The sequence below is a fragment of the Daejeonella sp. JGW-45 genome (assembly GCF_029360805.1).
Classification (GTDB): domain Bacteria; phylum Bacteroidota; class Bacteroidia; order Sphingobacteriales; family Sphingobacteriaceae; genus Daejeonella.
The window spans coordinates 2,199-117,541 of the sequence record NZ_JARKNC010000006.1 but is presented as its reverse complement, the minus strand read 5'-3'; the positions used below and the strand labels follow the sequence as shown (position 1 = coordinate 117,541).

Below are 115,343 nucleotides of genomic sequence, written 5' to 3'. Positions count from 1 at the left end.
TAATAGCACCGCCCCAGCGCCTGGCAAGTTCGAAATAAAAATATGCCCTATAATACAGTTGCTGAGCTCTTATTAATTCACCATTTAATGTAGGCTCATTTGTCCAGGGAATATCAGGATAATGCTGGAGAAAAACATTTACATTTCGGATACCCTCATAAAATTTTACATAGGGTGGCCTTTGCCCTGAAATTGTTTTATTAGAACCAAATTCTGTTCCATGCTCCCTGTTGGTCCAGTCACCACTATACATAGCTTTATAGGGTTCATCTAAGAAGCCACATACGGCTTCGTCGGTAAACTCCGAGATAGTTCCTCTAAAAGGTTGACCAACCGAGCCCAGCCCATAGTAATCACTTACCATAAATGTATAGGAACGATCAGCAAACTGTGAAGCAAATCTAGGGTTTGAAAACACATCGTCTTCGGTGGTAACAACACCTGTATCACGTTTTAGAAAGTCTTTCTTGCACGACGACATCAAAAATAATGATGCACATACTAATATTATATATCTTATCTTCATTGCCTTTTCTTATAGCGTAATGGATAAATTAATTTGATATGTTCGGATGTTAGGATAGGTAACTCCTCTGTTTACATAAGTCCCTACATTGAGATCATCCCCGTTTTCCGGATCAAGCCCAACAAAATTCGTCCAGGTATATAAATTCTGTGCGGTCAGTGATACGGTGGCCTGCGACATTCTCAATTTCGAAACCATTTTTTGAGGAATCGCATAGTGCAAAGAAATATTCCGAAGCTTAATATAACTTGCGTCCTGTAGATTAAAGGCATTAATGATCCCCGTATTCTCACCTCTCAAATCTGTCCTGCCAAAAAATCTGTTCTGCCCTATATTGGCAGCCCGGATGGCCGGGTACTTCGCGTTCGGAGTTTGCGGCGTCCAGCGGTCTAATTGATGTTCATAGTATTGAGGAACAATAAAAATCGCATCCGTCTCAACTAAATTAAACTCTGAACTGACCTTGTCGACAGCTTGAAACAGAGCGCTTAAAGAAAACCCTTTGAACGAAATGTGGGGTTCAAGGCTATATTGGTCTATTGGCACATCAGAATACCCTATAGATGTATAATCCTCTGCAGTGATAAGACCGTCCTTATTTACATCCTTAAGTTTAATATCTCCTGGCATAAACGGAAAACCCTCCATTTTAGCCCAACCATCAACCTCAGCCTGATTTTGAAAAAATCCTTTCTCAACATCGTATGCAAAAAACTGTCCGATTGAAGAACCCGCTCTTTTCAAATTCCCTTTGATATTAATTGGTTCATCCATAATGATCCTCTTGTTTTTTATATGACTGAACTGGAAATTCATTCCGTATCCAAAAGCACCACTTCTATTATTCAGTTTCAACTCAGCTTCTACACCGCCATTATAGTTCTCGCCATAATTATAAATTGGAACACCTTCTCCATAATGCTCAAAGGTTGCTCCTGCCCTTGACATCAGAATATCAGTTCGCTGCTCATCGAATAAGTCGGCAACAATCTGAACCCTGTTATCAAGAAAGTTTGCGTCTATTCCGATGTTTCTCTTAAGGCCTTTTTCGAAAGTGACGGATGGATTACCTATACGGCTATGGGTATAAAGCGGAGCCGCTGCAGGACTTGTAGGATTACCGAGAAGTATACTTCCCGCGGGAGCGTACTCATCTAAATATAAGAACCGCGAAGGTATCGATGCGTACCCTACCAGGCTAATATTTCCGGTTGCGTAGCCTACCATACCAATACTTCCCCGTATTTTTAAATAGTCAAGCTTAATGGCGCTGTTTATGTTCTTCATGAACCCCTCATTACTGAGCGTATATCCTAAGCCCACTGTTGGAAAGAAGCCATAACGATACCCTTTATCAAAGTTCTCTGATCCCTGATAGGAACCATTAAATTCCGTGTAGTATTTGTCGTTAAAATTGTAAGTTGATCTAAAAACCAGCCCCTGGAAAGCACGGGGTGCCTCAGTCCCGGTTAAGAAACCTATCTGCCGTGTAGCAACCAATGCTCCTGAAACATTATGATTATTAAACCCGGCTTTGTAGTTAGCCTGAATCATCATATTTGTTTTGAGCAGTCCACCACCAACGCCCGCGTTACTGTTTAATGGATCTTCTATTCTAATAGTCGCGGGATTAGCAAATGCCGGAACAATTTGGCTCGTAGACCTATCCACCGTGTAGACCGCCCCTGCGCCGGCCTGGGTACGGTAAAACTCAGAACTCTGGTCGTAAGAAAATGTACCGGAAACATCCAACCCTTTGGTTATGAAATCCAATTTTTGATTAACCATAAAGGTGCTTTCAAGAATGTTTTTCTCTCCTGCTGTATAACCACCTCTTTTCAGGTTTATATAGGGGTTCTCCTGGTAGGCTAAAGCCCCTCCAAAGCCTACGCCTATAATCTGATTATACGTATCATCTCTTTCTATTTGATCTGGTGTTCTCCGCGCAGTGGCTGCCCGGTCAAAAGGCATAGACCAGGAGGGAGCAATATACATCCATTTAAATGCCGCTTCGGCGCCGGATCGAAAATTGGCTACTGGTGCTGTCTGTGTATATTTTATACCACGAATGGTATATTCATTCTCGATCCTTCCTCCCAGGTTCAGACTTACCGTTGTGGTAGGTGTTATCTTATAATCAAGGTTAGACCTGAAATTTGTTCTTTTTGCATATGGTGAAGTTCTATATCCCAATGGTGTGTCGAAATGTTTAAACATACCATCTTCATACATATACCCGACAGAGACAAAATAGTTAACTTTCTTGCTACCGCCGCGGAGGCTAAGATTGTGCTGCTGTCTAGGCCAACTATCCTGTGTAAGTTCTTCAAACCAGTCAACATCAGGATACAACAAGGGATCACCCTTACCTGATTTAAACATTTCAATATCCGCTGGAGTAAAAAATTTCAGATACCCGGCGGGTAAAATACCTGCGGAGATCATATTGTCCTCTCCTTCATTATGTAAAACCGCCGCCTCATACGAGCGCAATGGCTTAGGTCTTTGTCCAAATGTATTTATTCCAAACTGGGTGCTATAGGTAACTTTCGCAGCACCCTCTATTCCTCGCTTTGTCGTGACGACGATTACCCCATTGGCCCCTTTAAGACCAAAAAGAGCTGTCGAGGCAGCATCTTTTAACGTACTTATGGATTCGATATCGCTTGGATCGATATCGCCAAAGGTCTCCCTTTCCACACCATCCACAATTATTAATGCTACCGAGTTGTTAGACGCACGACCCCTGATATAAATATCGGAGGTACTTGCACCGGGACGGCCCTGACGTTGCCGGGTCATTACTCCTGCCATACGACCAACCACTGCGTTTGTTACGTCGCCAACAGGAGCCTTAATGAGATCTACCGCAGTAACAGTACTTACTGCAGCAACAGATGTTGCTTTCGTTTGTGTACCGAAGCCTACAACCACCACTTCATTAAGACCTCTCAAATCCTCTTTAAGAACTACCTGGATGGAGGTCTGACCCGTTATAGTTGCTTCACTGTTGAAAAAGCCGATAAAAGATACTACTATAACATCATTAGTGTTTACATTCCTTAGGATGAAGTCTCCGTTTACATCTGTAACTGTTGCATTGCCTGCACCTTTCAACCGAATACTAGCTCCGGGTAAAGGCTGCCCTTTCTCATCCACAACTTTTCCCCTCACCGTTATAGGCGGCTTAGGAATATCCATAGAGAAAGTATCTCCTTTGGAGATTACAATAGTCTTATCTTCAATAGAATAAGTAAACAACTGTCCAGCTAATAAACGGTCGAGTGCAACCTTCAGCGGAACGCTCTTCAGCTTTAAATTAACCGGATCTGCATTTTTCACTTCGTTATATTTATACAGAAAAAAATATCCGCTTTGCTTTTCTATGGAGGATAACACCCTTTCCAGTTTTACATTATTCCCTGAAATGGTAATGTTTTGAGAAAAACCTGCGGCACTGATCTGTAAACAGGCAACTGCTATTAAAACGGCTGTTAGTTTCATGATAAGAAACGTTTTAGATAATAACCTCCGGGGTAATGGGAGTTTATAACATGAATTATATTTCATACTTTCGCGATTGGTTAATAATTTTTTAAACAGATTTGATTAGCCTACTAAATTTAGCCGGGAGTATTGCACCACTTCCCGGCTTTTTTATTTTTCTTTCGTCCTTATTTCTTCATAAATTTGGCTTTTAAGTTTGATTGCTATATTATGTCTAGCCGGTTATAATGATTTTCCGGCCTTCAATTCTAAAATGGATATTACTCAGTTTTAACATTTTCAACGACTGTAAAAGCGTGACGCTCCGTCTGATCTTGCCCACAAATTCATCCGCCGGAATTTCACCCTCATACACAACCTCTATATCATACCAGCGGGCCAGTTCTTTCATAATATCCTGGATATTATTCCTGTTGAAGTGAAAATATCCGTTCTTCCACGCTATAGCAGTTTCGGTATTAGCTTCTGACACAGTGATAAACTGATTGTCTTTACTGAGCACCGCTTGCTCTCCAGGTTTCAGCACCGTTTTAACCTTGTTATTCGCAACTCTTACTGAGCCTTCAACAAGTGTCGTTTTTACCTCCTGGTCATCCCAGTAAGAACTGATGTTAAAATGCGTTCCTAACACTTCAACAGTTTGTTCCCTGCTAGTCACTTTAAAAGGCATTTCTTTGTTATGAGCAACTTCAAAATAAGCTTCCCCGGTTAACTCAACCTGACGGTCGGCTCCTGAAAAGCTGGTGGGATATCTTAAGGATGAGGCGGCGTTTAACCATACTTTCGTTCCATCAGGCAGATCAATTCGGTATTGCCCTCCCATTGGAGTTTCGATCTTGTTATAGCTAACTGGCAGCTCGCTAAGATCCTGAGCATCTTCCAGAACCGCATAAACTAGTTGTCCGTCTGTAGTTTTGGTAACGGCTATTCCGGTCTGTTTCGCAAGTGTACCTTCGTGAGCATCATCCAGAGATATGACTGAGCCATCTGCAAGCGTTAATTTGGCTTTATTTGATCCGGGATCTATATCCTGGTTGTCAGAACTAGTTTTAACAACTACTGATGGCGCGGGCTCATTTTTCATAAAAAACAAGGTACCTGCTAAAGCAATTACCAGGATTGCAGCCGCGGCTACAATACGCGGGATGTATGATTTCTGCTTTCCCTTTTGCTTTACAAAAAGTAATGAAGTACGAATTTTACGCAGATCATCAGCACGTTCAGAATCAGAAAGTTCGGATATTTGGTCATCTTCATAATATAAATACCATGTTTCTAATAAACTTCGCTCTTCTTCAGTGCACGTACCCGCCTTATACTTAGCTAATAATTTTTCAATATCTCCCTTTTGCATCGTTTTATAAAAGATCTGCTATCTCTATTTAAATACAAGACAGGAAGAGTTGATGGAAGGGGTAGAGAAAAAAATAATAATTAATTCAAAGTCAGGAATTAATTCATGAAGATGGGTCAATAATTGAACAATAAAACCAGGAAGCTAAATAAGCCCAGTCTTACCCTAAGTGCCCGCAAAGCATTTCTTACCTGGGCTTTCACGGTCTGTTCTGAAAGGTTAAGGTTCATCGCTATTTCCCTGTGACTTAAATTAGTATTCCTGCTTAATAGGAATATCTCACGCATTTTAGGGGGTAATAAAGCTATTTCTCTCTCAATAATTGACTTGAGTTCACGCTCTCTGACCTGAAAATCTGCATGATATGATCCCTGCTCAGCGAAATCAACTATGGAATCAATATACTTAGATTGAACTCGCTTATGGGCTATTAAATTTAGAATTTGATTACGGATAGCGGTGTACAAATATCCCACAAGGTTGGATGTTAATTCGATGCTCTCTCGTTTTGCCCAGAGCATCATAAATACTCCCTGAACTACATCTCTAGCTTCTTCCCGGTCATTCAATTTCCTATAGGCATGCGTATGAAGCAGCCAGTTATAACGATCGTAAATTTGAGTATAAGCAAGCTTGTCACTTGCCTTTAGTAAATTAAGCAATTCAAGATCAGAAAAAGCACTGTAGTTACCCATATCCACTTACTCAAGGTTATCAATTTATAATTGAACCCACAAGAAAAATTTGGAATATTATCGGTGGCAGACTCCCGGGCAATGCTCAAGGATATACTATATATACCCTATTTTCGGCTTTACGAATAAAATAGGGCTAATTTTTAATACATTCATCAGCCATGTAAAGAACTGACTCGTAGTTCTTCCCAACCGCATCTGACATTGCTATTTCGCATGTCTTTCCTGAAGAATAATAGCCGTCATAGGCCTTAACCTTTACATCCCCTGCTTCCGGCGCCGTAGCTGCAGCAGTAAGTTCCGGAAAGAGAAAACCCCTATCGCCCGCCATACCACAACAGCCGGCATTTACCGGAACATGTACAAACTCAGTAAAGTGGTTAGCCACGGCAAGGAACTTCCGCTCAAGCCCCATCTTTTGGAGTGAACATACCGGGTGAACTACAACGGAACCTTTCTTTTCAACAGGTGCAGAGACAGGAATTATATAATCATGTAAATAATCTATGCTGTCGAGGATTCTCAGCTGGTCAAAATGTTGCTTATTAATTTCATCCAGCACCGGGCGGCATTGCTGTAAGGTGTGCGAACAGGAAGTCACATCCAGAACTACAGGAATACGTCCCTGGTTGGTTATTTTCCAGAGTTTCTCCACTGTCTCATTACACTTCGCGGCGTAAGCCATATTATAGCCCTTTGATGAAAATAATTGTCCGCAGCAAAGCGCTTCGATACCTTGAGGAATGATCACATTGATCCCTGATTTCTGAGACACGCTTAAAAATGTATCGGGCGTATTTTTCTTATTTTCGGCTCCACCCATTATCCTCGAAATGCAGGTTGGAAAATAAACAACGGTATTCTGCTCCTGTGTGAAATCTGCAATAGTCGATTGGTATTTTCCCCTGATCCTTCCGGTTGTATGAAGCTGATTGCTCCAAAGCGGAAAAGGCGGAATAACCTTTTTGATCGTACGTGTAATGCCAATCATGGCATTCTTACCAAATATTGTGTTAATGAAATTTCCACTGGCAAGTGCGAAATTGACAATAACCGTAACTGCCCGGAAATTCTGGGAAACTAATAGAGCCACCTTGTTAGAGAAATTTGAATGGTTCTCACGGCGCAGTCGTTTTATCAGGTCACCAGTGTTAATATCGACCGGGCAACTTGTAGCACAGAGACCATCAACTGCGCACGTATCGATGCCATCATACTGGTATTGATCTGCCAGTTTCCGGTGGGTAAGCATATCACCCCTGGTTTTCAGTAAAGCCAGTTCCCTGCGGATAACGATCCTCTGTCTGGGTGTGGTTGTTATATTTCTGCTCGGACATTTGTGCTCGCAATATCCACACTCGATACACCTGTCCACTTCCTGTTCTACAGTAGGAAGCGATTTCAAATCCTGAATATGGGCATTCTTACTCTCGTTGATGATAACCCCTGGATTGAGCAGGTTAAGGGGATCTATCACCTCTTTCAGGCTTTTCATCACCTGGTATGCTTCTGTACCCCATTCAGTTTCTACGAACGGCGACATATTCCGGCCGGTCCCGTGTTCCGCTTTGAGAGTGCCATCGTATTTTTTAACGACCAGTTCAACCACTTCCTTTAAGAAGCGGTCATAACGATCTACCTCTGACGCCGTATTAAATGACTGAGTTACTACAAAATGAATATTACCATCCTTGGCATGCCCGAAGATAATCGCATTGTCATAGTTATACTTCGCAAAAAGTATATGCAGATCCAATATCGCATCACCCAGCTGTTCGACAGGAAAAGCAATATCTTCAAGGATTACCGTGGTACCGCTCGCCCTTACAGCTCCTACTGCCGGAAACATCCCCTTGCGAAGCTTCCAGTACAATGCCTGCTGTACGGTATCTTTAGTAAAGGAGATTGGCTCAAGCAATAAAAACTCCTGTGAGTAAGGGGTAAGACTTTCAATCTTGGCATCCAGTTCTTCAACCGTATTACTCTGATATTCCACCAGCAATGCAGCCGCTGACTCCGGCAAGGTTTTCAGTATGCCGGGAACACCCTTGATATTTTCTATGGATCTTAAAGAAGCCCGGTCCATTAACTCTACAGCCTCAGCGCCGGTTTCAGTCAGCGGACGAATGGCCTGGCAGGCTGAATATATATCCTGGAAATAAATGAACGCGGTTGATTTATATGGATAATCCTGTACCGTTTCCATCACTGCCTCGGCAATAAAACCGAGTGTCCCCTCGGCCCCGATAAGCAGGTGCGACAAGATATCTAAAGGATGCGAATAATCTATAAATGAATTAAGGGAGTAACCGACTGTATTTTTAGTCAGGTACTTTGTCCTGATCCGGGCAGCAAGGTCCGGGCTGGCTTCAATCTGTTGCTTTAAGCCATGTATTGAAGAGAATATCTCAGGGCACTCCCTTTCAAAGCGTTCATAATCCTCCTTAACCTCTGTAGAGAAACTTTTCCCACATGGGAGAATGAAACGAATATGCCTGGTGGTATGATATGAATTCATACTAACACCGCAGCACATCCCACTTGAGTTGTTTGACAAAATCCCACCAATCATAGCAGAATCTATACTCGATGGATCAGGACCTATTTTACGTTTGTGCTTTTTAAGGAAAACGTTGACCATTGAACCTGTAATGCCGGGTTGCACCCTGACCATGTTACCACCATCCTCTATCAATATCTGGTTCCAGTATTGTTTCAGATCTACGAGGATACCATCCGTAATGGATTGGCCGGACAAACTGGTGCCCCCGGTACGGAACGTCACCGGAATTTTATGATCATGAGAAAACTTTAATATTGCTACAATCTCTTCCTCGCTAATTGGTCTGACCACAGCCTTCGGTCGCAGATAATAAAATCCGGCATCAGAGGCATACGCCACCAGGTCAATTAAACGGCATTTAATTCTCTCTTTTGGCAGGATGCTCTCCAAAAGCTGTTCGATATCCATAGCAAATAATTATGGCCTAAAGTTGTGAGTATTTCTATAGGTTTACAAGTAATTCATGCACGGACGTGCATTTTTTACATAGTCGCCATAACTTCAGCTGAAATTTTTATCGCGTGGTCTATGTCTTCGTCAGTATGTGCGGCACTGATATACCATAAGCCCCTTCCGATAATCCTAACTTTTCTATCGTGCATAGCAGCAATAAATTTACCAAGCTTAGCTTTGTCGAAGCTTAAGGTATCACGATAATCCTTAGCCTTTTTCAGGTCAGTGAAGGCTACATTAAACATTGGTCCCGGGCCTTGAACCAGCAAGTTGATATTATTTTCTGCGGCAGCCTTCCTAAGCCCGTCCATCAGCTTATTTCCAAGGCGGAACATACGCTCATAAGGGTTTTCCTTTTCCAGCACCTCTATAGTTGCCAAAGCTGCAGCAATAGTCGGGTTACTGGAATTCATGGTACCGGCATGAATAACCTTTGCATCCTCGATTAAACCGATCCACTCTCTTTTTCCCACTATAGCACTGATCGGATAGCCACTACCCATAGCTTTTGCATAAATCGACATGTCCGGGGTAATACCGAAGTAAACCTGAGAACCTCCGAGGCTCATCCTGAATCCTGTAATTACTTCATCGAAGATCAAAGCTATTCCGTACTGATCGCAAAGCTCTCTTAAGCCCTGTAAAAAGCCTTCTTCAGGTAGCACACAACCACTATTGCACATTATTGGCTCCGTAATAATCGCAGCGATCTCACCCGAATGTTTCGCCAAGGTACTTTTCACTAACTCGAGGTCGTTCCACGGCAGAATTATAAACTCATCCCTTGCATGATCCGGCAACCCGGCAGTCCATGGATAGACGTTCGGATTTTCCCTGCTTCCTAAAGCATCTGCCGATGGTGCGGAAATCCCCCAAGCAACATTATCCAGCCACCCGTGATAGTGACCTTCAAAACGCAAAAATTTCTGCTTTCCCGTTTTAGCCCGTGCTACACGGAAAGCAGTTTGCACAGCTTCGGAGCCGTCCAGGCAAAAACGCATAAGCTCCGCCGAAGGGATAATACGGTTCAGCGTTTCAGCCAGCTCAATCTCTCTGATATGCTGACCGGCAAACAATTGCCCTTCTTCCGAATATTCATTAACAGATTTTAAAACATGCGGATGCGAATGACCTAAAATCAGCGGACCCTGACTTAATGTAAAATCGAGATAAACGTTGCCGTCAACGTCGAACACCCTGCTCCCTTTTCCGTGGGTATAAAATATGGCGTGCGGATGATTATATTTCCGGAATTCGGAGGATACGCCGCCTGCGAGGACTTTTTTGGCTCTTGAAAGTAATTCTGCAGATTTTGAGTAGCTGGTTTGTTCCATGAATGCAATGTTTAGGTTATTTCTTAAGTTTTTTATTTAGTCAATTGGTCGGCCTTTTTCAAACGGATAAGTTCCTGCTCTCTCAACTCATTCATCCTGGCAGAAAATTGCTCATCCCATTCGTAGTAACCCTGGCCGTTTTTACTTCCGTATTTTTTTTCAGAAACGAGCTTCTGCAGTTCTGGGTAAGATTGTTCGGCCTTACTTATATATTTGAAAAGATTATTTGATACAGAATCAAAAACATCCAGTCCTCCCATGTCCGCGGATAACAGGGGACCGGTTACAGACAGTCTTCTGCCTATACCGAAGGTCACAGCAGCATCGATATCTTCTTTGGTAGCAACACCCTGATCAAGCAGATGCTGAGCTTCGCGGAAAAGTGCAAACTGCAAACGGTTTCCAACCAGTCCCGGAACTTCTTTTCTGACTTCTATTGCCCTCTTGTCCATAAGTTTGAGCAAAGCCATTGTTCGCGAAAACACCTCCTCTCTTGTTACCGGCATTCTTAGCACCTCCACCAGGGGCACAAGATGAGCCGGGTTCCAGAAATGTGTAATTAAGATACGCTCGGGATAGCGTGTACCTCTTGCAATATCAGAAAGCTGTAAGCCGGACGTATTGCTTGCCAGAATTACACCAGGTCCACATTCAAGATCTAACTGGCGGAATAAATTGTTTTTAAGAGCGATATCCTCAGGGACGCACTCGATAATAAAATCCGCTTTTTTGACAGCATCTTTCAGTGAACTCAAAGGCCGTATTCGTCCGATGATCCCGCCAACTTCAGAAGCATCTATAAGCTCATTGCTTACAAGAACCTCGAGTTTCCTGCGGATTCCATCGATACCCGCCGCACAATCACTCTCGGTCAGTCCGTACATATTGACCGGAATACCGGCCCATGCAGCATTCAGGGTTATAGTGTGACCCATGGTGCCAGAACCAATAACCGTTAGCCGTTCCATAATAGATCCTATACAGCTGTTTTACTGAAATTGTATTGTTCCGAAGAACTGAGGTAAATGAAAATTAGGCCTTGGGTTATCCACTACAGCCCAGGTAATATAATTAGGATTGGAAGTCCTGCTGCCCGTTTTATAAAAATTCGCTTTCCAGTTTACGCCTTTAGCAGGGCGGGTAAGATTAGAGTACTTACTTAAGAGGGAAAGCGGTATACTGTATTCAATAGTCCAGGTTACCGGCTCGGCAATTTCAGGGTCAACAGTTTTAGGTAAAGAGTGCGCAATTTCAATTTGTTTCAAGTCGTCACCAGGCAGCTTTATTAATTCTGTCATTGGCTTTTCGATGTAGAACATGAGCGGCGTACCCCCGGCATTTATCTCAAGATTAAAATATTTCAGAGGGAACTGCTCATCAGGCGAGAAAAAGAACTCAACGCAGGAATCACCAGACACGTTTCCGTTGTATTCAGTGACAACGCTTTTTACAAAACGGTCCTTGACCTGAAAGATGACATATACGTGCGTATCATCGTACATCATTTTTGACTGTACTTCAGGTTGGAATGGAGGTATTTTACCCATGTAATTAGTGATACGAATAGGTTCAATTTTTTTCCATTGTGCCTTATTCCAATCCCCGTCGATCTTAAGTTTCTTCTTGAGCCTTTCGACTTTATAAACCGGGGCTTCATTTACTTCCATTGTAACTGCTTTACTTTTAGAATTGGTAACCATCCCACCAGCATAAAATACTGGCAGGATAATTACTAACAGATAATTAATAATATTCATCTTTTACGGAGTTTTTGGCATCGCACGCATTCTGGCAACCTCCTGTGGCAGGACACCGGTAAGATTGTTTTTGAAGTTAGCTCTGACATAGGTCAGGATCAAAGCGATCTGGTCATCACTAAGATAATTGGCCGGCGGCATAACTTCGTTGTACCCTACGCCGTTTACTGTTATCGGACCACTAAGTCCATTTAGAACAATACTGATTAGGCGCCTGCGATCACCCTTAACCCATTCTGAGTTCTCGAGTGGGGGGAACCGGGTACCATCCCCTTTTCCATCAACTTGGTGGCAGGATGCACAATAGGTATTATAAAGCTTCGCACCAGCAGCAATTTTGGCTGTATTTACATTGTCTTTAATGATATCAGGTGTCTTAATATGCGGCTGGGTTTCCTTCCGCTTTTGCATTGCTGTCAGGTCCGCTGCGCTGAATTTCTTTTTATCCCCTTTATACATTACCCGCCAGATCTTGCCTTTTTCACTTTCAGAGAAGTACAGGGATCCATCAGGCCCCATAGCAATACCCATTGGCCGGTATAACGCATTACTGGTATTAATGATGGTATCAACTACAGGGAATCCATCGGCGAATACCTCCCAGTCGCCGGATGGCAAACCGTTCTTCATCGGTACGAAGCCAATAAAATATCCTCCCTGTGGGTAAGGTGAGCGAATAGTAGACCCGTGAAAGGCAACAAAAGCGCCGTCCTTGTAACGATCAGGAAATTGGTTTCCGGTATAGAAGAATAAATCGTTTGGTGCGAAGTGGCCAGGAAAACCTACAAGAGGATCCATGTATTTCTTGGTTGGCACCTTCTTTCCATCTCCGCCATATTCCGGATTCAACAGCTTTTTGCCCTGCATGTAATCATAGTATGCATACGGCCAGCCGCCGTCGGAACCCTCAGTTACCTTGAAGAATTCCTCCGCTGGCAGTAATGCACTTTGCCATGGATTATAAAAGTCTGGGAATTGGCGGACAAAGTCATCCCTTCCATGCTGTACTGCATATAATGCTTTTTCTTTTTTATTCCACTCCATAGCTACTACGCTGCGAATTCCGGTAGCATACCTAACTCCATCCTTTTGTGTCTGGTTTGGCTTGCTGTCACTGAATTTCCATATACCTGCATGGTCTTGTAATTCCGGACAGGGATCCTGGCCAAGGGAACCTGGCTGACGATCTTTTATCCCGCAAACATCACTCGGCGAACCGAAAGGCACATACATATTTCCTTCATCGTCAAATGCCAATGGCTTCGCAATATGCGATGACCCGTACTTAGCATTCTTGTAATCATCTGTTAAAAGTAGTTCTGTTTTGCCTTCCGGAATTAACTTACCCGGCGTAAGTTTTGTGCGATAAACCTCGCCCGCGGTAGTAAAATAAAGATATCCCTTATGGATACGCATTGCCGTTCCATAGTTCCCTTCATCACGATAGTCGCCAAATAATTCAATGATATCCGCTTTCCCATCCTTATTCGTGTCGCGCAAGGCTATACTTCCCTTTTTGTTTATCGGGTTTCTCAGTTTCACATACACATCGCCATTCGAATTTACAGCCAGATGCCTCGCCCTGCCTACAGAATCAGCGACTACAACTGCTTCAAAACCACCTGGAAGGAACAATCCTCCATTTTTTGGTGATTGATCTGGCAGCTTGCCAACCCCGCCAGAGCGTACGAAACTAAGAGTAATTAAACAGGTCAAAACTGCTAGCACAAAAAGCTTGGTTTTAGTAGCCACCCTGTAAAAATATTTTAAGTTAATTTTCATTTTTATGAAGTTTGTTAGTAGAGTTTAAATATGATGCATATTGCTTACTTTTTCCTGATTTTCCAAATAACCGGCGTATTATTTCTAGTATATATTAAAAAAATACCGGCCTTATTAAATTTCATTTTTTGCATAGCTATTTAAAGCAATCTGATAATCGTCATTCTATAAATCGATTCGATCCGTCAAGAAATATATCTTAGTTACCAAATTCAAAATCTCCGCACAAAGTTTATTTCTTCTATTGAAACTTTAGTGTCCCAAAAAAATGAGGAGTGTGAAAATCTGGCCGGGGTTTATCTACATAAGCCCATGTTATCCAATTCGGGTTGGAAGTCAAACTCCCTGTTTTGTAAAAGTTAGCCTTCCAGGTTACTCCCGGAGCAGGATCACTCACATTGGAATACCTCTTAAGCATCGCTAGCGGAACCCTGTATTCTATGGTCCAGGTTACCGGCTCTTTAATTTCCGGGTCAATCTTTGAAGGTAAAGAATGAGCGATTTCTATTTGTTTAATTTCGTCTGTCTTTAGCTTCACAAAACCCGTCCACGGCTTCTCAACATAAAAAATAAGAGGAGTACCGCCGGCATTAACCTCGAGGTTGAAGTATTTCAGCGGAATACTGGCATCCGGAGAAAAAAAGAATTCCACACAGGAATCGCCTGATACGTTTCCATTATATTCCTGAACCACACTGCGGACAAACCGATCCTTAACTCGAAAGATAACATAAACGTTATCATCATCGTACATCATTTTCGCTTGTACCTCAGGTCTAAATCCAGGTATTTTGCCCATGTATTTGTCAATGTTGATGGCTTCGATCTTCTTCCATTGGGGCTTATTCCAATTTGCATCCATCTTAATTGGCTTCTTTAATTTTACCACTTTATAAACGGATTCTTCCGGTTTTTGCTCGTTCAGAACTAAGCCGCGATCCAGTTTGCCTTGCTTTAGTCCAGAGCCTGAGTGAAACAGAGGCAAAAAAAGGATAAGTAAATAGTTTAAATAATTCATGTGTTAATTCCCCGAATTTGTTCCTGATTTACGTTCTCTGCTAACCTCAGCTGCTGAAACTGCATTCGCGTTGTTTTTGAAATTTGCTCTGACATAGGTTAAAATCTGAGCAATCTGATCATCCTTTAAATAGTTATGCGGTGGCATTGTCTCATTGTACCCGACACCATTGACAGTGATAGGTCCTGAAAGACCGTTCAATACAATACTGATCAATTTTCTTTTATCACCTCTTACCCATTCTGATTTCTCAAGAGGAGGGAAACGTGTTCCATCTCCCCTGCCATTACCCTGATGGCAGGTACCACAATAGGCTGCATAGAGCTTTTCGCCGGCTAATATTTGACCTCGGTTAAGGTTGTCCTTTATAATATCGGGGGTTTTAATATGGGGTTGAGTTTCCTTTCTTTTTTGCATTTCAACCAAATCCTGATTACTGAATTTTTTCTTATCTCCTTTATACATTACCCTCCATATTTTGCCTTTTTCACTTTCAGATAAATACAGAGAACCATCAGGGCCCATAGCAATACCCATCGGACGATAAACCGCATCACTGGTATTCACAATTGTATCAACCACAGGAAACCCATCTGCAAAAACCTCCCAATCGCCGGAAGGAGCTCCATTCTTAAACGGGACAAAACCTATTATATAGCCACCTTGCGGATAAGGTGCCCGGATTGTGGAGCCGTGAAACGCTATAAAAGCACCATTCTTGTAGCGTTCAGGAAATTGATCTCCTGTATAAAAGAAGAGGTCATTAGGCGCAAAATGACCCGGGAACCCAACTAAAGGCTGCGCCACCTGTTTAGCGTTCCCTTCTTTGACTCCATCACCACCATATTCAGGATTAAGAAGTTTCTTACCCTGCATATAATCATAATAATAATATGGCCATCCACCATCAGTTCCTTCAGGAACCTTAAAAAATTCTTCTGAGGGAAGTAAAGCACTCTGCCATGGGTTATAAATATCTGGCCATCCTCTGTTCAAACCATCTCTACCGTGCTGAAGAACATATAAAGTATTATCAGATTTATTCCAATCCATTGCTACAGCACTTCTGATGCCGGTTGCATATCTGGTACCATCTTTCAGGGTCTGATTGAGCTTGCTATCACTAAATTTCCAGATACCGGCGTGTTCTTTAAGCTCAGGGCAAGGATCATGTCCCGGGGAGCCCGGTTGCTTATTCTTTAATTGGCATACGTCTCCTGGCGACCCAAAAGGTACATACATATTTCCCTTATTATCGAAGGCAAGAGGCTTAGCAATATGAGAATATCCATGGATATCATTCAGGTAATCATCAGTAAGAAGTAATTCTGATTTGCCCTCAGGAATTAATTTTCCCGGGCTAAGCTTTATACGATAAACCTCTGCTGCAGTAGTAAAATAAAGGTAGCCATTGTGTATCCTCATGGCGGTGCCGTAATTTCCGACATCTGGGTAATCGCCGAAATATTCAATTTTATTTGCCCTGCCATCATTATCTGTATCCCGTAACGCAACGCTTCCTTTCCCATTAACCGGAATTCTGAGCTTTACATAAATATCTCCATTCTTATTAACCGCAAGATGTCTTGCCCGTCCGAGAGAATCGGCTACAACAACAGCATTGAACCCTCCCGGGAGGAACAGCCCGCCATTATCTGAGCTACTATCCGGCAGTCCTTTCTGATCACGCGACTCTACAAATCCTATTGTGATAAGAAAAGCCAAAACGACCAGGATGTATGATTTCATGCCAAAAGAACCTCTATTGGCAATAACGGAACGGATGTTCATATTAAACTAAAAATTATTATGTAAGTGTGGATACATTCAGAGAAACACTACATAAACCTAACACTTAGCGAAAAAGTAAACTATTAATATTTGCTCCAGTTATCCCTTTTTCTTAAAGTTATCCGGAATCATAAAGTCGTACTCCTTAGGGTGCCAGGGAGCTATGCTTTGTCCGGTTGGGCGTGGTGCGGTAGGTCTGATCGGTTCATAACCATCTGCGCTATACTTGATGTTCAGGAAAGGCGTCTTTTTAACCGCCCCTTCATTCAAAGAACGGATTCCCATATCAATAATCCCACTGGTTAACAAGTTCCGTTCTATAGGAGCAGTGGGCTTACCTGAAACTATAAACTTTTGAATATTCAGGCTTAGATAGCTAAAATGAGCATAAGTTGGACCGCCACTAAGTACAAATTCAGTTGCGACGATTCCTTTTGAAGTTTTTGCAGAATAAGCCCAACCTGAATTGACATATTTATCGAGCATCATGATTGTACCCTTAGTGCCATCTGCATAATTAACTATAACAGCATAAGGTGTTGTTACAATCTCGCGCATATTACCCGTAGCCTTGCCCTGTATGGTGTCGCAGGCTGCATCAACCAGCTTTTGAGAAATCTTTCCTGAATCGATAGCTTTCCAAACATCATCTCCCTTCAAGCCTTCGACACTTTTTACGCCAGTTTCCCCGCCGGCTCGTCTCTCAACCATACACTGCAGAATTTCAGTTACGTGAAAACCGTAGGCATCCAGTGAGGCATAACCAATAGCTACCGCTTCTGATATTTTAACTCCAAGGGGATGTTCCAAGGGTTTATCTCTCCAGCAGTATGGTAAGGATGAACCTGCCATCATCGGAACATTCAGTTCCTTTGCACGATCATAGATCCATCGGCTATCCAGCCAGCTGTAAGAGAGTGCTTTATCGGTAAATACAGGTACTGATTTTTTCGATGCGTCAAACACTCTGAATATCCTTTCCAGGTAATTCATACGTGGGTACAATTTCATGCCCAGCCTGTTGTAGGGATATTCTCCATGCTCTCCCACATACACAACAGCATCTACAGCAAGTTTGTCGCCACCAAGGGTTAATGCTTCCTCCACTGTAGAATAAAGCGGTGCGTTATTCATTTTTGCAATTCTGACACCCGTATCGTTTGCCCCAATTTGTTCAATATATATTGAAGCAATTTTTACCTGTGGCGCTACCATACCTTCATCGGTTGGGATACCCAGAAATAATTTAGTTCCGATAACATCGGCATGGGCAGCATTTCTGTAAATGTGTGTAATGAATGCAATTTTCTTAATTCCATCCTGCCCGGCGAGAGCTCTCGACAACTGGTCGGTTATTGAGGTGATACTACCATCCGTTCCGAGTACAAAGCCAGGGACAATACTTAAACCTGCTGCAGTGAAGACTGTCTTTTTAATAAAGTCCCTGCGGGCATTGGTGCTTTCTTTTTTCATAATTTATATTCTTGGTCCCACATGTTGTGAGTTACAAACTCATACGGGTTATTATATATTTATACCGTTCCAATTAATGCTCGAAAAAAATCACCAGCCAACTGCATATCCATTTCTTCGCAAATCTGCACCGCCCATAAACCAACCGGTTTTACGATCGATGCTCACACCCTGAGCACCGCCGACAGTCATAGACCAATCTCCAAGACTGGTGTCAATGACATATCCCATTTCTCTTAGAGATTTGATCACCGGAGCCGGAACACGGGTTTCCATTATTAACTCCTTTGCAGGCACGGAGCCCAGTTCATCCTTCCAGCGAAAACGCGGCGCACTGATGGCATCCTGAATGTTCATCCCAAAATCGATGGCATTCATAGCCACCTGGGGTACGGATTGAAGAATTCCAAAACTACCTGGCGAACCTACAATCAACTGAGGTTTACCATCTTTATGAAATTGCAGCATGCCGCCTATACACCATCCCACAGCTTTACCGGGAACAACGCTGTTAGCAAGGCCTTGTTCAGCCGACATCCAGTCTAGAGCGCTGTTAAACACGACGCCAGTGTTTCCGGCTACATATCCACAGCCAAAACCTCCGCCGTGCGTTTGGATAATGACAACGGCATTACCCCATTTATCTACTGCTGAAAGGCTGGTTGTGGCATACTTATATTTACTTAAACTGGCGGGATCCTGAGGATCAGAAATCAGATTCTGGGAGCTCTTATTGGACATACCTGCCATACGCTCTTTTACGCGCGCTACCACCCTTTCTCTTTGTTTTGAGATATAAGCATCTGATAACAGCATCTCTACAGGAACGGAAACGAATTTAGGGTCTCCTATATGCTTATCGGTATCTATCCTGCTAAGATAATTTGCCTCAAGCAGGTGAGCCAGGTATTCTACGCTGTTGTGCCCCATCTTTTTCAGGTCAAAACCTTCCATGATCTTCAGCACCTGGAGTTGCTGTATACCCATTCCCGGCGGAGGATTATTGTAAACCGTATAATCTCTGTACTTAATAGAAATCGGATCAGTCCACTGGACTCTGCCGGGCACCGATGCTAAATCTTTCTGTGTAATAAATCCGCCATCGCGCGCAAAAGCATCTGACATCTCTTTAGCAATCTCGCCTTTATAGAAAACATCGATTCCTTCTGCAGCGATTCTCTTCATGGTTTTCGCCAGCGGTTTATTAGTAAACACATCTCCTATAACATAAGGGTCCTTATCATTTTTGAGGTAGATTTTCCTGGATTCTGCGTGGGGAGCTATCCGGGCCACGGTTCCTGCCCACATAGCTTGATCAAACTCTGTAATTGGAACCCCATTGTCAAGATAGTCGATAGCGCTCTCAAAAACTTCAGAAAGAGACATGGTACCATAATCTTTTAAAGCTCTGTCCCATCCAGCAAGGTTACCGGGAACAGCGGCTATACGTGGTCCGATAGTTTCCATGGCGCCGTGACCGGCACCATCAGCAACTCTGGGATCTTTCTTAAACCTGGTAATCTTGAAAGACTCAGGTACCCATCCTCCGAAAACGAGAGATCTGACGCGGTTTTCTTTTGCTGAGTAAAAAAGCATATATCCTACTCCGGCGGTGCCTGACATATAAGGTTCAGCGGCATTCAGTGACGCGGCAGCGGCCACAATTGCATCGATAGCATTTCCGCCTTTCACTAGAATTTTCTGGCCGGCTAAGGTCGCAAGAGGATTTGCTGTCGCAACCATGCCGTTCTTTCCGAGCGCGGCAGGACGAAGATTGTCCTTTGCAGCCTGGCCCTGCACATTGACATTTGCTAATAGAAGTAAAGATGCAAGTCCGGCAATCAGAAAAATCCTCTTGCTCCGGTTTAAGGTGTTTTCTTTTTTATACATAATAGATAGTTAAAATCTTCACGGGGAAAGTAAATTTAAAGTTCTTGCTCAAAGGGGAACAATGGCTTTCGTCTGTGCTTGTATTTGAAAAGGGTCATGTCGGCCTGAGTTACACCAGGTGTGTTTACTTGAATAACTGTTGGACAGACGGGAGCATATGCCGCTATCGGCGCGTTCACCCCTTTGGCGACAATCGCGTCAAAATCGGCGGGATTAACACCCTGGGAGATCAATTGCTGAAGGCTGAAAGGCATCACTCTTAAGGACGTGAGCATGATCACGCTCCCCTCTTCTGTGCTGACAACCGCAGTTTTTCCCATCCTGAAATTGATCTGCCCGCCATGACGGGGATTACTTTCCTGGAAGTCGCCATTCGTTATGCGAACGAGCTTTACCTTTGGCCGGTAAGTTTTGACACCATTTTTTCCAGTACCGATTATGGTTAATTCAAACGCTTCACCGGGCTGATGGCTTTCAGCCAGACGCACCGCCTCTGGGTCATAGATACAAACAAAATACTTGTATTTTTTGCTTTCTTCAAAAGCTTCGAGCAGGCAGCAATTATTTGCAGGGCCGCCGCCGCCTACATTATCACCCATATCGAGTAATAAAACTGGCTTTTCACTTTTATCTATTAAGTTTAAAGAGGATGGTATATCATTTTTATGGCCGACAAAACTTTCCTTTCTGTCGAGGATATATTTCTCCAGTTTCCTGGCAGTGTCACGAGCTTTATCGTGGTTTCCGTTTGCTACGACGATAATAGAAGTTCCCATTTCCTCCACATCAGCATAAGGAAAGCCGTGCTGAATACTCAAAGATAATATCTCGGGGTCGGAGCTTAATTCATCAGCGTAAGCATAAAGGCTTTTGCATGGTTCGTGAGCGGTTAACTGCTGTTCAATACTAATGGCCAACGGAAGCTGCACCAATACCTGAACCGGGTTGGTATTACCCTTTAAGAATTGTACCAGCAAATTCGCGGCTTCAACACCCCGTTGCCTCATATCGACATGGGGATTTTGTTTATAGGCTACCAGTGCATTGGTAGACGATACCATCAGAGGACTAACGTTAGCATGTAAATCAAGAGTTCCAAAAATTGGAACAGACTTGCCTACCTTTTTCCTGAGAAGGCTTAACCAATGCCCATCCATATCGGGGAATTCCTCGGAAACACCAGCTCCATGTGGAATGACCAGACAGGCATCAACCGGCAGAACTTTCTCCAGTTCGTCCATCATATTAGATAACAGGCTGCTATAGGTATTTGCAGAAATTGTACCACCTGGCGTGGCAGAAGCGTACATGACGGGAACAATTTCCATCCCTTCCCGGTCCATCACCTCCATCATGCCACCTATTTCGTTATGAGCCGTTTGATATTCTTTCCTTATCGCATCGCCCTTTAAATAATGTCCGTTTATAAAATCGGCGGATACGGTTGCCTCGGGGACAAAGGTGTTTGACTCGTGATAAATCCCGAGGAGAGCTATTCTAAAAGACATAAAGTGTTAATCAATATTAATATTAAAAATTAAGCGACCTGGGCTTCCGGCCTTTCTTCCAAATCTTCAGTCCGGGGCGGATTACTGTTCCAATATGATGCAAGAATCGATGACAAGAAACCCATAATTGGCCCGCAAACAGCTGTAGCCAACCCCACGGTTGCTATCTTTCCCATAACCTTCGCAATTCCTGAAACAAGCCCTGCGTTCTGCGTTCCCGTCGTAATAGAAATGGTACGGCAGTCATCTTCTGATAGTTTGAAAAGCCTTGCTAACCAGTAACCAAAGAAAAAACCTAAAAGGATTAACAAAAAAACAACAACAATCAATTCAATTCCGATGTTAAGGATACTGTCTCTCCCCGCAGCCATAATTATGGCAACGATAAATGCCACACCTATCATGGAAACCAGCGGCATTGAATCATCAAGCCATTTTGCTTTTCCATGCAGAAATTTGTTAAAAATCAATCCGGCACCAATTGGGATGAATACCATCTTAATAATTCCCCACATCATTTCCATTACGTTTATTTCTATGAACCCGCCCGCAAGGACTTTCATGAGCAGAGGAATGAGAAATGGTGCGAGTAATGTAGTGATAGCGGTTATGGTGATAGCTAAAACAACATTTGCCTTGGCCAGATAACACATAACACTGGCTGTAACAGATGTAGGAGCACACCCCAACAGTATGATTCCGGCAGAAATCTCGGAAGGAAACTCAGTGAAACTTGCCAATGCAAAGCCAAGTAAGGGCATGATCGTGTATTGGCCAATGACGCCCACAACCACCGATTTAGGCGATTTAGCTAAGGCAATAAAATCTTTAAGGCCCATAGAACAGCCCATCCCAAACATAATAACCTGGATAAGCGGGGTGATCAGAGTTGCGAATTCGAAGCCATTATATTCTTTAAAATACTGGGGATAATACAAGGAAGTGGCGACTACGGCAAGTATAGTTGTTGTAAATGTCAGCCCTCGCAGAGCAGGGAAGCCCCTAAAACTTATTGCAAGCAATAACAGAAAAGCGATTACAAATGGTCCTGCAAAAGCAATATCGCCGTTGGAAGCCAAGTAAACTGAAATCAGAAGGCTCAGTATAGAAAGTCCCAGAAGAACCCTGGAAAGAAGAATTTTATTCATAGAATCGAAACAATAACGTAATAACTAAACCGATGCTTTCTGTAATTCCTCTTTAACCCGAGTAGCTACAATTTTATCCTGGCCTGGTTTCAGCTGCCACACGGATAGCTCAATCCCATCCTTTTTTCCGCCCATGGTGCCGCCGCCCATAACTTCGATACCTGGGTCCCCGTTCCACAAACGTTGTTTAAGATCCTTTCCCGTCATTTTAATAATACCAGGATCCCATGAGAGATGCAAGGTCGGGGTATAGTTAGCAATTTCCGGGATAAACACCTCGGTCTTCACCCCCTTGATATTTTTTATTGTATTTACGACAACGGCCATACTATCTTCCCATGCCTTCCATTCCTTAACATGATCCATCTTAATGTGCCTCTCCAGCGCAACATACATCGCAAGTATCTCCTCTTTATTCACTTTATGCCCGCGGCAAATACCGCTGTTTGGCGGTGCACTTAAACGCGCTGCAGCAATCAGATCCTTCTTGCCCATGAGGATGCCGGTGCTTTGCGGGCCCCTCATCGCTTTGCCTCCCGAGATAGCTACCAGGTCGAAACCCATATCGTTAAATTTCCAAAGATTATCTACCGGATGTGCATCGGAAGCAATATCAATCATGGTTGGTATCTTATGTTTTCTACCCAAGGCAATCCACTGATCATATTTTATTTGTCCCTTGTTCAATTCCCTGTTCAGGAACCATAGCATGGCAGTTTTTTCATTGATAGCCGCCTCAACCTCTTGAAGAGTTTCAACAATTATTAGAGTAGCGCCTGTATTCTTTAGTGCCTGATGATAGCCGTTCGCATGCGATTTCTGAAGGATCACTTCAGATTTCATTCCATCCACATTTGGAAGCTGCATTACTTTTGCACGGTCCATTCCGGTCATGGCCCCTGCGAGGCCCTGTACCAATGCTGACCAACATCCCGCGGTAACGGTGGCTGCTTCCGCGTGACATAATTCTGCGATCTTTTCCCCGACTTTATCTAAGACATCATTCAATAACACAAATTCTTCCGCCCCTTTTGAAATTGCCTGGGTAACCTCAGGTGGCATTAGAGAAGCAGTTAGACTCGTGCATACACACGATGCATTAATAAATGTCTTAAGTCCGAGTTCTTTAAAAAGGTCCCGCGCGGCTACTGGAACTGCCGCCTCAGCGGCTGATGCAGAATGAATTGGAATGGCACTCATCAATCCGCCGGCAATTGGCGCAGCGGATAATAATTTAATGACGTCTCTACGTTTCATGGCTATAGTCTTCGTGTCTATTTTATTAACGGGCTGTTGAAAAAGATACTAAATTCTACGAATGGACATAATCTTCATTCTTGAGGAGGAAAGTGTTTACCCCCACTATAGTACTTAAGACAAGTGGGCAGAAAAACAGGGTTAGTGTGAAGGAAAATATCTTTATCAGCCGAATAAATAATTAAAAAATTAGTCCTTAAGTTCAACAATCATCTCGATCTCGACCGGGATGTTTCGCGGCAACGATCCCAGTCCTATCGCCGAACGGGCGTGTTTTCCGTTTTCTCCGAATACCTCGACCATCAGATCTGAAAATCCATTGATCACCTGCGAATGGTTATCAAATTCAGGTACAGCGTTGACCATACCCAATACCTTTACTATACGCTTTACATTATTTAGATTACCAATGCTAGCCCTGAGTGCTTCCAGCAGACTGATACCGGTTAAGCGGGCTGCATATTTAGCCTGCTCAAAATTCACTTCCTTCCCTACTTTTCCTATCATGTATTTCCCGTCTGCTTTGAGGGGGCCTTGTCCTGACAAATACACCAGGTTGCCAACCCGAACGGCACCGACAAAATTTGCTGTAGGCGGCCCAGGAACGCGCAGTGTAATTCCCAGCTCCTTTATCCTGGTTTCGGGATCTACCGATTGGGCATTTGCCGAACTAAAAGCAAGAATAGATGTTAAGAGTATAAAAAGGACTGCTGTGAAATGATTTTTCATAAGTATATAATATTTTTAAATCCGCACTGCGGACAAACCTTGCACGAGCTTATTTGTGCCGTGTACGTGTGTAAGCAATAAGCTCAGGTTTCATTTATTTATTTATTCTGTTGTTCTTTGTTGCGAATTCCCACAGTAAGCAGGTCGACGTTTTGATTATACTATTTAGCTGGTGGAAAAGACAGGGCATTCAGGTCATAAACCATCCGTCCTCCTTTTATAGTCATTTCACATTCCAGTAGATTTTTGCCTTCTTTCTTGAATCTGGCTACATCATAGAACCCGAATTTCCCTTCACGCAGGTTCAGTACCGTAACATCTGCAATAGCGCCTACAGAAAGATGCCCCAGTTCTTCACGTTTTATCGCCCTTGCTGCAGACCAGGTACTTGCCTTAACCGCATCTGCCAAAGGCATGTTCATAGCCATGAATTTAGACATTACGTTCAATTGGTCCTTCATTGCTGAATTCATACTGCCGGTATGTAGATCTGTGCTAATGGTTTCGGGAAAGAAGCCTTGCTGAGTTGCCGGAATAGCTTGAGAGAAAGTAAAACTTCCGCCACCATGGCCAACATCAAAAATAATTCCTCGTTTACGGGCTTCGAGAACAAATGGCATCAGCTTTTTTGTCTGGATATCCACTATGGTCTCCTTAGTTTTGATAAGCTCTCCATAAGTATGAGTAAAGATATCACCAGGACGCATCTTTCTAAGGAACAGCTCTTCCAATGATAAGCGAGGAACGGTACCCCCAAAGTCAACCATGATTGGCATACCAGCAAGCTTACCTGCCTCGACTGCACGATCAACGGCAACCCAGTCTGACTTATGGTAATGTGCCACTTTTATCCCCACGATGTGATCTTTGTAGTGTTTGGCTACGTCCGCGGCCATACGAGCATCAAAAAAACTGTTATTTTGTTGTTCCAACGAATTTTCATCTCCATACATTCCTTTTTTGGATACGTTCAAAAATGCCAGCACGCGGGTTTGCGATTTGTCTATCACATTCTTCTTAAACAGTTCGAAAGTCTCAGCACCCGCATCGCCGGCGTCAACAATCGTAGTCACACCAACACGAAAAGTAAAACCATCAGCTGGAAGGGATGCAAACCCGTTTTCCAGGTGACCATCATGATCTGTGCCGGCAAAAACGTGCCCGTGAATGTCTATCAATCCGGGAGTAATGTACTTTCCGGTAATATCAATTACCTGCTTTGCTTGCTTAGGATCAATATTAGCTGCAACCGCGGCAATTTTGCCGTCCTGAATGGCCACATCCATTAATTTATTAATCCCGTTCTTCGGGTCAATCAAATGTCCTCCTTTTAGCAAGGTTGTATAAGCCTGAGAATAAGCTCCAAAGCAAAGAAGAGCAAGTGATAAGGTTAAAAATAATCGCTTCATTGATTTCTATTTATTTATATTGATGCATTAACAAGTTCTTCTTTAATTCTGCGTGCCACAATTTTCTCTTCGCCGGGTTGGAGACAATGCATCGCAACACGGATACTATTATCTTTTTCCCAGGAAATCACTTCGATGGATGGGTTCCCAAAGCGTAGTTTTTCTCCCATTTGGGTATGGGTTGATCGAATCGTCTGAGGATTCCAGGATATTAAAAGAGTGGGCATATTGTTATCTGTGGGGGGCACGACCACTTCAGTAGAGATTCCCGGAATTGATTTTATGCTGTTGTCAATGAGCGCTATTTTGTTTTCCCATTGCTTCCACTCCTTTTTGTGATCGAGATTGATAAAACGCTCGAGTGCTACGTACATGGCAAGAATTTCCTCTTTATTCACCTTCTGTCCCCGTCCTATGCCCCCTCTTGGATTATTGCTAAGTCTGGCTGCTGCAACGAGATCTCTTTTCCCCATCAGGATACCGGCACTCTGAGGGCCGCGCATAGCCTTACCTCCTGATATAGCAACAAGATCAAACCCCATCTCGTTAAACTTCCACAGATTCTCAACCGGAGGCACATCTGCGGCAATGTCGATCATCGTTGGCAGGTTATATTTCTTTCCAAGTTCGATCCACTCTTCGTGTTTGATCTGGCCTTTAGGCGCCTCTCTGTTGAGGAACCAGAGCATCGCAGTTCGAGAATTTATTGCCTTTTCGAGCTCAGCCCTTGTTTCAACCTTGATCAGTTTAACACCTGCCTGCGTGAGCGCATGATCATATCCCAAAGAGTGGCTCTTTTGGAGAATAACCTCCGTTTTCATACCTGTGCCAGCAAGGTTTGGCACCTGGCTTACTTTCTTTTCGTCTAAGCCCGTCAATACACCAGCCATCCCAAGAGTAAGCGCCGACCAGCAGCCGGCAGTTACCATAGCAGCTTCTGCCCTGCAAAGTGCAGCGATCTTTTCTCCTACCTTATCCTGCAGCTCATCAAGTTTGACAAACTTTTTGGATGAAGCGTTAATTGCCGACATCACCTCATCGGGCATAATCGACCCAGTCATAGCGGTATAGTTTCCAGCAGCGTTAATAAACGTCCTCAGACCTAACTCAGCATAAAGATCACGTTCCGCCAGTTGGGTTGACAAAGCTGAAACGGGCTTAGCCGCCGCCGAAATAGTTCCCGCAAGGGGCAGGATGGTTAATGTTTTCAGTATTTCTCTGCGTTTCATAATAGCCTGCTTTTAAAATGGAGCTTTAACGTTTAGGCAGTGGCGTCACGATGCCGTTAAGGTCATAGACGATCCGTCCGTCCTTGATAGTCATTTCACACTCAAGCTTTTCGTTGCTTTGCATTTTGTAACCTGCAAGGTCATAAAAACCAAAGTTTCCCTTCCTCATGCCGAGGATGGCAATATCTGCGATTGCACCCTCAGAAAGATGCCCCAGTTCGGTACGTTTTATAGCCTGTGCCGGCGCCCATGAGCTTGCTTTTATAACGGAAGGAAGGTCCATTCCCAGCTTTAAAAACTTAGACATCACGCTAAGCATATCTTTCATTGACCCTTTCATACTGCTGATATGAAGATCGGTGCTGATTGTATTGGGGTGAAATCCAGCCTTCGCGGCAGGAATAGCCTGGGAATAGGTAAAACTTGAGCCGCCGTAGCCGACGTCAAAAACAATCCCGCGCTTCTGCGCTTCAAGTACAAAAGGCTTCAATTTTTGAGTACCGGTATCTACTATGGCCTCTTTGGTATCCAGAAGCTCGCCAAAAGTATGTGTGAATATATCTCCCGGGCGAAGGTGGGTCATGAACAAGTCGCGTATCGACAACCTGGGTTTTGTGCCCCCGAAGTCGATCATAACAGGCATATTGGCAATTTTTCCAGCCTCTACTCCCCGGTCCACGTTCACAAAACTAGGCGAAGTAAAATGCGCTACCTTAATCCCGACTACATATTCTTTATTGGCCATGGCAGCCTCAGCAGTCTTTACCGGGTCCATGTCGTCGACATTTTGTTCGACAGGGCCGCCACGCATCCCGCTGCCCACGATATTCATAAAGGAAAGTACACGGGTTTGAGAATTATCGATGATGTTTTTTTTGAAGATCGGAAAATCCTTCCATCCTGTACCGCCGGCGTCAACTACTGTTGTTACACCAACACGCTGATAAAAACCATCAGGCATGACACTACTGAAACCATTACTGTACATCTGATTGGGCTGCGTTCCTGCAAAAACGTGGCCGTGGATATCAATCAGGCCCGGGGTAACATACATACCCTCGGCGTTAACCACACTACTTGCCTGCGAGGCATCAATACCTGTAGCAATTTTTGCTACCTTGCCATTAGCAATTGCCACATCCATCACACGGTTGATATTATTTTTCGGGTCAATAACATGACCACCTTTAATAATAATATTGTAGGGCTTAGGTTGGGCCAGCAGTGCGACCGGTAAAAGAACACTTGCAAAAAAAATGTAGAACTTCCTCATGTTATTTGTTTTTAAACGTTTAGGAATGAATAATTAAAATATTTTTAAGCGTCTCGTGAATAAGCTGCGGAGTCATCAATCTAACCTCTTCCCGTTTTGATCCCATCCTTTAGAAAAGAAAAAGGACTCAGAGGGACTGGTGTAGCGTACCTGTGATAATTCCGGAGTCTCGAGCTTCTTATAACCTAATATCCGGGATTCAAGGGCAAAGTCAAGGATTCCGCTGCTGAGCATTGTACGCTCCACCGGATAGGGGGCTTTGCCCGTTTTAAACATACTCTCCATATGCTTAACCAGGCAGCCAAAATGATAATGTGGCTTCCCTGCCTGCAACTTCATCAGTGTAGAGAATGGCTTTTGCCGGCCTTCCAGATCTATCGCATAAGTAAAGTCCTGAACAAGACCTGTTAACAGAAATGCAGCAGCCTTCAGTCCGTCATTATAATCTATAATAAAGACCGCGGGCTTCTTCACAAGTTCCTTCATATTGCCTGCTACGCGGGTTTCGCTGTGAGAAATTGCCTGATCGAAAAGCCGCTTAACCCAATCGTTCTGCTCTAGATAATTCCAGCAGTCCTGACCTTCAAGGCACTGCACAGCTCGGACACCCGTTTCGCCTCCCTTTCTTCTTTCCACCACAGCTTGCAAACCATCTAATAAGTGAAACCCATAAATATCTAGGCCGCTAAAGGAAATCCCAACCGCATATTTCTGCTTTACACCATAAGGTGTATCTATAGCCGGGATACGCACTGAAACCGGAACTGTAGAACCTGCAAACATTGGAAACTTCAATTCTTTCGAGATTTCAACCATTCGCTTAGCCTGTCTCCAGCTCCACGATAAGTGTTTATCATTAAAAACCGGAACCGACTTCTTGTACTGGCGGAACGCGTCAGTGATCTTAAGGAACATTTCGAACCTTGGATATAACTTTTGTTCCTTATCATTCATAGGATACGTACCGTGTTCTCCTATTAATATTACCCCATCAACGGCAAGGCTATCACCTCCTAAGGTCAGTGCATCAGCTACTGTCCTGAAGATTGGAACATTGTGCTTCTTCGACATCTCTCGGCTAATGTCACCTCGGCCAGCGCCCCCCTCACCAAACTGCTCAAGGAACATTGACACAATCTTTGACTCTGGATAGGGAGCAGCCTCGTCCTGATTATAACCCTCAAGATACTTTCCAACAATCACATCTGCATGTGAGCCGGTAAAATATACACTAATAATCGCAGCAATGCGCTTCGGACCAGATTGACGGGCCGGCTCATAAGTTGTTAGTTCTTCTGCATTTGACTGGTACGGCATGATAGCACCCGCTACAGCACCGGATACCGGTACTATTGACAGGTATTTAAGGAGTTCTCTACGCTTCATCTCGGTTAAAAGGAGGAATTATTTTATTGTGAATTAATTAAAAGAGAGAGGAAAATTTACATCGTAAGATATAAACTTCTCCTCTCCCATCAAAGTGAAATTTACTCTTTATCCCACCAAACACGACTTAAAAGAGTGTTATCCCCGCTTTGCCTTGCTTTAGCTGCAAGGAAGTTCTCTCTGTTAAGAGTTTCTTCCGATTCAGGAACAATATAACGACGTGGAATCCTACCACCTGTAATGTTTCCCGGGTAATTTGTTGGAATTAAAACTGGATATCCAGTACGTCTCCAGTTGGAGAAATTCTCTATCTGATCAAGATAACCCAGAACCCAACGTTGAGTTGATATCTGCTCAAGCTTCTGTTCGAATGTACCTGCTGTGAGGAAGGGGTTATATTTCAGGTAGGTAGTTATTTTATCGGTAGAAATTGCGCCTCCCGCACCGTAAAGCGACCATTGCTTCATGGCGGAAGTTACGCCGTTGTTATATGAAGTTGCTGCACTTCCCGAATACCAGCCCCTTATAGAAGCTTCGGAAAGAAGAAAATGAACTTCTGCCGCACCCAGCACAATGACCGGAGCATCATAACGCATAACGGTATTGGGGTTGGGTTCTGAATACGTTTCAAAGTCGGCCGGATACCCGTTAAACTGGGCATTTTTCATTCCCTTTTGAAGAGCAGTTGCTGTATCTGCAACATACCCACCCGAAGGTTGCTTTACCCATAAAACTGAGATCACATTCAACCGTGGATCTTTGGTAGTTGTCGAATTTCCTTTGAGGTGATTAATGAAACGCTGAGAGATTTTCGAACCTTGAACATTCAGTGGGTTCTGACCATCAACATAATCTAACACCCTCATTTGCTCAGAGAAAGGATTTCTGTTACTTAGCAACCCACCGTCAGCATACGGAACTCTTGCCAAATCCGCATCTTCCAGAATCGGGCCGCCCGCGATCGCCTTTTCCACCCAAGTTTTGGCTAGAACAGGGTCGATTTTAGTGAGACGCATTCCCAGTCTTAGCATCATGGAATAAGCGAACTTTTTCCATTTCACAGTGTTTCCATCATAAAAAAGATCCGAGCTACCGAATGTAGGCTTGGAAGCATCGAAAGACGTTGCAGACTCTTCAAGTTCTTTGAACATATCCTTATAGATATCGGCCTGAAGGTCATATTTAGGCTGATATTTACTTTCGAGCCCTTTTAGCGCCTCTGTATATGGAATATCTCCGTAAAGGTCAGTAAGCTGATGCACAATATATACCCTCCATATCCTAGCGGCAGCAAGTTTATTGATGTTTGAAGGGTCTTTCTTGGCTTCATCAATTACTAACTGGATCTGATTCAGACATCCCGTATAAGCCGCCCAGTTGTTTCTTACATAACCCTCAGCGAAGTACTTATCGCCCGGAGCTGTTACCTCGCTGTAGGTAGCTTCTTGCTGAAGCATCTGCATATTATTGAAACGATTGCCATTAGGATTTAATCCCACAGCTCCCAATTGTGCCTTGGTGAACAAAAAGTTCGCATTTACCGATTCGTAAGCATTAGGATTTTTGTTCAGCTCCGCAAGATCTTTTGTACATGAAGACAAAGATACTGCTAAAATAAAAGCTATATATATAGGTTTAATTCTTAAATTTTTCATATTGAAATTTGATAACATTAACTAAAACCTTACAATTAAATTAACACCAATATCCCGGGTTCTCGGAATTGTATTCGATGATTGCCCCTGTGTGTTCCCAATGGTATAAGCGGATTCAGGATCGAAATCTGTGATGTGCTTATGCAGAATGAAAGGGTTTCGCGCGACAAAAGAAATATCAGCAGATTGAATCTTCAGTGCCTGCAGTTTATTTACAGGTATTCTGTAATTCAGAATCAGACTACGCACCTTGATAAAATCGCCGTCAAACACAGATGTAGTTAATGGGCTCAAGCTTGCCTGATTATTATAATAGGTATCTAATTGATCAACCGGCCATGTTTTTGTAAATGGCTGGCCTGCCTGATCGACACCCGTCACTGTTAAACCGTTCTCTCGGCCAGGAAGTGTATTCTTACTTAGTCCGAAACGGTACATATATCTGCTAAGACCTGATTGAACAATATTTCCGAACTTTGCATCAAGAAGGACATTCAATGAGAGATTTTTATACCTGAAATTGTTTGTCAAACCCATGGTGTAAGGTGGGACGCCCTGGCCATATTCAATTTCCGGCCCCTGGACTTCATATCCGCTTAGCCGATTGTAAACCCGTACGCCGTCTGCGTTTGTCAAATACGTCCTACCTCTAATCGTGTTGTATGGTCTGCCCACACCTGCACCACCTACTGTACTTAAACCAGGTGCAAGTTTCAGGATCTCGCTTTTATTGTATGCAGCATTATAACTTACATCCCATGTGAATTTATCCGACTTAACTGGAGTGCCTGTTAAAAGGAGTTCCACCCCCTTGTTACTTAACTCCCCCACATTTAAAAGCGCTGAAGTATACCCTGAAGACGCCGCAATAGAAGTACTTAGAATATCGTCCGTTGTTTTACGATTGTAATATGTGAAATCTATTCCTAAGCGATTATTCAAAAACTGCATATCGATACCAGCCTCATAAGTGGTAGATGTAAGGGGCCTGAGGTTAGGATTCGACAGTGCAGCCGAAGTATTTTGAACTGGCCGCCCAATATGACCTCCCTGTTGAAACGTGTACAACTGGTTGATTTGATAAGGGTTTACTGTAGCACCTCCTACTTGTGCCCAGGATGCTCTGATCTTAGCGAAACTGATAAGTGATGGCAGTTTAATGGCATCAGAAAGAATAAAACTGGTACCAAATGATGGGTAGAAAATAGAGTTATTTCCCGGATTTAAAGTTGAAAACCAATCTTGCCTTCCTGTGAATGTGAAGTAGAGCAAACTCTTATACCCTATATCCGCAGATCCAAATACAGAGTTCTGCCCAAAACGGCTTAAGCCTACTGATGCAGTCTGTAATGCAAGGTTCGAGAAACTTATGAAATCAGGAACGATAAACTCAGAGCCATTATTTACGGTTGACTCTGATTTGTTTCTTTCGAGGTTAGCACCTGCCATCGCCGTAAACTGGAAGTTCTCAAAAAAGGTTTTATTGTAATTCAATAGAGCCTGAGCGGTCGTTTTGGTTACAAAAGACGTACCTGAATTAAATAACCCTCTTGGTCTTTTCGCAGTACCTATAGGCATATAGTCCATAGACTCGAACCTGTCTATATCCCTCATACCGCTAACTTTTAATGATAGCTCATCAAGGATCTTATACTGGATACTAGCCTGTCCCATGAATCTGTTTTTAGTATCCGTATTTCCCATTCGGTTAATAACAAAATAAGGATTTTGAGCTTCAGGGACCTGTTGCCACTGCACCTCGTTGAAATTAGCATCATATCCCGGAGCCAAATTGCGAATGTCTACCGTATTAGCTAACAAGTTAGTTGCCCATGAAGTAGTATTATCAGCATATCCGTTACCAGGCCGGTTCTTACCTTTTTCAATATTATACTGCAAAGTAGATTCAACCGTGATTCTATCGCCAAGCACAGACCTTAAACTGAGATTTCCAGTCTGCCTGTTATAGCTTGAGTTTGGTTCCATCGCCTGGGCATGAAGATCCGAAACTGACATTCTGTACGTTAGTGCTTGCGTACTTCCTCCCGAAAACGCGAGGGTATTTGTAAGATTAGTACTTGGTCTGTAAAAATTCTTCCAGTTATCTTTTACATTAACAGCAGAATATGGGCGCATCACGCCATCGAATTGCATATATGGCTGTCCGTCGATCTTAGCGCCAAAAGACAAGCGGCCCGAGCTAATCGCTTCGGCCTTGGTAGTAGGCTTCACTCCGTCAAGCCCCTGACCGTATTCATACTGGAATTCAGGATACATTGAAGGGCTACCAACAGTAAAGTTACTATTCAGCTCTACCCCGACGCCCTTTTGCAATTTACCACTCTTCGTAGTGATAAGTATCACTCCATTTGATGCCTGGCTACCATAAAGAGCAGCTGCAGGACCTCCTTTAAGAACATTTATTGTTTCAATATCATCCGGATTTATAGCAGCGATACCATCTCCGCGATCTAATATCGTTGAGCCTTCGCCCTGAGCTTGTGAGCGTGCGGTATTATTCATAGGCATTCCGTTGATCACATAAAGAGGTTGGTTATTACCACTAAGAGATCCGTTACCTCGGATAATTACACGACTTGAGCCGCCCGGACCCGATGACATGCCCGTAACATTTACACCAGCGATCTTACCACTGAACGCATTTGCCACGTTGTTTTCTCTTGCTTGCGTAAATTCCTCGCCTTTCACTTCTGTTACAGAATATGCAAGTGCCTTTTTCTCACGAGAAATACCCAGAGCCGTGACTACTACCTCGGTAAGGGCTGTGTTGGCAGCTTCAAGCTTCACGTTTAAAGTCGTTCTGCCACCCACGGCAACTTCTTGTGTTTGATATCCGATATAAGTAAAAACCAGGATGGCATTATTATCGGGCACGTTGATCGTGAACCTTCCATCAATATCTGTTGTTGCACCTACAGAAGTTCCCTTTAGTTTGATACTTACTCCAGGCAACGTTTCGCCCTGCGCATCCGTTATTTGACCTCGCACAACGATATCCTGGTCGACATCAAAAATTTGAACATTTGGAGAAGAACCGTCCGGAATAGTTGCTGTAAATGTCTTTTTTGAAACTAATATGGTTTTGCTCCTGATACTGAACTCAAGCGGTTGATCCTTAAAAACGCTTGTCAACACCTTTGAAAGGTCCTCGCTAACAACATTTATTGTTACGGGCCTCGCAAGACTGATCAATTCTTTCTGGAAGAAAAATCCGTATCCTGTCTGCTTCTTAATCGTCGAGAGCACTTTTTCAATCGGCACGTTTTCGCCACTGTAAGTTACTTTCTGTGAGAAGCCTTCAGCATGAACATTTAATATTAATACTAGAAGAAGAATGAACGTTAGCTTCATAGCAAGGAAAATTGAACTAAATGCGCCCCTTTGACTACTACCACGCGCAAAGAACCGCATTGCGTTGTTAGTTGTTGGCTTTAGGTCTAATAATGTGGAAAGACCTGAACTGCCCTCAGTTTTGGTAAAAAAATTCATAAATTTGTTTGGTTTGGTGATCAATAAACTATCTCAATAATTTTTTATCCGAAGGCCAGACTTTAGCCAGGGGCGCGACAACGCTTCTGGTTTTTTCTTATGCCTTCTTTCGATTATTTTTACGGCATAACGACAACCTCCTTCCCTTCCAATCGAAAATGTACATTGCTTTTTTCAAGAATTTCCAATACTTCCAGAAGCGTTAAGTTAGTCGATATCGCCCCGGCAAAATGATGTTGCGGCAAGACCCCCTCGTATTTAGCTGTCACTCCATACCATCTTCCAAGCTGACGCATTACAGTTTCTATTGGGGCATTCTCAAAATAAAAATAACCGTCTTTCCAGGCTACCTCTGTTTGCGTATCGGTTGTACGCTGTATCCTTATATTTCTGTCAACTTTTGATTGTTCTCCCGGTTGCAGAATCTGAGACTCTTTTGTATTAAGTTCAATTACCCGGACTTTCCCCTCGATCAGCGTTGTCGTAATTGTCGGTTCATCAGAATAGGCATTGATATTAAAGTGCGTTCCAAGCACTTCGACTGACTGGTTACCAGAACGAACAGAGAATTTACGATGAATATCCCTGGAAACCTCAAAGTAGGCTTCCCCCTTCAACTCTACCTGCCGCGTGTCATCCGTGAAAATAACAGGGAAACGCAAAGACGAGGCGGAGTTCAGCCATACTTTACTTCCATCAGCAAGGTTTAATTGAAATTTACCACCAACCGGAGTTTCAATAGTATTGTAAATGACCTTAGCATTATCCGCTAATTCGTCCGGAGCACCCTTACGCTGATTAGTAAGCGTATACTCTATTATTCCGTTCGAATTTTTGTGAACATTGATACCGTTTTGATTGATCACAATTCCGTTCTGAGAATCATCAAGAACAATCTTTCGTCCATCTGCCAGGGTAAGTATGGCTTTGTGGCCGCCAGGAAGTATATCTTTTGGCTTTGCTTTGGCAACAACCTTATCAGCAACAGCCATTTGCTCTGTTACATTACCGGAGTAATAATATAAACCAGCCACCAGAAACAGCAGGATACTGGCTGCAATACTTATTGCATAGTAAATTGGGTTAATGTAGCGCCGTCTGCTGATTCTTTCATCATTTACAATTTTGGAAAAAATCATTGTCTTTACATGGGCTTCATCCTCAGCTTCGTCTAAATCCCATTCAACTTCCGCGCTAAGCTCAGATCTATACCATGCAAACAAGCTATCAATCTCTTCCTGGGAAGCAGTGTTGTGAAGGTATTTCTCAATTAGTTGGTGGATTTCTTCTTTTTGCATAGCTCACCCATTTAGGCTTATATACATAAAGTACCATAAGGGGTCGTACTACCCTTGCCCGAAAAGAAAATAAAAAAGATTACCCGGAAAAGACGCTGAACGCTAAAAGAAAAAATGGAATCCGTCTCTCAAGCTCAACCGGATAGTTTTCAAACCCTTGGTAAGATGTCCTTCGACTGTTTTCTTTGAAATTCCTAATTCCATTGAAATTTCGGAAATAGATAAACCAGAATTGCGACTATATTTAAACACCATCCGGCAGTTTTCCGGAAGGTACTCCACTATTTTGTTAATGTATTCTTGGGTAAACCTGGCCTCGATCTGGTCTTCGCTAAGTGTTGATAGCTCATCCTTACAATTCTGGGCTTCAATCTCCAATCTTCTCTTCTGTCTGTAGATAAGTTTGAGTACCGAGAATCTTACAGCGGTAGCCAGGTAGCAGTTCAATGACTCAATCTCAAGTTCGGCATGCTTGACCCAAAGCCGGGTGAATATTTCCTGAACAACATCCTGAGCAATAGCTTTGTCTTTACTAAAATTATAAGCAATGGCCAGGAGTCGTTTCCAATACCTGTTGTAAATTTCAGTAAACGCTCCATGTTCGGCCGCTTTTAAATATTCAAGCAATTCCTTATCCGTTGAAGACTTATATTTCAAGACAGTTTAAGTTAAGCAAGACCAATATAAGAATATTTCCACAACTCAATAACATAGTTATTTTCAAAAAATCAAGTTGTCTTCCGCCAGAGATCAAGTATTCCTCATAAAGAAATATGGGATACCCGAATTATAGCTCGGATATCCCATACGCGGATAAAGATAAAATATTAAAGAAATTGATCTAGGGTTTCACATCCCACCATAATCGCGTACTGACTTTATCTCCTCCCGGTCCCAATAGCGCAATTGCAGCTGTAACAGCTTTGGAATTTGCCTCGCGATCCTTATTTGTAAAAACAATACGTCTGATCATCTGATCCTTAGGCATGTCATCATTGTCAGAATGAATCAACGGGTACATTTTTGGATAACCTGTACGGCGCATCTCAGCCCATGCTTCCATATCACTAGGATAGATTGCAAGCCATTTCTGGGTACCGATCTGCTCTCTTTGCTTTTCCGGAATGCTTGAAAATTTCACAGGGATATCTGTCAAAGGAGGAGTATTCCAACCATTCTCAGGTGCTGGTGCTATGGGTAAGCTGGTACCGTTGATGTAGGTACTGATTACCAACGCATCGGAAATTCCCCAGGTATGCATGGAGGTCTCAATTCCCTTTTCATATAAATCTTTAGCAGTTCCGCCCATATTCCATCCGTTCATAGCTCCCTCTGCCCGCAAGAAATAAGCTTCGGCGGAAACCATTACAATCAATGGATTGCTGTTCATTAGCGATGGATTGAACCTCGGCCCCAGATCTGAAGTATAATCATAGGTATTAAAACCAACTGTCTGTTCAGAAGGGATCATTCCGCTTCTGCCTCCGCGATACTTGCCATCCGCCTTGGCAGGACTAAAGAATAATGGTAAACGTGGATCCTTGTAGCCAACAAGCAGGCTTTCCATATTAGCACTCATCCTGAATTCATTCCATGCAGAGATATAATTCAGGTAATTTCTCGTTGCTGCCGAAGCGGTCATAAAGGCATCATCACTTGGACTTAACATAACCCCATCTGCGTAGGCGGCCTCAGCTTCCATTTTGGCTTTTGCAGGCTCTACTCCTGAAATGCGGAGTGCCAATCTTAATCTGAGTGTATTGGCGAATTTAAGCCATTTAGCGTTATCACCTTTGAAAATAAGATCCTTATCTCCAAATGATGGCTTAGCCATATTATCCTTCAACAACTTTGAAGCTTCGGTCAATTCCTTGAAAAAGTCGAAATAGATATCTTTTTGGGAATCATAAGCTACACCTTCGCCTTCTTTGAACTTACCTATTTGAGAGTATGGTATGGGACCGAAATAATCGGTGTACCGATTTAGGATATATACTTTCCAAATCCGCGCAATTGCATTCATCGTTGGCAAGTCTTTGGAATTATCTATAATATTAACCATTGCCGGCATCGTCGATACATAAAGTCCGGTCCAGGTACTTGCCATCCACTGCTGATTAATTACATAGCGGTGGGATCCGAATGCAACCTGCGTGCAATTAAAATATTGACTATACATTCCTGCAGTAAGATTCTGCCCCGTCTGGAATGCAATATTCCATCCATTGTATAATGCAGTAGGAAATAAAGATTTAAGGTCTGTAGCATCCAGAGTTTCCAATCCTGTTGGACTGGTGTTTCTTTCTTCAAAGTTTTTAGTGCATCCAGTCCAGGAAATAGCCAGCAAAAATGTTAAACCGGTCAGTATTCCTTTATATGTTGATTTTGGGTATTTCATTTCAAATAATTTTAAAAGTTTAAAACTTACCAACAGCTAACTCACCGGGAGTTAAAACGAAAGTTTCAGGTTAAGACCGATATTTCTCGTGCTTGGCAGCGAATTATATTCACTACCTGCCACATTCCCTGTGCCTAAAAGCAATTCCGGATCAAACGGTGCATCCTTGTAGAGGAAGAAAAGGTTTCTGCCCACAAGTGAAACCCTTGCACCACGAATAAATCCTTTTTCAGAGAATAGATTGGTCAGGTTATACCCCAGAACCACTTCTCTCAACCTTAAGTTTGTTCCTGTATATGCATAGAATTCACCTGCCGGATATCTTTCACCAATTGTTCCAAAATAGCTTTGTGAAGTAATGCTCTTGGTATTTTTTTGCCCGTCAACAGTATAGGCATCCAAGATAATTCCGCCTTCCCGTCCTCTGAGAGATGCCTTGGAATGACCATCCGCATCCAGCAGCGCCTGAGTACCGGCAATTACCGTTCCGCCGTTTCTATAGTCGAGCAAAAACCCTAAGGAAAGATCCTTAAACGACAATGTATTATTGAAACCAAGATTGTAGTTTGGATTAAAATTACCGGCATATTGGTTCTTTGCCGTAAGCATAGGACTTCCTGTGCTCGTAACCAACGGTCTGCCCTGTGCATCCCTTTGCCATCCGATCACATACATATCACCATAACTTCCGCCAACTGAAGCATCTACCAGAACCTGCCTGTCATCAGACATAACAGCTCTGGTCACTTCGTCGGTAAGGCGGATGATTTTATTATTATTCTTGGCGTAATTAAAAGACGCATCCCACGTGAACGTCTTAGATCGCACAGGTGTTAGATTCAATGTTGCTTCAACTCCATTGTTATTGATCAGCCCCGCATTGATATACTGACTACTGAACAATGATGCAGCCGGAGTGGATATAGTAATCAATTGATTTTTAGTGTCCGTGGTATAGTATGTAAAATCAATACCAACTCTTCCTTCGAATAAACGCCACTCAGTTCCAACTTCAAATGCAGATGTTAACTCAGGTTTGTAAGTAGGGAGAGAGCGTGTAGATGGCGTTCCAATAAATCCGCCGTTTGCGACAGAATAGTAATTGCGATCACGGTATGCCGCGCCCCCTGAACCAGAATAGGCTAAGGACGTTCTAAGTTTACCATACAAAATCCATGAAGGAAGAGTGAACATTTCTGATACAATTCCAGTCACACCTACAGAAGGATAAAAGTAGGATTGATTGCCTTTAGGCAGCGCCGACGACCAATCGTTACGGGCAGTTGCATCCAGGAACAGGTAGTCCTTATACGACAAAGTGACTGTTCCATAAATCGACTGCACTTGCGGACTTTGAGAATACCCATTCAGAGCCAAAGGATTCTTGGCATTTACTAAAAAGAAATAGTTTTGCTTACTCAAACCACGTGCATCGACAGAGGCACTGGTAGCACTACCTTGTTGCAGGGATCCACCGAGGTTTCCGGACAGGTCAAAATTGCTATTTATGGTGCGATTGAACGATAATAATGCATCGACGTTTGTACTTTGCCGCATAAAATCTTCGACTACATAAGTTGACCCAATTCCATAAGTAGTGTAGGTATCGTTATAGATCTTGCGGTCTGTTTTTTCGAGGGTCTTATCAATGCTTCCGCGAATCTGGAAGTTCAACCAGTCATTGAAGTCATATTTTGCCGAAAATAATCCAAGCACCCGGTCTTTCTTTTCAAAAAACAGATCCCTTTCCATATCCCAATATGGATTGGATAAAATGGACGAATTAGGTTTCCAATAGCTTTGCCATTCAACACCGTTAACGTCAAAATAATTATACTTCTTTATCTCATCTAAAGGAATAGATGTCGGAGCCCGATACATTGACGATAACGCATAACCTGCTTCTCCTGTCGCGGGCATATTATTTACTTCCTGGTAGATATAACTTATTTTGGTCGAGAATGAAAGTTTCTTCGAAATGTTGTTGTCCAATTTAAGATCAACATTGTGCCTTACCATATCGTTGTTACGAAGTATCCCCTCAGCGGTTGTATTTCCATAAGAGAAATGGGTCCGCATTTTGTCGTTTCCACCACTTGCGCTTATTGAGTTATTGTAGGTTTTAGCCTCCCTGAAAAAATTCTTTAGATTATCCGGCTGCCCCACATAAGGAACACTGCTTCCGTTCCATAGCGTAACCATACGACCATCGGCTTTTGCACCATAACTATGTTCAGAGCCTGGCAAATAGATACCGCCATCTCCCTGGCCGTATTCATACTGAAGTTCGGGAAGATCAATGGCCTTATCGACAGTAAAACCACCATTATAATCCACCATTATATTACCAGTCTTTCCGCTCTTAGTAGTAATTACGATTGCACCATTTTGCCCTGCACTGCCATAAAGCGCTGCCGCTGATGCTCCCTTAAGTACAGTCATACTTTCGATATTATCCGGATTGATCATCGATATACCACCCCCGCCATCGCGTCCGCCGAAAGACCCTCCGCCTGAAGCTCTTTTACCGCTATTCATCGGAACACCATCAATTACATACAAAGGTTCATTGCCACCTGTTATTGAGCGGTTTCCCCTTAATATCACGCGTGAGGAACTACCCGGCCCCGTAGCACTTTTAGAAATTACTACACCCGCAACTTTTCCCTGCAGGGAATTAATAACGTTTGTTTCCTTTGCTTCATCCAGGCTAGCGCCATCAATCACCTGCGCCGAATAGGTAAGCGATTTAGCCGCACGTTTAATACCCAGCGCAGTTACAACCACCTCATTTAACGCTGTATTTGCAGCGTCAAGATTGACGTTCAACGTTGTATTATCATTCACTGTTACTTCACGGGTAACGAATCCTATGTACGTAAAAACAAGAATGCTGTTTCTATCCGGAACGTTGATTGAATAATTTCCATTGACATCAGTTGTAGTACCCACCTGCGTGCCTTTTAGTTTGATACTTACTCCCGGTAAGGTTTCCCCCTTCGTGTCGGTCACCTGGCCCCGGATGGGAATATCCGCGAAGTTATCAACTTGCTGCTGATCAGGCATAGACTGGCCGGTCACTATCAGTACGTTATTGTCAATTTGCCTGTAGGAAAATTCAGTATTTGCCAGCAATAGGTTTAGCGCTTCTTCGACGGTATATGTAGAGGAAGTGATACTCTTTGAAGGAAGAGATATAAGGTCGCCTTTCCTGTAGACAAACCGAAACGGTGTTTGCTGCTCTATCTTTTTAAAAGCAGCGAGCAAAGTTTCATTTTTTAATTCCAGCTTTACTTCGACCGCACTGATCTTTTGGCTCTTAACGGGCAGAGCTAGCAACAATTGAAAAGTAATTAATACTAAGGCTAAAGATACAAAGCCGATTCTCATAAGTTGTGCTATATTAAATTTGGGGGTTTTCTTTGCCGACAGAAATGCAACGTGGGTACCCTCCCGTGTAGTAATTGTAAAATATTTCATATTTTTACAAGGTTTTAAGGTTATCAATATCCTTTCTAGGGGATGAATTATTTTAAAACATGCCTCAGGTTAATATCTGATGGCGGAACCCTCCAAGAACCTTCATTGCCGTGAAGATATTTGAGGGTTTTTTTTCAGGGTGGTAGTTTCATTTTTCTTTCCATATCCGTTTCTTGTTACGATTAATTACATCCTGCTCCGTCCAGCACTATTGTGTCCTTGTTCCGGAATTGGTATTTAATGTTATTAAACTCACCGATTATATTTAGTATCTGTTCCAGGCTCTGGGTCTTCAGGAAAGTTGCACTGAACCGGCATTTTTTTACAAGCTCGTTAGCGAACACTATGGAAATGCCGAAGCGCTCCTGAAGCTGATTAGCTACATCTATCATACTTACATCGTCGAAATACATATCCCCTGCAACCCATGATATAACCTCTTCCGATTTAACAGCCTTCTTCACATACGTGGTCTTTTCTGCATTAAAGACGACTTGCTGGTTGGGATCGATATAATTATATGTACGCTTACTATCACCTACTTTTACCTTACCCTTTTTTACGGTAACTGTTACGGTCCGGCTTCCGCGACTAGCCTTGATATTAAATTTAGTGCCAAGCACTGTTGTTCTGAGCTTTCCCGTATACACTATAAAGGGACGGGCTTTATCATGAATAATATCAAAAAATGCTTCCCCAGTAAGGATGACCTCTCTTTTGCCGTTTTTATTAAAAGCTGAAAAGTCCAGTTTACTATTCCCGTTAAGGATGACGGAGCTACCGTCTGGAAGATTTATAAAACGTCGCGGTGGAATTGAGGTCCTGGGCGTCTCAGACGCCCTGATATGCTTAACGGTAGCATCTGTTTGAGGGCTGAAAGGCCGATAGAAAAGCACGGCAATACCAATTAATACGACTATGGCTGCAGCAGCCATGCCCCTTATATTAATTACTCGGGTTCTGGCGGCCTGTCTTTCGTTACGGTCAGAAGATATTATGTGATTGAAAATCCGCTCGGCTTTCCCGTCTTCCAACGATTTGAACGAGTGCGGCTCCTTCCAGAATTCATCCAGTAGCTCCTTAATCTTCTCATCATAATTATTTCTGTCCATCATAGACAAAAATTCATCAGTTTCTTCCTTGCTGGCCGATTTATCTACAAATCGCTGAAAAAGATATTTAAATCTATGAATAGACATACTTCAAAGTTTTAGGTTAAGGAGGGTTGCTACCTGCCCTATAACAGTAAGGACAAGCGGGACAGGAAATAGGGTTAGTCAAAAAGAAAATATCTTTAACCCGCAAGTAATTGTTCTGATTTTATTCGAATGATCAGATTTTTAGCCAGCGATCGAACCACTCGAACGCCTCTTGTTGCATATCGACATCAAATTTGTGAATCCCGGGATGAAATGAACATTTGTATTTATCTGTTGCACTGGCTTTCTTATAGACTTCACTTAGAATCCGGTCTGCTTCCTTCATTTCGCTCAGGGTGAATAGGCCGTCTTCGTTGTTGTTCAATATCAGCGTAGGCAGCGGGGCACGCACCCCTACTATCTCAGCGAAATCCAGCTCTTTAGGGAGCAATGGTGTAAATGTCATCCATGTATGGGTATAAGATTTATGTAATACCAGGTCTTTACTGGTCGTCATAAATCCTACCGGGATGCAGCACTTTATCCTGTCATCGAGGGCCCCCATATATAAAGATCTCAGCCCCCCTCCAGATAAACCGGCACATCCGATCCGGTTTGCATCTACATCTTTTCGGGCGCAGAGTATATCTAAAGCTATTCTGTCTTCAGCAAGGAACACACCCGGCCAGGTTAATCCTGCGCTAAATAACGACTTAGCCATTACATGTTCATGCTGGCCTGCCCATTTGTTGTAAGCTTTTATGTTTTCGGGCTTCTCCGGTTCTTTAGGATCCAATCCACCCCGCATGTGAACGGGAACATCCGTGAGAAGAACCCGGCGGCTTGCAAATGTAAAAGCATCGGATATCAATACCGTATATCCTTTCTTTGCAAGTTGATTTGCCCATGCACGGCCTCCATAATAGTTCTTCTGATGCTCTTCTATAAGTGGATCCTTCTCGCCAGAAGTTTTTATTATTTTCACTTTACCGTGGAATTTGTCTCCGCCATGGTCATGGAATGCCAAAATCCCCGGTAAGGGCTCCCGGGCATCTGCTGGTTTCATCAAAATGGCTTCGGTAACGCGGCCATACGGCAATTGCCAGCTTAATTCTTCAATATGCAGACCGTCATAAGTGTATTGTTTGACAAGGGTTACTTTAGGAGCAGGGCCAATTTCAGGAATCCCTAATCGCGATATCAAACGCTCACGGGCGACCTTTCGCCAGGCGTTAACATCAGACCATTCTTTTCGTCTAAATGAATACTCAGGTAGATCTTTTGTCGTTTCGGCTGCCGCCCATGGGCCGTACATACCTATTATACTAAGATTCTCATCCCCTGCTGCCGGCTCCGCCGGAAACACCTGGTCGTCTGCCGGCAAGGCGTAGGCCGACATAAGACTCGACCCTGCTATGGCGGCACCGGCAATGCCTGTAATTTGCAAGAACTCTCTGCGATTTTTTTTCATAGGTATGTACGCTTAATACATGTGCATACTGCGTCATAACGCCCATAAAATGAAAAGCTAGCGGACACAGTAAAAAGACATAAGAATAAAAATATGGACAAGGTCGTGGTTCGACAAAACTGTGCGGAGGTTGCTTACTGCCTTCTTTAAATGAGCTTTGACAGTATTCTTTGAGAGATTCATCTCAAGGGCTATCTCATCATATTTTAATCCCTCATCACGACTCAGGCTATAAACAATTCTCTGTTGCGGAGGAAGGCGGTCCATTGCATCCTTAATAATATTCTTGTAATCATTATAAAACACCGTTTCTTCGGTATTATGCTGATATTCGGTATTATCCAGACTAAGCTCCCGGATAATACGGGCTTCGTGAGCTATTCTTTTAATCGCATTGAATGCCTGATTTCGCACCAATGTGTATAAATACGAGTCAAATTTCGTTATTGCATACAGATTTGACCGGTTAATCCAGATCTTAGTGAAAGCATCCATGACAATCTCTTCCGCGATCTCATCGCTATCCGTTATTCTCAGGATATAGTTATGAAGCCTGCCGCTATAAAAATCGAAGATTTTTCGAAATGCTTTCTCGTCCCCAAGGGCCGTTAATCTTATCAGATCAGACTCGTTATGCAAACCCTTGAACTTCAAAATATGCGATTAAGTTTATGTAACTAAGATATGAACATTACGATATAATTCAAATAAATTCAATTTTCCGTACAAATTAGTTAACGTGAGTTCGATATAAAATCGATTAAGATACAGAAGAATATATAACCACTCCGTTTATACCTTTCCGGTCCCAACAAGGCAGAATTAATTTATATAAACGCGGACTAAACCCGGACTAAACGCGGAGGAATGCCGGATATATCCGAATTTCTTACGGGTTTAATTAATGTTTACTATTATTTTAATTTGAATGTATGTTGGAAACTTCCTACATTAAGTATATAATTAACTCCCAAGTCATAGGGGCAATGTCATTATGCTACGCAAAAGAGCGATTGCAGGAACCATTACCGATCAGCCTAAAAACAATCTGTCAGGGTGAACATTCCAGACATAGAAGCGCTATGATTACCGCGGAGAGAGATTGATCTTTACTATAAAGAAGCTTTCCAATTTCAAATAAAATCCGTACCTTTGCGGCGCTTTCAGCAATAAGGTTGAGAGCACTTAAAAATTATCATGAACCCATTTAGTACCTTGGGTATCCGTCATGATATTGTTAATGCCATAGCTGAATTGGGATTCGAAAATCCCACACCGATCCAGGAACAATCTATCCCGGTATTACTTTCAGGCAGCAACGATTTTGTCGGATTAGCTCAAACAGGAACCGGTAAAACGGCTGCCTTCGGCCTCCCTCTATTAGAACTATTAGATTTCGAGGAAAATTACCCGCAAGCACTCATTCTTTGTCCGACGCGTGAACTCTGTCTGCAAATCACCAGCGACATAAAGAATTACGCTAAAAACATGGATAACGTTAATGTTGTTGCAGTTTACGGTGGTGCGAATATTTCAGATCAGTTACGCCAGATCAAACGTGGTGTACAGATCGTAGTCGCCACTCCCGGTCGGATGCTCGATATTATTAATCGCAAAGCGATTGATTTTACAAAAGTACAATACGTTGTACTTGACGAAGCAGATGAAATGCTTAACATGGGCTTTCAGGAAGACATCGACAGTATTTTATCAACCACTCCGGATGATAAAAAGACCTGGTTATTTTCTGCAACCATGCCTACAGAAGTACGCAGAATTGCAAAGAAGTACATGACAGATCCGTTCGAACTTACTATGGGTACCAAAAATACCGGTAACGTAAATATCGAACATGAATACTACATTGTAAAAGCGCGCGATAAATATGCAGCGTTTAAACGTATTGTTGATTTCAACCCTGAGATCTTCGGTATTGTGTTCTGCCGGACAAAAATTGAAACTCAAGAAATTGCTGAATCTCTGATGAAAGATGGTTACAACGCTGATGCACTTCACGGAGATCTTTCGCAACAACAACGCGACAAGGTTATGAAGCGCTATCGCGATCGTAGCCTTCAGTTACTAATAGCTACTGACGTTGCTGCACGGGGAATTGATGTTAATGATGTTACTCACGTAATTAACTACTCTCTTCCTGATGAGATTGAAAATTATACGCACCGAAGCGGCCGTACTGGCCGTGCCGGAAAAACAGGTATTTCTATAGCGATCATTAATTCGAAGGAATTAGGAAAGATTCGTCATATCGAACGTACCATTGGAAAGCAGTTCACAAAGGCCGAAATTCCAAGTGGCTTTGACGTATGTGAGAAACAATTATTCGCTCTCATACATAAAGTTCATAATGTGGAGGTTAATGAGGCTCAGATCGAACAATACATTCCCCGCATCATGGAGGAATTTAAAGATCTGGATAAGGAGCAAATCATTAAACGTTTCGCCTCTCTTGAATTTAACAGTTTCCTTGAATACTATTCTAAGGCTCCTGATCTGAATATTTCTGCGGATGATCGCGGGTTCGACCGTGAGCGTGGTGAACGTTCAGATCGCGGATCAAGAGGAAATGCAGGTTATACCCGTTTATTCATGAACCTTGGTTCAGTAGATGATTTCACCCGCGGCGATATGCTCGGATTCATTTGCAACAACACGAAGATCAGCGGCAAGAGCGTTGGTAAGATCGACCTTAAAGGAGTGTTTACATTTTTTGAGGTTGAGGATTCTGAAGTAAATAAGGTAATCGAAGGATTCAAATCGGTTGACTTTCAAGGCAGAAGCGTGCGCATTGAAATGGCTGGCGATAGAGATAGCGATCGTGGCGGGTCAGGCGGTGGATATCGTGGCAATTCATCCCGCCGGGAAGGTGGTGGATATCGCGGCGGAAACAGCGGGGGCGGACGTCGTGAAGGCGGAAGCGGCGGTGGATTCCGCGACTTTTCAGGCAAACGCCGTGAGGATCGGGGAGGAGGTTTCTCCGGAGGTGGACGTCGTGAAGGCGGTGACCGGCGCAGACGGCTTTAACCTACTGATTCCTATAACCATTTAAAGGCCGCCAATTGGCGGCCTTTCTTTTAATAATAATTTATTGTTATTATCCGATTTTGCTGCCAGACTGGTTCGGCATATTTACCACGATCTGAAGTAAAGCGCTTCCCTATCTGCGGTTAGCCCGCCAACTGATAAGCAAGTGGCAACCTGACACTAAGCTTCGTCCATATAAACCCTGCTGCCCTCACGGTCTGTATAATAATTTCTTTTATACATATCGGTAAATACATCTTCCCCATTCGGTCCCTTCATATCAGGCATCAGACGATCTTTAACATCATCCACGAATTGATTAAATTTATCTTTCCAGCCCTTATTGGCTTCCACAAATTCATGAACCTTATCTGACCAACCTTTGCCGGCCTCGGTCAGATTATCAAGCAAGGTTGAACCGTCTGCCTTTTTATGGGTTAATACTTTATAAGCTACGCCAGCTACTGCGGCAATGCCGAGTATAGTTGTGATCTTTTTCATCGCTATCTTTTTTCTTATAGCAACATGCGAGCAATGAGGAAGGTTTTAAAAAGATGAAGATGGTACAATTTTTCTTTTTCGAATAGCTTAAGTGAGCTGTTCCGAAAGCAGTTTCATTTCAATCTGGGGAGAATGATTTTCATAAAGTATAGCATAAACAGCACGGCATATCGGCATATTTACTTTGTACGTTTTGTTAATCTGGTGAAGACAATATACAGCGTAATATCCTTCGGCAATCATGTTCATTTCCAATTGAGCGGATCTCACGGTATAGCCTTTACCTATCATGTTACCAAATGTACGGTTACGGCTAAATTGAGAATATGCAGTAACCAGAAGATCACCGAGGTAAGCCGACTCCTTTATATCCCTGTCTATCGGATGTATTGCAGCAACAAACCTTTCGATTTCACGGACAGCGTTAGAGATTAATACAGCCTGGAAATTATCGCCATAGCCAACCCCATGGCAAATTCCACTTGCTACTGCATAAATGTTTTTAAGCACCGCAGCATACTCGGTCCCATAAATATCGTCTGAAACATTAGTTTTAATATAACGCGTATTAAGCATGGCGGCAAATGAATTTGCCAGGCTAAGATCCTGGCAGGCTATCGTCAGGTACGAGAGCTTTTCCAGGGCCACTTCTTCAGCATGACAGGGGCCACTGATCACTACGATATCACTAAACGGGATCTGGTAATTCCGGTTCATAAATTCACCGATGATCAGGTTATCTTCCGGTACTATACCCTTAATTGCGGAAATGATTTTTTTGCCTTTAAGATCCTTTTCTTCTATTCCTGCTAATGCTTCTTTCAAAAATGCAGCGGGGACATTTAGTAAAACCATATCACATCCTGAAATCACCTCCTTAAGGTTAGCGCTAATGTGCGCACCGGAAACTTTCGTTTCGACAGAACTGAGGTAATGGGGATTATGCTTATACTTTTTTATATGTTCTATCGCATCCAAATTACGCATCCACCAGTAAACCTCTTTATCATTCAGGTTATCACCGAGGATCTTAACTATAGCCGTCGCCCAGCTACCTCCACCAACAACTGCTATACTGCTTTTCATTTGTAAAAATTGCTTTTAATGGCAAGAGACCTCCGCGAAGATCGACAGGTCTTGCATGAGCTATTAGGAATAGAGACTATCTGCAATATAAGAAATCCCTCCCGAAAAACCTGTGGCTTTCAGGAGGGACAAGTTACGGATTTCTTGTAAATTACTTCTTAGCTTCGCCTGCAAAAAGCTTTTCCTTATCTACTTTTTCAACTGCGGCTCCATCTTTCAGCGTTTTAGATATCGCAGTAAACGGTCCTGAAACGACTTCCTCTCCTGCCTTAAGTCCGCTTTTAACAAGTATATAGGTATCGTCCTGTATTCCTGTAGTGACCTGAACCTGCTTTACCTTCCCGCCGTTATGTACGAAGACATATTCCTTCACCGGCTCTGAGCTTCTCTTCTCTTTCGTGTTATTACCAGATGCCGTTTGCTGGCCGCCTTTTGAATCATCTTTAACCTCCTTTTTTTCTTCCCGTGTTGTTACAGACTGAATTGGAACCGCAATTCCCTTAAACTGTTCAGTCTGAATGTCCACCGTGGCCGACAAGCCCGGGCGGAAAGGCGAAGGATTCGCACTGTCAGCACGAAGAAGCTTTTGATACGATTCCGGAACAATACGTACCTTAACCGTAAAATTGGTTACCTGATCTGTTGACGTGCCGACCACGTTTGATGAACTGGCAATTTCGGTTACTTCGCCTTTGAATTTCTGATTCTGAAATGCATCAACTTCGATGTCGGCCATATCTCCCACTGAAACCCTATTGATGTCACTTTCATTTACATCCACGCTAACTTCCATAGAGCTAAGATTAGATATTCTCATAATCTCGGTACCAGCCATTTGAGACGTACCTAAAATCCTATCCCCCAATTCAACAGAAAGTTTTGAAATCACTCCATCTGTAGGCGCATAAATAGTTGTCTTTGCGAGATTTGCACCGGCTTCCTTTACCACAGCATTTGATTGTTCCACTCCAAACCTGGATCCCACCACGTTTTGACGGACAGCTTCAAGGCTCGCCCTTGCCGCTTCATACTCAGCCTTGACCGCATCAAACTCTGCCGCTGAAATAACCTTTTTCGAAAACAGCTCCTGATTACGCTTATACTTGGCGGCGGTGTTTGCGAAATTTGCTTCGGCCTGCTTAAGTGATTGCTGAGAACTGGCCAATGCCGCTTTTTGGGTATTCAATGATGCTACTGCCCGATCATAACCTGATTGAAGAACGTCCGGCCGCACTTTACATAACAGCTGACCTCTTTTAACCACATCGCCTTCTTTTACGTGCAATTCCACTACTTCACCTGAGACTTCGGCACTAAGCTTAACCTCAACTTCCGGCTGGACTTTTCCGCTGGCTGACACGGTTTCAATAATTGTTCGTGAACTCGCTTTTTCGACAGCGATTTGTACTGCGTCACTTTTACCAAACCATCCGAGCTTATTTCCCGCAACTGCTACGACAACCAGTACTCCTGCTCCAATAAGCAGATATTTCATTGTATTATTTTTCTTTGCCATGTTAGGGTTTATAAAAGAAGTAGGGTTTTCTGATTAAAAAGTAATTGGATTTCCAAGGTAATAGTCGATCACTTTGCTTCTGAAAATAAGGTCGTACCTGGCCTGGATCTGATCAAACTGTGCCTTATTCAGGTTCGTTTGCGCCTGATTAAAATCAAGCGAATTTACAAGCCCGACAGCATATCTCTGCTCAATCACATTGAATGCTTCTCTTGACGACTCGAACGCTGTCTGCGCCGAATAGTATCTTTTTTCAGCGGCTCTAAGATCATAAACAGCCTGATTAATCACTTTGTTAAGGTTATTTTTGGCTAGCTGCTCGTTGACAGTGCCATTCTCAAAATTTATCCTCGCCCGCCGGACGGCAGACCGTGCCGAATATCCGTTAAATATTGGAATGCTTAGCCCGAATCCAATAAATTGGTTAAAATTATCCTGGATTTGATTTGCAAAAGAAGTATTGCCGAAAGTACCGTTCGAATATCGGGTACCCATTCCGGTTTGCAAATTCAATGAAGGATAATACCCGCTTCGTGCAATATCAATCTCCTTCTCTAAAACCAATTTTCTTAATTCCGCAAGCTTTATGTCCGGAAAATTTACAGATGCTGATTTATAAACTTCAGCTGCAGAGTAGGCCGTATTGACGGTGGTTGCGTCACTAACGGCCGGTTTCTCGACTTCAAATTGAATCGCCGGGTCACGTTCAAGCAACTGTGCAAGATCTAAAAATGCAAGATCAACCTGGTTCTGAGCATTGGTAACATTTAGTTCCGCGGTTGCCACCTGCGATTTTGCCTGAGACAGGTCGGCAAGGGTCCTCTCTCCCACATCATAAAACTTTTGCTCAACGTCAAGCTGTTGTTTCGAAATATCTAACTGCTGCCGCGACGCAGTAAGAAGATCCTGCGAGTTTAATACCGTCAGGTAATTAGTTACAACAGCGAGGATCAGATCATTTTTAACTTTTTGCGTAAAACTCTTATCCGCCTCAAGCTGAAGTTTATTCTGGGCGATGATATTAATTCGTTGAAAACCGCCAAATAATGGGGTGGTTGACGATATATTCCCGTTTGTCGAAGTAATCGCTTGATTTACAAACTGATTTGTTAAAGGATCAATACTCCGGCCAAAATTAAAGTTAAGACTGGTGTTAGCATTCAAGGTTGGAAACAGCGAGTATTTCGACTGCCTGAGATTCTCATCAGATATCGCTTCCGAAAACTCTGCTTGCTTAACCTGAAGGTTATTTTCGATAACAAGCTCTGTCGCTCGTTTTAATGTAATTTTCTCCTGAGCACGTAAAGAAATTGAACTTAAGATTAAAAAAAATAGCGTTAAAACAGAGTATATAGAAAATCCTTTAAGCTTTATTTGTTTCATATTAAGAGTTAAACAACAACCAATTGGTTAGAATTCGTGTATAAAATTACTATCTATAAATTACTTAACATATTTATCTTCGTGATAAATTAACAAAAAAGCAATTTGTATCTTACATACTCTCCATTCTGGTTGCGATGGTTATATCCCACGTTAACCTGGCATAAAAACAGGAGGGAAAAGTTCGTTTATCTCACGTTTGACGACGGACCTGTACCTGTTGTTACACCATTTGTACTAAATTCCCTAAAAGATTTTAATGCCAAAGCCACTTTTTTCTGCATTGGAGATAATGTAAGCAAATATCCTGATATATACTCAAATGTCTTATCTGCCGGACATGCTGTAGGAAATCATACATTCAATCATCTCAAAGGATGGGAAAGCAGCAACGAAGAATATATAAATAGTGTAAAAATGTGCAATGATCTGGTCGAATCGAATTTATTCAGACCACCGTATGGCAGGATAAGAAAAAAACAGATTAGTGAGATCAGGACGCATTTTCCGGAAATGAAAATTATTATGTGGGACGTTCTTAGCGGTGATTTCGATGATAGTTTAAAGCCCGATCAGGTAGTCAAAAATGTACTTAAGAATGTAAAGAATGGCTCTATCATAGTATTTCATGATAGCGTCAAGGCCTTCCCCCGTTTACAGTATGCTTTGCCAGCTGTTTTAGAAAAGCTCCACACTCAGGGATATACATTCAAAATGCTCTAAAAATTGAACAGATACTTATCTAATTAATTTTCGATACGAGATAATTAACATTCAAAAACGAGATGATATCCAGAATATCAGCTTCTTATAAAATATATTAGTTTATAAGAAAATACAGGCGTAATTATTGCTAGTAGTCCGCCAATGACCTCTCAAAAAAGAATTATGATTGCCGACGATGACCCTGGCATTGTCGATGCCGTAGAAATGATGCTTGAATTTGAAGGATACCAGGTTTGCTCTACTTTAAATGGCGCCGCCGTTCTGGAGATGGATGATGAATTTCCTGATCTTTTTCTGTTAGATATATGGATGTCGGGACACGATGGAAGGGATATCTGCCGCGAACTTAAAAAGAGAAATAACACTAAGAACATTCCGGTGATTATGATTTCTGCAAGTACTGATCTGGCGCGATCAGCGAGAGAAGCAGGTGCAGACGATTTTTTGGAAAAGCCTTTCAACATGAATGATCTGGTGGCCAAAATAGCTCTTCACCTTAATGCCTAGAATCTGAATTGGTGTACTGTACCGGTGACCTGCAAGCCATGTTTGCAATTATACTTCGCTTAATTCACACTCATTTATTGAAACTCTTTAGTGGCGGTGTATTTTTTCTCTTTTGATTGTCGAAAAGCTGCCATTTTTAAGCCTTCTTTTTGTAACTTCGCTCGCAGTATAACAGAAGTAATTACAATCAAGCAAATAACATGGCATTTGATTTAGACATGATCAAAAAGGTTTATGATAACTACGGCATACGTCTTGAGGCTGCCCGCAAAGTTGTTAATAAACCACTTACATTAACAGAAAAGATTTTATACGCCCATTTATGGGAAGGTAATGCATCAGAAGCTCACGAACGTGGAGTTACATATGTAGATTTTGCACCTGACAGGGTTGCGATGCAGGATGCAACGGCCCAAATGGCTCTACTGCAATTCATGCAGGCCGGGAGACCCACGGTAGCAGTTCCGTCAACTGTACACTGCGATCACCTGATCCAGGCAAAAGTAGGTGCCGATGAAGATCTGGCAACTGCAAACACCCAGAACAAGGAGGTTTATGACTTTCTTGCGTCGGTTTCTAACAAATACGGAATTGGCTTCTGGAAACCAGGCGCTGGAATTATTCATCAGGTTGTGCTTGAAAATTACGCATTTCCAGGCGGAATGATGATAGGTACTGATTCACATACGCCTAATGCCGGCGGACTTGGAATGCTGGCAATTGGAGTAGGCGGCGCTGACGCATGTGATGTAATGGCCGGATTGGCCTGGGAACTGAAATTCCCTAAGTTGATCGGGGTTAAACTAACCGGAAAACTGTCGGGCTGGGCTTCCGCGAAAGATGTTATTCTCAAGGTTGCCGGAATTCTTACTGTAAAAGGAGGAACCGGACACATCGTTGAATATTTTGGTGAAGGCGCGCAATCCCTTTCCGCTACCGGAAAAGGAACCATTTGTAATATGGGTGCCGAGATTGGTGCAACAACATCAGTTTTTGGATATGATGAAAAAATAGCCAGCTATCTGAAGGGTACTGAGCGCGCAGAAATAGCAAACCTTGCCGATGCGGTAAAAGAACATCTTACCGGAGATGCTGAGGTATATGCTAATCCGCAGCTTTATTTTGACCAGGTTATTGAAATCGATCTTAATACACTCGAACCACATGTTAACGGGCCGTTCACACCGGATATGGCGTGGCCTTTATCTCAATTTGCTGCTGCTGTTCGTGAAAACGGCTGGCCGCAAACACTTGAGGTCGGCTTGATCGGTTCATGTACCAACTCATCTTATGAAGATATTACAAGAGCGGCATCTGTAGCTAAACAGGCTGTAGATAAGCACCTTGTTGCAAAAGCTGAATTTACCATTACCCCGGGTTCCGAACTTGTTCGCTACACCGTCGAGCGCGATGGATTCCTCGACACATTCGAAAATATGGGCGGTGTCGTTCTAGCAAATGCCTGCGGACCATGTATCGGGCAATGGGCACGTCATAGTACGGACCCGACACGCAAGAATTCGATTATCACTTCGTTTAACAGGAATTTCAAGTCCAGGAATGATGGTAATCCAAACACGCATGCGTTCGTTGCGTCGCCGGAAGTAGTGACGGCCCTGACCATCGCAGGGGATCTTGGATTTAATCCAATGACTGATACCCTGACCAACTCTGAAGGCGTACAGGTTAAACTTGATGAACCACAAGGCCTCGAAATGCCTCTGAAAGGCTTTGCAGTTGAAGATGCGGGTTATCAGGCTCCAGCAGAAGATGGAAGTACTGTAAGCGTAATTGTAGATCCTAATTCTGCCCGTTTACAGCTCCTTGATCCATTTAAGGCTTGGGAAGGCACAGATATTAAGGGACTAAAACTTTTGATCAAAGCAAAAGGAAAATGTACCACCGACCATATTTCTATGGCTGGTCCATGGTTAAAGTTCCGTGGGCACCTTGACAATATTTCAAACAATATGCTAATTGGCGCTACCAATTTCTTTAACGAGAAAGCTGATAGCGTTAAAAATCAATTGAACGGTGAATATGGCGCGGTTCCTGCTACTGCACGGGCTTACAAGGCTCAAGGCATTGGAAGTATCGTTGTAGGTGACGAGAACTACGGTGAAGGTTCGTCAAGAGAGCATGCAGCCATGGAGCCAAGGCATCTTGCTGTGCGTGCGATACTTGTAAAATCTTTCGCCCGTATCCATGAAACAAACCTTAAAAAACAAGGCATGCTTGCTTTAACATTTGTTGACGCAAATGACTATGACCGCATCCTCGAGGATGATATCATTGATATCACCGGATTGAACAATTTCGCACCCGGTAAACCACTGACCATCGTACTTCATCATGCAGACGGCAATTCAGAATCATTTGCTGTTAACCATACTTATAATGAGCAGCAGATTGAGTGGTTTAAAGCTGGTGGTGCGCTAAATATCATCAGAATGAACCAGAAAGCGTAAAGCGAAATTGGAAATTGGAAATAGGAAATTGGGAATAGGGAGTCGTTGCTTCCATTCCTATTCTCCATTTCCTATTTTCCATTTCCTATTTTCCATTTCCTATTCCTTGTTCCCATTAAATAAGCCGTGCTCTTAAGCGTTAAGCCTAAAGTTTACGGCTTATTTTTTAGACCTATAAATCAGAAAAACAAACCCACCGAATATGGCAAACTCTCCTAAGACTATTCTGATCACCGGGGCCTCAACCGGTATTGGCTTCCACACGGCCATTTTGCTTTCAAAGGAAGGCCATAGAGTTTATGCTACAATGCGTAATACTTCGAAAGCGGGCAGACTACAAGAGGAAGCCGAAAAGCAGGGAGTCCGGCTAACTATTCTTAAACTCGATGTTCAGGATGAAAAAAGCATAGCGCGCTGCGTTGGCCAAATCCTGGAAAATGAAGACCGTATTGATATTCTCATAAACAATGCGGGGGCTGGTTTCATCCGAACCCTGGAACAGGCGAGCATGGAAGAAATCCAGCAGGTCATGGATGTCAATTTCTACGGAGTGATCCGCTGTACTAAAGCCGTATTACCTGTAATGCGAAAACACCAAAGCGGTCATATTATTAATATTTCATCGATTGGTGGCATTGTAGGTCAGCCTGTTAACGAAATCTACTGTGCGGCGAAATTCGCGCTTGAGGGCTTAACTGAGAGTATTGCCAGCTATATGAAGCCTTATTTGGGGATAAACGTATCGTTAATTGAGCCCGGAGGAGTCATCACTGAGTTCGGGAACAGTCTGACCAAATACTTTGAAGAAACAGGCGGAATTAAGGACGACGACTATAAACCGTTGATGCAAACGTACATGAACTACAGGGCAACCTTCACTGATGAAGTTAAAGAACGGGCGTTCCAGAAGCCATTAGAGATAGCCGAAGTGATTCTCAAATGCATCAATGATCCTGAGCCCAAGTTACGTTATCTGACTTCTGATGGTGCAGCAATCTTTACTAAATTGAAGACCGGATTAGATCCGGACGGGGAGGGAATTAAGGCGCAGGTTAGAAAAGGGATCCTTAACAGATAAAATTCAAAACTGAACAAGTTAAATGTACTGTTAGCCCTGCCAAATTAAATTTGAGCAGGGCTAATCTTTTTATGGCTTGATACGTATATTAAAAGATAATTTAGAAAGACAAAATTCTACTTATATCGCTTGAAGAAGGCAGTAACAATCTTCCTTTACCTGTTTTGTGCTTCAGGTATTATCAGGGCGCAGCAGATCCCTGCTAATGATAATTGCGGTAATGCCCGGCAGATTAATGCCCTGAAATATTGCTCGCTGGGAGGAGAATTTACAAATGCAGGCGCAACCGAAAGCTTCATCGGGAACGGAGCAGATGTTTGGTTTAAATTTATCGCAGTTGCATTTGAGATCAGCATCAATGTTACAGGCCACACGTTACAATCTCCAAGGATTGGAATGATGACTGACTGCGGGGGTACAGGAATAGTAGGCTCAATCATTGTAGATGGCAATACCACCATTTTTACCAAGGGCGGCTTAACACCGGGGCAAGTATATTATATCTGGGTAAGCGGCGCAAACAATAACACAGGTACATTCGACTTATGTACCAAAAATTACAACCCTCCCACCCAGCCAGGTCAGGATTTTTCTTCTGCTTCCCTCCTATGCAGCACAGCTTCATTCCCGGTGATAAATGTTACCGGAGCGGGAACAAACAACCGTGAGGCCGCGGGCACTTGTATGGAAAATCCGTTAAATGAATCAAATACCGCCTGGTATAGGTGGACAGCAGCAAATAATGGCTCACTGGTATTTACTATTACTCCAACAAATTTCGATGATATAGATTGGGCCTTGTATGATCTTGGTCCCGAAGGCAACACTCAGGTCCCCTCTGGTCAGAATGTAATACGGTGTGCCGCGGGTCATGGAATAGACAACAGCGACTGCCCCGACGAGCTTTTATATACCAAAACAGGACTCGACTTTAATGCTGTCGATTCAACTGAAACCGGAGGTTGCGGGAAAAGCCAGGATGGTATCGTTAAGTTCGTCGAGATGAAGCAAGGTCATGTATATGCCCTGATCATCGATAATTTCACAAGAGGCCATAATGGTTTTACACTTGATTTTACCGATCAGCACGGGAAAGCAGGTACCGCAGAATTCGTTGGCCCTAAAGTTCCTATTACCATGGTCAGGGATAAACCGTGTACAATTGACCAGAATTATACTTTCACTACAAATGCTACAAATTACACATCACTCAAATGGTTTTTTGGTGAAGGGGCAAGTATTGCAAGTTCCGGTGATCTCAATCCCCCGGCAATTTCTTATAGCAGCGCCGGACAAAAAACCGTTGTGCTTCAGGCGACAAGTGACAGGGGCTGCTCCGTAACTTCTTCCATATCCTTTGTTGTCGGATTGAAGCCGGATCTGCCCGTTATTAGTGGCTTAAAACCGCGCTACTGCATTGGAGAAAGCATCACCCTTTCCACACCCAGGCAGGCTGGAGCTACCTATTCCTGGACAGGTCCCGCAGCATTTACCTCAGATCAGCCGGATATAACCATACTGGTAAATAATGCCGGTAAAGCAGGCAGATATTCTCTGACCATCACAATCAATGAATGTACAAGCGATCCGGCATCGGTAATCATCCCACCCATCGGGCAAACACCCGTTGCTTCATTTACAAGCAGCATTGCCAACCCATGTACGGTTCAGCAAACCTATACTTTTACAAACACGTCTCTCAATTACCAGAAAATCAAATGGGATTTTGGTGAAGGGGCCACTGTTTTACCTGGTGGAAGTAACGAGGTCTACACTATTTCTTATATGACTCAAGGAGTTAAAACGATCATCCTTGAAGCAGAAGGCAATTCCGGATGTGTCAGTACATTGAGCCAAACAATCACCGTGTCTCAGAGCTTTGCCCAACCTGTTATTAGTGTTAACAACAACTCAGTTTTCTGTTTAAACGATACCATCAGGCTTAGTACCCCGGTCCAATCGGATGCAACCTATCGTTGGACGGGCCCCAATAATTTCAGCTCTGATCAAAGGGTAATAGAAATACCGGTGACCAGCGTAGCTGTTGCAGGAACCTACAGCGTGATATTGCAGCGAGGATCATGCAGCACGCAAGCAGTTAGCGTAATCATTCCGGCGATCTTCGATAACCCGATAGCCGAATTCCGCGCAGAACCCAGCTTGCCTGCTAAGTTATCCTTTCCGATCAAAATCAGGTTCTTCAATGAATCTGTAGATGCGGATACTTATTTATGGGATTTCGGTGACGGACAAACTTCTACCGATACGAACCCGGAGCATACTTATCTTGAAAAAGGGAACTTCGATGTCACTCTGACAGCATTTAAAGGCAATGTATGTAGCGCATCCGTAGTGAAGGGCACCTTTACGATAAATGAATCCGGAGCTATTTTCATCCCCAACATCTTCACCCCGAACAATGATGCTGTAAATGATCAGTTCGTTGTTAATATGAGTAATATTAAAACCTACCGCATCCAGATCTTCAATCGTTACGGCCTCCTGATGTATTCTTCCGAAAACCTGCTGCAAAGCTGGGACGGCACCTATCAAAATCAGGCAGTACCTGTAGGAACATATTATTATGTGCTTGATGCTGTTGACTTTGATAATAATGTCATTAAAAAATCGGGATCAGTTACTATATTGAGGTGATGAAGATCACCTTACTCACTATAGGCAAAACAGAAGATAAATATTTGACGGAGGGCATCGGGATCTACCTGAAACGCCTGAAACACTACATCAACTTTAGTATCCTCGAAATACCTGACCTTAAGAATACCAAAAGCCTTTCCACTGAACAGCAAAAGAGCAAAGAAGCTGAGCTTATCTTCAAAAACATTAACAGCACCGACCATGTTATCCTTTTGGATGAAAAGGGGCAAGAATTAACCTCAAAACAATATTCAGCATTTCTGAACAAGAAAATGGTTGGTGGACAGCAACATCTTGTTTTTATCGTTGGTGGGCCTTATGGGTTCAGTAAAGATGTTTATGAACGCAGTAATGAAAAAATATCATTATCAAGAATGACGTTTTCACATCAGATGATCCGCTTATTTTTTACAGAGCAACTGTACAGGGCATTCACTATTTTAAAGGGTGAGCCTTATCATCATGATTAAACCTTATGGATTATAAAAGAGATTATCGTTTTAAATCAGGGAACAAAGGCAAGGAAAGCCGGCTGTTCTGGCTGATGATGTTAATAGCTTTGGCTCTCGGAGCTGCTGTATTATATTTCTTATAAAGCGTCGCAGCTGAAACCAACCGTATATTGCCTGGAGTGTGACTACGGTATAGCTTGAGAAGCTTCATCCTACGTTCATCCTACGTTTAGAGACTAGTCGCGCTTTCACTGCTACAGGGATTAAGCTTGGGTAAAGATTAATACCATCCTGCACAAATACCCTGCTTCAGCAAACCTGGATGTGGAAAGCTGCACACCGGACTAAGACTAATCTAGCGCCCGTGAGATGATCACGGGCTGTCAGATTACTTAGATTTCTGAGAAAGGCGTGTTGCGCTCTTACCCGCTGCTTTCGTTGCTTTTGGCTTCTCCTTAGCTATTGGCTCGGGTTTTTTTACCGCTTCGGTAACTACAGGTGCTATTGCGCCTTCGCCAAGGGGTTCAGGAGCTGCTTCAGTAAATAAAGGCAATATGCTGATCGTATTATACCAGCTGATTATTTTTTTAATGTCTGAAGAATACACACGTTCCTGATCATGATCAGGGGAAACCTCTGTAAAAAACTCTCTCAAAGCTTTGCCGTCAGCAGTTTTGGGATCAGGTATGTTCTTGCTGTCCTTCATCTGGGTGAAAATATCACTCAATTTCAAGTCACCACTCTCGCCGAAAATTGTAATATCCTCCAATGAGGCCATTTTCGCAGTGCTGATATTCACCACAATCTTATTCTTCAGTTCATCAAGAGTTTCAAGGATAAAACCTGATTTATTCTGGCCAATAAGCTTATATAGACCTGGTTTTCCTGAAACTGACACTAATCCTCTTAGATTCATTTCTCTTAGTATTAATAGTTAGTATTAAGTATTAAGACAGAATTACATTTAAAAAATTCCCTCTCATTCTAATACTCGATCTAACTCATTTATGTAATTATCCGCCCAGCTCTGATTACCTGACGCCTGATACCTGATACTCTCTCCTATTCTTCAATAATTTCAACTCCCAGGATCTTATCACCCTGACGGATATCATCTACTACATCTACATTTTCAATAACCTTACCAAAGCATGTGTGGTTACGGTCCAAATGCGACGTGTTATTTCTGCTATGACAGATAAAAAACTGTGATCCGCCGGTATTCCGGCCCGCGTGAGCCATAGAAAGTACGCCGCGGTCGTGATACTGGTTGTCGCCGTCGAGTTCGCAATCGATCTTATAACCAGGTCCGCCGGCACCCGTTCCTGTTGGATCACCACCCTGAATCACGAAATCATTGATCACGCGATGAAACGTTACACCATCATAATAACCATCCTTTGCTAGTTTCAAAAAATTAGCCACTGTGTTAGGCGCATCTTTGTCATAAAACTGGACAGTCATGTCACCTTTTTCGGTTTTTATAATTGCTTTGCTCATATGTGTTTAATTAGAATGGAGGACAAAGTTAACTATTTCAGTCAATTGATGAAATTCTTCAATTATCTTATGCTTTTTATAACTTTAAAGAGCTGAATACGTTGGTAATATATGTTAAAAATCAGATTAATCCTTCTCTTCACACTCCTGACAGTGATATGCCAGGCATCGTCCATTCTTCTGCCTATGGATGAAGACCAAAAGAATCATCTGAAAGCCTATGGAGTAACCTTTTGGACTTTAAAAAACGGCGTAGAAGCAAATTGGCTTTTGAATTATCGTGGAGGGAGCTTTCTTATTAAATACTCCCAGGCTCTGGAATCTGAATGTAAAATACGTGGTGTGTCTTATGAGGTGATCCCGGATGCCCGGGTAAATGCGTTGCTAAATGAGATTACCGATCCGTCGGTAAACATGGAGCTTGTCAAGCTTGAGAAAGCGCCAAAGGTTGCTGTATATTCTCCTAAGAATAAACTGCCCTGGGATGACGCCGTCACTATGGTTTTAACCTATGCAGAGATTCCGTACGATATAATATATGATGATGAAGTACTGAAAGGCGACTTACCTAAATACGACTGGCTGCATCTGCATCATGAGGATTTCACCGGTCAATACAACAGGTTCTGGAGCAATTACAAAAACCACAGCTGGTATATCGAGGATGTGAAGATCCAGGAAGAAACGGCTAAACGGAACGGATTTAAAAAAGTATCTGAAATGAAACTTGCCGTTGCGCACTCCATACGTGATTTCTGTGCGGGCGGAGGATTTATGTTCGCGATGTGTTCCGGCCCCGAGACCTTTGATGTGGCGCTTGCTGCAAATGGCACCGACATCGTTGAAAGGATGTTTGACGGCGATGGCTCGGATCCACAGGCACAGGCTAAACTTGATTTTAATCAAACGTTTGCTTTTCATGCCTTCAGATTAGACCTTAACCCGGCTAATAACGAGTTTTCCACGATAGACTCCCGTCCCGGTACGTCGGCGGTCCAGACAGGCAATTTTTCAAAAGACTTTTTCACTCTTTTTGATTTTTCAGCGAAATGGGATATCGTGCCTTCCATGCTCACTCAAAATCATGATAAGGTGATCAAGGGTTTTATGGGCCAAACCACTGCCTTCAAAAGAAGCTTTGTAAAACCAAGCGTTCTTGTGATGGGCGAGACCAAAACACTCGATGAAGTTAAATACATACACGGCGATTTCGGCAAAGGCCAATGGACCTTTTATGGCGGACACGACCCTGAAGATTATCAACATATGGTTGGCGACCCTCCTACCGACCTGAACCTGCATCCAAACTCCCCCGGTTACAGACTGATTTTGAATAACGTATTATTCCCTGCCGCAAAGAAGAAAAAGCAGAAAACATAGAGTTATCAGCTGTGGGCTGTCAGGTATCAGTTTCTGACTAATCGCCTATTGAATTATAGTTTAGATCCGGGTCAGCCGGAAAGAAGCTGGCAGCCCAGGGCTCATGCCTGACACCTCATAGCTGACCGCTGATAGCTCACAGCTGATAGCTCATAGCTGATAACTCACAGCCGACTGCTCCCACCTAATTATAAAACTTCCAGCTAACACCAAACTTCAATAGTTGATCCTGCATGGGATAACCTCTAACAGTATAATAACCTTTTGAAAAAAGACCCTGGTTAGCATACTCATACTTTATAAAGAGATTTGCACGCTTCAAAGTTGCCTTGGCCCACACATCAATCACTGGATAAGAAGAATATTCCAGGCCCCGGTTGTCATTATAAAACTGGCTTACATTAATAGCATAGGCCGGCGCCTTGAACGGCGTGTTAAACCTGAGGTCTGCACCAACATTTGTATATAATACCTTAAACAGCCGGGATGCGTAGTATAGGCTGTTATAGGTGTAAATTTCAGGTGTACGAAGCAGGTCCTGGAAGTCTGTCTTTTGATAAACTATATAGTTATCAAGATTAAACCGGCCAAGCTTGAAATTCTTCATTAAAGTGATCTTAAGCAAATTGATATTGGTCCCGAACTGATCAGGCTCTATTTCCTGTGCACGTGAAGTTTCCTTATAATACAAGTAATTGCTGATCAGGAAATACTCAGCCCTGGCTGATAAATTGAATTTATTGTTTTCGTACAGGAAGGAAAGATTGTTGATCTTGGATTTATCGAAATTCCTGTCCCACCGATGGTACTGGTAATTGACACGCTCAAACATCTGTTCAGGCGATTTATTCTGGGTGTATGCTCCAAGCACTATTCTGCCTATCGATTTACTGAGAAGAAAATTTGCCTTGGCTTCATGCAGGAAATCACCGAAACTAGCCCCCTGCGCTATCTGCTGCAGGTCCACCTCCAGTCCCACCCTATCGCTAAAGCGGTAAGACATACCGGCTTTCAGGGTTGTATTTGAAAAATTCTTTTTATATCCCTGCTGCTCATATTTATAAAGATTATTCTGGATACCCAGGTCTAGTTTTGCCTCATTCTTGAGAAAGCTAACCGCCTTACTCCGCAGATAAAAACTATAACTGAATTCGTTTTTCAGATCCGATAATTGAGTCGAATCATTCGTTAAAGTATAACTTCGGGAAGGCAATACCGGGAATGCACCATAAATATCGTCCTCGTTCCTGAAAAACCTGTACTGATCTTTAGTGTAGGTGATTGAATGTGAAAAGCGCTGTGTGGGCAATATCTTCTCGGCACCATTTTCGCCAGGAAGACTGTCCTTTCTTCCAAGATAGTAGTACTGTTTAAGAAAAAATTGCGTTCGTCTCCAGATTTGCATAGGGCGATCTTCCCCTTTAGCTCTTAGTCGAACAACTTCAGCCATTTTGGCCAGGGAACTCCCGTTAAATATTGAGTCGTTTATTGTAGAGCCATTTTCGCCGGCCTTAATTTTGTTAAATATTACATCACCTATAAGATTATAACGCTTATTTGGAGATTCATACCAGGCAAATAATGCCGCATTCAAATGGTCTGATTGCTGGTTAACAAAAAAACCGTCCCCCCCCAGCCTGTTGAAATTTGCGCCTATATTCAGATTAGGCTTCACATTTTGAGAGTGTATGACTTTGAAAGTTTGCTCCACCGTTTTTCCATTCACGTAATAAAGCTCAGTGTACGGAGTTTTGGCACGATAGAACCGCATCGAGTCCTGAGTAAGGCGGTAGAGGTCAAGTGAATGGAATCCCACGTCAAAACCAATTGTCTTCGATGGCTGGAAAAGCATCTCTCTATAAGCAAGTCCATTATTTCCCAGGCCAATCGTAGGATTATCAGGCTGGTACAAAGGGCTATAGTTCTGAAAATTCCTCAAGGTTGTGTCTATGCCTACCGTTTGTGTGCCTTCTCTGAACAGCCTGAGGTTTGTATAACGGATATACTTAGATGTATAGATAATAGAGTCTTCCGTTGATTCTTCTTTTATTCGTAACGAGTCGAGGCTCATTGAGCCCTCCTGCCCCGCGCGCACTGGGTCTTGCCCAAATGCGTCCGTGATGCAGAGAAGGATCACCAGTCCTGAGAATAAGCTCTTAATCATTTAATTTCCAGAAGTAGCGCTTTCAATACTGTAGTCATTTTCGGCTCCGCTTCATTGGCAGTCTTTATGATCTCTTCCAGCGAAACAGCCTGAAGCGAATCAGGAAAGCCTTCGTCTGTAAGAACTGAAATAGCAAAAACCGGCAGCGACATATGATTAGCAACAATAACTTCAGGCACTGTACTCATACCCACGGCATCTGCACCTATGGTGCGCAAAAACCGGTATTCGGCCCTGGTTTCAAGATTAGGTCCATTAACGGCTGCATAGACTCCGGTATGACACCTAATATTATTCTTTAAAGCTATTCCCATCGCAGCAGAGATCATTTCCTTATTATATGGTTCGCTCATATCAGGGAAACGCGGTCCGAGCTCTTCCTGGTTCCGGCCCCGCAGCGGATTATCTGTTTGAAGATTAATGTGATCATCGATAATCATCAGGTCTCCCTTGCGGAAATCCGGATTGAGTGCACCACTGGCGTTTGAGACTATTAACCTTGAGATACCAAGCATTTTCATCACCCTCACAGGAAACGTGATCTGTTTCATATCATATCCTTCGTAATAATGAAGACGACCCTGCATCGCCACCACCCGCCTGCCGCTAAGTGTGCCGAATATGAGCCTTCCGGAATGAAACTCCAGAGTAGATATTGGGAAGTTAGGTATATTGGAATACATCAATTTATATTCAATCTCAATATCTTCCACAAGCCCTCCCAAGCCAGTTCCCAGAATAATTCCTATCTCAGGTACGAAATCGCCTATCCTCGATTTGATATAATCAGTGGTCAACTGAAGGTTCTGCTGCATATTTCTCTATTAATTCGTTAAATCGGGCTCTTTCCGGTTCATGTATTTCGGCCTCAACGGGCACATAATAAACCGGCAAACCTTTCAAAAGTTCTTTTGCTTCGCCTGAAGATAATCTTTGAGCGTCTTTTTCGGTGGTTATAATCAATTTATCGTCTGCAAACAGAGCATTAAATGATTGCACAAGTTTACTGATATTTTTTTTTGTGAAATTATGGTGATCGGGGTAATTATGATGGATTATGTGCTGGGTATAACCGCCTATTTCAGATAGCAGCAGGGCCGGGTTCGCTATGCCGGTCAACAAAACGATCTCGGTATCTACTTTCACCGAGATAAAGTCCCTTTCCTCCATCGTAGGATCGAGGGGTTTTAAATTTCCATAGACCAAATAAGAAAAAAACACTTCCTGCAGATTTCTAGGCTTTATGATACTGAGTATTTCCTGGCGATCTGCCTGGTCCAGTCCGGGCGGGGTTTTAGTAACTACAAGAAGATCAGCCCGGTTTTTTTCCCAAACCGGCTCCCTTAAATCACCCGCAGGCAACAACACCCGGAACTTAAAAATTGTGTTGTAGTCAAAGAGCAAAATACTCAGTCCGGCCCTCAGTGCGCGATGCTGATAAGCATCATCAAGAATTATCACATCATGATCAGCTTCCAGCTTCTTGATGCCCGCTACCCTGTTTTCACATACCGCCACGGTGATATTATTAAACTTCCGTTTAAACTGGAGCGGCTCATCGCCCGACTCCGCGCTAGATGAGTTCGCTTCAACGAAACGAAATCCGCTTGACTTACGCCCATACCCTCTGCTTAATGTTGCTACTTTATGCTTGTCTTTAAGCAAGCGCACAAGGTACTCGGTCATAGGACTTTTTCCGGATCCTCCGACAGCTAAATTGCCGACGGATATTACCGGAAGCTCGAATCCCCGGGATTTCATTACCCCAAGATCAAACGCCAGGTTACGCGCAACGACTCCCAGGCCGTACACCAGGGAAAATGGAAATAATAGAAGTCTAAATAGTTTCATGGCAAATGGCTTACAGCAAAAATACACTTTTGATTTCAACCTCTTATTTCCCTACTTTGGATTAAAAAAAACAATGAAGAAAATCCTCGTCTTAACAATATGCTTTTTAGCAAACTTCTATTCCGTAGTCGCACAGACAAAAACCGACAACAAACTAAATGCTAAGCTCCGGAAACTGGCTGAAGGCTTCCAGGGTGAAGTGGGCATTTTCGTTCAAAACCTTAAAACAGGGAAAGTTGCCGGAATAAATGCAGACACTATCTTTCCGACAGCTAGTATGATTAAGGTTCCTATCATGTGTGGTGTGTTCGACAAAATAGAAAAAGGTGAATTGAAATACGATGAGACCCTCGTGTACCGGGATAGCCTGCTTTATGCCGGTGAAGATATTCTTGGCTCTTTTAAAGATGGCGAAAAGATAAAGCTAGGCAAGGTACAGATGCTGAGTATTACCACTAGTGATAATACAGCCAGTTTATGGCTTCAGAAATTCGTTGGCGGTGAGAATATCAACAAATGGCTGGAGGCAAATGGTTTTAATAGTACACGAATGAACTCCCGGACTGCCGGAAGGCAGGGAGACTGGCGGAAATATGGCTGGGGGCAAACTACCCCCAGGGAAATGGCAACCCTGGTAAAGATGATCCACCAAGGGACCGCCGTCAGCCCTGCTGCCAGCGAAAGGATGTACCGGAACATGGTGAGAATATACTGGGATGGTGAAGCCCTCTCTCAGATCCCTCCGTACATTCAGGCAGCCTCTAAACAGGGTGCAGTAGACCGGTCGCGGTCGGAAGTAGTTTTGGTTAACGCTCCGCATGGCGACTATGTATTCTGTATTATCACCAAAAACCAGAAGGATACCAGCTGGACGCCGGATAACGAAGGCTATCGGATGATACGAGGGCTTTCAAAGTTGCTTTGGAATTATTTCGAGCCGAAGTCGGGATGGAAGCCGGCGGCGGGCGTTGAGAGGTATGTTGAATGATTAGAGGATGCACTAGGATCTGGCCGCAATCTTCCCCTTCCGGCTAGCTTGTACAAGGTTGAACGTATCCCCGGCTATCTCATTTCGGAAAGTCTTCTATTAAAATTATATAAATATCTTTTATATTTGTAGTTTATAAACATATCTATGGCAACTTTCACCAGCTCCCTTCCTGACGGGCTCCTTCAATTGCTTGAAGAAAAAGCGAAAGAGCTCGCATTGCCCAAAAATAAGCTGATAGAACAGGCACTCCGGCTTTACCTCGATCACCTGAACCGGGCTGCATATATCCGTTCCTATAAACAAATGGCAGAGGATACTGATTTAATCTCTATAGCTGAAGAAGGTATGGCAGATTATTATGAGCAACTGGAAAATGAAGCAAGGTGAACTCTGGTATGCCGATCTGAATCCGGTTAAAGGGAGCGAACAATCCGGTACCCGTCCTGTAGTGATTGTGAGCGGAAACCTGGCAAATACCTATCTCAACACAGTGATTTGCTGCCCGCTAACGACAAAGATCAAACGATACAAGGGCAATGTTTTGCTCAAACCCGATGCAGCAAATAAACTGAGTGAATCGTCCGAAATCCTCGTCTTTCATATTCGTTCTGTTTCCAAAGAACGCCTGATCCGCAGAATAGGGACAATATCTGCGGACGAGCTTAAACAAATTAAAAATGGCTTCGATGATATCTGGAGATATTAACCCATTGCCTTACGGGATCCTATTCTAATCGCCTCGCTCAGGTATATAATATCTTAACGTGGCCTTAGTAGTTCAAAGAATCTAAGGTAAAATCTAGAACTTATAGCGATCAACCCCTACCTTTGTCCTAACTAACCAACCAATTATGTCAAAAGGATTTTTCAATGTTCCGGATCCGGTAAACGAACCCGTCTTAAATTATTCAGTTGGAAGCCGCGAACGTGCACTTCTAAAAGAAGCGCTTGCTGAGGCCCGTTCAAAGGTCATCGACATTCCGATGGTCATCAATGGAAAAGAGATCACTTCGTCTAAGAAGGCGGAAGTCCATCCGCCGCATGACCATAAACACCTCCTGGCAACTTATTCACAGGGAGAAAAGAAGCACATTACTGACGCGATTAATGCCGCATTAGGTGCCAAGGTTTTATGGGAGAATCTGGACTGGGAGCAGCGGGCAGCGGTATTCCTCAAAGCAGCAGACCTTATAGCCGGCCCTTACCGGTATAAGCTCAATGCAGCGACCATGCTCGGACAGTCGAAAAATGCCTATCAGGCTGAAATAGACTCTGCTTGTGAGCTTATAGACTTCCTGCGTTTCAATGTTAAGTATATGACGGAGATCTACCAGCAGCAGCCGCTATCTTCGCGTGGTGCATGGAACAGGATCGAGCAGCGACCTTTAGAAGGGTTTATTTTTGCCCTGACTCCATTTAATTTCACCGCGATAGCCGGAAATCTTCCCACGTCGGCCGCCATGATGGGTAATGTAGTGGTCTGGAAGCCTGCAAATTCGCAAATCTACTCAGCCAATATATTGATGGAAGTCTTTCGTGAAGCAGGCTTGCCTGACGGCGTTATTAATTTAGTATTTGTTTCCGGACCTGATGCCGGGGAGATAATCTTTAACCATCCTGATTTCGCAGGTATACACTTCACCGGTTCTACCGGCGTTTTTCAGGATATCTGGAAAACCATTGGGAATAACATCCATAAATATAAAACCTACCCGCGTATTGTCGGCGAAACCGGGGGTAAGGACTTTATATTAGTCCATGGTTCCGCAGATGTGAAGGCAGCTAGTACCGCTATAGTGCGCGGAGCTTTTGAATACCAGGGCCAAAAGTGCTCTGCCGCATCCAGGGTTTATATTGCCAATTCAATTTGGCCCGCAATAAGGCAACGCGTTGTTAATGATCTGTCGAGTATAAAAATGGGGCCGGTTGAAGATTTCAGCAATTTCATAAACGCCGTTATCGATGAAAAATCATTCGACAAACTCGCTAAGTATATTGATACAGCAAAAAAAGACAAAAGCCTGGAGATCATAGCCGGTGGGAATTACGACAAGTCTGACGGATATTTTATAGAGCCGACTGTTATACTTACTAAGGACCCGAACTATATCACCATGTGCGAGGAACTATTCGGCCCTGTTCTGACCATTTTCGTGTATGCCGATAAAGATTTCGAAAAAACGCTCGAACTGGTTGACCGTACTTCGATATATGCCCTAACGGGAGCTGTTCTTGCTCAGGATCGCTATGTGATCGAAACGGCTACACGGGCCCTGAAAAATGCTGCCGGTAATTTTTACATTAATGATAAATGTACTGGTGCGGTAGTTGGTCAGCAGCCTTTTGGAGGGGCGAGAGGGTCGGGTACAAACGACAAAGCTGGCTCCATGATCAATTTACTTCGCTGGGTTTCGCCAAGAACGATCAAAGAAACATTCGATCCCCCAACGGAGTACTCCTACCCTTTTTTGGAGGAAAAATAAGTTTACAAAAGAAAAGGGCGTCTTCTCAGACGCCCTTTTCATATCCGGGATCGGGGTATCCGGGCACACGTTATTAATGTGCCTTCGTCAATACCGCCTCTTTTAGCGGAGGTATCTCATATTGATCCTTAATATTCACAAGCTGGACAATCGTTGCCTTGGTATAAGCATTGTGCTTAAAATTATCAATGATCTCCAGCACGTCCTTATCTATGTACCTGGCATCTGTGCCATCTATGATCACATCCGATTCTTTCGGTATATTATTTAAAATACCTTGTATAGCCGCCTTATTCAGGAAGGAAACCTCCTGTGCTAATTTGATAGTTATAACCTTCTTATCGGCGTTCTTTTCAATCTTGTAGAAATATGGATTGCGAAGATTATTTCTAAGGATATAGAATATCCCAACCAGCATGCCGATAGCCACGCCTTTCAGCAAATCTGTGAATACGATAGCGAGGATAGTCACAGTAAAAGGAACAAACTGGTCTTTTCCGTGGTGCCACATCTTCTTAAACAAATCAATCCTCGCAAGCTTGTATCCTGTAACCAGGAGAATGGCTGCAAGACATGCCAGGGGAATTTTATTCAAAAGAACAGGAATAAACAGGACAGAAAGCAAAAGGAATATCCCATGAAATATAGCGCTCATTTTCGTCCTGCCGCCGGAATTGACATTCACAGACGATCTGACAATTACAGATGTCATAGGTAATCCACCCAACATTCCGCTGGCGATATTTCCAACGCCCTGCGCAACAAGCTCCCTGTTTGTTGGAGAAACCCGCTTAATGGGATCGATTTTATCTACAGCTTCAATACACAAAAGTGTTTCTATGCTTGCAACAATTGCAATTGTGAAGGCTACAGTCCAGACAGCTTTATTGGAGAGCTGCGAAAAATCCGGCAAAGAAAATAACCCCATAAACTCGGTAAAGGAATTAACAACTGGTATCGTTACCAAATGCTCAGGAGTTAAAGCGAATTGGGTGTTTTGGAACAAAGCCGAAAACACAATGCCAATAGCCACGACCAATACGGGCGCAGGTATCATGCTTAGCTTTTTTATTTTAGGCCAATAGATCAGTATTAAAAGCGATACGACGCTTATGATAACCGCTCCGTAGCTGAATTTATTGAAAGCATCACCAATAGCAGAGAATGTATTACTCTGATCGCTCTGAAGAAAACTTTCGTCGCCTTCAAAATCAGAATCATAACCTACGGCGTGAGGTAATTGCTTAAGAATAAGTATAATCCCGATTGCTGCCAGCATTCCTTCGATAACAGACGAGGGGAAATAATTTGCGATAATACCGGCTTTTACGAATCCCAGAATGATCTGGATAAATCCGGCCAGGACTACTGCAAGCAAAAAGGTTTGATAGGAACCCAACGATGCGATAGCACTGAAAACGATAACCGTTAGGCCCGCTGCCGGTCCGCTCACACTTAATTGTGAACCGCTGATAGATGAAACTACTATCCCGCCTATGATCCCGGTAAGGATGCCCGCGAACAACGGGGCTCCCGATGCCATTGCAATTCCAAGGCAAAGGGGCAGAGCTACCAGGAAGACTACCAACCCTGAAGGCAAGTCTTTCCTTAAGTTCTTGCTTAAAAAATATTTACTCATATGATATTTTAATGATCTTTTGGATCAGTTTATTAATGATGATTTCTTGTTTTGAATAACAGAGATAAAAACCTTATGCTGATTGCATAGACCTGGTGTTGCCGGGAGTATTTTCAAGATCGAACATCTCGTTAAAGAAGTCGACACTTCCTGTGCTTATATCGTATACACCGCCGATTATCCCGATTTCGCCGGCATGCAGCATTTCGCGGATGAGCTGACTCCCCGACACGATCGTTTGAATTTGATGATGTACATTGTTATGAAGCACGTTATTCAGAAATTCGGTATTTGATGACACCCGATTTGCTTTAGTCGAAGTCTCCGATTCAATTGCCGGAAGGATCATCTTAGTAAGTGAGCCGAGATTTCCTATTTCCACACCATCACATGCCGCTTTTACTGCACCACAGCCAGTATGTCCTAAAACGACTATCAGTTTACTTCCTAATACCTTACAGGTATATTCCATACTGGCTATGGCTTGCTGGCTTGCGATATTTCCAGCAAGCCGGACGCTGAATATGTCGCCGAGGCCCTGATCAAAGATGAGCTCAGTTACGACTCTTGAGTCACTACAGCTTAAAACTGCTGCGAACGGCCATTGACCTTCTGCGGTCTCAGATACCGTCTGCATAAAATCTCTATTGTATCGCAGACTATTGCAAAAACGGGCATTTCCTTCCTTTAAAAATTCAAGTGCAATTTCTGGAGTTAGTGAGTCACGGGTTTGACCTTTATGATGTTTCATTATTTTCTTCCTTAAAGTTTATAATCATTTGTTAATAGCTGCAAAAGAATTGCAGGATTCTACATGAGTGTAATCAATAGCGCTTGTGGTCAACATCCGATTCCGGAAAATTAAACACAGAACGACATGAGATTTAGTCCATAATTTGGAATCTCACTCACACTACCTGATAGATCAGGAAACATTAAATGAAAATTAGCAGTTCGGAGGAGGGGTGGGAACCGAGGGATAGAACGCCTGTATGGCGAAGTTCCTTGAAAAGATATATTGCTTTATAGCGATATCAATATGTGGACGATTAAAATTAAACTTATTCAGACCGGTGAGCCATTCTCCTTTATTCAAACTATCCTTAGCCTGGTCGGAACCTTTAGTGGAGTGGCTTTCAATTTCAAGCTGCATGATTACCGCCTTTACTATTTCGCTATCCAAATGCACTGCAATTAAGGGCGCAACTGAAATAACCATCTTAGCAAAGAAGACGAATAAAAATATTGAACTAAAGAGCTTTCTTGCGAATTCCTTTTTCATATTGGTATAAATCGATACAATATGCGTGTTAGGTTCGTTGCAAATGTGTAATAAAAAGCGCAAAATCTATGCAAAGTCCGAAAAAAAAAGAAAAAGTTAACAAAAGAATTACAAAAAGAGCAAAGAAGAAAGAGTAAGGAATAAGGGCATATTTTTACTAATTTCACCAAAAACCTATATTTTGGATAAGAAAATAGAAACTCTCAGGAGCAAGCAGGAAGAGGCATTGCTGGGTGGCGGCCTGACACGGATAGAGAGTCAGCACAAAAAAGGAAAGCTTACCGCAAGGGAACGACTGCATTTTCTGCTTGACGAAGGATCGTTTGAGGAAATCGGGATGCTGGTTACGCACCGGTCGACAGATTTTGGGATGGAAAAAGAAAAATATCCCGGCGATGGCGTGGTTACAGGATACGGCACAGTCAACGGCAGGCTCGTATATGTATTTTCACAGGATTTTACGGTATTTGGCGGCTCCCTGTCAGAAACACACGCAGAAAAGATCTGTAAGATCATGGATCTGGCTTTAAAAAATGGCGCGCCGGTAATTGGCTTGAACGACTCCGGAGGTGCCCGCATACAGGAAGGTGTAGTTTCGTTAGGTGGATATGCTGATATATTTTATAAGAACACATTGGCATCTGGCGTGGTTCCACAAATTTCTGCCATAATGGGGCCATGCGCGGGCGGTGCTGTTTACTCGCCTGCTATTACCGATTTTGTTCTGATGGTTGAAAACACTTCGTACATGTTTGTAACCGGCCCGAACGTGGTGAAGACCGTCACGCATGAGGAAGTAAGTTCCGAAGAGTTAGGTGGCGCGAGCGCACATTCCACCAAGTCAGGAGTGACTCATTTCGCTTGTACCAACGAAATTGAGGCAATCAATCACATAAAGGAATTGCTGAGCTACATGCCGCAGAATTGTGAGGAGAATACTCCTTTCCGCGTATACGAGACGGCTGATGAGTCCCGGCCGCAATTAAATCGAATTATACCGGCAAATAACTCCCAGCCATACGACATTCGCGAAGTCATCGCAGAATTAACAGACGAAGACTCGTTCCTGGAAGTTCATAAAAATTTTGCGGAGAATATAGTTGTTGGTTTCGCACGCCTGGCCGGACGCTCTATTGGCATTGTGGCTAATCAGCCCGCTTTTTTGGCCGGTGTCCTGGATATTAATTCGTCCGTTAAAGGAGCGCGTTTCGTTCGCTTTTGCGATAGTTTTAATATCCCTTTGCTCGTGCTGGAAGATGTCCCGGGCTTCCTGCCAGGAACGGATCAGGAGTGGAATGCTATCATAACTAATGGAGCCAAACTCTTATACGCCTTCTGTGAAGCTACCGTCCCCAGGATCACAGTGATAACCCGCAAAGCATATGGCGGCGCTTACGATGTTATGAATTCCAAACATATTGGCGCCGATATGAACTATGCCTGGCCGAGTGCCGAGATCGCCGTCATGGGAGCTAAAGGAGCGGCCGAGATTATTTTCAAACGGGACATAATGGCTGCCGAAGACCCGAATGCCCGCTGGCTTGAAAAAGAAAAAGAATACTCCGACATCTTTGCGAACCCTTACAGAGCCGCTGAACGGGGCTTTATAGACGAAGTTATCGAACCGGCAGAAACCAGGAAAAAACTAATCAAAGCATTTAAGATGCTGGAGAATAAAGTGGTTAATAATCCGAGGAAGAAGCATGGTAATATACCGTTGTAAGTTATACGTGGTACGTTATACGTTGCAAACGTACACATCGATCTGAAAAGTACAACCACCTCTTTAACAAAGCGTTTAGATATTTATAACGTAAAACGTACCACGTATAACTCCAATGAGTCACATTGAACAAATCCCCGCTTACCTAACCTGGAAGATCCGGCATAAGGTGATGTACCCGGATCTGGATTTCGATAAAGCGATCCTGCCGAATGATGATGACGGGTTACATTTGGGATTATTTGATGAAAACGTTCTAATAAGTGTAGTTTCATTATTCAGGAACGGGGATTCAATGCAGTTCCGCAAGTTTGCCACTCGTTCAGAATATCAACACAAAGGATATGGCTCAGAAATTCTTCGCTATCTTATGGAGTATTCTAAAAATGAAGGCTGTAATCATATTTGGTGTAATGCACGTAAAAGCGCTTCCGGTTTCTATAGTAGCTTCGGCTTTATCGAAACGGAGAAAATATCCCATGCAAATGGATATGACTACGTCATCATGGAAAGGACTTTATGACTATTAAATGGAAGATATTCTTAAAACACGGCAATTTGAAAGTTTAATTTTCGAATTGAGAGGGTATAAAGTGATGATCGATGCGGACCTTGCGGCTTTATATGAGACTGAAACAAAACGACTTAAGGAGCAAGTAAAAAGGAACAGAGGAAATTTTCCTGATGATTTCATGTTCGAATTAACCAAAGAGGAGAAGAATCAACTGGTCGCAAATTGCGACCGGTTAACAAATCTCAAGCATTCGAGCGCTAACCATTGGCCTTCACAGAACAGGGCGTTGCCATGCTTTCATCGGTATTAAGGTCGACAAAAGCTGTCAAGATAAATATCGAAATTATGCGGGCTTTCGTATATTACCGCCAAATCTTGCTGCAAAATCAAGACCTTTACAAAAAGATAACTCAGCTGGATGAAAAGATCAATAATGTATTCCAGCACCTATTGAACAAGATAGAAACCAAAAGACAAAAAACTGAGCCAGTTGGCTACAGAATCAAGACAAAGAACGATAATTCATAATGGCAAAGAAAAAAGAAGAAAAACACATCCCGGTAGTTAATAAGAAGTCACTGGCATTTTTCGAGAATTACATCAACAACCCCTCTCCTACAGGTTTTGAGTGGGAAGGCCAACGTTTGTGGCTGGATTATATCAAGCCCTATACTGATGAACATTTCGTAGATAATTATGGTACTGCAGTTGCGGTTATAAATCCCCAGGCGGCTTATAAAGTTGTTATCGAAGCCCATGCTGACGAGATCTCATGGTTTGTTAATTATATCACCAAAGACGGGCTAATTTATGTGATCAGGAACGGTGGCTCAGATCATCAGATCGCCCCGTCAAAACGCGTTAACATTCACACTGAAAAGGGGATTGTCAAAGCTGTATTCGGATGGCCGGCTATTCATACCCGCAGCGGCGAAAAAGAAGAAGCTCCTACCCTGAAGAACATTTTTCTTGATTGTGGATGTACCACAAAAGAAGAAGTAGAAGCCCTTGGTATTCACGTGGGCTGTGTAATCACATACGAGGATGAGTTCATGGTTCTTAATGATCGCTATTATGTAGGCCGTGCACTTGATAATCGTGCCGGTGGTTTTATGATAGCTGAAGTTGCGCGGCTATTGAAAGAGAATAAAAAGAAGCTCCCTTTTGGACTCTATATCGTTAACTCCGTTCAGGAGGAAATCGGGCTGCGCGGGGCCGAAATGATTGCCCACAGGATTAAACCTAACGTTGCGATCATTACGGATGTCACACACGATACTCAGACTCCGATGATAAATAAGATCACACAGGGAGACCTTGCCTGCGGCAAAGGACCGGTGGTCTCTTACGCTCCGGCTGTGCAAACCAATCTGAATAAGCTATTGATCGACACGGCCGTTAAAAGCAATATCCCTTTTCAACGCCAGGCATCGTCAAGGTCAACAGGAACCGACACCGATGCATTCGCCTATTCTAACGACGGAGTCGTATCAGCTCTTATTTCCCTGCCGCTTCGTTATATGCACACCACCGTTGAGATGATCCATAAGGAAGACGTTGACAATGTTATACGTCTGATCTATGAGTCGCTGTTAAACATTAAAGTTGATCACGATTTCCGTTCTGTCAAATAACGTCTTGCAACGGGTATTTACCCTTTGTTAGTTTTGGCGGGTTAGAGGTTCATAAATAAAGTAATATGGAAAAGAAGTCTGAATTTAAGGATACCATTAAATCTTCCTATAACACGGAAAATGCGTTCATTTACCTGGGTGCGGGAATATTAGACGGAGAGATAGTTCCGGAAGCACAAGTCAATCTGGCCTTAAAAATGATGAACCGTCACGGCCTCATTGCCGGCGCAACCGGAACAGGTAAGACACGGACACTTCAGCTAATTGCTGAGCAGCTCTCCGACGCCGGAGTACCGGTATTTATGCTGGATGTTAAAGGCGATCTATCCGGACTTAACCAGGCCGGGCAGACTAATTCTAAGCTCGAGGAAAGAGCCGCTGCCCTGGGAATAACATACACACCTACAGAATTTCCGGTCGAACTATATTCGCTGTCGGGAAAGTTAGGGGCCCAGATGCGCGCTACTGTACTGGAGTTCGGTCCGGTGCTCCTTTCTAAAATTCTGGACCTCAACGAAACCCAGGCTGGCGTAATGGCGGTTATATTCAAATATGCGGACGATCACAAGCTGCCCCTGTTAGATCTGAACGACCTTAAAAAGTTAATCTCTTACCTTTCGGACGGCGCCGGAGCTCTTGAGATTAAGGAAAGCTACGGCACCATCTCAACTGCCACTTCCGGCACAATGCTTAGGAAGATAGTCGCGATTGAACAGCAGGGCCTGTCAAAGATATTTGGCGAGCGTTCATTTGATATTCAGGACCTGTTTAGCCGGACAGATGGAAAAGGCGTGATCAGCTTGCTTAATATTTCTGATGTTCAGGCTCAGCCTGTTTTGTACTCCACGTTTTTATTAAGCTTGTTAGCCGAGATCTTTTACAGCATGCCCGAAGCGGGAGATCCTGAGAAGCCCAAATTGGTATTCTTTTTTGATGAAGCTCATTTACTTTTCAAAAATTCGTCCAGGGCCTTCCTCGAACAGATCGAAACCATAATCAGGTTGATCAGGTCGAAAGGGATCGGTGTTTTCTTCTGTACCCAGTCACCAATGGATGTGCCTGAGAGTGTATTAGGGCAGCTAGGCAACAGGGTACAACATGCGCTTAGGGCATTTACACCTAACGACGCCGAGGCTTTGAAAAAGACTGTGAACACCTACCCACGGTCCAGGTTCTATGAGATCGACCGGACGCTGACTGCGTTGGGTACCGGGCAGGCACTAATTACTGTGCTTAACGAAAAAGGTATCCCTACGGAAGTTGTGGCAGCTCATCTTATTCCCCCAAGGGCATCAATGTCGCCGCTACCTGCTGCTGATGCAGAGAATCTTATGCTGTCGAGTGCAAATTTCACCAAATATCAGGAAGTTATTGATCCTGAAAGTGCATATGACATCCTGACAAAACGTGTCGAGGAGAAACTTGCCGAAGAGGAAGAAATCAAACAAAAAGAAATAGAGCAGAAGGAAAGTGCTCCCAGAAGAAACGAGAAAAGTACCTTTGAAAAAGTGATCAGCGCACCAATCACCCGACAGATAGGAACTGCTATTGTAAGAGGTCTGTTCGGAATGCTCACAGGCAAAAAACCCCGGTATTGATCCTACGATAAACCTTATTAAATGAATATTAATTAACTATCAATGAAACCTACTTTAGTAATTCTTGCGGCTGGAATGGCTAGCCGCTATGGCAGCATGAAACAAACTGATGGCTTTGGCCCAAACGGCGAAACCATTATTGATTACTCTATATACGACGCGATAAAAGCCGGGTTCGGCAAAGTTATATTTGTAATAAAGGAAGAATTTGCCGATAACTTCAAATCGATCTTCGAGCCTAAGCTAAAAGGCAGGATCGAAACAGATTATGTCTTCCAAACTTTCGACCTTAAACCTTACGGTATTGATTTCGAAATAGAACGTGCAAAACCCTGGGGTACCGCTCACGCTACGCTTGCAGCAAAAGATGCTGTTCATGAACCTTTTTGTGTTATTAACGCTGATGACTTCTACGGCAGGGAAGCTTATCAAAAGATGGCCGACTTCCTAACCAATGAGGTTACTGACGATCAATTTTCTCTTATCGGTTTTCAGATAGATAAAACTTTATCAGATTACGGATCCGTTTCACGCGGTGTTTGCGAGGTTGATGATGAAGGTAACCTCACAGAAGTGAATGAAAGACTTAAAGTCTATTTCAAAAAGGACGCCGATGGCAATAATACCAGGGAAGTGGCATTTGAAGATGCCGGACAAGAAGTCCCATTAAGGGCCGATGCTAGGGTTTCCATGAATTTCTGGGGTTTTACCCCTAAGATATTTGAGCTTACTGCAACTATGTTCAAAGAATTTGCGCTGAACAACCAGGACAATCCGAAAGCTGAGTTCTTTATACCGCTGGTAGCTGATGAACTTATCAAAAACGGCAAGGCAGCATTTAAAGTCATCCCTACACAAAACAAGTGGTTCGGGGTAACTTATATCGAGGATAAGCCTATCGTGCAGGAGAGCATTGATAAATTGGTTGCTTCGGGGGAATATCCTCGAAATCTTTGGCAGTAGTCTACTAAATAAAATAGGATGCATAGGATTTTAGGATGCATAAGATCTGAGTGGAGAAATTCCGCGCAGACTTAAAAATCCTATCATCCTAAAATCCTACGAATCCTATTCCAGACAACTCTCCACCGAGCATCTTACACATCCTATCCATCTTACGCATCCTATTTAAACAAAACAGGCCGCCTCCTGATGGGGCAGCCTGTTTCTATTTAGACCTTGATCTTATTCTTACTTTTTGTCGTCCTCTTTTACTTCCTCAAAATCAACGTCAGTAACATGATCTCCCGCATCTTGTGCGGAGGCATCTCCCTGCGCTTGTCCATCCTGACCTGCGCCGGCTTCCTGTGAAGCCTTATACATGTCTTCAGAAGCAACATTCCATGCAGCCTGAAGTTCTGTCTGAGCGGCATCGATAGCCGGGAAATCCTTAGATGCATGAGCGTCCTTCAGTTTCTTAAGACCCTCCTCGATCGGAGATTTCTTATCATCAGACAATTTATCGCCGTATTCTTTCAGTTGCTTTTCAGTTGAGAAGATCAATGCGTCGGCAGCATTCAGTTTTTCAACCTCCTCACGTGCCTGCTTATCCGCTTCGGCATTTGCTTCCGCTTCATCTTTCATCTTTTTGATCTCTTCATCAGTTAATCCTGAAGAAGCCTCAATACGGATCTTCTGCTCTTTACCTGTTGCTTTATCCTTCGCTCCCACGTGTAAGATACCGTTTGCATCGATGTCAAAAGTAACCTCGATCTGCGGGATACCACGCGGTGAAGGTGGAATTCCGTCCAGGTGGAACCTTCCGATTGTCCTGTTCTGGCTAGCCATCGGACGTTCTCCCTGAAGAATATGGATCTCTACTGACGGCTGATTGTCAGATGCAGTTGAGAATACTTCCGATTTCTTAGATGGAATAGTTGTATTTGCATCGATGAGTTTAGTCATAACGCCACCCATTGTTTCAATACCTAATGAAAGCGGGGTAACGTCCAACAAAAGTACATCCTTAACTTCACCGGTTAATACACCACCCTGAATCGCTGCGCCTATGGCAACCACTTCATCAGGGTTAACCCCTTTCGACGGCTCTTTACCAAAGAATGCCTTTACTGCATCCTGAATAGCCGGAATACGTGTAGATCCACCAACCAGGATGATCTCATCGATATCAGATGTGCTTAATCCTGCATTCTTCAGAGCCTTTTTACAAGGGTCAATAGTACGTTTGATCAGGCTATCTGCCAATTGCTCAAATTTAGCACGGGTTAAGGACTTAACCAGGTGCTTTGGCATACCGTCGCCTGCGGAAATATATGGCAGGTTAATCTCTGTTTGTGTCGAGCTTGACAATTCAATTTTAGCTTTCTCGGCGGCTTCTTTCAAACGCTGAAGTGCCATTGGATCTTTACGAAGGTCGATACCCTCATCGCTCTTGAACTCGTCAGCCATCCAGTCGATGATCACAGCGTCAAAGTCATCACCACCCAGGTGAGTATCACCATCAGTGGATTTAACTTCAAACACACCGTCACCAAGCTCCAGAACGGAAACGTCATGAGTACCACCCCCGCAGTCGAACACAACGATCTTCATATCCTTATGAGCTTTATCCAGACCGTAAGCTAAAGCTGCGGCTGTAGGCTCATTAATGATACGGGAAACCTTTAATCCTGCAATTTCGCCGGCCTCCTTAGTTGCCTGGCGCTGAGCATCGTTAAAATATGCCGGAACTGTAATAACCGCTTCGTTCACTTCCTGACCCAAAAAGTCTTCGGCAGTTTTCTTCATTTTCTGCAATATCATTGCTGAAATTTCCTGCGGTGTATATAAGCGGTCGTCTATTTTAACGCGCGGTGTGTTATTGTCTCCTTTTTCAACTATGTAAGGCACGCGCGTCATCTCATTGGTAACCTCGCCGAAGCTGTTACCCATAAATCTCTTTATTGAAGAAATCGTTTTTGTAGGATTGGTAATTGCCTGGCGTTTTGCCGGATCTCCTACCTTACGTTCTCCATTATCAACAAATGCAACAATCGAAGGCGTTGTACGCTTGCCTTCACTGTTTGGAATAACTACAGGCTCATTACCTTCCATTACAGCAACGCATGAATTTGTTGTTCCTAAGTCAATACCAATTATCTTTGCCATATTATTATAATCCTTCTTTAATTTGTGTTTAGTTTTCTATGGAGTAATTATCAAGCGTTGTGCCAAATCGGTCAGGGACATATAATGACAGTATTTTGTCATTTAGAGTATTAATTACCAAACAATCAAAGTGTTTTTAAAATGACAGGATGGCAGGGATGTCAATTGCGAGTTAAAAATTAAGAATTCCGAATTAGTATGGACACTTTGAACTGCCGTTTCGATAAAGGTGGGAGGGATATGTTAGCGCGAACTATCCGCCCCCCGGACGAACTGATTGCCTGCTGAGGCAGACTTAGGAGTGCTTCCCCGCGACGACAGCCTCTGGCTTGACTTATGGCTAAAACATAATATATCATAGCGAGCTAAGTGATAAAAAAAACCCGCTCTTCTCAGAACGGGTTTTCATTTAGCTTAAAAAAGCTATTAAGCTTTTTTCTCTTCTGTATCATCACCTTCTGTTGCGGGAGCTTCAGGAGCCTCTTCGGCAGCAGGCACTTCTTCAGCGACAGCAACTTCTTCTGCAACTGTTTCTTCTGCAACCGGTGCAGTTTCAACTACTTCAGCAATTGGCGTTTCTTCAACAGCGACTTCTTCTGCTACCGGAGCAGCTTCAGCTTTCGGAGCTTTAGCAGCAACAGCACCGTCAGATTTCTTAGCTTTTGAACCACGACGACGTGTAGATTTTTTCTCTGTGGCAGCTACATCACCTGAAGTATAAATTTCATTGTAATCTACCAGCTCGATCAAAGCCATTGATGCATTATCACCAAGACGGTTTCCCATCTTAAGGATACGGGTATAACCACCCGGACGGCTTGCAACTTTTGCAGCTACATCACGGAAAAGAATAGAAACTACTTCTTTGTTCTGTAAGTAACTGAATACTGTACGACGTGAGTGAGTAGTGTCATCCTTTGATTTTGTGATGATAGGTTCAACATACACACGTAAAGCTTTCGCCTTAGCCAGTGTAGTTGTAATGCGCTTGTGTAGGATAAGCGAAGAAGCCATATTTGCCAGCATCGCTTTACGATGACTGTCTGTACGACTTAAATGGTTTACTTTTTTACCGTGTCTCATTGTTTGTTAGATTTTGCACGTGCATACCGTCAATCAACCTTTCGGGATCGGGAATTATGCATTTCGCTTATTATTATATTATTATTCTTCGTCTAATTTAAATTTCGAAAGGTTCATGCCAAATGACAAGCCTTTAGATTTTACCAGATCCTGGATCTCAGTAAGTGACTTCTTACCAAAGTTTCTGAATTTCAGCATATCAGCAACATCGTATGAAACGAGATCTGCTAATGAACGGATATCCGCTGCTTTTAGGCAATTCAATGCACGAACAGAAAGATCGAGGTCTACCAGTTCCATTTTAAGGATCTTCCTCATGTGAAGGATTTCCTCATCAACTTCTTTGGTTTCCTCTTTTGCCTGAGACTCAAGCATAATGTTCTCGTCAGAGAATAACATGAAGTGATGGATCAGGATCTTTGCGGCTTCTTTCAAAGCTTCTTCAGGATGAATTGAACCATCAGTAGTGATGTCCAGAACCAATTTCTCGTAATCAGTCTTTTGCTCTACCCGGAAGTTCTCTATCGTGTATTTAACATTCTTGATCGGCGTATAGATCGAATCAATTGCTATGACACCAAGAGCGGCGTCTGCGTTCTTATTTTCCTCTGCAGCAATGTAACCTCTTCCCTTGTTAACTGTTAATTCGATCTCCAGAGTTACTGAAGATTCCATATTACAGATAACCATATCAGAATTCAGAACAGTAAAGTTATTGGAGAACTTAGTAATATCTCCGGCTTTGAACTGGTCTTTTCCATTGATGATCACGAAGATCTTCTCACTATCGCCAGACTCACCAGTCTTTTTGAAACGAACCTGCTTTAAGTTAAGGATGATCTCAGTTACGTCTTCCACCACACCTTTAATGGTAGAGAATTCATGAGATACACCTGAAAAACGCACAGAGGTGATTGCAAAACCTTCCAGGGAAGATAAAAGTATTCTCCGTAAAGCATTACCAATGGTAACACCGAAGCCAGGCTCTAATGGTCTGAACTCGAATGTCCCGTCGAAATCCGTAGATTTCTGCATGATAACTTTATCAGGTTTCTGAAATGCTAAGATTGCCATTTATCTAATTTGTTTATTGTTAATGGATGTGGGATATGAGATGTGAGATATGAGATATGAGCTTTGTGTCAGTCTCATTGCTCATATCTCATTTCCCATATCTTATTTAGAGTATAACTCGACGATAAGATTTTCCTTGATGTTTTCAGGAATCTCATCGCGGCTTGGGTAGTTCAGGAACTTACCTGTTAAGGTATTAGCATCCCATTCTAACCAGCTGAATTTGTTTATTGTTCTCGCTGCTACAGAATTAGAAACAGCTTCAAGAGATTTTGAACGCTCACGTACAGCGATAACATCGCCTGCACGTAATGCATATGAAGCAATATTCACAACCTCACCATTAACAGTAATATGCTTGTGGCCCACCAACTGACGTGCAGCAGAACGGGTAGGAGCAATTCCCAAACGGTAAACAGTATTATCTAAACGGGCTTCGAGGAATTTCAAAAGGTTCTCACCAGTAATTCCTTCCTTAGCAGATGCTTTGTGGAAAAGATTCTCGAAGTAACGCTCTAATACACCGTAAGTGTATTTAACTTTTTGCTTCTCCATCAACTGCACAGCAAACTCTGATTGCTTTCCTCTTTTTCTCGAGGTTCCGTGCATTCCCGGAGGATAATTTTTTCTTTCTAATGCCTTATCAGGACCGAAAATTGGTTCTCTGAATCTACGGGCGATTTTGGACTTTGGTCCGGTGTATCTAGCCATGGTTGTGTGTTCTTAAAGTATCATCCAGCCTGTAGCTGAAGAATCTTAGCTTTAAAACTATTTATTAATTGATTAAACTCTTCTTCTTTTTGGAGGACGGCAACCGTTGTGCGGAAGCGGAGTAATGTCCTGGATAGTAGTAACCTCGATTCCGGCAGTCTGCAGAGTACGGATAGCTGACTCGCGGCCTGAACCTGGACCTTTAACATATACCTGAACTTTACGAAGGCCAAGATCATGTGCCACTTTAGCGCAATCACTTGCAGCTTGCCCGGCAGCGTAAGGAGTGTTCTTCTTGGAACCTTTGAAACCCATTTTACCGGCAGATGACCAGCTGATGGTTTGACCCTGAAGGTTAGTCAGAGTGATAATGATATTGTTAAATGTAGCGTTTACATGAGCTTCACCGATTGGTTCTACTACAACAACACGCTTCTTGGTTACTTTTTTAGTTTTTGCCATTTTATTAGATTTGAGATGTGAGACTTGAGATGTGAGACACACTCTTTACTCATATCTATTTCTTGTTTTAATCATGAAGTATGACCCCGTTGGATCCGAAACTTCATATCCGCTTAATTTGTTAATTAACCGAGATCGAAATTCGAAATACTCTCATATCTCAAATCTCATATCTCATATCTTACTTAGTTGCTTTTTTCTTGTTAGCTACAGTCTTACGCTTTCCTTTACGGGTACGTGAGTTGTTCTTGGTACGTTGACCGCGTACAGGTAATCCTTTACGGTGACGTAATCCGCGGTAACAACCGATATCCATCAAACGTTTGATGTTTAACTGCACCTCGGAGCGTAAAGCACCTTCAACTTTGATCTCATCATTAATGAAACCACGAATTGATGCTAACTGATCATCCGTCCAATCCTGAACTTTAATATTTACATCAATACCAGCATCGGCCAAAATCCGCTTTGCGGTTGACCTTCCGATACCGAAGATGTAAGTAAGTCCGATCTCTCCTCTTTTGTTTCTTGGTAAATCAATACCTGCTATCCTTGCCATATTTTGTTGAAGTTGTACGTTCTACGTTCTACGTTCTACGTTACTAAACGCTGTGCTAACCGCCCAGACGTATCACGTATAACGTACAACGTATAACTATTAATATTATCCCTGACGTTGCTTGTACTTAGGATTCTTTTTGTTGATCACATAAAGTACCCCTTTGCGACGGATCACTTTACAATCAGCGCTACGCTTTTTAATTGATGCTCTAACCTTCATCTTTATTCTATTTATATCTGTATGTTATTCTGCCCTTACTCAGATCATACGGCGACATCTCCAGCTTCACCTTATCTCCAGGTAAAATTTTGATGTAGTGCATTCTCATCTTTCCTGAGATATGCGCTATGATCTCATGTCCGTTTTCAAGTTCAACCCGAAACATTGCATTAGACAATGCTTCCCTGATTATACCGTCTTGTTCAATTGAAGCCTGTTTGGCCATATATTATATCGATTTCTCTTACGTCTTTTTCTACTCCTAAAGGCCAGAGAAACCAGTTTTTGTATAATCTATCTCTAAAACAACCCTTTACAATCTGGCTTTTACCTCATTTGCCCCATCGGAACAGGGATGCAAAATTAAATAAAATTTTTAATATTTTAATGCTTTTGTACTAAAACTTCTTCGATATAGCTAAACGTCGACAGCACGTCAGGACTTCCCTTTTTTACTGCAACTGTATGTTCGTAATGAGCAGAAGGTTTTTTATCAACAGTGCTCACGGTCCATCCATCCTCCCAAAACTTTACTCCCGCTTTCCCGCCGTTGATCATCGGCTCTATCGCTATTACCATTCCTTCTTCCAGCTTTATTCCCGAACCGCGTTTACCGTAATTCGGAACTTCAGGCTTCTCGTGCAGCTTAACCCCCACACCATGTCCTACCAGTTCCTTTACCACTCCAAACCCATTCTTTTCAGCATGCTCCTGTACGGCATATCCTACATCTCCAATTCTCATACCGACTACTGCCTTCTTACAGCCGAGGTCAAGACATTCTTTGGTTACCTCCAAAAGCTTTAAAGTCCCGGCATCCACATTACCGATCGGAAATGTATAAGCAGAGTCGCCATAAAAACTATCCAGCACTACTCCGCAATCGACAGAAACAATATCCCCGTCCCTGATCTCATAATTGCTGGGAAAACCGTGGACCACCTGATCATTTAAAGAAATACAAAGTGAAGAGGGGAAACCGTTATAATTTAAGAAAGCAGGGACTCCCCCGTTGTCACGGATAAAAGTCTCTGCTAACTTATCAAGCTCTATAGTTTTTAAACCCTCTCTGATAACCTTAGCTATTTCAGCCAGGGTTCTGGATACAAGAAGAGAACTTTCTCTTATTTTTTCTATATCCTCAGCAGACTTAAAGTAAATTTTTGACATGAGCCTAAATCACCGGGCCACCGGCAGCTACTGGCGTACGTCCTTTAATTCTGCCGGTCTTCATCAATCCATCATAATGACGCATCAGTAAATGGCTTTCGATCTGCTGTAAAGTATCTAATACAACCCCCACGAGGATCAGCAGCGAAGTACCACCATAGAAATGGGCAAACTGGCTGTTGACACCTAATATAATAGCGATCGACGGCAAGATTGCAATAATGGCCAGAAATATAGATCCCGGCAATGTGATCTTGGAGATCACAGCATCGATGTAATGACCTGTGGTAGCCCCTGGCTTAACACCGGGAACGAAACCGCCATTCTTTTTCATATCGTCAGACATCTGAACCGGATTAACGGTGATGGCTGTATAAAAGAATGTAAAGGCAATGATCATAAAGGCAAAGGTCAGGTTATACGTCAATGAGGTATAATCGCTGAATGATGCCAGGAACGAAGACTGAACTGATGGAAAGAATGAACTGATGGTAGTCGGAATAAACATGATCGCCTGCGCGAAAATGATCGGCATAACACCAGCAGCATTAACCTTTAACGGAATATACTGACGCACACCACCATATTGTTTTGCTCCAACGATCTTCTTGGCATACTGTACAGGTATCTTACGAACACCCTGAACGATAAGTATCGTAAACATCACCACCAGGAATAATGCAGCAAGCTCAACGATGAAGGTAATTAATCCTCCTTGTGCTCCCATACGGGAGTTGAATTCGGATAATAAACCGAATGGTAACTGGGCTATGATACCCACCATAATGATCATTGATATACCATTACCAATCCCTTTGTCGGTGATCTTCTCTCCCAGCCATACCACGAACATCGTTGATGCTGTAAGGACGAACATTGACGATATGGTAAATAGTGGTTCTGCCAACAAGCGTGCTTCAGGAGCTATCTGTGTTTTCACATATCCCATAGCTTGTAAAGCTGTGATGATAATGGTCAGATAACGTGTTACCTGATTGATCTTTTTACGTCCGCTTTCACCTTCTTTCTGAAGCTTCTGGAAATAAGGAACAGCGATGCCTAATAACTGCACCACGATGGAAGCAGATATATATGGCATTACTCCCAACGCAAATATGGATGAACGGGAGAAAGAACCTCCAGCAAACATATTCAACAATCCAAGAAGTCCATCTTTAGCCTGTGAATCCTGCAATGCTGTTGCATCGACACCAGGTATAATTATAAATGATCCTATCCTATAAATTAAAAGGCATAAGAGCGTGAAAAGGATCCGCGCTCTCAGGTCTTCAATCTTCCAGATATTGGATAGCGTTGTAAAAAGCTTCTTCATGTGTAATATTACAATTTAACTATTGCACCACCAGCAGCTTCGATTGCTTTTTGAGCTGCTTCAGAGAAAGCATGAGCTTTAACATCAAGTTTAGCCTTAACTTCTCCTCTGCCTAAGATCTTGATCAGGTCATTCTTTGAAGCTAAACCGTGCTCTCTGAATGTATCAAAATCAATTGCAGTTAAATTATATGTTTCAGCAAGTTTCTGTAAAGCATCAAGATTGATGGCTACATATTCCGTGCGGTTAATAGGGTTAAATCCTACTTTAGGTAACCGGCGTTGCAAAGGCATCTGACCACCTTCAAAACCCACCTTACTGGTATAACCAGAACGTGATCCCGCACCTTTGTGACCGCGGGTGGAAGTTCCACCGCGACCCGAACCGGTACCGCGACCGATACGCTTTCTATTTTTTGTTGAACCTTCTGCAGGTTTCAAGTTACTTAAGTTCATGATATCAGATACTTTCTACTGCTACTAAATGATTAACTTTTCTCACCATTCCGATAATCGCTGGATTGGCTTCCACCTCTACAGAGTGATTGATCTTTTTCAATCCCAATGCCTGCATGGTTCTTTTCTGGCGCTCGCTTCTATCGATAACGCTTTTGATCTGGGTTATTTTAATCTTAGCCATGATGATTATCCGTTAAATACTTTCTTAAGATCCACACCGCGGTGCTGAGCTACAGTATAAGCATCACGTAGTTGTGATAATGCTAATACAGTTGCCTTAACCACGTTATGCGGGTTAGATGAACCTTTTGACTTTGCAAGTACGTTATGTACACCGGCGCTTTCAAGTACAGCACGCATCGCACCACCTGCGATTACACCGGTACCGGGCGCTGCTGGCTTAATGAATACGAAACCGCCTGAATACTTACCGATCTGCTCGTGAGGTACAGTTCCATTGATTACCGGAACCTTTACCAGGTTCTTTTTAGCATCATCGATACCTTTTGCGATCGCTTCAGTAACCTCTTTTGCTTTACCAAGGCCAAAACCTACAACCCCGTTCTCATCACCTACCACAACGATAGCAGAAAAACTGAAGGTACGTCCACCTTTGGTAACTTTAGCAACACGCTGGATGCTAACTAAGCGGTCTTTTAACTCGATCTCGCTTGATTTTACTCTTTTTATATTGATTGTTGACATCTTAATTCAGATTAAAATATTAAACCAGCCTCACGTGCACCCTCTGCCAGTGATTTAACACGGCCGTGGTACAGGTAACCATTTCTGTCGAACACTACGGTGCTAACACCTGCTGCGATCGCTTTCTCTGCTACTGATTTACCTACTGCTTTAGACTGGTCAGACTTGTTACCGCCTGCTGTGAAATCTTTTGATAAAGACGATGCTGAAACGATAGTTTTTCCGCTGTTATCATCGATAATCTGAGCATAGATCCCTTTGTTGCTTCTGTAAACAGATAAGCGTGGACGCTCAGCAGAACCGGTTAATCTCTTTCTGATTCCCTTTTTGATTCGCTCTCTGCGAGATAATTTAATTCCTGCCATGATGATTATTTTTTAGCGGCTGATTTACCAGCTTTTCTTCTTAACACTTCACCAACAAACTTGATACCTTTACCTTTATAAGGCTCTGGTGCACGTAACGAACGGATCTTCGCTGCTACCTGTCCAAGTAATTGTTTGTCTATACTCTCTAAGGTAATAATCGGGTTCTTACCTTTTTCAGATGCTGTAGTAACTTTAATCTCCTTCGGCAACTCAAACACAAAGTGGTGAGAGAAACCTAATACAAGGTCAAGTGTGTTACCTACGTTTGTAGCACGATAACCAACGCCCACAAGCTCCTGCTCTGTTTTGTAACCTTCAGTTACACCAACAACCATGTTATTGATCAATGAACGGTATAAACCGTGCAATGCTTTGTGACGTTTTTGCTCAGAAGGGCGTTGCACTGTAAGTATTCCGTCCTCCTGTACTAATTTAATATCAGAATCCACATCCTGGGTTAATTCACCCTTAGGACCTTTAACAGTTACTACATTCTGATCATCAACTGATATTGTAACACCAGCTGGAATATTAATCGGGGCTTTTCCTATTCTTGACATCTTCTATCCTCCTATTAATAAACGTAACATAAAACCTCACCACCGATATTCAGGCTCTTAGCTTCTTTATCGGTCATTACACCTTTAGAAGTAGAAAGGATAGCGATACCCAAACCATTTAATACACGTGGCATATTCTCAACTCCGGCATATCTTCTCAGACCGGGTCTGCTGATACGCGAAATGTTACGGATTGCTGATATTTTAGTTATCGGATTGTATTTCAGAGCGATCTTGATCGTTCCCTGAGCTGTAGTATCTTCAAACTTGTAATTAGTGATGTAACCTTTGTCAAAAAGAACTTTAGTCATTTCTTTTTTCAGGTTCGATGCAGGAATTTCAACTACACGGTGGTTAGCCTTGATGGCGTTTCTTACCCGTGTAAGGTAATCTGCTATTGGATCTGTATTCATTATTTATTTGTTGTGATGGTGGTTTCCGGTTCAGGGACCTGCCATCGGTTAATACTCACTAAGTTTAACGTTATACGCTCTACGTTTTACGTCAGTTTTGAGTTGGAGTGTAGAAGTTTATAAGTTACCCGCCTTAAAACGTATAACGTACAACATATCACGTACAACTCCCAAATTACCAGGAAGCCTTACGGATTCCCGGAATCTTACCTGCCAAAGCCATATCGCGGAAAACAACCCGGCAAATACCGAATTGACGCATATAACCACGCGGACGGCCCGTTAATTTACAACGGTTGTGCAAACGTACCGGTGAAGAGTTCTTAGGTAATTTATCAAGACCTTCGAAATCTCCGGCTGCTTTTAATGCTGCTCTCTTTTCTGCGTGTTTGGCAACTAATCTGGCGCGTTTCACTTCACGCGCTTTTACACCTTCTTTAGCCATTATTGTTGAGTTGGGTTCTGGTTCTTAAATGGTAAACCAAATTGTTTCAATAATTCTAATGCTTCAACATCAGTTTTAGCAGTAGTTACAAATGTAATATCCATTCCCAGGATCTTATTGATCTGGTCGATATTTATCTCAGGGAAGATAATCTGCTCAGTTACACCTAACGTGTAATTTCCGCGGCCATCAAAACCTTTATCATTAATACCTTTGAAATCACGGATACGCGGAAGAGCTACAGCGATCAAACGATCAAGGAACTCATACATGTTATTATCGCGTAAAGTTACACGAACACCAATCGGCATTCCCTTACGTAATTTAAAGTTAGAAATATCTTTCTTTGATTTTGCAGGAACGGCTTTCTGACCGGTAATGGTCGTCATCTCATTAACTGCATTATCAATTAACTTTTTGTCTGTAGACGCAGCACCAACACCCTGGTTGATAGCGATCTTTTGCAGACGGGGAACTTGCATTACACTTTTATACTGGAATTTATCCTTCAAAGCGGTAATGATCTCCTCGTTATATTTTGTTTTTAATCTTGGTGCGTAAGCCATTACTTAATTTCCTCCCCAGATTTTTTAGCGATGCGAATTGATTTGCCATCTGCATTTTTCTGTTTGCCAACACGTGTAGGTTTTCCGCTTTTCGCGTCAACCAGCATAACGTTGGAAACATGAAGACTGGCTTCTTTTTTAACTATACCTCCATTCGGAGTTGCTGCATTTGGTTTTGTATGTTTAGACACCATGTTAGCGCCTTCAACTATAACCCTGTTAGTAGCTAAAACTACTTCAAGAACCTTTCCTTGTTTTCCTTTAGAGTCACCTGCAGTAACTTGTACCAGGTCACCCTTACGGATCTTCAGCTTAGGCTGTGATTTTATCTTCTTTTCCATTTTTACAAAACCTCCGGTGCTAATGATACAATCTTCATGAATTGCTTCTCACGTAGCTCTCTTGCTACAGGGCCGAAGATACGTGTTCCACGCGGCTCGTCCTGAGCGTTCAGCAATACAGCTGCATTATCGTCAAAGCGGATATATGATCCGTCTTTACGCCTGATCTCTTTTTTTGTTCTCACAACAACCGCCTTAGAGACAGTTCCTTTTTTGATGTTCCCTGATGGAAGCGCACTTTTTACAGTGACAACTATTTTGTCACCTATGGATGCGTAACGCTTACCGGTACCACCTAAAACACGGATCACTAAAACTTCTTTAGCTCCACTGTTGTCAGCAACATTCAGTCTTGATTCCTGTTGTACCATGTTACTTAGCTCTTTCTAAAATTTCCACTAATCTCCAGTTCTTGGTCTTACTCAGCGGACGAGTTTCCATAATTAACACTGTATCGCCGATACCGCAAGTGTTAGTCTCGTCATGAGCCATAAATTTGGTAGTTTTCTTAACAAACTTACCATAGATCGGGTGCTTCACTTTCCTTTCAACCGCAACTACTATAGATTTCTCCATTTTGTTGCTTACTACCAACCCGGTTCTTGTTTTTCTTAATTGTCTTTCCATTTTGGACTTTTATTTATTCAGAAGCGGACTCTGGCTCCGCAGATGCTGCAGCTTTTGCTGCTTCCGCTTTGCGCTTAGTCAATTCTGTGTTTAAACGTGCTACATCTTTTCTAACCTTGGTGATCCTTGTCGGATTCTCAATTGCAGATACAGTATGTGCAAATTTTAGTTTGGTGAGATTAGCCTTCTCTTCATTAATTCGGGCTACCACTTCTTCAGTTGATAGCTCCTGTATTTCTGAGTTTTTCATTTTTCTTTTCAGTTGAAAGTTGAAAGTTGAAAGTTGAAAGTTGAAAATCGGAGACTTATAACTTAAAACCTATCACTTATAACCTTTATGCTTCTACAAAATCCCTTCTAATAACGAACTTCGTTTGTACTGGTAATTTCTGAGCAGCTAAACGCATTGCTTCCTTCGCAACTTCCAAAGGCACGCCTTCAGCTTCGAAGATCATTCTGCCAGGTCTTACAACTGCTACCCAATACTCAGGAGCACCTTTACCCTTACCCATCCGTACCTCAGCTGGCTTTTTCGTAACTGGTTTGTCCGGGAAAATACGGATCCAAACCTGGCCTTCACGTTTCATGAAACGGGTAACGGCAATACGGGCAGCTTCTATCTGACGACTGGTGATCCAGGCCGGCTCTAATGATTTAATTCCGAAAGAACCAAAGGCAAGTTCTGCACCGCGACCGGCCAGACCTTTCATTTTGCCCTTCTGCATCTTTCTGAACTTCGTTCTCTTTGGCTGTAACATGTTCTTATTCTTTTTTGAGTTGTACGTTTTACGTTGTACGTTTTACGTCTGGGTGCGCTTGCACGTATAACGTATAACGTAGGACGTAGAACTTACTACGTATAACTAATTATTTCTTACCTCTGAAACCACCGCCAGCATTTCCGCCGCGGTTCTGGCCTGGGCCGCCACCACGGTTAGCGCCACCGCCACGGTTATCACCGCCTCTTCTGTCTCCGCCGCCACGGCTATCGCGTCTGTCGCCACCGCCACGTCTGTCAGCTCCGCCAGCAAATGGTGCGGCACCTTCAGGGCCTCTTCCTTTTACTCCGGTTGTCTGACCGATGTTAGGAGAAAGATCACGTTTACCGTAAACCTCGCCTTTCATGATCCATACCTTAACACCTATTTTACCGTAAGTAGTTAAAGCTTCTGATAAAGCATAATCAATATCAGCGCGGAATGTATGCAATGGAACGCGTCCATCTTTATATTGCTCGGTACGTGCCATCTCAGCACCACCTAAACGACCTGAACACATAATTTTGATACCTTCAGCTCCCATACGCATGGTTGATGCGATTGAAGTCTTCATGGCACGACGGAAAGAGATCCTTGCTTCTAATTGCTTAGCAACACCTTCTCCAACTAATTGTGCGTCTAATTCCGGACGCTTGATCTCAAAGATGTTGATCTGTACGTCTTTCTTAGTCAGCTTTTTAAGCTCTTCTTTGATCTTATCAACTTCCTGTCCGCCTTTACCAATCACGATACCCGGACGGGCAGTGTGAATAGTAATGGTGATACGTTTCAAAGTACGCTCGATAACTACTTTCGAGATACCGCCCTTTGAGATACGTGCAGCCAGGTATTTCCTGATCTTTTCGTCCTCAACTAATTTCTCAGAGTAATCGTTTCCACCGAACCAATTAGAATCCCAACCTTTGATGATTCCTAATCTGTTTCCTATCGGATGTGCTTTTTGTCCCATTTCTCCTTACTTAGTTTTTGGTTCAGTGTTTTTACTATCAACTATCAGTGTTACGTGGTTAGAACGTTTACGAATCCTATGTCCGCGTCCCTGAGGAGCTGGTCTTAATCTTTTTAACTGGCGCCCGCCGTCAACCATGATTGTCTTTACATACAATTCATTGTCTTCAGGACGCTGGCCTTCATTTTTAGACTCCCAATTCTTGATAGCTGATAATAATAGTTTCTCAACTCTTATTGCAGCTTCCTTATTGGTATACTTCAAAATATATAAAGCCTTCTCAACCCGTTCACCTCTGATCAGATCAACAACCAATCTCATCTTACGCGGTGAGGTAGGGCAATCGTTTAATTTTGCTATTGCTTCCATTGCTTATTTCTTCTTATCAGAGTGCCCCCTGAATGTTCTCGTTGGAGAAAATTCACCAAGCTTATGACCAACCATGTTTTCAGTTACATACACCGGAATAAACTTATTTCCATTGTGTACTGCAAATGTGTGGCCTACGAAATCCGGAGAGATCATTGACCGGCGTGACCAAGTTTTGATCACCGATTTTTTGTTACCCTCATTCATAGTAGATACTTTCTTCTCTACGTTATGATCTATATAGGGTCCTTTTTTTATTGAACGAGCCATTATTTCTTCCTCTTCTCTATGATGTAACGATCAGATGATTTCTTTTTATCGCGGGTTTTGAAGCCTTTAGATAATAAACCTTTTCTAGAGCGTGGATGACCACCAGATGATCTTCCTTCACCACCACCCATAGGGTGATCGACAGGGTTCATTGCCACACCACGAACTCTTGGACGGCGGCCTAACCAACGCTTCCTACCTGCTTTACCTAACACTTCGTTAGCTTTTTCAGAGTTAGAAACCGTACCGATAGTAGCGATACAAGTAGCCAGGATCATACGCGTCTCGCCGGAAGGCATTTTAATGATCGCATATTTACCATCACGTGCTGAAAGCTGTGCATACGTGCCCGCGCTTCTAGCAATGATAGCTCCCTGACCAGGGTTCAGTTCAATGTTGTGAATAATAGATCCCAAAGGAATGTTCTTCAAAGGAAGAGCGTTTCCAATTTCCGGAGCTGAACCTTCGCCTGAAACGATCTTCATTCCTACTGTCAGTCCTTCCGGGGCAATGATGTAACGTTTCTCACCGTCAGCATAATGCACCAGGGCAATACGCGCGCTACGGTTTGGATCGTACTCGATAGTGGCAACAGTTGCGGGGATGTTATTTTTATCGCGTTTAAAATCAATCAATCGGTATGACTTTTTATGTCCCCCACCGAGATAACGCATAGTCATTTTACCGGAATTATTTCTACCGCCGGATTTCTTGATCGAAACAACCAACGACTTTTCAGGAACGTTAGTAGTTACATCAGAGAAAACTCCTCCTACTCTGAAACGAGTACCCGGGGTAACCGGTTTAAATCTTCTTACTGCCATGTCTTAATTAAATATTGCTGTAAAAGTCAATAGTTTCACCATCATTAAGCGTAACTATAGCCTTTTTGTATTTAGGAGCATTTCCTGTTACAACACCTGCTTTAGTGTTACGCGATTTTGTTTTTCCAAATACTACCGATGTATTGATAGCTTTGATGTTCACGCCGTACATTTTTTCGATCGCATTCTTGATCTCCAATTTGTTGGCTCTGTGATCTACTTTGAAAGTAAAGCGGTTTAACTTTTCAGTTAACAACGATGCTTTCTCAGTCAGGATTGGTTTCTTTAAAATTTCCATCTTACTTCGCGAACGCCTCCGTTAATGTTTTAACAGTCTCAGTTGTAAGCAATAATGTTCCTGCATTTAATACGTCATAGGTATTTAATTCTGCAGCGGTAACAACCTTTGCTTTCCTGATGTTCCTGCTTGATAAATAAACATTGTTATTTGCTGCCGGCAACACTAATAAAGACTTAGCGTCAGTCAGGTTTAAATCAGCAACTAACTTTACGTAGTTTTTAGTTTTGATAGAATCAAAATTGAAATCCTCCAAAACCACGATGTTATTATCCTGTGCTTTATAAGTAAGTGCTGATTTACGCGCTAATGATTTAAGCTTTTTGTTCAGCTTAAAGCTGTAGTCGCGGGGCTGCGGACCGAATATACGGCCACCACCATTGAACAATGGCGATTTGATAGATCCTGCACGGGCACCACCAGTACCTTTTTGTTTGTATAATTTTTTGGTAGATCCTGCGATCTCATTACGTTGCTTAGACTTGTGCGTTCCCTGGCGCTGATTCGCTAAGTATTGCTTTACATCTAAGTAAATCGCGTGATCATTTGGTTCTACGGCGAAGATCGCATCAGGAAGCTGCACCTTGGCACCTGTTTCTTTACCTGATATATTTATAACCTTAACTTCCATCTTCCTATTTATCAACGATTACGTAAGAACCCTTAGCTCCCGGGATTGAACCGCTAACTACCAATAAGTTTTGCTCTGTGTACACCTTCAAAACCTGAAGATTCTGAATTTTAACGCGGTCACCACCAGCACGTCCTGCCATGCGCATTCCCTTGAATACACGTGAAGGCCATGAAGAAGCTCCCAGTGAACCTGGCGCCCTTAACCTGTTGTGCTGACCGTGAGTTTGACCACCCACACCGCCAAATCCGTGGCGTTTTACAACACCCTGAAATCCTTTACCTTTTGAGGTACCAACTACATCAACATAGTCACCTTCTTCAAAGATCGATACGTCAACTGTGTCACCAAGAGCTTTTTCATCCTCAAAAGTCTTAAACTCAACCAGCTTACGCTTAGGTGTAGTTTTGGCTTTTGCGAAATGTCCCTTCAATGAACCGGTTGTGTTTTTCTCTTTCTTGTCGTCGAAAGCTAACTGAACTGCGGTGTAGCCGTCTGTATCGACGGTACGTAGCTGAGTAACTACGCATGGGCCAGCTTCGATAACTGTGCAGGGGATGTTCTTCCCTTCAGCATCGAAAATGCTGGTCATTCCTACTTTTTTTCCAATAATTCCTGACATTTTCTTTAATCAATTTGTGTCCATCGAAGCAGTAGGGCTTCGTTCAAGACATAGTAAACCCCTCTAAAGGGAGGGCAAAGATAGGAAAGTCTTATTAATTATCAAAGAGTTGTGAAGTTATTTTTGAATAATTTGTATTCTTCTCCAAAGATGAGGTGCTTTCCATTTTGAAAAGCAAAACCTCCACTTCATCGGAACCGACAGTCCGGTGCTCTGGAGTAGTTTTGCTCAGGACTTTTGTATTTCATTAAACTCTTAATAGACAAGCAAAAGCTACTCCTGCCGCCCCGGTTTAGCTTACGCAGGTTTGACGCATTGATTGAAGGCAGTTTGCATAGCGAGCTCTTCCCCAATTAAGTCGGGTGTCTCCCCACAGGCATGCACAGCATATGCCTGGCTGGGTATTTTAATGTACCTGGGTTCAAACCCCGTGCAGCGGTGATCCGGTTGCAGCATCTTGCACAACTTAACAGGCTTCCGGGCACCTGCGGCTGGGGCCGCGTGCCACACGAGATCCCCGACTTAATCGGGGAAGAGGCCCTTATTCTCCCCTGGCTCGATCAGGGGTCTCCCTACAGGCATGCGCAGCATATGCCTGGCTAGGTATTTTAATGTACCTGGGTTCAAACCCCGTGCAGCTGTGATCCGGTTTGCAGCATCTTGCACAACTTAACAGGCTTCCGGGCACCTGCGGCTGGGGCCGCGTGCCAACACGAGATCCCCGACTTAATCGGGGAAGAGGCCCTTATTCTCCCCGGCTTGATCACGTGCGGCCCGCTTTGTGGAAAATCTTGATTCTTGGTTCCTGATACCTGGCTCTTAAATAATACTTTTAGCAGAGTCTTCATACTTACCGCCTCTTTCGCGTTCGGTGTACTGCCAGAGCTCTTGGCCTCACCATACTAACGGCACCATTCGGGATTAGAACCCAATAACTGTAATGCACCAGTGTTTGTGTTTAAAGCAACAGTAAGCTATTGACCATCTGGCAGGTCTTTCTTTGCCGGCGGGTTACACGTATGAGCTGCGAGTCTTACTTCCTTCCTCGTACCTCATACCTCATTTCTCTTCATTTCTCCATAGACGAACATTTAAATGGTTTTATATTCACTCCTCATACCGGTACAATTTCATAACACCATTCTGAAATGGCTACTCCCATACTTCATTCCCAGACGTCCGGAAGACGGGCTCCTGCGTCAGACCTCCGACTTTAGTCCTCTTCCTTTCATTCACTAAGGATTCACTAGTGGTTCACTAAGCGTTCACTCCCCTTTCATCCCAAAATCCCATCCCCTCCTCTTTCATACTTCCCGCATCCTCCCTCCACTTTCAACCCGATAGCTATCGGGTCTCCACTTTCAACTTTCAACTCTATCCCTTCCCCCTCCCCTTAATTTACAAAAAATCCCCCTCTTTCACCACATAAAAGCACTTTTACCATATTTTCAATGCCGGTGAATGCGCAATTATGAAATCGATAATGCCGGCACTTCGGCAATCATGAAATTCGCAAGACCGGTGAATGAGTAATTATGAAACTCGTAATAGAGAAAAGATAGTATTTCAAGAAATACATAATAAATAGTCAGAAATTCTGCGTGAAATCGGAGTTTCGCCCTTCCCGATTAGGTCCTGAAAGGATCTCGTGCTGGTACGCGGCCCCAACCGCAGGTGCCGAGCGGGAACTTCCTATGCTTACGCTATGCAGCACGAACCCGCAAATAGTGGTTGCGATCAATATAACCCGCAGCTTCACGCAAGTTTGATCACGGCCTTATCTTAGTGTTATCTCAGTGCTTAGACAGTGCTGAAGATGTGCTTAGAACGCAGGAGCATACTGATGGTGATATTGCGGGTTTCTTGCAGGTTTTGGATAGTTTACAACATCGGTAAGCCCAGACTGTAACAGGCAGGCGTGCGAAATTATTTGGAGTTTTGATCTGAACGCTGTGTTAAATTTACCGCAGAGGGCGCAAAGTACACGCAAAGAGCGCGGAGGCCAGGTGGGAAAATGCTTATTAGCACGTATTAGCCGTCTGATTCTGCGCCCTCTGCGAAAACTCTGCGCTTTCTGCGTTAAATCAAGCGCGAAGCGCTTAACTTATTTAAGTCTAAAACATAGGGCCTGCCTCTATATCACACTCTGCGGTAAAAAGAATAAGCCAGCCCACAGCTCAAACCCAGACACAATAAATCCCCGTCAAAACTGTTTTACTATAAAAACTAAACCTTATGCCGAAACTAAAACCTATCCTCCTCCTACTCCTTATTATATATACATCACTAGACCTTCAAGCCCAGACACCCGGAACTACCTTAAGCCAGCAATACCAGGACGTGGTTGTAAAATCGGGTTCATACCAGGGATTCAAAGAGATCCGGAAAGAAAAGCTGGACCTGTTCTGGAGAAACATCCTGGATACGCTCGCCCGGGAAAAACAATTAAAGAATGAAGCCAACGCGAAGATCGCCGGCAGCGCACAATCGGTTACTCAATCGAAAGCTGAGCTCGATTCTCTTCACCGGGAACTCGAGGAATCAAGAGCCAGTGTAAACCAGGTTAGCCTGCTGGGTATCCCGATGGAAAAAGGCACCTATAACCTGCTGATGTGGGGACTTGTATTAATGCTCGCGGCAGCTTTAACGTTTACCATCTACCGCAACAAGTCAGCGCTCACCGAAGCACGTTATCGCACAAGCCTGTTCAATGAACTTAGTGAGGAGTTTCAAAAATATAAGATCTCTGCCAATGACAAAGAGAAAAAACTGGCCAGGGAGCTGCAGACGGAGAGGAACCGGATCGCGGAGATAACGGGAAGGTAAGGGAGTTTTATGTTGTACGTTATAGTTGTAAGTGGAAACGTACCACACGGTTAAGAACTTAGTCTTCTATACATAGGTGGTTCTTATTTAAAGACTTTCACATTAAATACTGCTGATGGAGTCAGGGGGCCAGCCGTCGTATTGCTAAAACGGATGCTCACCGTATTCGGTGCACTAACCCAGGCCACATAAGTTCCTCCTGCAGCCATGGTTGCAAATGGCACTCCGATACTGACCACATCCCCATCAACGGCACCATTTACTGTGATCGTAGATAGACCATCACTGGTTTGACCGGCTGGAGTTGCATTAAAAGCTACAGTACCGCTGGCCGAAAGTGCTGCCACAAGTGTACCACCTGTTGGCAGAGTTACATCCGTCAAACCAGTTGTTCGAAGTGTTATATTATTAGCACCGAAAGTTGTCAGATTACCGCCCAGTGTTATAGTACGTCCTAAATTATTAACTCCGGTACCTCCATATTGTCCGGCGATAACTGAGCCGTTCCAGAGGCCAGTATAGCTAGTAGCGCTAAGCTGCCCGGTCAGAGGAATAAAACTTAACCTCGAATTAGACACCCTTTGGTCGAGAAAGCCTGTTGTCCCGTTCACAAACGTTGGATAGACTGCTGAGTTCGTACCCAGGTCATTAGTTATTCCTGTATTAACTGTGTTTGTTGAAGTCAGGTTAGCTACAGTACTGGATGAAGCAACCACAAACGGCGCTGTGCCCGTTGGCACTGTCGATGTAAAGCCCGAAGCTGTTAAAATGCCTGTTGCAGGAACAAAGCTGAGCCGGGTGCCCGCAGTTCTTTGTCCCCAATTGCCGGAAGTATTTGTGACAAATGTAGGATAAGTGACGGCGGTGCTGATAATGTCATCAGTAATGGTCGTTGTAGTGGCATTTGTAGCCGTGGTCGAATTACCGGTTAAGTTGCCGTTAAACGTAGTAGCACTTAATATTCCCGTATTCGGGTTAAAAGTAAGATTAGGGCTGCTGGTCTGATGGGGCAGATTTCCGGTCGTTCCGGAGACAAATGTTGGGTAGTGCAATGCATTAGCAGTAATATTATTTGAAATGGCACTATTAGCCGAATTCACGGCATCAATTGCCCGGGTCGCGGTTCCGGTTACATTTCCAGTCAAAGGACCACTGAATCCAAGAGCGGTTAGTACCCCTGTGCCCGGCACATAACTTAAATTGGTATTGCTGGTACGCAGGGCGGAATTACCGGGACTCATCGTAACAAAAGTCGGATAAGTAACTGCTGTAGTTGAAACATCATTTGTGACCGCCGAATTGAGTGAATTTGTTGCTGTCAAAGCCGTAGTTGCGGAGGTTGCATTCCCTGTTAACGGCCCGCTGAAGCTGCCTGCAGTTACGGCGCCCGACACAGTTAAGGAACTGAAATTACCATTTCCCCCAAGCGATCCGGTAAGGAATTCCCAGCCGGTAACTTTCCTTACATACAGGCCTACCGCCGGGGTTTTGGTAAGATAGATCAGCATACCATTGGGTGGATTTAACGCGTTTATTGCTACCGTATCCGCCATACGCGGCAATAACAAGCCCTGATTAGCACTTTCCAGCTCAAGCAGGGACGAAGGTGCTATAGTAGCACCATTAGTACCGATCTTTATTTGTGCGTTAGCGCTTCCTATAAGCACGGATAGGATCCCGGCGAGAAGCAGTCTGTAACTGGACGATGATGAGTATAGTTTGCGCATATCTTTTTTGCTGAAGGCGGAAAGCTGAAAGCTGAAAGCTTTGACCCCGACGCCTATATTTTCGTTTTTTTATCCTTTTGTTTTCTCTTTTCCTTTTTTACTTCCCTCTTACCTTCAGTTCCGTTTCCACTTTCCACTTTTCCGTTTTCCGTTTTCAGTTTTCAGTTTTCAGTTTTCCGTTTCTCTCAAAACAAGTACGACGGCATCAATATATCCCTGTCAATAGGAATATGATACCTTAATATGATCTCATGCGTTCCTTTCGCGAAAGCATTCAGTCTTCCCACATTATAATCATAAGCATATCCAAGCCTTAGCTCCGGTATTACCCGTACATCCATCAGCCCTACCACAGCGCTGTGACTGCGGTATGAAACACCCATAGAGAAGAGATCACGGAAAAAGACATTGGCATTAATGTCATAATTTAAAGGTATACCCTTCACCCCGCGTAAGAGGAAACTGGGCTTCAGGATAAAATTATCGTTGAGGTCGATGAGCATACCCGCATTGATATAGAAATGAGGGCTTTGCTTAACTTCGTAATGGTTCAGAGCAATATTTGTTTCACGCAAATGGGTCCGTACGATGTTAGGAACAGAAACGCCGGCGTAGAACTTATCGGTATTATAGAATATCCCGGTCCCAAAATTGGCAACCAGCGTGTTCACATCCTGGGCAAAGATGGGGTCGCCGGGGTGGGTCACGTTCAGGTCAGCCATATTTGCCTTATAATTCAGTGCCCCCACCTGCAGGCCGAAAGACATCCTGGAATTATCGCCATCTATATGGTATGAGAGAGAGCCTTGCGCCCCTGTAGTGCGTGACACAGAGATCTTATCATCAACAAGTTTTAGCCCCACACCCAGCTGAGTGGTTCCTATGGGCATATCAAAAGAGAGCAAGGCAGTCTGGGGTGCATCCTTAATGCCGTTGAACTGCTTCCGGAAAATACTGGTAAACTGCATCGACTCCTTAAAGCCCGCATACGCCGGATTGATCTCCAGCGTATTGAACATGTATTGCGAGTACAGGGGGAGCTGCTGCGCTGAAAGCTGAAGGCTGAACGCTGAAAGCAATAAAATACAAATAGTAAGAGGAGTAACTATTTTCTTCATACGCATTTACCTGTTAATAATCAGATACCCCGGAATACCTTTAGCACCATTTACACTGATCAGGTAGTAATAAATACCATCAGGAAGTACATCGCCCATGAAACCGCCCTGATTGCCGTTGCCATCGAAAGAATTATCGTAGTCCAGGTGCTGGTAGACCAATACCTGGTTGCGACTGTAAACTTCAAAACGTACCCTGTCGGTTGGCAAGCGCTTTACTATCTCATACCGGTCATTTAACCCATCGCCATTTGGCGAAATAGCATCCGGCATATTTACAGGAGTATTCTCATCCACCTGCTTTTTGATCACCGATTTCGTAAAATATTCGGTGGCTTTAAGGGCTCCGATGTTTAGCCTGGTATTCATGTACGAATCGAACACCGCCGCACCGCTGCTTATAGTTCCCGGTGTAACAGTTGCATGAGGGGCTACGATGTCATATAAGCCCGTAAGGTTCGCATCATATCGGCTCACATAAGCATCGTTCCTGTTCCTGAAATATTCGACACCCTCGTCGGCTGAATTATGCTGCAGTGTAAGATCGAGGCTTCCTGATGCATCCGGAAAATCACGTTCCACGATCCAGGTCTTGTATACATATTCGGGGAAATTAGTTTTATTATATACCTCGTCGGCCACTCGTATTTTAATATTCTGCGGGATGCCACGATAGATGACAGAAGCGGGTGTATAGCTTGTAAGCGTAGTACCAACCGGATAAGCCGTCGCTGTATTTGCCGCTCCGCTAAAACTCCTCATCAGGCTCCCCCCTGTTATTCCTGTTCCTGTCACAATAAAACGCCTGTCACTAAAACCCGTGATCGTCCCGCCGCCATTACGGCCAACTGTTACGTCCACATCATCCAGTATCAGATTGCCATTAACAAAATCCAGGTTATTGTTGATATGAAGATTACCGGTTGTTGCCGTTACATTAAGAGGGTTATCAATTCTTACATTGGGAAAACCGTTATAGGGCTGTGAACCGGCCGATACGATTTGCTGTGGATTGAAAAACTGTCCTGAGAACCTGAATATGCCTCCAATGCCGTCAATCCCGCGAGGTGACTCATCCGGTAAGCGGCTTCCCGGCTGGTTCTGCCATATCTGTGCAAAAAAATGTATCAGAGCTGTATCATACGATACAAAGGTACCGCCCTGCGAAACATTAGAAAAGATGTTGGTGCTGGAATTAGGATGCGCGTATATGGAAGCATCACGAAAAATGTGGACCTCGTTCACTGCCTGAGCTTTGGCCAAACAAGGTAAGGTGACAAACAGGACAAGCCAAACCTTGCGGGAATGCACCAGTTTATTTATAGCGGTTTTGGATATCACGTAAAGTTTAGATCAATAAGCTTTCTTTTCAATATTGTGCAAACGAAACCTCTGTATTGCAGACAAACAGGTTTCAAGCAAACAACAAGATACAATAATATTATTTTCCGGCAACGTCCTTATTAATAAGATGTTAAAAAACACTCTTAATTCAGGCCCTTAAAGTTCTGCAATAAAGTCTTGCTTTCAAAGCAATTTTTTACGCTGAAACAGATAAAATAGTTTCGTTTTTTATCATACTCCTTATAAAAAATTGATTTGCACGCAGGATGTACGAAAGCAACAATAAATCAGGCAGTTAAATAGACACCAGAAGTCGTTCCTAAGGTTTGGTGATGTTGATCACACCGGTACCGGCAATATTAAGTACTGCCGTATCCTGCACTTCAAGATCAAATACAGTTACACTGGTAGCAGTTAGAACGGATTTATCATTGGCACCACTAAGTATCAGCTTATGGAATGTAAATGCGGGGATTGTCTGGGCAGCGGTGCCATTGAAGTTTACCGTGCTTCCGGTTACGCTCGTAAAAGTGGGCGAGCCGGGCGTGAACGTCCCTCCGATTTCGTAAGTTCCGCCGTTTACCAGGCTGCGGGGGCCGCCGCTTGTGGTCAGGTTATAATAACTTCCCGGGGCAATCTCGGTCTGGCTGGCAGCGGTATAGAGTACAGTTGAGGTTCCGGGCAGCATGGTGCCCTGGTTGATAAATGGTGTTCCCGCCAGGGGAAGAGTTAATGTAAATGCCCCTAGTCCAAGGGTTGAGCCCGAGTTGACCGTTAAAACATCTCTCACGGTTGTATTGGCTGCAAGGGACTTAACGCCGGGGTTGGAGATCTGTAATTTGTAATAGTCCAATGCAGCGATATTTTGAGCAGCGCCATTGTAATGGAATATCCCGGTATTAGAAGCAGTAAAGGTGCCGGTTTTATCCCAGCTTCCGGCTAAGTTCAGGGTGCCATTGCCAAGAGTGAATGCACCCGCGCCACTGATATTACCCGATACCGAAACCGTTGTATTCTCTCCGAATACTGTTACTGAGCTGATCGTCCAGTCGTTTAGTATTTCCAGCGCCTCATTAGCCGGAAGATTCTTTGCCCCGGTATTGAACTCAAGGTCATAATAAGAGCCTGGCGCTATATTTTGTGTACCTGTACCGGTATAGAAGAATTTACCATTGCCGGTAAGCGTACCGTTATTAACGAATGGGGTGCCATTATAAGAAAGCGTAACATTATAGGTATCGCGGTCAAACGTAACGCCGGGATTAATGGTGAGCACTCCTGTGATAATGATATTGCCGGTGATAGATTTTATCCCCGTACCATCACATATAAGCGTAGCATAACTAAAAGGTGCAATGGTTTGATTGGCGCCTTCGTATATCACTGTTCCGGTGGCTGCATCAAATGTACCCCCGTTGGCTGTCCAGTTCCTCCCTATCCGGATGACCCCTGCACCCTGGTCAATCAACGCACCGGTATTGTGGATCAGGTCCCGGCCCACGGTTACATTCTGCGTACTCGTCATGATAACGTTCGAAGAAACAATCCAGTCATTAGTTGTCTCTATGGTAACTCCTGTTGCAATTGTCTTATCACCGCCGGTGAATTCGAGATCATAAAAAACTGAAGCATTGACCGTCTGGGCACCAGCGGCAGCATACTTAACCTTACCGTTACCTGTAAGTGTTCCGAGGTTGCTCAGGGCATTTACTGTTCCGCCCTGGAGCTCAAGTGTAAAACCAGCCATGTTCAATATGGTGGCGGCATTAATTGTAACTAAATTCGTGGCGGTAATATTACCATCCATGGTTTTAGTTCCACCGGTCATAGACAACTTATAATAACTGAGGCTTTTGACAATCTGGTCGGTTCCATTATAATGTATTGTGCCGGTGCCTGGCGTAAGCGTACCTGTATGCAGCCAGTCGCCCTGAAGATTAACGAAGCCTGCGGCGGTAAATGCCCCCGTGCCAGTAATATCGTTGGTTATATTCAGGGTAGTGCTTGTTGTAAGGGTTGTTGCAGATTCGATGATAAGGTTATTCGCAATATTCAGCGTTCCGGAAGCAATTGAATTGGATACTGAACTCGATAATTCCAGGTTATAATAGTTTATGCCCACCCTTACTGCCTGGGCAGCGGTTCCGTCGTACACCACCCTTCCTGTACCGGGATCAAATGTTCCTCCTGCGAAAGTGGACTGAAAGGTCAAAGTGCCGGTCGACATCGTCGTTCCTCCGCTACCGCTTACCGCACCGGTAAATGTACCGGATGCATTTCCATTATAGGTTACATCAGCATTGGGTACGAATGTCCCATTAACATTGAATGTTGATGAGTTTTCGACAATCAATGGAGAACTCATAGTCACCGCGCCTGTGATGGTAGCGATGGAATTTGCTTCCATTGTCAGCGGAGCAGTGATAGCGAAGGCGCCCGCAATATTAACATTGGCGCCAGAAGGAATCGTCTTGGACCCGCCCGTCAGTGTGGTTTTGGGGTAAGTACCCGATCCGATAACCTGCGCGCCCGTCCCTGCAAAAACAAGCGCGCCACTCGTGGAGACGATTGTCCCATTATTTACTATGGGGTTACCGTCTCCGGTCAGGTTCACCGGGCTGGTGCCCATGCTGAGTGTTTTACCGCTGTTCACTGTTAACACATTTGTAACTGTCACAGCCCCCGTAATACTTCTGTTGCCGTCGATCTCCAGGTTATAATATGTCCAGTTTACTTTAACAGCTCCTCCGTTGCCTATATATTTTATCGTCCCTGTTCCCGGAGTAAAGGTACCCGAGCTCGTGTACGAAGAATCCAGGCTCAACGTTCCCGATCCCATTGTCAGGGCGCCGTATCCTGACAGCAAACCGCCTACATAGGCATTGGCTGTTCCATCCATTACTACACTGGTATTCTGTGCCCAGTTGCCATTTACAGTGAGCATGGTACCGCTTTGAACTGTTTTATTGCCGCCGGTTACAGTTAAATTATTAAATGTGGTGCCGGGAATAGTCGTTTCGGCTGCGCCACTCATAGTGACTAAAGCAGAACCCGGATTAAATGTTCCGGCACATATAAATGCATTGGCAGATCCGGATAGAGTCATGGCAAACGACCCGGCCTGAAGAGTTCCGGATGCAACATTTAACTGATTTTGAACAGTGATTGCACCGAGGAGGGATTTTGTACCATCAAAAACACCAAGGTTATAGTATGTCTCCAACCAGATTCCCTGGGCTGTTGCGCTTTTAAAATTCACAGTTCCTGTACTTTGGACGATGGCGGGGGCTCCTCCGGTAAGGGTTCCCGAGAGGTTAAGGATTCCTGCGTCGGTAAAAGTGATCTTACAGCCAGCCGCTATTGTAGGAGCTACTGTTCCCGTCGAGTAGCCGCCGTTCAGATTAGCAGTACCGGTTGAGATAGTAATTACGTTGGCCCTGCCCGATGTGGCCTGTGCCTGCATATTAAAAAGCCCACTAACAGTTAATGTACCTGCACCCACCGCTATAGTACTGGTGCGCGTAGCTGTGGGAAGGTTCATTGTCAGGTTACCTGATACTGATAAGGAATTGCTCAGGTTAATATTTACGATATTATTGGCTGCAGGCAGCACGAAATCAAAGTTCCCGTTCACGGCGACATCGGTATTGATATTCATTGTAGCACCACTCGCAATTATGATATTCTCAAAATTGGCTGTCCCGCTGCCGGCATTAATGGCAGCATTAGCGGTACCGAAAGTGACCGTTCCGGTGCCGTCGTTAAACGTACCATTATTTTGCCAGGGACCATTAACAGTAAGCGTAAAAGAAGAAAGGTTTAAAATCGCTCCGGAATTTATCGTTACGCCCGTACATGTCTGATTGGCAATTAAAGTAACCGATCCGCCGGAGCTCGTTGCGATAACTACCTGGTCGCCTACAGCCGGGATATTCCCTCCAACCCAGGTCGCACCAGTATTCCAGTTACCCCCCGCAGCGGTTGATGTAATAATGGCAGCAGACAGCGACGAGGCACGAAAAAACGATACCAGGAAAAGCAGCGCAATGCAAATCTGGCATCGTTCTTTCTTAAACCGAGGTATTATCGTTTTCATATGCCGAAAGTCACCAGGCAGTGTCGGTATAATAAAATCCGGTAAGCAATTCGTATGCGCCTGGGATGCGAAAGCCTATCAAATATACTAAAAAACAACGAAGGATTCAAGCGGAAAGCTTAGTTCGTAATGGTTAGCATCCCCCCGCTATCAGATTCCAGGTTAAGTATGGCGCCACTCTCTATTGTTATGGTTTTGGCATTTACCTGGCTGTTTATCAGTTTTACCCCCGGTCCCACGAGCGCAATGTCATAAAAAGTAAATTCGGGCAACGTCTGATTTACACCGTTAAAGCTCACAGTGCTGTTTATCACCTCGTATTCTCCGGCGCCAGAAGTAAATGTCCCTGAAATTCCGATGGTGCCGGCTTCAGCAAGCTTTCTCGGACCGCCGGCAGCATTAAGATTATGATAATTTACAGCTGCTATTTCCGTTTGTCCTGCATTAGTATAATTTACAGTGGAAGCTGAAGGCGAAAATAGCCCATTATTAACTAAAGGCGTACCAGCTCCCGACAAGGTTAGGTCCTGGCTATCCAGGTGCAGTTCGCTGTTTGCACCCACAGTCAGTACATTTCTGACAATTACTGCATCACTCAGGGTCTTTGATCCGGTTCCCCCGGTTTCTAAGTTATAATAATCATTGCCGGCTACGATCTGATCAGCGCTGCCGTCAAATATAACTGTACTGCTGCCCGATTCGAGGCTGCCTTCGTTCATCCAATCTCCTTCAAGAGATACCACGCCATCCTCAAGAATGATATTTCCGGTACCAATTACACTACCTGCGATATCTGCGCTCGCTGCACCAGGAAGGGTAAACTGGCTGTTGACATCCAGATCATTATTGATTACAATAGCCTGGTCAGCCGCAACCGATTTATTGCCGGTTAAGGATAGTTTAAGATTAAAATACTCGACCGCACGTACTGTTTGCGCAACGGCTCCTGCATAATGTACCGTTCCGGAACCGGGTACAAAAGCTCCGGTCCGTGTATTGTTCCGGCTTATAGTGAGTGTTCCCGACTCCATCGTCATAGTACCTGCACCGGTGATATCTCTGCCAACTATAACCGTTGAAGTTCCTGCAAACAATGTGTTGCTGCCTACATTAAAATCGTTTGAAATATTAGCCGAAGAAGCTGTTGGGATTGTCTTAGTCCCCCCATTGGAAAAAGCCAGGTTATAATAGGTTGTACCCGCGACAGTCTGCGCGGAGGTCCCGGTAAACGAAACCGTTCCGGTGCCGGGAGTAAGAGTTCCGTTTACAACAAGCGGGGTGCCAGGCCCGGGAAGAGTCAGCGTGTAGCTGCCCAGGCTCAGAGTGCCATCAACCTGTACACGATTATTTACCGTAGTACTTGTGGAAAGATTTTTTGTACCAGCCCCCGAAACGCCTAAGTTGTAATACACCTTCGGCCAGATCGATTGCGTTGCCGCACTGGTGAAATTCACGGTTCCCTGTCCAGGTGTGAATGTGTGCGCTGTTCCGCTTAGCGTTCCCGATAAGTTTAGTACACCTGTGCCGGCAAAGATAATCCTGGATGCCGCCCCGCCTGTAGTCAGCCCTGCAAGATTTGCTGTTCCCGTTGTAATATTAAGTGTGGCGTAGCGGGTACCGCTTGAGCCTGACATGGTAAACAAACCGGTTGCATTTAATGTGCCACCATTGACATTTAATTCGCTGGTATATCCATTACCTGGACGCGGCATGCTTACAGCGCCGTTCACGGTCAGCATATTTGTGCCGCTGATAACGAGTCTTCCGCGACTGTTTATAGTAAGTTTAATACAAGTCCTGATGCCGTCAACTGTTACCGCATTGGTTCCTGTTGTTGCTATAACTACTTCATCACCCGCCAGGGGTATCACTCCCCCGCTCCAAGTGCTGGTTGAGTTCCAGTTACCTCCGGCTGTGGTAGAGGTACGGATGGCGGCAAATCCTGCGGAGCATAAACACACAAACACGGTTAAGCATACAGCGAATTTACCAAGAGCACATTTAACAAATGTTTTTTGATATTGACGAACAGCATTCATAATCTTTGAAGGTTAGTTAATACGAGTATTATATTAGTTAACATTGAGCTGGCCGGTTGTTATGTCCATAGTCGGACCATCTTCTATATCCACCTGGTTTACGTCTACAGTTGTTGCAATTATTTTTTGACCTGAACCACTGATTATCATCTTTTTAAACATAAAGGCTGGAATGGTTTGCGTAGGACCTGTGCCGTTGAAGTTTACAATATTTGCATTATCGACAGAATATGTTCCGCCGGAAGGGGTAAATGCCCCGGCTATGCCGATGGTACCTGCCGGAAAAATCTTAGGGCCACCTGCAGACCCGGTTAAGTTAAAATAGTTTAACAGCGCGATAGTTGGTGTAGTGCCCCCATATATAACGGTTGAGGTAGCCGTATTAACCGTTCCATTATTAACAAATGGTGTTCCTGTGGCCGACAATGTTAAAACTTTGTCGGCAAGATTAAGTTCTGAGGACGCATTGACAGTGAGGATTGCCGCTACAGTCGTATTGGCTGCCAGAGTTTTTATTCCAGCATTCGAAACCTGGAGATTATTATAGGTCAGGCCGGCGATGTCCTGTACACCACCGTTGTATATAACGGTGCCCGTCCCTCGCGTAAAGGGACCGTTATTGCTCCAGGCCCCTCCCAGGGTTATCGTTCCCGATCCCATCGTAATGGCACCTCCACCACTGATGTTCCCGTTAACGTTAGCCGCTGCAGTGGTAGTCATTGTTGTTGCACTGCCAGCGGTCCAGTTGTTGCCCACTGTAATCGTTGTTCCCGCCGCGATGGTTTTTGTTCCCGTGCCTGAGAACTCCAGATCGTAATAGCTTGTCCCGGGCACATTTTGCCCGCTACCTCCTGAAAAGAGCATCTTTCCCGTCCCTGCAAGGCTACCCGTAATTACCAAAGGAGTTCCTGTAAGCGGCAACGTAACGGTAAAGGTACCGAGATCGAAAGTCGCCGGTGTGGAAACCGTCAATATGTTGTTGACCGTAGTGTTCGCCGCAAGTGTTTTTGTCCCGCCCACGGTTACCTGCAGGTTATTATAAGAAAGACCTGCCACGCTCTGAGCGCCGCTCCCATTGTAGTTAACTGTCCCGGTGCCTCGTGTAAACGTACCGCTGTTTGTCCAGTCGCCTTGTATGTTTATTGTGCCTGATCCCATGGTGATGTTGCCGGATCCTGTGATATCCCCGGTAACGTTGGCAGCCGCTGTCGTGGTCATGGTCGTTGGACTATTTACGGTCCAGTTACCCTGGACGATTGCAGTGGAGCCAGTTGCTATGGTCTTCGTTCCCGCACCTGAAAAACCCAGGTTATAAAAAGTTTCATTCCAGACGGTCTGTGCGGAGGCTCCGGTAAAATTAACCGTCCCCGTAGATTGGGTAAGAGCGGGAGGCCCTCCGGAAAGCGTACCCGATATGTTTAAAGTACCTGCACCGGTAAACGTAAACAGACAACCGGTAGTGCCGGTGGTTAGAGCCCCCAGATTGACCGTACCGGTAGAGATGGTCATTATATTATTTCTTGTAGTCACAGTGGCTGACATCGTGAACGTACCTGTTACAGATAGCGTTCCCGCGCCGACTGCGATAGTCGACGTGAAGCCCGCGCTTGGCCGTGGCATAGACCATGTCCCTGTAACAGATAGGGAATTAGTACCGGCAATAGTAACAACAATGTTGGCTGCGGTTGCTGCAAACGCAAAGTTACCAGCAAGTACAACCGGCGAATTGATAGTTAATGACGCTCCGCTGGCAACGGTAACATTCTGAAAATTCTGCGGATTCGTTGTTCCGTTGATCGATGAGACACCTGAAAATGTTACGGTAGCAGTAGTCCCATCGTCAAATGTCCCGCCATTATTGGCCCAGCTCCCGGTTATCGTAAGCCCGAACGTAGTTGCCGTTAATGTACCTCCGGCTTCTATTGTGATTCCGGCAGTCGCCGTCGCCGCAGTGATCGATATGTTGTGTCCCGATTGAATAGTATAGGTATGCGTACTGCCTGGAAAAGCAACAACAGTACCTCCTGTTCGCTGGGTCGACCAGCGGGTACCTGTAGTGAAAGACCCCGTACTCCTTGAAAAATATTCAGCAGCGGAAGCTGACAACGAACAGAGAATAAGCCCACAAAAAAGAACCAGCGTAGCCGGACTAGAAATGCGCCGTCTTGCCGGCCATGAATTAGTTAACATTTCCATGCTGCGCAGATACATTACCTTTTAACAAGTTTTGAAGCAGCGTTTGAACCTTAACAAGTTCCGCTTCCATTTTTTCGACACGCTGACTGTCAGATTTCAGGCTGGCAATATCTGCTTCCTGTTTGCTGATCAGCTTCTGCTGATCTTTGATAGCTTCAAGTAAGAGCGCCACCAGTTTAGAGTATTCAACAGATTTGAAGCCTTTATCATCGGTATCCACAACTTCCGGAATAACTTTCTCGACCTCTTGGGCGATCAGGCCAAGCTGGCGGCCTGATGCGAAATTCTTTTCTGGAAATTCCCCGGTTCTCCAGTTATAGTTCACCCCTCTCATAGCCAATACCTTTGGAAGGGCATTTTCAACGGCTTTAATATCCGTTTTCCAGCGCTCATCAGACGTTTCATTGATACCGTTTGATTTTACTTTTCCATTAACCTGTAATTTCTGCGCACCAACAGGATCCATCCCTATACCCACATTTCCGTTATTATTAAAGATGTTCCCTCCTGCGACCCAGGCAGTACCGTTCCAATATGGTGTATCACCTGCGGTTGATCCGTTAACAAGCTTGGCTGCTACTGCCTGCGCGTCAGCGTAAGCGGTAGTAGCAATTGCTGTAGAGTTATTGTTTGCAGACTGGGTAACAGCGATCGTTCCGGTTGGCAATGTTACGGTACCGGTGAAAGTCGGTGAGGCCAGATTGGCTTTTTCTGTATCCAGCTCATTAATTGCTGCCTGAACTGTAGTCGCTGCAATGTTGCCTGCTGGTACGTTAGCGACAGTAGTTGCCGTCTGGTCGCCGGTGTTTGTTCCAGATAAGTTTCCTACTGCTGCATTGGCAAGCATAGCATTGCTGATCGCACCATTAGCAATTGATGTCGCATTTCCTACTGAAGTAACAGGGCCGGTCAGGTTGGCGTTGGTGGTTACAGATCCTGCTGTAGTTGCAGTAGCTGCATTTCCGCCAATGCTTAGATTAGCTACCGGTGTTGTAGAAGTCACGGTAAATGGTGCAGTACCTGTAGAAACTGTAGACACTACAACCGAACCGCTTACATTCCCTGAGGCAGTAAGGCTTGTTCCTGTGGCGGCGCCGATGTTTGGTGTAACCAGTGTTGGTGAAGTATTCATTACAAATGTATTACCCGTTCCTGTTTGGGAATTGATACTTGTTGCGTTCCCAACTGAAGTGATCGGACCAGTTAAGTTCGCATTGGTGGTAACGGATCCTGCTGTAGTTGCAGTGGTTGCATTTCCGCTCAGGGCTCCAACAAAGGTTGGAGCTGTAACCGTCCCGGTAAAGGTTGGAGATGCAAGAGGGGCTTTCAGATCAACTGAACTCTGGTCAGCCTTTAATGCTAAAGCAGCTGTAGTAGCTTTCCCATCAAGCGCAGTTTGAGTTGCTGAGCTAATTGGTTTATCTGCATCAGCCGTATTGTTAACATTACCTAGTCCAACCATTCCTGCAGTGATACCGGAAACAGTTCCGGTAAATGTTGGTGAAGCAAGAGGTGCCTTTAAAGCAAGATCTGCACTAGCAGCCTTTCCATCAAGGGCTGTTTGAGTAGCTGAGCTGATCGGCTTATCGGCATCAGCAGTATTGTTCACGTTGCCTAAACCAACCATTCCCGCAGTGATACCGGAAACAGTTCCGGTGAATGTTGGAGATGCAAGAGGTGCTTTTAAAGCAAGATCTGCACTGGCAGCTTTCCCGTCAAGTGCTGTTTGAGTAGCTGAGCTGATCGGTTTATCAGCATCAGCCGTATTGTTCACATTACCTAAGCCAACCATTGTGGCGGTGATACCAGATACGGTACCGGTAAATGTTGGTGATGCAAGG

Annotated in this window: 99 protein-coding genes (1 of these 99 only partly in view); 20 read left to right on the top strand and 79 right to left on the bottom strand. The window is 43.6% G+C overall.

From position 1 onward, the window contains the following. The 30 genes from P2W76_RS07960 to P2W76_RS07815 form a co-directional block, all read right to left on the bottom strand. Positions 1-526, bottom strand: partial view of a RagB/SusD family nutrient uptake outer membrane protein gene (locus P2W76_RS07960; protein WP_276347177.1) — the 5' portion only. 1,307 nt of this gene lie to the left of the window's left edge; only the first 526 of its 1,833 coding nucleotides appear in the window; its start codon is at positions 524-526; the stop codon falls past the left edge of the window. A 9-nt stretch (positions 527-535) separates the two neighbouring features. Next, on the bottom strand, positions 536-4,030 hold the full coding sequence (locus P2W76_RS07955; protein WP_276347176.1) for a TonB-dependent receptor: 3,495 nt from the start codon (positions 4,028-4,030) through the stop codon (positions 536-538). Positions 4,031-4,247: 217 nt separating this feature from the next. Next, positions 4,248-5,387 carry a FecR family protein gene (locus P2W76_RS07950; protein ID WP_276347175.1) on the bottom strand — a complete coding sequence of 380 codons (1,140 nt, stop codon included), beginning with the start codon at positions 5,385-5,387 and terminating at the stop codon, positions 4,248-4,250. Positions 5,388-5,503: 116 nt separating this feature from the next. Continuing rightward, positions 5,504-6,082 (bottom strand): RNA polymerase sigma-70 factor, encoded by a 579-nt coding sequence (locus tag P2W76_RS07945; RefSeq protein WP_276347174.1) that lies wholly within the window; start codon positions 6,080-6,082, stop codon positions 5,504-5,506. Between the two features lie 136 nt (positions 6,083-6,218). Then, positions 6,219-9,053: an FAD-binding and (Fe-S)-binding domain-containing protein gene (locus tag P2W76_RS07940; protein WP_276347173.1), complete on the bottom strand. Its 2,835-nt coding sequence runs from the start codon at positions 9,051-9,053 to the stop codon at positions 6,219-6,221. 74 nt (positions 9,054-9,127) lie between these two features. After that, positions 9,128-10,432 carry an aspartate aminotransferase family protein gene (locus P2W76_RS07935; RefSeq protein WP_276347172.1) on the bottom strand — a complete coding sequence of 435 codons (1,305 nt, stop codon included), beginning with the start codon at positions 10,430-10,432 and terminating at the stop codon, positions 9,128-9,130. Between the two features lie 32 nt (positions 10,433-10,464). Further along, the gene (locus P2W76_RS07930) at positions 10,465-11,400 is read right to left on the bottom strand and encodes a 3-hydroxyacyl-CoA dehydrogenase family protein (protein ID WP_276347171.1); all 936 of its coding nucleotides are present in this window, start codon (positions 11,398-11,400) and stop codon (positions 10,465-10,467) included. Between the two features lie 21 nt (positions 11,401-11,421). Then, on the bottom strand, positions 11,422-12,189 hold the full coding sequence (locus P2W76_RS07925) for a carbohydrate-binding family 9-like protein (protein WP_276347170.1): 768 nt from the start codon (positions 12,187-12,189) through the stop codon (positions 11,422-11,424). 3 nt (positions 12,190-12,192) lie between these two features. After that, entirely contained in the window at positions 12,193-13,971 is a 1,779-nt protein-coding gene (locus P2W76_RS07920; protein WP_276347169.1) for a c-type cytochrome, read from the bottom strand. Between the two features lie 241 nt (positions 13,972-14,212). Continuing rightward, positions 14,213-14,989 carry a carbohydrate-binding family 9-like protein gene (locus tag P2W76_RS07915; protein WP_276347168.1) on the bottom strand — a complete coding sequence of 259 codons (777 nt, stop codon included), beginning with the start codon at positions 14,987-14,989 and terminating at the stop codon, positions 14,213-14,215. Between the two features lie 3 nt (positions 14,990-14,992). Beyond that, positions 14,993-16,780, bottom strand: coding sequence for a c-type cytochrome (locus tag P2W76_RS07910; RefSeq protein ID WP_276347166.1), 1,788 nt, complete (start codon positions 16,778-16,780; stop codon positions 14,993-14,995). Positions 16,781-16,879: 99 nt separating this feature from the next. After that, positions 16,880-18,253 (bottom strand): hypothetical protein, encoded by a 1,374-nt coding sequence (locus P2W76_RS07905; protein ID WP_276347165.1) that lies wholly within the window; start codon positions 18,251-18,253, stop codon positions 16,880-16,882. A gap of 90 nt (positions 18,254-18,343) precedes the next feature. Next, positions 18,344-20,143 (bottom strand): gamma-glutamyltransferase, encoded by a 1,800-nt coding sequence (gene ggt, locus P2W76_RS07900; protein WP_276347164.1) that lies wholly within the window; start codon positions 20,141-20,143, stop codon positions 18,344-18,346. Positions 20,144-20,178: 35 nt separating this feature from the next. After that, complete coding sequence (locus P2W76_RS07895; protein ID WP_276347162.1) at positions 20,179-21,651, bottom strand: M81 family metallopeptidase; 1,473 nt, start codon at positions 21,649-21,651, stop codon at positions 20,179-20,181. Positions 21,652-21,680: 29 nt separating this feature from the next. Beyond that, positions 21,681-22,799, bottom strand: a complete 1,119-nt coding sequence (locus P2W76_RS07890; RefSeq protein ID WP_276347161.1) for a bile acid:sodium symporter family protein — start codon at positions 22,797-22,799, stop codon at positions 21,681-21,683. A gap of 24 nt (positions 22,800-22,823) precedes the next feature. Beyond that, positions 22,824-24,056 (bottom strand): aminotransferase class V-fold PLP-dependent enzyme, encoded by a 1,233-nt coding sequence (locus P2W76_RS07885; protein WP_276347160.1) that lies wholly within the window; start codon positions 24,054-24,056, stop codon positions 22,824-22,826. 189 nt (positions 24,057-24,245) lie between these two features. Continuing rightward, positions 24,246-24,785, bottom strand: coding sequence for a RidA family protein (locus P2W76_RS07880; protein ID WP_276347159.1), 540 nt, complete (start codon positions 24,783-24,785; stop codon positions 24,246-24,248). A 161-nt stretch (positions 24,786-24,946) separates the two neighbouring features. Further along, entirely contained in the window at positions 24,947-26,194 is a 1,248-nt protein-coding gene (locus P2W76_RS07875) for an amidohydrolase/deacetylase family metallohydrolase (protein ID WP_276347158.1), read from the bottom strand. A gap of 14 nt (positions 26,195-26,208) precedes the next feature. Then, positions 26,209-27,423: an aminotransferase class V-fold PLP-dependent enzyme gene (locus tag P2W76_RS07870; RefSeq protein WP_276347157.1), complete on the bottom strand. Its 1,215-nt coding sequence runs from the start codon at positions 27,421-27,423 to the stop codon at positions 26,209-26,211. A gap of 25 nt (positions 27,424-27,448) precedes the next feature. Beyond that, on the bottom strand, positions 27,449-28,696 hold the full coding sequence (locus P2W76_RS07865; protein WP_276347155.1) for an amidohydrolase/deacetylase family metallohydrolase: 1,248 nt from the start codon (positions 28,694-28,696) through the stop codon (positions 27,449-27,451). Between the two features lie 75 nt (positions 28,697-28,771). After that, complete coding sequence (locus tag P2W76_RS07860) at positions 28,772-30,082, bottom strand: hypothetical protein (protein ID WP_276347154.1); 1,311 nt, start codon at positions 30,080-30,082, stop codon at positions 28,772-28,774. A 101-nt stretch (positions 30,083-30,183) separates the two neighbouring features. Further along, positions 30,184-31,737, bottom strand: a complete 1,554-nt coding sequence (locus tag P2W76_RS07855) for a SusD/RagB family nutrient-binding outer membrane lipoprotein (protein ID WP_276347153.1) — start codon at positions 31,735-31,737, stop codon at positions 30,184-30,186. 21 nt (positions 31,738-31,758) lie between these two features. Next, positions 31,759-35,247, bottom strand: coding sequence for a SusC/RagA family TonB-linked outer membrane protein (locus P2W76_RS07850; protein ID WP_276347152.1), 3,489 nt, complete (start codon positions 35,245-35,247; stop codon positions 31,759-31,761). A gap of 119 nt (positions 35,248-35,366) precedes the next feature. Beyond that, the gene (locus P2W76_RS07845) at positions 35,367-36,545 is read right to left on the bottom strand and encodes a FecR family protein (protein WP_276347151.1); all 1,179 of its coding nucleotides are present in this window, start codon (positions 36,543-36,545) and stop codon (positions 35,367-35,369) included. Positions 36,546-36,647: 102 nt separating this feature from the next. Then, complete coding sequence (locus tag P2W76_RS07840) at positions 36,648-37,202, bottom strand: RNA polymerase sigma-70 factor (RefSeq protein ID WP_276347150.1); 555 nt, start codon at positions 37,200-37,202, stop codon at positions 36,648-36,650. Between the two features lie 184 nt (positions 37,203-37,386). Then, positions 37,387-38,943, bottom strand: a complete 1,557-nt coding sequence (locus P2W76_RS07835) for a SusD/RagB family nutrient-binding outer membrane lipoprotein (RefSeq protein WP_276347149.1) — start codon at positions 38,941-38,943, stop codon at positions 37,387-37,389. Between the two features lie 51 nt (positions 38,944-38,994). Further along, on the bottom strand, positions 38,995-42,423 hold the full coding sequence (locus P2W76_RS07830; RefSeq protein ID WP_276347148.1) for a SusC/RagA family TonB-linked outer membrane protein: 3,429 nt from the start codon (positions 42,421-42,423) through the stop codon (positions 38,995-38,997). 182 nt (positions 42,424-42,605) lie between these two features. Further along, positions 42,606-43,622, bottom strand: a complete 1,017-nt coding sequence (locus tag P2W76_RS07825) for a FecR domain-containing protein (RefSeq protein ID WP_276347147.1) — start codon at positions 43,620-43,622, stop codon at positions 42,606-42,608. A 133-nt stretch (positions 43,623-43,755) separates the two neighbouring features. After that, entirely contained in the window at positions 43,756-45,033 is a 1,278-nt protein-coding gene (locus P2W76_RS07820; protein ID WP_276347146.1) for a hypothetical protein, read from the bottom strand. 57 nt (positions 45,034-45,090) lie between these two features. Further along, the gene (locus tag P2W76_RS07815; protein WP_276347145.1) at positions 45,091-45,687 is read right to left on the bottom strand and encodes an RNA polymerase sigma-70 factor; all 597 of its coding nucleotides are present in this window, start codon (positions 45,685-45,687) and stop codon (positions 45,091-45,093) included. A gap of 543 nt (positions 45,688-46,230) precedes the next feature. On the opposite strand from P2W76_RS07815, the gene P2W76_RS07810 reads away from it, so the two are divergent. Further along, positions 46,231-48,075, top strand: coding sequence for a DEAD/DEAH box helicase (locus P2W76_RS07810; protein ID WP_276347144.1), 1,845 nt, complete (start codon positions 46,231-46,233; stop codon positions 48,073-48,075). 180 nt (positions 48,076-48,255) lie between these two features. Here P2W76_RS07810 and P2W76_RS07805 read toward each other — a convergent pair whose 3' ends face one another. The 4 genes from P2W76_RS07805 to P2W76_RS07790 form a co-directional block, all read right to left on the bottom strand. Then, positions 48,256-48,576: a hypothetical protein gene (locus P2W76_RS07805; RefSeq protein WP_276347143.1), complete on the bottom strand. Its 321-nt coding sequence runs from the start codon at positions 48,574-48,576 to the stop codon at positions 48,256-48,258. Positions 48,577-48,663: 87 nt separating this feature from the next. Next, the gene (locus P2W76_RS07800) at positions 48,664-49,662 is read right to left on the bottom strand and encodes an NAD(P)H-dependent glycerol-3-phosphate dehydrogenase (protein WP_276347141.1); all 999 of its coding nucleotides are present in this window, start codon (positions 49,660-49,662) and stop codon (positions 48,664-48,666) included. Positions 49,663-49,813: 151 nt separating this feature from the next. Continuing rightward, a complete protein-coding gene (locus P2W76_RS07795) occupies positions 49,814-51,178 on the bottom strand; it encodes an efflux RND transporter periplasmic adaptor subunit (RefSeq protein ID WP_276347139.1) in 1,365 nt (454 codons plus the stop codon). Positions 51,179-51,211: 33 nt separating this feature from the next. After that, positions 51,212-52,561 carry a TolC family protein gene (locus tag P2W76_RS07790; protein WP_276347137.1) on the bottom strand — a complete coding sequence of 450 codons (1,350 nt, stop codon included), beginning with the start codon at positions 52,559-52,561 and terminating at the stop codon, positions 51,212-51,214. A 105-nt stretch (positions 52,562-52,666) separates the two neighbouring features. Here P2W76_RS07790 and P2W76_RS07785 point away from each other — a divergent pair, with 105 nt between their 5' ends. From P2W76_RS07785 to rlmH, 6 genes are all read left to right on the top strand, one after another. Beyond that, positions 52,667-53,284: a polysaccharide deacetylase family protein gene (locus tag P2W76_RS07785; RefSeq protein ID WP_276347136.1), complete on the top strand. Its 618-nt coding sequence runs from the start codon at positions 52,667-52,669 to the stop codon at positions 53,282-53,284. A 165-nt stretch (positions 53,285-53,449) separates the two neighbouring features. After that, positions 53,450-53,794 carry a response regulator transcription factor gene (locus P2W76_RS07780; RefSeq protein ID WP_276347134.1) on the top strand — a complete coding sequence of 115 codons (345 nt, stop codon included), beginning with the start codon at positions 53,450-53,452 and terminating at the stop codon, positions 53,792-53,794. A 200-nt stretch (positions 53,795-53,994) separates the two neighbouring features. Next, positions 53,995-56,262 (top strand): aconitate hydratase, encoded by a 2,268-nt coding sequence (locus tag P2W76_RS07775; RefSeq protein ID WP_276347133.1) that lies wholly within the window; start codon positions 53,995-53,997, stop codon positions 56,260-56,262. A gap of 202 nt (positions 56,263-56,464) precedes the next feature. Continuing rightward, positions 56,465-57,340 (top strand): SDR family oxidoreductase, encoded by an 876-nt coding sequence (locus P2W76_RS07770; protein WP_276347132.1) that lies wholly within the window; start codon positions 56,465-56,467, stop codon positions 57,338-57,340. A 129-nt stretch (positions 57,341-57,469) separates the two neighbouring features. Further along, positions 57,470-59,995, top strand: a complete 2,526-nt coding sequence (locus P2W76_RS07765) for a PKD domain-containing protein (RefSeq protein WP_276347131.1) — start codon at positions 57,470-57,472, stop codon at positions 59,993-59,995. Next, positions 59,995-60,468, top strand: coding sequence for a 23S rRNA (pseudouridine(1915)-N(3))-methyltransferase RlmH (rlmH, locus tag P2W76_RS07760; protein WP_276347130.1), 474 nt, complete (start codon positions 59,995-59,997; stop codon positions 60,466-60,468). The genes P2W76_RS07765 and rlmH overlap by 1 nt, the downstream gene beginning before the upstream one ends. Positions 60,469-60,838: 370 nt before the next feature. Here the strand turns inward: rlmH and P2W76_RS07755 are convergent, their stop codons facing one another. After that, entirely contained in the window at positions 60,839-61,366 is a 528-nt protein-coding gene (locus P2W76_RS07755) for a DUF5606 domain-containing protein (protein ID WP_276347129.1), read from the bottom strand. A gap of 146 nt (positions 61,367-61,512) precedes the next feature. Next, the gene (locus P2W76_RS07750; RefSeq protein ID WP_276347128.1) at positions 61,513-61,950 is read right to left on the bottom strand and encodes a peptidylprolyl isomerase; all 438 of its coding nucleotides are present in this window, start codon (positions 61,948-61,950) and stop codon (positions 61,513-61,515) included. Positions 61,951-62,136: 186 nt separating this feature from the next. On the opposite strand from P2W76_RS07750, the gene P2W76_RS07745 reads away from it, so the two are divergent. Continuing rightward, on the top strand, positions 62,137-63,330 hold the full coding sequence (locus P2W76_RS07745; RefSeq protein WP_276347590.1) for an asparagine synthetase B: 1,194 nt from the start codon (positions 62,137-62,139) through the stop codon (positions 63,328-63,330). A gap of 184 nt (positions 63,331-63,514) precedes the next feature. Here P2W76_RS07745 and P2W76_RS07740 read toward each other — a convergent pair whose 3' ends face one another. Genes P2W76_RS07740 through lpxK form a run of 3 tightly spaced genes read right to left on the bottom strand, consistent with a single transcriptional unit; the run spans position 63,515 to position 67,345 of the window. Continuing rightward, positions 63,515-65,494, bottom strand: coding sequence for a putative porin (locus tag P2W76_RS07740; RefSeq protein WP_276347127.1), 1,980 nt, complete (start codon positions 65,492-65,494; stop codon positions 63,515-63,517). Beyond that, positions 65,491-66,309, bottom strand: coding sequence for a purine-nucleoside phosphorylase (locus P2W76_RS07735; protein WP_276347126.1), 819 nt, complete (start codon positions 66,307-66,309; stop codon positions 65,491-65,493). Before P2W76_RS07735 ends, P2W76_RS07740 begins: the two co-directional genes overlap by 4 nt. Beyond that, positions 66,281-67,345, bottom strand: coding sequence for a tetraacyldisaccharide 4'-kinase (lpxK, locus tag P2W76_RS07730; RefSeq protein ID WP_276347125.1), 1,065 nt, complete (start codon positions 67,343-67,345; stop codon positions 66,281-66,283). Before lpxK ends, P2W76_RS07735 begins: the two co-directional genes overlap by 29 nt. A 73-nt stretch (positions 67,346-67,418) precedes the next feature. Here lpxK and P2W76_RS07725 point away from each other — a divergent pair, with 73 nt between their 5' ends. The 4 genes from P2W76_RS07725 (at position 67,419) to pruA (ending at position 70,819) form a co-directional block, all read left to right on the top strand. Further along, on the top strand, positions 67,419-68,333 hold the full coding sequence (locus tag P2W76_RS07725) for a serine hydrolase (RefSeq protein WP_276347124.1): 915 nt from the start codon (positions 67,419-67,421) through the stop codon (positions 68,331-68,333). Between the two features lie 147 nt (positions 68,334-68,480). After that, the gene (locus tag P2W76_RS07720; protein WP_276347122.1) at positions 68,481-68,723 is read left to right on the top strand and encodes a ribbon-helix-helix protein, CopG family; all 243 of its coding nucleotides are present in this window, start codon (positions 68,481-68,483) and stop codon (positions 68,721-68,723) included. Further along, positions 68,695-69,042, top strand: a complete 348-nt coding sequence (locus tag P2W76_RS07715; protein ID WP_276347121.1) for a type II toxin-antitoxin system PemK/MazF family toxin — start codon at positions 68,695-68,697, stop codon at positions 69,040-69,042. Before P2W76_RS07720 ends, P2W76_RS07715 begins: the two co-directional genes overlap by 29 nt. A gap of 145 nt (positions 69,043-69,187) precedes the next feature. Beyond that, entirely contained in the window at positions 69,188-70,819 is a 1,632-nt protein-coding gene (gene pruA / locus P2W76_RS07710) for an L-glutamate gamma-semialdehyde dehydrogenase (RefSeq protein ID WP_276347119.1), read from the top strand. 73 nt (positions 70,820-70,892) lie between these two features. Here pruA and P2W76_RS07705 read toward each other — a convergent pair whose 3' ends face one another. From P2W76_RS07705 to P2W76_RS07695, 3 genes are all read right to left on the bottom strand, one after another. Beyond that, positions 70,893-72,458: a SulP family inorganic anion transporter gene (locus tag P2W76_RS07705; RefSeq protein ID WP_276347117.1), complete on the bottom strand. Its 1,566-nt coding sequence runs from the start codon at positions 72,456-72,458 to the stop codon at positions 70,893-70,895. Between the two features lie 73 nt (positions 72,459-72,531). Beyond that, positions 72,532-73,209: a carbonic anhydrase gene (locus P2W76_RS07700; protein WP_276347115.1), complete on the bottom strand. Its 678-nt coding sequence runs from the start codon at positions 73,207-73,209 to the stop codon at positions 72,532-72,534. A gap of 195 nt (positions 73,210-73,404) precedes the next feature. Further along, a complete protein-coding gene (locus P2W76_RS07695; protein WP_276347114.1) occupies positions 73,405-73,740 on the bottom strand; it encodes a hypothetical protein in 336 nt (111 codons plus the stop codon). A 181-nt stretch (positions 73,741-73,921) separates the two neighbouring features. Here P2W76_RS07695 and P2W76_RS07690 point away from each other — a divergent pair, with 181 nt between their 5' ends. From P2W76_RS07690 to P2W76_RS07665, 6 genes are all read left to right on the top strand, one after another. Beyond that, a complete protein-coding gene (locus P2W76_RS07690; RefSeq protein WP_276347113.1) occupies positions 73,922-75,463 on the top strand; it encodes an acyl-CoA carboxylase subunit beta in 1,542 nt (513 codons plus the stop codon). Between the two features lie 115 nt (positions 75,464-75,578). Continuing rightward, positions 75,579-75,986 carry a GNAT family N-acetyltransferase gene (locus tag P2W76_RS07685; protein WP_276347112.1) on the top strand — a complete coding sequence of 136 codons (408 nt, stop codon included), beginning with the start codon at positions 75,579-75,581 and terminating at the stop codon, positions 75,984-75,986. A gap of 7 nt (positions 75,987-75,993) precedes the next feature. Beyond that, positions 75,994-76,287: an ORF6N domain-containing protein gene (locus P2W76_RS07680; RefSeq protein ID WP_276347111.1), complete on the top strand. Its 294-nt coding sequence runs from the start codon at positions 75,994-75,996 to the stop codon at positions 76,285-76,287. A gap of 217 nt (positions 76,288-76,504) precedes the next feature. Continuing rightward, positions 76,505-77,611: a M42 family metallopeptidase gene (locus P2W76_RS07675; RefSeq protein WP_276347110.1), complete on the top strand. Its 1,107-nt coding sequence runs from the start codon at positions 76,505-76,507 to the stop codon at positions 77,609-77,611. A 65-nt stretch (positions 77,612-77,676) separates the two neighbouring features. Continuing rightward, on the top strand, positions 77,677-79,209 hold the full coding sequence (locus tag P2W76_RS07670) for a helicase HerA-like domain-containing protein (RefSeq protein WP_276347109.1): 1,533 nt from the start codon (positions 77,677-77,679) through the stop codon (positions 79,207-79,209). Positions 79,210-79,251: 42 nt separating this feature from the next. Then, positions 79,252-80,172, top strand: a complete 921-nt coding sequence (locus tag P2W76_RS07665; protein ID WP_276347108.1) for a sugar phosphate nucleotidyltransferase — start codon at positions 79,252-79,254, stop codon at positions 80,170-80,172. Positions 80,173-80,400: 228 nt separating this feature from the next. Here P2W76_RS07665 and dnaK read toward each other — a convergent pair whose 3' ends face one another. The 30 genes from dnaK to rplC form a co-directional block, all read right to left on the bottom strand. Beyond that, positions 80,401-82,317 (bottom strand): molecular chaperone DnaK, encoded by a 1,917-nt coding sequence (gene dnaK / locus P2W76_RS07660; protein ID WP_276347107.1) that lies wholly within the window; start codon positions 82,315-82,317, stop codon positions 80,401-80,403. A 426-nt stretch (positions 82,318-82,743) separates the two neighbouring features. Continuing rightward, on the bottom strand, positions 82,744-83,400 hold the full coding sequence (gene rplQ, locus P2W76_RS07655; protein WP_276347106.1) for a 50S ribosomal protein L17: 657 nt from the start codon (positions 83,398-83,400) through the stop codon (positions 82,744-82,746). 81 nt (positions 83,401-83,481) lie between these two features. Next, the gene (locus P2W76_RS07650; RefSeq protein WP_276347104.1) at positions 83,482-84,474 is read right to left on the bottom strand and encodes a DNA-directed RNA polymerase subunit alpha; all 993 of its coding nucleotides are present in this window, start codon (positions 84,472-84,474) and stop codon (positions 83,482-83,484) included. A gap of 102 nt (positions 84,475-84,576) precedes the next feature. Further along, the gene (rpsD, locus tag P2W76_RS07645) at positions 84,577-85,185 is read right to left on the bottom strand and encodes a 30S ribosomal protein S4 (RefSeq protein ID WP_276347103.1); all 609 of its coding nucleotides are present in this window, start codon (positions 85,183-85,185) and stop codon (positions 84,577-84,579) included. A 72-nt stretch (positions 85,186-85,257) separates the two neighbouring features. Continuing rightward, on the bottom strand, positions 85,258-85,647 hold the full coding sequence (gene rpsK / locus P2W76_RS07640) for a 30S ribosomal protein S11 (protein ID WP_276347102.1): 390 nt from the start codon (positions 85,645-85,647) through the stop codon (positions 85,258-85,260). 181 nt (positions 85,648-85,828) lie between these two features. Beyond that, positions 85,829-86,206: a 30S ribosomal protein S13 gene (rpsM, locus tag P2W76_RS07635; RefSeq protein ID WP_276347101.1), complete on the bottom strand. Its 378-nt coding sequence runs from the start codon at positions 86,204-86,206 to the stop codon at positions 85,829-85,831. 105 nt (positions 86,207-86,311) lie between these two features. Further along, a complete protein-coding gene (gene rpmJ / locus P2W76_RS07630) occupies positions 86,312-86,428 on the bottom strand; it encodes a 50S ribosomal protein L36 (protein ID WP_079702220.1) in 117 nt (38 codons plus the stop codon). Positions 86,429-86,435: 7 nt separating this feature from the next. Beyond that, complete coding sequence (gene infA, locus P2W76_RS07625) at positions 86,436-86,654, bottom strand: translation initiation factor IF-1 (protein ID WP_026897900.1); 219 nt, start codon at positions 86,652-86,654, stop codon at positions 86,436-86,438. A gap of 158 nt (positions 86,655-86,812) precedes the next feature. Further along, positions 86,813-87,598 carry a type I methionyl aminopeptidase gene (gene map, locus P2W76_RS07620; protein ID WP_276347100.1) on the bottom strand — a complete coding sequence of 262 codons (786 nt, stop codon included), beginning with the start codon at positions 87,596-87,598 and terminating at the stop codon, positions 86,813-86,815. A 4-nt stretch (positions 87,599-87,602) separates the two neighbouring features. Beyond that, positions 87,603-88,931 carry a preprotein translocase subunit SecY gene (gene secY / locus P2W76_RS07615; protein ID WP_276347098.1) on the bottom strand — a complete coding sequence of 443 codons (1,329 nt, stop codon included), beginning with the start codon at positions 88,929-88,931 and terminating at the stop codon, positions 87,603-87,605. A gap of 8 nt (positions 88,932-88,939) precedes the next feature. Next, on the bottom strand, positions 88,940-89,386 hold the full coding sequence (gene rplO, locus P2W76_RS07610; RefSeq protein WP_276347097.1) for a 50S ribosomal protein L15: 447 nt from the start codon (positions 89,384-89,386) through the stop codon (positions 88,940-88,942). Between the two features lie 4 nt (positions 89,387-89,390). Further along, positions 89,391-89,570 carry a 50S ribosomal protein L30 gene (rpmD, locus tag P2W76_RS07605; protein ID WP_276347095.1) on the bottom strand — a complete coding sequence of 60 codons (180 nt, stop codon included), beginning with the start codon at positions 89,568-89,570 and terminating at the stop codon, positions 89,391-89,393. Between the two features lie 5 nt (positions 89,571-89,575). Then, positions 89,576-90,094 carry a 30S ribosomal protein S5 gene (rpsE, locus tag P2W76_RS07600; RefSeq protein ID WP_079702225.1) on the bottom strand — a complete coding sequence of 173 codons (519 nt, stop codon included), beginning with the start codon at positions 90,092-90,094 and terminating at the stop codon, positions 89,576-89,578. A gap of 11 nt (positions 90,095-90,105) precedes the next feature. Continuing rightward, positions 90,106-90,459 carry a 50S ribosomal protein L18 gene (gene rplR / locus P2W76_RS07595; RefSeq protein ID WP_276347094.1) on the bottom strand — a complete coding sequence of 118 codons (354 nt, stop codon included), beginning with the start codon at positions 90,457-90,459 and terminating at the stop codon, positions 90,106-90,108. Positions 90,460-90,464: 5 nt separating this feature from the next. Continuing rightward, positions 90,465-91,022, bottom strand: coding sequence for a 50S ribosomal protein L6 (gene rplF / locus P2W76_RS07590; RefSeq protein WP_276347093.1), 558 nt, complete (start codon positions 91,020-91,022; stop codon positions 90,465-90,467). A 14-nt stretch (positions 91,023-91,036) separates the two neighbouring features. After that, positions 91,037-91,438, bottom strand: a complete 402-nt coding sequence (rpsH, locus tag P2W76_RS07585) for a 30S ribosomal protein S8 (RefSeq protein ID WP_276347589.1) — start codon at positions 91,436-91,438, stop codon at positions 91,037-91,039. A 172-nt stretch (positions 91,439-91,610) separates the two neighbouring features. After that, complete coding sequence (gene rpsN, locus P2W76_RS07580) at positions 91,611-91,880, bottom strand: 30S ribosomal protein S14 (protein ID WP_276347091.1); 270 nt, start codon at positions 91,878-91,880, stop codon at positions 91,611-91,613. Then, a complete protein-coding gene (gene rplE / locus P2W76_RS07575) occupies positions 91,880-92,446 on the bottom strand; it encodes a 50S ribosomal protein L5 (RefSeq protein WP_276347090.1) in 567 nt (188 codons plus the stop codon). The genes rpsN and rplE overlap by 1 nt, the downstream gene beginning before the upstream one ends. Next, the gene (gene rplX, locus P2W76_RS07570; RefSeq protein ID WP_346429825.1) at positions 92,446-92,787 is read right to left on the bottom strand and encodes a 50S ribosomal protein L24; all 342 of its coding nucleotides are present in this window, start codon (positions 92,785-92,787) and stop codon (positions 92,446-92,448) included. The genes rplE and rplX overlap by 1 nt, the downstream gene beginning before the upstream one ends. Before the next feature lie 2 nt (positions 92,788-92,789). Next, a complete protein-coding gene (gene rplN, locus P2W76_RS07565) occupies positions 92,790-93,158 on the bottom strand; it encodes a 50S ribosomal protein L14 (protein ID WP_008244575.1) in 369 nt (122 codons plus the stop codon). Between the two features lies 1 nt (position 93,159). Beyond that, on the bottom strand, positions 93,160-93,414 hold the full coding sequence (rpsQ, locus tag P2W76_RS07560; protein WP_079702232.1) for a 30S ribosomal protein S17: 255 nt from the start codon (positions 93,412-93,414) through the stop codon (positions 93,160-93,162). 13 nt (positions 93,415-93,427) lie between these two features. Then, positions 93,428-93,664: a 50S ribosomal protein L29 gene (rpmC, locus tag P2W76_RS07555; RefSeq protein ID WP_079702233.1), complete on the bottom strand. Its 237-nt coding sequence runs from the start codon at positions 93,662-93,664 to the stop codon at positions 93,428-93,430. A gap of 85 nt (positions 93,665-93,749) precedes the next feature. Continuing rightward, a complete protein-coding gene (rplP, locus tag P2W76_RS07550) occupies positions 93,750-94,172 on the bottom strand; it encodes a 50S ribosomal protein L16 (protein WP_079702234.1) in 423 nt (140 codons plus the stop codon). Between the two features lie 109 nt (positions 94,173-94,281). Continuing rightward, a complete protein-coding gene (gene rpsC, locus P2W76_RS07545; protein ID WP_276347084.1) occupies positions 94,282-95,142 on the bottom strand; it encodes a 30S ribosomal protein S3 in 861 nt (286 codons plus the stop codon). Between the two features lie 6 nt (positions 95,143-95,148). Further along, positions 95,149-95,511, bottom strand: coding sequence for a 50S ribosomal protein L22 (rplV, locus tag P2W76_RS07540; RefSeq protein ID WP_276347082.1), 363 nt, complete (start codon positions 95,509-95,511; stop codon positions 95,149-95,151). A 3-nt stretch (positions 95,512-95,514) separates the two neighbouring features. Continuing rightward, complete coding sequence (gene rpsS / locus P2W76_RS07535; RefSeq protein WP_079702237.1) at positions 95,515-95,781, bottom strand: 30S ribosomal protein S19; 267 nt, start codon at positions 95,779-95,781, stop codon at positions 95,515-95,517. Then, positions 95,781-96,605 carry a 50S ribosomal protein L2 gene (rplB, locus tag P2W76_RS07530; RefSeq protein WP_276347079.1) on the bottom strand — a complete coding sequence of 275 codons (825 nt, stop codon included), beginning with the start codon at positions 96,603-96,605 and terminating at the stop codon, positions 95,781-95,783. Before rplB ends, rpsS begins: the two co-directional genes overlap by 1 nt. Positions 96,606-96,612: 7 nt before the next feature. Further along, on the bottom strand, positions 96,613-96,903 hold the full coding sequence (gene rplW, locus P2W76_RS07525; protein WP_276347077.1) for a 50S ribosomal protein L23: 291 nt from the start codon (positions 96,901-96,903) through the stop codon (positions 96,613-96,615). Between the two features lies 1 nt (position 96,904). Further along, positions 96,905-97,534, bottom strand: a complete 630-nt coding sequence (rplD, locus tag P2W76_RS07520; RefSeq protein ID WP_276347075.1) for a 50S ribosomal protein L4 — start codon at positions 97,532-97,534, stop codon at positions 96,905-96,907. 4 nt (positions 97,535-97,538) lie between these two features. Next, positions 97,539-98,156: a 50S ribosomal protein L3 gene (rplC, locus tag P2W76_RS07515; protein WP_276347073.1), complete on the bottom strand. Its 618-nt coding sequence runs from the start codon at positions 98,154-98,156 to the stop codon at positions 97,539-97,541. 378 nt (positions 98,157-98,534) lie between these two features. On the opposite strand from rplC, the gene P2W76_RS07510 reads away from it, so the two are divergent. Continuing rightward, the gene (locus P2W76_RS07510; protein ID WP_276347071.1) at positions 98,535-98,759 is read left to right on the top strand and encodes a hypothetical protein; all 225 of its coding nucleotides are present in this window, start codon (positions 98,535-98,537) and stop codon (positions 98,757-98,759) included. A 1,632-nt stretch (positions 98,760-100,391) separates the two neighbouring features. After that, positions 100,392-100,982: a hypothetical protein gene (locus tag P2W76_RS07505; protein WP_276347070.1), complete on the top strand. Its 591-nt coding sequence runs from the start codon at positions 100,392-100,394 to the stop codon at positions 100,980-100,982. 83 nt (positions 100,983-101,065) lie between these two features. Here the strand turns inward: P2W76_RS07505 and P2W76_RS07500 are convergent, their stop codons facing one another. The 7 genes from P2W76_RS07500 to P2W76_RS07470 form a co-directional block, all read right to left on the bottom strand. Continuing rightward, positions 101,066-102,709, bottom strand: a complete 1,644-nt coding sequence (locus P2W76_RS07500) for a hypothetical protein (protein ID WP_276347068.1) — start codon at positions 102,707-102,709, stop codon at positions 101,066-101,068. 185 nt (positions 102,710-102,894) lie between these two features. Continuing rightward, positions 102,895-103,827 (bottom strand): type IX secretion system membrane protein PorP/SprF, encoded by a 933-nt coding sequence (locus P2W76_RS07495; RefSeq protein WP_276347067.1) that lies wholly within the window; start codon positions 103,825-103,827, stop codon positions 102,895-102,897. A gap of 6 nt (positions 103,828-103,833) precedes the next feature. Beyond that, entirely contained in the window at positions 103,834-105,072 is a 1,239-nt protein-coding gene (locus P2W76_RS07490; protein WP_276347066.1) for a gliding motility-associated C-terminal domain-containing protein, read from the bottom strand. Between the two features lie 418 nt (positions 105,073-105,490). After that, on the bottom strand, positions 105,491-109,267 hold the full coding sequence (locus P2W76_RS07485; RefSeq protein ID WP_276347065.1) for a hypothetical protein: 3,777 nt from the start codon (positions 109,265-109,267) through the stop codon (positions 105,491-105,493). 119 nt (positions 109,268-109,386) lie between these two features. Next, positions 109,387-111,306 (bottom strand): hypothetical protein, encoded by a 1,920-nt coding sequence (locus P2W76_RS07480; protein ID WP_276347064.1) that lies wholly within the window; start codon positions 111,304-111,306, stop codon positions 109,387-109,389. Positions 111,307-111,339: 33 nt separating this feature from the next. Next, positions 111,340-113,412 carry a hypothetical protein gene (locus P2W76_RS07475; protein ID WP_276347063.1) on the bottom strand — a complete coding sequence of 691 codons (2,073 nt, stop codon included), beginning with the start codon at positions 113,410-113,412 and terminating at the stop codon, positions 111,340-111,342. A gap of 73 nt (positions 113,413-113,485) precedes the next feature. Then, positions 113,486-115,343 (bottom strand): tail fiber domain-containing protein (locus tag P2W76_RS07470; RefSeq protein WP_276347062.1); only part of this gene is annotated, 1,858 nt, incomplete at its 5' end.

Excerpts from the sequence above, each read along its gene's own strand:
- P2W76_RS07755 (WP_276347129.1), bottom strand. The coding sequence starts at position 61,366 with ATGAATCTAAGAGGATTAGTGTCAGTTTCAGGAAAACCAGGTCTATAT.
- P2W76_RS07495 (WP_276347067.1), bottom strand. The coding sequence starts at position 103,827 with ATGAAGAAAATAGTTACTCCTCTTACTATTTGTATTTTATTGCTTTCA.
- rplR (WP_276347094.1), bottom strand. The coding sequence starts at position 90,459 with ATGGCAGGAATTAAATTATCTCGCAGAGAGCGAATCAAAAAGGGAATC.
- P2W76_RS07825 (WP_276347147.1), bottom strand. The coding sequence starts at position 43,622 with ATGTCTATTCATAGATTTAAATATCTTTTTCAGCGATTTGTAGATAAA.
- P2W76_RS07745 (WP_276347590.1), top strand. The coding sequence starts at position 62,137 with ATGGATGAAGACCAAAAGAATCATCTGAAAGCCTATGGAGTAACCTTT.
- rplQ (WP_276347106.1), bottom strand. The coding sequence starts at position 83,400 with ATGAGACACGGTAAAAAAGTAAACCATTTAAGTCGTACAGACAGTCAT.
- P2W76_RS07725 (WP_276347124.1), top strand. The coding sequence starts at position 67,419 with ATGAAGAAAATCCTCGTCTTAACAATATGCTTTTTAGCAAACTTCTAT.
- rpsE (WP_079702225.1), bottom strand. The coding sequence starts at position 90,094 with ATGTCAACAATCAATATAAAAAGAGTAAAATCAAGCGAGATCGAGTTA.
- P2W76_RS07955 (WP_276347176.1), bottom strand. The coding sequence starts at position 4,030 with ATGAAACTAACAGCCGTTTTAATAGCAGTTGCCTGTTTACAGATCAGT.
- map (WP_276347100.1), bottom strand. The coding sequence starts at position 87,598 with ATGTCAAAAATTTACTTTAAGTCTGCTGAGGATATAGAAAAAATAAGA.
- rplN (WP_008244575.1), bottom strand. The coding sequence starts at position 93,158 with ATGGTACAACAGGAATCAAGACTGAATGTTGCTGACAACAGTGGAGCT.
- rpsC (WP_276347084.1), bottom strand. The coding sequence starts at position 95,142 with ATGGGACAAAAAGCACATCCGATAGGAAACAGATTAGGAATCATCAAA.
- P2W76_RS07735 (WP_276347126.1), bottom strand. The coding sequence starts at position 66,309 with ATGCAGCAGAACCTTCAGTTGACCACTGATTATATCAAATCGAGGATA.
- rplO (WP_276347097.1), bottom strand. The coding sequence starts at position 89,386 with ATGAACTTAAGTAACTTGAAACCTGCAGAAGGTTCAACAAAAAATAGA.
- P2W76_RS07945 (WP_276347174.1), bottom strand. The coding sequence starts at position 6,082 with ATGGGTAACTACAGTGCTTTTTCTGATCTTGAATTGCTTAATTTACTA.
- P2W76_RS07920 (WP_276347169.1), bottom strand. The coding sequence starts at position 13,971 with ATGAAAATTAACTTAAAATATTTTTACAGGGTGGCTACTAAAACCAAG.
- P2W76_RS07650 (WP_276347104.1), bottom strand. The coding sequence starts at position 84,474 with ATGGCAATCTTAGCATTTCAGAAACCTGATAAAGTTATCATGCAGAAA.
- P2W76_RS07505 (WP_276347070.1), top strand. The coding sequence starts at position 100,392 with ATGCCGAAACTAAAACCTATCCTCCTCCTACTCCTTATTATATATACA.
- P2W76_RS07790 (WP_276347137.1), bottom strand. The coding sequence starts at position 52,561 with ATGAAACAAATAAAGCTTAAAGGATTTTCTATATACTCTGTTTTAACG.
- P2W76_RS07780 (WP_276347134.1), top strand. The coding sequence starts at position 53,450 with ATGATTGCCGACGATGACCCTGGCATTGTCGATGCCGTAGAAATGATG.
- P2W76_RS07850 (WP_276347152.1), bottom strand. The coding sequence starts at position 35,247 with ATGAATTTTTTTACCAAAACTGAGGGCAGTTCAGGTCTTTCCACATTA.
- rpmJ (WP_079702220.1), bottom strand. The coding sequence starts at position 86,428 with ATGAAGGTTAGAGCATCAATTAAAAAGCGTAGCGCTGATTGTAAAGTG.
- P2W76_RS07830 (WP_276347148.1), bottom strand. The coding sequence starts at position 42,423 with ATGAAATATTTTACAATTACTACACGGGAGGGTACCCACGTTGCATTT.
- P2W76_RS07800 (WP_276347141.1), bottom strand. The coding sequence starts at position 49,662 with ATGAAAAGCAGTATAGCAGTTGTTGGTGGAGGTAGCTGGGCGACGGCT.
- P2W76_RS07775 (WP_276347133.1), top strand. The coding sequence starts at position 53,995 with ATGGCATTTGATTTAGACATGATCAAAAAGGTTTATGATAACTACGGC.
- P2W76_RS07940 (WP_276347173.1), bottom strand. The coding sequence starts at position 9,053 with ATGGATATCGAACAGCTTTTGGAGAGCATCCTGCCAAAAGAGAGAATT.
- P2W76_RS07670 (WP_276347109.1), top strand. The coding sequence starts at position 77,677 with ATGGAAAAGAAGTCTGAATTTAAGGATACCATTAAATCTTCCTATAAC.
- rplB (WP_276347079.1), bottom strand. The coding sequence starts at position 96,605 with ATGGCAGTAAGAAGATTTAAACCGGTTACCCCGGGTACTCGTTTCAGA.
- P2W76_RS07880 (WP_276347159.1), bottom strand. The coding sequence starts at position 24,785 with ATGAAAAATCATTTCACAGCAGTCCTTTTTATACTCTTAACATCTATT.
- P2W76_RS07485 (WP_276347065.1), bottom strand. The coding sequence starts at position 109,267 with ATGAAAACGATAATACCTCGGTTTAAGAAAGAACGATGCCAGATTTGC.
- dnaK (WP_276347107.1), bottom strand. The coding sequence starts at position 82,317 with ATGGCAAAGATAATTGGTATTGACTTAGGAACAACAAATTCATGCGTT.
- P2W76_RS07860 (WP_276347154.1), bottom strand. The coding sequence starts at position 30,082 with ATGAAGCGTAGAGAACTCCTTAAATACCTGTCAATAGTACCGGTATCC.
- P2W76_RS07845 (WP_276347151.1), bottom strand. The coding sequence starts at position 36,545 with ATGCAAAAAGAAGAAATCCACCAACTAATTGAGAAATACCTTCACAAC.
- P2W76_RS07695 (WP_276347114.1), bottom strand. The coding sequence starts at position 73,740 with ATGAAAAAGGAATTCGCAAGAAAGCTCTTTAGTTCAATATTTTTATTC.
- rpsQ (WP_079702232.1), bottom strand. The coding sequence starts at position 93,414 with ATGGAAAGACAATTAAGAAAAACAAGAACCGGGTTGGTAGTAAGCAAC.
- P2W76_RS07895 (WP_276347162.1), bottom strand. The coding sequence starts at position 21,651 with ATGTCTTTTAGAATAGCTCTCCTCGGGATTTATCACGAGTCAAACACC.
- rpmC (WP_079702233.1), bottom strand. The coding sequence starts at position 93,664 with ATGAAAAACTCAGAAATACAGGAGCTATCAACTGAAGAAGTGGTAGCC.
- ggt (WP_276347164.1), bottom strand. The coding sequence starts at position 20,143 with ATGTATAAAAAAGAAAACACCTTAAACCGGAGCAAGAGGATTTTTCTG.
- P2W76_RS07875 (WP_276347158.1), bottom strand. The coding sequence starts at position 26,194 with ATGAAGCGATTATTTTTAACCTTATCACTTGCTCTTCTTTGCTTTGGA.
- P2W76_RS07865 (WP_276347155.1), bottom strand. The coding sequence starts at position 28,696 with ATGAGGAAGTTCTACATTTTTTTTGCAAGTGTTCTTTTACCGGTCGCA.
- secY (WP_276347098.1), bottom strand. The coding sequence starts at position 88,931 with ATGAAGAAGCTTTTTACAACGCTATCCAATATCTGGAAGATTGAAGAC.
- P2W76_RS07810 (WP_276347144.1), top strand. The coding sequence starts at position 46,231 with ATGAACCCATTTAGTACCTTGGGTATCCGTCATGATATTGTTAATGCC.
- P2W76_RS07750 (WP_276347128.1), bottom strand. The coding sequence starts at position 61,950 with ATGAGCAAAGCAATTATAAAAACCGAAAAAGGTGACATGACTGTCCAG.
- P2W76_RS07910 (WP_276347166.1), bottom strand. The coding sequence starts at position 16,780 with ATGAACATCCGTTCCGTTATTGCCAATAGAGGTTCTTTTGGCATGAAA.
- P2W76_RS07685 (WP_276347112.1), top strand. The coding sequence starts at position 75,579 with ATGAGTCACATTGAACAAATCCCCGCTTACCTAACCTGGAAGATCCGG.
- P2W76_RS07950 (WP_276347175.1), bottom strand. The coding sequence starts at position 5,387 with ATGCAAAAGGGAGATATTGAAAAATTATTAGCTAAGTATAAGGCGGGT.
- P2W76_RS07770 (WP_276347132.1), top strand. The coding sequence starts at position 56,465 with ATGGCAAACTCTCCTAAGACTATTCTGATCACCGGGGCCTCAACCGGT.
- P2W76_RS07890 (WP_276347161.1), bottom strand. The coding sequence starts at position 22,799 with ATGAATAAAATTCTTCTTTCCAGGGTTCTTCTGGGACTTTCTATACTG.
- P2W76_RS07510 (WP_276347071.1), top strand. The coding sequence starts at position 98,535 with ATGCACAGCATATGCCTGGCTGGGTATTTTAATGTACCTGGGTTCAAA.
- P2W76_RS07795 (WP_276347139.1), bottom strand. The coding sequence starts at position 51,178 with ATGGCAAAGAAAAATAATACAATGAAATATCTGCTTATTGGAGCAGGA.
- P2W76_RS07675 (WP_276347110.1), top strand. The coding sequence starts at position 76,505 with ATGGCAAAGAAAAAAGAAGAAAAACACATCCCGGTAGTTAATAAGAAG.
- rpmD (WP_276347095.1), bottom strand. The coding sequence starts at position 89,570 with ATGGCTAAGATTAAAATAACCCAGATCAAAAGCGTTATCGATAGAAGC.
- P2W76_RS07935 (WP_276347172.1), bottom strand. The coding sequence starts at position 10,432 with ATGGAACAAACCAGCTACTCAAAATCTGCAGAATTACTTTCAAGAGCC.
- rpsD (WP_276347103.1), bottom strand. The coding sequence starts at position 85,185 with ATGGCTAGATACACCGGACCAAAGTCCAAAATCGCCCGTAGATTCAGA.
- P2W76_RS07925 (WP_276347170.1), bottom strand. The coding sequence starts at position 12,189 with ATGAATATTATTAATTATCTGTTAGTAATTATCCTGCCAGTATTTTAT.
- P2W76_RS07915 (WP_276347168.1), bottom strand. The coding sequence starts at position 14,989 with ATGAATTATTTAAACTATTTACTTATCCTTTTTTTGCCTCTGTTTCAC.
- rlmH (WP_276347130.1), top strand. The coding sequence starts at position 59,995 with ATGAAGATCACCTTACTCACTATAGGCAAAACAGAAGATAAATATTTG.
- rpsM (WP_276347101.1), bottom strand. The coding sequence starts at position 86,206 with ATGGCAAGGATAGCAGGTATTGATTTACCAAGAAACAAAAGAGGAGAG.
- rplF (WP_276347093.1), bottom strand. The coding sequence starts at position 91,022 with ATGTCAAGAATAGGAAAAGCCCCGATTAATATTCCAGCTGGTGTTACA.
- P2W76_RS07705 (WP_276347117.1), bottom strand. The coding sequence starts at position 72,458 with ATGAGTAAATATTTTTTAAGCAAGAACTTAAGGAAAGACTTGCCTTCA.
- P2W76_RS07855 (WP_276347153.1), bottom strand. The coding sequence starts at position 31,737 with ATGAAAAATTTAAGAATTAAACCTATATATATAGCTTTTATTTTAGCA.
- P2W76_RS07905 (WP_276347165.1), bottom strand. The coding sequence starts at position 18,253 with ATGAAAAAAGAAAGCACCAATGCCCGCAGGGACTTTATTAAAAAGACA.
- P2W76_RS07870 (WP_276347157.1), bottom strand. The coding sequence starts at position 27,423 with ATGAAACGCAGAGAAATACTGAAAACATTAACCATCCTGCCCCTTGCG.
- infA (WP_026897900.1), bottom strand. The coding sequence starts at position 86,654 with ATGGCCAAACAGGCTTCAATTGAACAAGACGGTATAATCAGGGAAGCA.
- P2W76_RS07835 (WP_276347149.1), bottom strand. The coding sequence starts at position 38,943 with ATGAAATACCCAAAATCAACATATAAAGGAATACTGACCGGTTTAACA.
- lpxK (WP_276347125.1), bottom strand. The coding sequence starts at position 67,345 with ATGAAACTATTTAGACTTCTATTATTTCCATTTTCCCTGGTGTACGGC.
- P2W76_RS07500 (WP_276347068.1), bottom strand. The coding sequence starts at position 102,709 with ATGCGCAAACTATACTCATCATCGTCCAGTTACAGACTGCTTCTCGCC.
- pruA (WP_276347119.1), top strand. The coding sequence starts at position 69,188 with ATGTCAAAAGGATTTTTCAATGTTCCGGATCCGGTAAACGAACCCGTC.
- rplE (WP_276347090.1), bottom strand. The coding sequence starts at position 92,446 with ATGGCTTACGCACCAAGATTAAAAACAAAATATAACGAGGAGATCATT.
- rplD (WP_276347075.1), bottom strand. The coding sequence starts at position 97,534 with ATGGAAGTTAAGGTTATAAATATATCAGGTAAAGAAACAGGTGCCAAG.
- P2W76_RS07930 (WP_276347171.1), bottom strand. The coding sequence starts at position 11,400 with ATGGAACGGCTAACGGTTATTGGTTCTGGCACCATGGGTCACACTATA.
- P2W76_RS07820 (WP_276347146.1), bottom strand. The coding sequence starts at position 45,033 with ATGAAAAAAAATCGCAGAGAGTTCTTGCAAATTACAGGCATTGCCGGT.
- rplC (WP_276347073.1), bottom strand. The coding sequence starts at position 98,156 with ATGTCAGGAATTATTGGAAAAAAAGTAGGAATGACCAGCATTTTCGAT.
- P2W76_RS07700 (WP_276347115.1), bottom strand. The coding sequence starts at position 73,209 with ATGAAACATCATAAAGGTCAAACCCGTGACTCACTAACTCCAGAAATT.
- rplV (WP_276347082.1), bottom strand. The coding sequence starts at position 95,511 with ATGGAAGCAATAGCAAAATTAAACGATTGCCCTACCTCACCGCGTAAG.
- P2W76_RS07715 (WP_276347121.1), top strand. The coding sequence starts at position 68,695 with ATGAGCAACTGGAAAATGAAGCAAGGTGAACTCTGGTATGCCGATCTG.
- rpsS (WP_079702237.1), bottom strand. The coding sequence starts at position 95,781 with ATGGCTCGTTCAATAAAAAAAGGACCCTATATAGATCATAACGTAGAG.
- rplX (WP_346429825.1), bottom strand. The coding sequence starts at position 92,787 with ATGGAAAAGAAGATAAAATCACAGCCTAAGCTGAAGATCCGTAAGGGT.
- P2W76_RS07665 (WP_276347108.1), top strand. The coding sequence starts at position 79,252 with ATGAAACCTACTTTAGTAATTCTTGCGGCTGGAATGGCTAGCCGCTAT.
- P2W76_RS07680 (WP_276347111.1), top strand. The coding sequence starts at position 75,994 with ATGGAAGATATTCTTAAAACACGGCAATTTGAAAGTTTAATTTTCGAA.
- P2W76_RS07885 (WP_276347160.1), bottom strand. The coding sequence starts at position 24,056 with ATGAAACGTAGAGACGTCATTAAATTATTATCCGCTGCGCCAATTGCC.
- P2W76_RS07720 (WP_276347122.1), top strand. The coding sequence starts at position 68,481 with ATGGCAACTTTCACCAGCTCCCTTCCTGACGGGCTCCTTCAATTGCTT.
- P2W76_RS07480 (WP_276347064.1), bottom strand. The coding sequence starts at position 111,306 with ATGAATGCTGTTCGTCAATATCAAAAAACATTTGTTAAATGTGCTCTT.
- rpsK (WP_276347102.1), bottom strand. The coding sequence starts at position 85,647 with ATGGCAAAAACTAAAAAAGTAACCAAGAAGCGTGTTGTTGTAGTAGAA.
- P2W76_RS07805 (WP_276347143.1), bottom strand. The coding sequence starts at position 48,576 with ATGAAAAAGATCACAACTATACTCGGCATTGCCGCAGTAGCTGGCGTA.
- rplP (WP_079702234.1), bottom strand. The coding sequence starts at position 94,172 with ATGTTACAGCCAAAGAGAACGAAGTTCAGAAAGATGCAGAAGGGCAAA.
- rpsN (WP_276347091.1), bottom strand. The coding sequence starts at position 91,880 with ATGGCTAAAGAAGGTGTAAAAGCGCGTGAAGTGAAACGCGCCAGATTA.
- rplW (WP_276347077.1), bottom strand. The coding sequence starts at position 96,903 with ATGGAAATTTTAAAGAAACCAATCCTGACTGAGAAAGCATCGTTGTTA.
- P2W76_RS07740 (WP_276347127.1), bottom strand. The coding sequence starts at position 65,494 with ATGATTAAGAGCTTATTCTCAGGACTGGTGATCCTTCTCTGCATCACG.